The 113,588-nt window shown below is 60.8% G+C and carries 110 protein-coding genes and 1 tRNA gene (2 of these 111 running past the window's edge); 36 read left to right on the forward strand and 75 right to left on the reverse strand.

Going from position 1 to position 113,588, the window contains the following annotated elements:
• The 9 genes in view from GYH29_RS21660 to GYH29_RS21700 are tightly spaced (at most 19 nt apart) and all read left to right on the forward strand, a layout consistent with a single transcriptional unit that may run on beyond the window.
• Positions 1-161 carry the final stretch of an aromatic ring-hydroxylating dioxygenase subunit alpha gene (locus GYH29_RS21660; protein ID WP_019099911.1) on the forward strand. Its footprint begins 886 nt before the window's first position, so 161 of the gene's 1,047 nt are visible here — the last part of the coding sequence; its start codon lies beyond the left edge, outside the window; its stop codon occupies positions 159-161.
• A gap of 13 nt (positions 162-174) precedes the next feature.
• Positions 175-1,548, forward strand: a complete 1,374-nt coding sequence (locus GYH29_RS21665; RefSeq protein ID WP_161524383.1) for a diaminobutyrate--2-oxoglutarate transaminase family protein — start codon at positions 175-177, stop codon at positions 1,546-1,548.
• Between the two features lie 15 nt (positions 1,549-1,563).
• Positions 1,564-2,880, forward strand: coding sequence for a lysine N(6)-hydroxylase/L-ornithine N(5)-oxygenase family protein (locus tag GYH29_RS21670; protein WP_161524384.1), 1,317 nt, complete (start codon positions 1,564-1,566; stop codon positions 2,878-2,880).
• Entirely contained in the window at positions 2,861-4,162 is a 1,302-nt protein-coding gene (locus GYH29_RS21675; RefSeq protein ID WP_107732069.1) for an NAD(P)/FAD-dependent oxidoreductase, read from the forward strand. The genes GYH29_RS21670 and GYH29_RS21675 overlap by 20 nt, the downstream gene beginning before the upstream one ends.
• Complete coding sequence (locus GYH29_RS21680) at positions 4,159-4,791, forward strand: FMN-binding negative transcriptional regulator (protein ID WP_081950248.1); 633 nt, start codon at positions 4,159-4,161, stop codon at positions 4,789-4,791. The genes GYH29_RS21675 and GYH29_RS21680 overlap by 4 nt, the downstream gene beginning before the upstream one ends.
• Positions 4,784-5,860 carry a cell division protein ZapE gene (gene zapE, locus GYH29_RS21685; protein WP_161524385.1) on the forward strand — a complete coding sequence of 359 codons (1,077 nt, stop codon included), beginning with the start codon at positions 4,784-4,786 and terminating at the stop codon, positions 5,858-5,860. The genes GYH29_RS21680 and zapE overlap by 8 nt, the downstream gene beginning before the upstream one ends.
• The gene (locus GYH29_RS21690) at positions 5,851-6,240 is read left to right on the forward strand and encodes a tautomerase family protein (protein ID WP_043589625.1); all 390 of its coding nucleotides are present in this window, start codon (positions 5,851-5,853) and stop codon (positions 6,238-6,240) included. Before zapE ends, GYH29_RS21690 begins: the two co-directional genes overlap by 10 nt.
• Positions 6,240-6,431: a hypothetical protein gene (locus GYH29_RS21695; RefSeq protein ID WP_043589622.1), complete on the forward strand. Its 192-nt coding sequence runs from the start codon at positions 6,240-6,242 to the stop codon at positions 6,429-6,431. The genes GYH29_RS21690 and GYH29_RS21695 overlap by 1 nt, the downstream gene beginning before the upstream one ends.
• Positions 6,432-6,450: 19 nt before the next feature.
• Positions 6,451-7,332, forward strand: a complete 882-nt coding sequence (locus GYH29_RS21700) for an isocitrate lyase/PEP mutase family protein (protein ID WP_019104516.1) — start codon at positions 6,451-6,453, stop codon at positions 7,330-7,332.
• Positions 7,333-7,368: 36 nt separating this feature from the next.
• Here the strand turns inward: GYH29_RS21700 and GYH29_RS21705 are convergent, their stop codons facing one another.
• The gene (locus GYH29_RS21705; RefSeq protein ID WP_043589616.1) at positions 7,369-8,052 is read right to left on the reverse strand and encodes a response regulator transcription factor; all 684 of its coding nucleotides are present in this window, start codon (positions 8,050-8,052) and stop codon (positions 7,369-7,371) included.
• Between the two features lie 686 nt (positions 8,053-8,738).
• On the opposite strand from GYH29_RS21705, the gene GYH29_RS21710 reads away from it, so the two are divergent.
• Complete coding sequence (locus tag GYH29_RS21710; protein WP_161524386.1) at positions 8,739-11,126, forward strand: ATP-binding protein; 2,388 nt, start codon at positions 8,739-8,741, stop codon at positions 11,124-11,126.
• 138 nt (positions 11,127-11,264) lie between these two features.
• Here the strand turns inward: GYH29_RS21710 and GYH29_RS21715 are convergent, their stop codons facing one another.
• From GYH29_RS21715 to GYH29_RS21745, 7 genes are all read right to left on the reverse strand, one after another.
• Positions 11,265-11,936, reverse strand: coding sequence for a hypothetical protein (locus tag GYH29_RS21715; RefSeq protein ID WP_043589615.1), 672 nt, complete (start codon positions 11,934-11,936; stop codon positions 11,265-11,267).
• A gap of 62 nt (positions 11,937-11,998) precedes the next feature.
• Positions 11,999-16,741 (reverse strand): hypothetical protein, encoded by a 4,743-nt coding sequence (locus GYH29_RS21720; protein WP_161524387.1) that lies wholly within the window; start codon positions 16,739-16,741, stop codon positions 11,999-12,001.
• Between the two features lie 6 nt (positions 16,742-16,747).
• The gene (locus GYH29_RS21725; protein ID WP_161524388.1) at positions 16,748-19,234 is read right to left on the reverse strand and encodes a TcfC E-set like domain-containing protein; all 2,487 of its coding nucleotides are present in this window, start codon (positions 19,232-19,234) and stop codon (positions 16,748-16,750) included.
• A 73-nt stretch (positions 19,235-19,307) separates the two neighbouring features.
• Positions 19,308-20,003, reverse strand: a complete 696-nt coding sequence (locus GYH29_RS21730) for an EcpB family pilus assembly chaperone (protein WP_161524389.1) — start codon at positions 20,001-20,003, stop codon at positions 19,308-19,310.
• Between the two features lie 63 nt (positions 20,004-20,066).
• Positions 20,067-20,771, reverse strand: a complete 705-nt coding sequence (locus GYH29_RS21735; protein ID WP_157222022.1) for a hypothetical protein — start codon at positions 20,769-20,771, stop codon at positions 20,067-20,069.
• A 390-nt stretch (positions 20,772-21,161) separates the two neighbouring features.
• Positions 21,162-21,686 (reverse strand): hypothetical protein, encoded by a 525-nt coding sequence (locus GYH29_RS21740; RefSeq protein ID WP_043589603.1) that lies wholly within the window; start codon positions 21,684-21,686, stop codon positions 21,162-21,164.
• Between the two features lie 356 nt (positions 21,687-22,042).
• A complete protein-coding gene (locus tag GYH29_RS21745) occupies positions 22,043-22,639 on the reverse strand; it encodes an HD domain-containing protein (RefSeq protein WP_019102092.1) in 597 nt (198 codons plus the stop codon).
• 472 nt (positions 22,640-23,111) lie between these two features.
• Between GYH29_RS21745 and GYH29_RS21750 the strand changes: the two genes are divergently transcribed.
• Positions 23,112-23,315 (forward strand): cold-shock protein, encoded by a 204-nt coding sequence (locus tag GYH29_RS21750; protein WP_019102093.1) that lies wholly within the window; start codon positions 23,112-23,114, stop codon positions 23,313-23,315.
• Positions 23,316-23,609: 294 nt separating this feature from the next.
• Here the strand turns inward: GYH29_RS21750 and GYH29_RS21755 are convergent, their stop codons facing one another.
• The gene (locus tag GYH29_RS21755; RefSeq protein ID WP_019100320.1) at positions 23,610-24,125 is read right to left on the reverse strand and encodes a DUF2867 domain-containing protein; all 516 of its coding nucleotides are present in this window, start codon (positions 24,123-24,125) and stop codon (positions 23,610-23,612) included.
• Positions 24,115-24,759 (reverse strand): DJ-1/PfpI family protein, encoded by a 645-nt coding sequence (locus GYH29_RS21760; protein WP_048413208.1) that lies wholly within the window; start codon positions 24,757-24,759, stop codon positions 24,115-24,117. Before GYH29_RS21760 ends, GYH29_RS21755 begins: the two co-directional genes overlap by 11 nt.
• A 99-nt stretch (positions 24,760-24,858) precedes the next feature.
• Here GYH29_RS21760 and GYH29_RS21765 point away from each other — a divergent pair, with 99 nt between their 5' ends.
• Entirely contained in the window at positions 24,859-25,413 is a 555-nt protein-coding gene (locus tag GYH29_RS21765) for a TetR/AcrR family transcriptional regulator (RefSeq protein ID WP_019100322.1), read from the forward strand.
• 777 nt (positions 25,414-26,190) lie between these two features.
• Positions 26,191-27,531: a class I SAM-dependent methyltransferase gene (locus GYH29_RS21770; RefSeq protein WP_161524390.1), complete on the forward strand. Its 1,341-nt coding sequence runs from the start codon at positions 26,191-26,193 to the stop codon at positions 27,529-27,531.
• Here GYH29_RS21770 and GYH29_RS21775 read toward each other — a convergent pair.
• From GYH29_RS21775 to GYH29_RS21810, 8 genes are all read right to left on the reverse strand, one after another.
• A complete protein-coding gene (locus GYH29_RS21775) occupies positions 27,528-28,604 on the reverse strand; it encodes a hypothetical protein (protein ID WP_161524391.1) in 1,077 nt (358 codons plus the stop codon). The two genes, GYH29_RS21770 and GYH29_RS21775, sit on opposite strands and share 4 nt — an antisense overlap.
• Positions 28,597-29,244 (reverse strand): hypothetical protein, encoded by a 648-nt coding sequence (locus GYH29_RS21780; RefSeq protein WP_161524392.1) that lies wholly within the window; start codon positions 29,242-29,244, stop codon positions 28,597-28,599. The genes GYH29_RS21775 and GYH29_RS21780 overlap by 8 nt, the downstream gene beginning before the upstream one ends.
• The gene (locus tag GYH29_RS21785) at positions 29,241-31,307 is read right to left on the reverse strand and encodes an AAA family ATPase (RefSeq protein WP_161524393.1); all 2,067 of its coding nucleotides are present in this window, start codon (positions 31,305-31,307) and stop codon (positions 29,241-29,243) included. The genes GYH29_RS21780 and GYH29_RS21785 overlap by 4 nt, the downstream gene beginning before the upstream one ends.
• A gap of 88 nt (positions 31,308-31,395) precedes the next feature.
• Entirely contained in the window at positions 31,396-33,003 is a 1,608-nt protein-coding gene (locus GYH29_RS21790; protein ID WP_161524394.1) for a hypothetical protein, read from the reverse strand.
• Entirely contained in the window at positions 32,991-34,712 is a 1,722-nt protein-coding gene (locus GYH29_RS21795; RefSeq protein WP_161524395.1) for a TnsD family Tn7-like transposition protein, read from the reverse strand. The genes GYH29_RS21790 and GYH29_RS21795 overlap by 13 nt, the downstream gene beginning before the upstream one ends.
• 10 nt (positions 34,713-34,722) lie before the next feature.
• Complete coding sequence (locus tag GYH29_RS21800) at positions 34,723-36,351, reverse strand: ATP-binding protein (RefSeq protein ID WP_161524396.1); 1,629 nt, start codon at positions 36,349-36,351, stop codon at positions 34,723-34,725.
• The gene (locus GYH29_RS21805; protein WP_161524397.1) at positions 36,344-38,485 is read right to left on the reverse strand and encodes a Mu transposase C-terminal domain-containing protein; all 2,142 of its coding nucleotides are present in this window, start codon (positions 38,483-38,485) and stop codon (positions 36,344-36,346) included. The genes GYH29_RS21800 and GYH29_RS21805 overlap by 8 nt, the downstream gene beginning before the upstream one ends.
• Positions 38,485-39,327 (reverse strand): TnsA endonuclease N-terminal domain-containing protein, encoded by an 843-nt coding sequence (locus GYH29_RS21810; protein WP_161524398.1) that lies wholly within the window; start codon positions 39,325-39,327, stop codon positions 38,485-38,487. Before GYH29_RS21810 ends, GYH29_RS21805 begins: the two co-directional genes overlap by 1 nt.
• A gap of 118 nt (positions 39,328-39,445) precedes the next feature.
• Between GYH29_RS21810 and GYH29_RS21815 the strand changes: the two genes are divergently transcribed.
• The 3 genes from GYH29_RS21815 (at position 39,446) to GYH29_RS21825 (ending at position 42,555) form a co-directional block, all read left to right on the forward strand.
• Positions 39,446-39,934, forward strand: coding sequence for a 3'-5' exonuclease family protein (locus GYH29_RS21815; protein WP_161524399.1), 489 nt, complete (start codon positions 39,446-39,448; stop codon positions 39,932-39,934).
• On the forward strand, positions 39,912-41,789 hold the full coding sequence (locus GYH29_RS21820; RefSeq protein WP_161524400.1) for a hypothetical protein: 1,878 nt from the start codon (positions 39,912-39,914) through the stop codon (positions 41,787-41,789). Before GYH29_RS21815 ends, GYH29_RS21820 begins: the two co-directional genes overlap by 23 nt.
• A gap of 97 nt (positions 41,790-41,886) precedes the next feature.
• The gene (locus GYH29_RS21825; RefSeq protein WP_161524401.1) at positions 41,887-42,555 is read left to right on the forward strand and encodes a hypothetical protein; all 669 of its coding nucleotides are present in this window, start codon (positions 41,887-41,889) and stop codon (positions 42,553-42,555) included.
• Between the two features lie 218 nt (positions 42,556-42,773).
• Here the strand turns inward: GYH29_RS21825 and glmS are convergent, their stop codons facing one another.
• From glmS to mnmG, 16 genes are all read right to left on the reverse strand, one after another.
• Complete coding sequence (gene glmS, locus GYH29_RS21830; RefSeq protein ID WP_107800953.1) at positions 42,774-44,603, reverse strand: glutamine--fructose-6-phosphate transaminase (isomerizing); 1,830 nt, start codon at positions 44,601-44,603, stop codon at positions 42,774-42,776.
• Entirely contained in the window at positions 44,603-45,394 is a 792-nt protein-coding gene (locus GYH29_RS21835; RefSeq protein WP_048413207.1) for a DeoR/GlpR family DNA-binding transcription regulator, read from the reverse strand. The genes glmS and GYH29_RS21835 overlap by 1 nt, the downstream gene beginning before the upstream one ends.
• A 174-nt stretch (positions 45,395-45,568) precedes the next feature.
• Positions 45,569-46,936: a bifunctional UDP-N-acetylglucosamine diphosphorylase/glucosamine-1-phosphate N-acetyltransferase GlmU gene (gene glmU, locus GYH29_RS21840; RefSeq protein WP_043589591.1), complete on the reverse strand. Its 1,368-nt coding sequence runs from the start codon at positions 46,934-46,936 to the stop codon at positions 45,569-45,571.
• Between the two features lie 74 nt (positions 46,937-47,010).
• Positions 47,011-47,433, reverse strand: a complete 423-nt coding sequence (locus GYH29_RS21845) for a F0F1 ATP synthase subunit epsilon (RefSeq protein WP_019103740.1) — start codon at positions 47,431-47,433, stop codon at positions 47,011-47,013.
• An 11-nt stretch (positions 47,434-47,444) separates the two neighbouring features.
• The gene (gene atpD, locus GYH29_RS21850; RefSeq protein ID WP_019103741.1) at positions 47,445-48,842 is read right to left on the reverse strand and encodes a F0F1 ATP synthase subunit beta; all 1,398 of its coding nucleotides are present in this window, start codon (positions 48,840-48,842) and stop codon (positions 47,445-47,447) included.
• A gap of 41 nt (positions 48,843-48,883) precedes the next feature.
• A complete protein-coding gene (gene atpG, locus GYH29_RS21855; protein WP_043589590.1) occupies positions 48,884-49,750 on the reverse strand; it encodes a F0F1 ATP synthase subunit gamma in 867 nt (288 codons plus the stop codon).
• 44 nt (positions 49,751-49,794) lie between these two features.
• Positions 49,795-51,339: a F0F1 ATP synthase subunit alpha gene (gene atpA, locus GYH29_RS21860; RefSeq protein WP_019100514.1), complete on the reverse strand. Its 1,545-nt coding sequence runs from the start codon at positions 51,337-51,339 to the stop codon at positions 49,795-49,797.
• 8 nt (positions 51,340-51,347) lie between these two features.
• Positions 51,348-51,884 carry a F0F1 ATP synthase subunit delta gene (locus GYH29_RS21865; protein WP_043640588.1) on the reverse strand — a complete coding sequence of 179 codons (537 nt, stop codon included), beginning with the start codon at positions 51,882-51,884 and terminating at the stop codon, positions 51,348-51,350.
• 7 nt (positions 51,885-51,891) lie between these two features.
• Complete coding sequence (locus GYH29_RS21870; protein WP_019101090.1) at positions 51,892-52,362, reverse strand: F0F1 ATP synthase subunit B; 471 nt, start codon at positions 52,360-52,362, stop codon at positions 51,892-51,894.
• A gap of 50 nt (positions 52,363-52,412) precedes the next feature.
• Positions 52,413-52,700, reverse strand: coding sequence for a F0F1 ATP synthase subunit C (gene atpE, locus GYH29_RS21875; protein WP_019101091.1), 288 nt, complete (start codon positions 52,698-52,700; stop codon positions 52,413-52,415).
• A gap of 77 nt (positions 52,701-52,777) precedes the next feature.
• A complete protein-coding gene (atpB, locus tag GYH29_RS21880) occupies positions 52,778-53,590 on the reverse strand; it encodes a F0F1 ATP synthase subunit A (RefSeq protein WP_043640594.1) in 813 nt (270 codons plus the stop codon).
• An 11-nt stretch (positions 53,591-53,601) separates the two neighbouring features.
• On the reverse strand, positions 53,602-53,964 hold the full coding sequence (locus GYH29_RS21885) for an ATP synthase subunit I (protein WP_039755309.1): 363 nt from the start codon (positions 53,962-53,964) through the stop codon (positions 53,602-53,604).
• A 90-nt stretch (positions 53,965-54,054) separates the two neighbouring features.
• A complete protein-coding gene (locus tag GYH29_RS21890; RefSeq protein ID WP_043589581.1) occupies positions 54,055-54,912 on the reverse strand; it encodes a ParB/RepB/Spo0J family partition protein in 858 nt (285 codons plus the stop codon).
• Positions 54,913-54,917: 5 nt separating this feature from the next.
• A complete protein-coding gene (locus tag GYH29_RS21895; protein ID WP_039755485.1) occupies positions 54,918-55,709 on the reverse strand; it encodes a ParA family protein in 792 nt (263 codons plus the stop codon).
• Entirely contained in the window at positions 55,706-56,347 is a 642-nt protein-coding gene (gene rsmG, locus GYH29_RS21900; protein WP_019102452.1) for a 16S rRNA (guanine(527)-N(7))-methyltransferase RsmG, read from the reverse strand. The genes GYH29_RS21895 and rsmG overlap by 4 nt, the downstream gene beginning before the upstream one ends.
• Positions 56,344-58,239, reverse strand: coding sequence for a tRNA uridine-5-carboxymethylaminomethyl(34) synthesis enzyme MnmG (mnmG, locus tag GYH29_RS21905; protein WP_161524402.1), 1,896 nt, complete (start codon positions 58,237-58,239; stop codon positions 56,344-56,346). The genes rsmG and mnmG overlap by 4 nt, the downstream gene beginning before the upstream one ends.
• 198 nt (positions 58,240-58,437) lie before the next feature.
• Here mnmG and GYH29_RS21910 point away from each other — a divergent pair, with 198 nt between their 5' ends.
• From GYH29_RS21910 to GYH29_RS21925, 4 genes are all read left to right on the forward strand, one after another.
• Positions 58,438-59,187 (forward strand): GNAT family N-acetyltransferase, encoded by a 750-nt coding sequence (locus tag GYH29_RS21910; protein ID WP_043589572.1) that lies wholly within the window; start codon positions 58,438-58,440, stop codon positions 59,185-59,187.
• A gap of 477 nt (positions 59,188-59,664) precedes the next feature.
• Entirely contained in the window at positions 59,665-60,366 is a 702-nt protein-coding gene (tsaA, locus tag GYH29_RS21915) for a tRNA (N6-threonylcarbamoyladenosine(37)-N6)-methyltransferase TrmO (protein ID WP_161524403.1), read from the forward strand.
• Between the two features lie 56 nt (positions 60,367-60,422).
• The gene (locus GYH29_RS21920) at positions 60,423-61,412 is read left to right on the forward strand and encodes a Tim44 domain-containing protein (protein WP_081544882.1); all 990 of its coding nucleotides are present in this window, start codon (positions 60,423-60,425) and stop codon (positions 61,410-61,412) included.
• Positions 61,413-61,556: 144 nt separating this feature from the next.
• On the forward strand, positions 61,557-62,750 hold the full coding sequence (locus GYH29_RS21925; protein WP_161524404.1) for a sensor domain-containing phosphodiesterase: 1,194 nt from the start codon (positions 61,557-61,559) through the stop codon (positions 62,748-62,750).
• Positions 62,751-62,768: 18 nt separating this feature from the next.
• On the opposite strand, the gene GYH29_RS21930 is transcribed toward GYH29_RS21925, so the two are convergent.
• The 5 genes from GYH29_RS21930 to GYH29_RS21950 all read right to left on the reverse strand — a co-directional run bounded on the left by GYH29_RS21930 (position 62,769) and on the right by GYH29_RS21950 (position 66,464).
• Entirely contained in the window at positions 62,769-63,566 is a 798-nt protein-coding gene (locus GYH29_RS21930) for a DNA-binding protein (protein ID WP_161524405.1), read from the reverse strand.
• A 232-nt stretch (positions 63,567-63,798) separates the two neighbouring features.
• Positions 63,799-64,383 (reverse strand): BON domain-containing protein, encoded by a 585-nt coding sequence (locus GYH29_RS21935; RefSeq protein WP_231138275.1) that lies wholly within the window; start codon positions 64,381-64,383, stop codon positions 63,799-63,801.
• Positions 64,380-64,970: a phosphoheptose isomerase gene (locus GYH29_RS21940; RefSeq protein WP_019102461.1), complete on the reverse strand. Its 591-nt coding sequence runs from the start codon at positions 64,968-64,970 to the stop codon at positions 64,380-64,382. Before GYH29_RS21940 ends, GYH29_RS21935 begins: the two co-directional genes overlap by 4 nt.
• A gap of 40 nt (positions 64,971-65,010) precedes the next feature.
• Entirely contained in the window at positions 65,011-65,346 is a 336-nt protein-coding gene (locus tag GYH29_RS21945) for a YraN family protein (protein ID WP_019102462.1), read from the reverse strand.
• Positions 65,346-66,464 carry a penicillin-binding protein activator gene (locus GYH29_RS21950; protein WP_161524406.1) on the reverse strand — a complete coding sequence of 373 codons (1,119 nt, stop codon included), beginning with the start codon at positions 66,462-66,464 and terminating at the stop codon, positions 65,346-65,348. Before GYH29_RS21950 ends, GYH29_RS21945 begins: the two co-directional genes overlap by 1 nt.
• On the opposite strand from GYH29_RS21950, the gene rsmI reads away from it, so the two are divergent.
• Both rsmI and GYH29_RS21960 read left to right on the forward strand, forming a co-directional pair.
• Positions 66,459-67,355: a 16S rRNA (cytidine(1402)-2'-O)-methyltransferase gene (gene rsmI, locus GYH29_RS21955; protein ID WP_174243652.1), complete on the forward strand. Its 897-nt coding sequence runs from the start codon at positions 66,459-66,461 to the stop codon at positions 67,353-67,355. The genes GYH29_RS21950 and rsmI overlap by 6 nt on opposite strands.
• Before the next feature lie 82 nt (positions 67,356-67,437).
• A tRNA-Leu gene (locus tag GYH29_RS21960) sits at positions 67,438-67,522 on the forward strand.
• Between the two features lie 209 nt (positions 67,523-67,731).
• Here the strand turns inward: GYH29_RS21960 and GYH29_RS21965 are convergent.
• From GYH29_RS21965 to GYH29_RS21975, 3 genes are all read right to left on the reverse strand, one after another.
• On the reverse strand, positions 67,732-68,286 hold the full coding sequence (locus GYH29_RS21965) for a DUF2939 domain-containing protein (protein ID WP_052051875.1): 555 nt from the start codon (positions 68,284-68,286) through the stop codon (positions 67,732-67,734).
• A gap of 257 nt (positions 68,287-68,543) precedes the next feature.
• Entirely contained in the window at positions 68,544-70,868 is a 2,325-nt protein-coding gene (locus GYH29_RS21970) for a TonB-dependent receptor domain-containing protein (protein WP_161524407.1), read from the reverse strand.
• A 58-nt stretch (positions 70,869-70,926) separates the two neighbouring features.
• Complete coding sequence (locus GYH29_RS21975; RefSeq protein ID WP_043589560.1) at positions 70,927-71,397, reverse strand: Lrp/AsnC family transcriptional regulator; 471 nt, start codon at positions 71,395-71,397, stop codon at positions 70,927-70,929.
• A gap of 140 nt (positions 71,398-71,537) precedes the next feature.
• Between GYH29_RS21975 and kynB the strand changes: the two genes are divergently transcribed.
• The 6 genes from kynB to GYH29_RS22005 all read left to right on the forward strand — a co-directional run bounded on the left by kynB (position 71,538) and on the right by GYH29_RS22005 (position 79,555).
• Complete coding sequence (gene kynB / locus GYH29_RS21980; protein ID WP_161524408.1) at positions 71,538-72,191, forward strand: arylformamidase; 654 nt, start codon at positions 71,538-71,540, stop codon at positions 72,189-72,191.
• Between the two features lie 8 nt (positions 72,192-72,199).
• Entirely contained in the window at positions 72,200-73,453 is a 1,254-nt protein-coding gene (gene kynU / locus GYH29_RS21985) for a kynureninase (protein ID WP_161524409.1), read from the forward strand.
• Positions 73,454-73,587: 134 nt separating this feature from the next.
• Complete coding sequence (locus tag GYH29_RS21990) at positions 73,588-74,976, forward strand: amino acid permease (protein WP_043640636.1); 1,389 nt, start codon at positions 73,588-73,590, stop codon at positions 74,974-74,976.
• 246 nt (positions 74,977-75,222) lie between these two features.
• A complete protein-coding gene (locus GYH29_RS21995; protein WP_039756530.1) occupies positions 75,223-76,995 on the forward strand; it encodes an ABC transporter transmembrane domain-containing protein in 1,773 nt (590 codons plus the stop codon).
• Positions 76,985-78,742 (forward strand): ABC transporter ATP-binding protein, encoded by a 1,758-nt coding sequence (locus GYH29_RS22000; RefSeq protein WP_161524410.1) that lies wholly within the window; start codon positions 76,985-76,987, stop codon positions 78,740-78,742. Before GYH29_RS21995 ends, GYH29_RS22000 begins: the two co-directional genes overlap by 11 nt.
• A gap of 18 nt (positions 78,743-78,760) precedes the next feature.
• Positions 78,761-79,555, forward strand: coding sequence for a TatD family hydrolase (locus GYH29_RS22005; protein ID WP_161524411.1), 795 nt, complete (start codon positions 78,761-78,763; stop codon positions 79,553-79,555).
• A 15-nt stretch (positions 79,556-79,570) separates the two neighbouring features.
• On the opposite strand, the gene GYH29_RS22010 is transcribed toward GYH29_RS22005, so the two are convergent.
• The 22 genes from GYH29_RS22010 to GYH29_RS22115 form a co-directional block, all read right to left on the reverse strand.
• Positions 79,571-81,202: a methyl-accepting chemotaxis protein gene (locus GYH29_RS22010; protein ID WP_043589552.1), complete on the reverse strand. Its 1,632-nt coding sequence runs from the start codon at positions 81,200-81,202 to the stop codon at positions 79,571-79,573.
• A gap of 200 nt (positions 81,203-81,402) precedes the next feature.
• Complete coding sequence (locus GYH29_RS22015; RefSeq protein WP_019104270.1) at positions 81,403-81,756, reverse strand: DUF2069 domain-containing protein; 354 nt, start codon at positions 81,754-81,756, stop codon at positions 81,403-81,405.
• Positions 81,753-82,493, reverse strand: a complete 741-nt coding sequence (gene tatC / locus GYH29_RS22020) for a twin-arginine translocase subunit TatC (protein WP_043589550.1) — start codon at positions 82,491-82,493, stop codon at positions 81,753-81,755. The genes GYH29_RS22015 and tatC overlap by 4 nt, the downstream gene beginning before the upstream one ends.
• Before the next feature lie 72 nt (positions 82,494-82,565).
• Positions 82,566-83,060 (reverse strand): Sec-independent protein translocase protein TatB, encoded by a 495-nt coding sequence (gene tatB, locus GYH29_RS22025; RefSeq protein WP_019100360.1) that lies wholly within the window; start codon positions 83,058-83,060, stop codon positions 82,566-82,568.
• 14 nt (positions 83,061-83,074) lie between these two features.
• Positions 83,075-83,284 (reverse strand): Sec-independent protein translocase subunit TatA, encoded by a 210-nt coding sequence (tatA, locus tag GYH29_RS22030; protein ID WP_043589548.1) that lies wholly within the window; start codon positions 83,282-83,284, stop codon positions 83,075-83,077.
• Positions 83,285-83,356: 72 nt separating this feature from the next.
• Positions 83,357-83,680 (reverse strand): histidine triad nucleotide-binding protein, encoded by a 324-nt coding sequence (locus GYH29_RS22035; protein ID WP_019100820.1) that lies wholly within the window; start codon positions 83,678-83,680, stop codon positions 83,357-83,359.
• A gap of 21 nt (positions 83,681-83,701) precedes the next feature.
• A complete protein-coding gene (locus GYH29_RS22040) occupies positions 83,702-84,028 on the reverse strand; it encodes a phosphoribosyl-ATP diphosphatase (RefSeq protein WP_043589545.1) in 327 nt (108 codons plus the stop codon).
• A 124-nt stretch (positions 84,029-84,152) separates the two neighbouring features.
• Positions 84,153-84,545, reverse strand: a complete 393-nt coding sequence (hisI, locus tag GYH29_RS22045) for a phosphoribosyl-AMP cyclohydrolase (protein WP_019103913.1) — start codon at positions 84,543-84,545, stop codon at positions 84,153-84,155.
• A gap of 200 nt (positions 84,546-84,745) precedes the next feature.
• Positions 84,746-85,510 carry an imidazole glycerol phosphate synthase subunit HisF gene (gene hisF / locus GYH29_RS22050; protein WP_019103912.1) on the reverse strand — a complete coding sequence of 255 codons (765 nt, stop codon included), beginning with the start codon at positions 85,508-85,510 and terminating at the stop codon, positions 84,746-84,748.
• Positions 85,511-85,678: 168 nt separating this feature from the next.
• Positions 85,679-86,419 carry a 1-(5-phosphoribosyl)-5-[(5-phosphoribosylamino)methylideneamino]imidazole-4-carboxamide isomerase gene (gene hisA, locus GYH29_RS22055; RefSeq protein ID WP_019103911.1) on the reverse strand — a complete coding sequence of 247 codons (741 nt, stop codon included), beginning with the start codon at positions 86,417-86,419 and terminating at the stop codon, positions 85,679-85,681.
• 20 nt (positions 86,420-86,439) lie between these two features.
• Positions 86,440-87,081, reverse strand: coding sequence for an imidazole glycerol phosphate synthase subunit HisH (gene hisH / locus GYH29_RS22060; protein ID WP_039756392.1), 642 nt, complete (start codon positions 87,079-87,081; stop codon positions 86,440-86,442).
• A gap of 83 nt (positions 87,082-87,164) precedes the next feature.
• Positions 87,165-87,758, reverse strand: a complete 594-nt coding sequence (gene hisB, locus GYH29_RS22065) for an imidazoleglycerol-phosphate dehydratase HisB (RefSeq protein ID WP_161524412.1) — start codon at positions 87,756-87,758, stop codon at positions 87,165-87,167.
• A 3-nt stretch (positions 87,759-87,761) separates the two neighbouring features.
• A complete protein-coding gene (gene hisC / locus GYH29_RS22070; protein WP_043589542.1) occupies positions 87,762-88,832 on the reverse strand; it encodes a histidinol-phosphate transaminase in 1,071 nt (356 codons plus the stop codon).
• Between the two features lie 99 nt (positions 88,833-88,931).
• Complete coding sequence (locus tag GYH29_RS22075) at positions 88,932-89,921, reverse strand: ABC transporter substrate-binding protein (RefSeq protein ID WP_019103907.1); 990 nt, start codon at positions 89,919-89,921, stop codon at positions 88,932-88,934.
• A gap of 50 nt (positions 89,922-89,971) precedes the next feature.
• Positions 89,972-91,270 (reverse strand): histidinol dehydrogenase, encoded by a 1,299-nt coding sequence (hisD, locus tag GYH29_RS22080; protein ID WP_019103906.1) that lies wholly within the window; start codon positions 91,268-91,270, stop codon positions 89,972-89,974.
• 10 nt (positions 91,271-91,280) lie between these two features.
• Positions 91,281-91,922: an ATP phosphoribosyltransferase gene (gene hisG / locus GYH29_RS22085; RefSeq protein WP_043589540.1), complete on the reverse strand. Its 642-nt coding sequence runs from the start codon at positions 91,920-91,922 to the stop codon at positions 91,281-91,283.
• 53 nt (positions 91,923-91,975) lie between these two features.
• Positions 91,976-92,692, reverse strand: a complete 717-nt coding sequence (locus tag GYH29_RS22090) for a flagellar brake protein (RefSeq protein WP_232060440.1) — start codon at positions 92,690-92,692, stop codon at positions 91,976-91,978.
• Positions 92,693-92,785: 93 nt separating this feature from the next.
• Positions 92,786-93,373, reverse strand: a complete 588-nt coding sequence (locus tag GYH29_RS22095; protein WP_048412980.1) for an SCO family protein — start codon at positions 93,371-93,373, stop codon at positions 92,786-92,788.
• On the reverse strand, positions 93,373-94,272 hold the full coding sequence (locus GYH29_RS22100; protein ID WP_019102802.1) for a heme o synthase: 900 nt from the start codon (positions 94,270-94,272) through the stop codon (positions 93,373-93,375). The genes GYH29_RS22095 and GYH29_RS22100 overlap by 1 nt, the downstream gene beginning before the upstream one ends.
• Before the next feature lie 25 nt (positions 94,273-94,297).
• A complete protein-coding gene (locus GYH29_RS22105; protein WP_019102803.1) occupies positions 94,298-95,314 on the reverse strand; it encodes a COX15/CtaA family protein in 1,017 nt (338 codons plus the stop codon).
• Positions 95,315-95,387: 73 nt separating this feature from the next.
• A complete protein-coding gene (locus GYH29_RS22110; protein WP_161524413.1) occupies positions 95,388-95,930 on the reverse strand; it encodes a hypothetical protein in 543 nt (180 codons plus the stop codon).
• Positions 95,914-96,543: an SURF1 family protein gene (locus GYH29_RS22115; protein WP_232060444.1), complete on the reverse strand. Its 630-nt coding sequence runs from the start codon at positions 96,541-96,543 to the stop codon at positions 95,914-95,916. The genes GYH29_RS22110 and GYH29_RS22115 overlap by 17 nt, the downstream gene beginning before the upstream one ends.
• A gap of 91 nt (positions 96,544-96,634) precedes the next feature.
• Here GYH29_RS22115 and GYH29_RS22120 point away from each other — a divergent pair, with 91 nt between their 5' ends.
• Positions 96,635-96,832 carry a DUF2909 family protein gene (locus GYH29_RS22120; protein WP_019102806.1) on the forward strand — a complete coding sequence of 66 codons (198 nt, stop codon included), beginning with the start codon at positions 96,635-96,637 and terminating at the stop codon, positions 96,830-96,832.
• A 57-nt stretch (positions 96,833-96,889) separates the two neighbouring features.
• On the opposite strand, the gene GYH29_RS22125 is transcribed toward GYH29_RS22120, so the two are convergent.
• The 7 genes from GYH29_RS22125 to GYH29_RS22155 form a co-directional block, all read right to left on the reverse strand.
• Positions 96,890-97,753, reverse strand: a complete 864-nt coding sequence (locus GYH29_RS22125; protein ID WP_019102807.1) for a cytochrome c oxidase subunit 3 — start codon at positions 97,751-97,753, stop codon at positions 96,890-96,892.
• 21 nt (positions 97,754-97,774) lie between these two features.
• Positions 97,775-97,951, reverse strand: coding sequence for a DUF2970 domain-containing protein (locus tag GYH29_RS22130; protein WP_081554436.1), 177 nt, complete (start codon positions 97,949-97,951; stop codon positions 97,775-97,777).
• Complete coding sequence (locus tag GYH29_RS22135) at positions 97,948-98,502, reverse strand: cytochrome c oxidase assembly protein (protein ID WP_019102809.1); 555 nt, start codon at positions 98,500-98,502, stop codon at positions 97,948-97,950. The genes GYH29_RS22130 and GYH29_RS22135 overlap by 4 nt, the downstream gene beginning before the upstream one ends.
• Positions 98,503-98,512: 10 nt before the next feature.
• Entirely contained in the window at positions 98,513-100,150 is a 1,638-nt protein-coding gene (gene ctaD, locus GYH29_RS22140; RefSeq protein ID WP_019102810.1) for a cytochrome c oxidase subunit I, read from the reverse strand.
• A gap of 38 nt (positions 100,151-100,188) precedes the next feature.
• The gene (gene coxB / locus GYH29_RS22145) at positions 100,189-101,241 is read right to left on the reverse strand and encodes a cytochrome c oxidase subunit II (RefSeq protein ID WP_232060445.1); all 1,053 of its coding nucleotides are present in this window, start codon (positions 101,239-101,241) and stop codon (positions 100,189-100,191) included.
• Between the two features lie 240 nt (positions 101,242-101,481).
• Positions 101,482-102,120 carry a dethiobiotin synthase gene (gene bioD / locus GYH29_RS22150; protein ID WP_043589532.1) on the reverse strand — a complete coding sequence of 213 codons (639 nt, stop codon included), beginning with the start codon at positions 102,118-102,120 and terminating at the stop codon, positions 101,482-101,484.
• A 297-nt stretch (positions 102,121-102,417) separates the two neighbouring features.
• On the reverse strand, positions 102,418-104,226 hold the full coding sequence (locus tag GYH29_RS22155) for a 2-isopropylmalate synthase (RefSeq protein ID WP_039755701.1): 1,809 nt from the start codon (positions 104,224-104,226) through the stop codon (positions 102,418-102,420).
• A gap of 234 nt (positions 104,227-104,460) precedes the next feature.
• On the opposite strand from GYH29_RS22155, the gene asd reads away from it, so the two are divergent.
• Together asd and GYH29_RS22165 are read left to right on the forward strand one after the other, a co-directional pair.
• Entirely contained in the window at positions 104,461-105,303 is an 843-nt protein-coding gene (asd, locus tag GYH29_RS22160) for an archaetidylserine decarboxylase (RefSeq protein WP_019102814.1), read from the forward strand.
• A 314-nt stretch (positions 105,304-105,617) separates the two neighbouring features.
• Positions 105,618-106,679, forward strand: coding sequence for a ferritin-like domain-containing protein (locus GYH29_RS22165; RefSeq protein WP_118268427.1), 1,062 nt, complete (start codon positions 105,618-105,620; stop codon positions 106,677-106,679).
• Between the two features lie 76 nt (positions 106,680-106,755).
• Here the strand turns inward: GYH29_RS22165 and ilvC are convergent, their stop codons facing one another.
• From ilvC to ilvB, 3 genes are read right to left on the reverse strand one after another with little or no spacing between them, the layout of a single operon-like run.
• Positions 106,756-107,772, reverse strand: a complete 1,017-nt coding sequence (ilvC, locus tag GYH29_RS22170) for a ketol-acid reductoisomerase (protein WP_048407995.1) — start codon at positions 107,770-107,772, stop codon at positions 106,756-106,758.
• A 59-nt stretch (positions 107,773-107,831) separates the two neighbouring features.
• Positions 107,832-108,323 carry an acetolactate synthase small subunit gene (ilvN, locus tag GYH29_RS22175; RefSeq protein ID WP_019101853.1) on the reverse strand — a complete coding sequence of 164 codons (492 nt, stop codon included), beginning with the start codon at positions 108,321-108,323 and terminating at the stop codon, positions 107,832-107,834.
• Positions 108,324-108,334: 11 nt separating this feature from the next.
• Positions 108,335-110,101, reverse strand: coding sequence for a biosynthetic-type acetolactate synthase large subunit (gene ilvB / locus GYH29_RS22180; protein ID WP_043589525.1), 1,767 nt, complete (start codon positions 110,099-110,101; stop codon positions 108,335-108,337).
• 196 nt (positions 110,102-110,297) lie between these two features.
• Between ilvB and GYH29_RS22185 the strand changes: the two genes are divergently transcribed.
• The 4 genes from GYH29_RS22185 to GYH29_RS22200 are packed head-to-tail and all read left to right on the forward strand — an operon-like array spanning position 110,298 to position 112,155.
• A complete protein-coding gene (locus GYH29_RS22185) occupies positions 110,298-110,864 on the forward strand; it encodes an RNA polymerase sigma factor (RefSeq protein WP_019102164.1) in 567 nt (188 codons plus the stop codon).
• Positions 110,861-111,226 (forward strand): DUF3619 family protein, encoded by a 366-nt coding sequence (locus tag GYH29_RS22190; RefSeq protein ID WP_019102165.1) that lies wholly within the window; start codon positions 110,861-110,863, stop codon positions 111,224-111,226. The genes GYH29_RS22185 and GYH29_RS22190 overlap by 4 nt, the downstream gene beginning before the upstream one ends.
• Positions 111,219-111,608 carry a DUF3106 domain-containing protein gene (locus GYH29_RS22195; RefSeq protein ID WP_043589520.1) on the forward strand — a complete coding sequence of 130 codons (390 nt, stop codon included), beginning with the start codon at positions 111,219-111,221 and terminating at the stop codon, positions 111,606-111,608. Before GYH29_RS22190 ends, GYH29_RS22195 begins: the two co-directional genes overlap by 8 nt.
• Positions 111,595-112,155: an RDD family protein gene (locus GYH29_RS22200; protein ID WP_052051871.1), complete on the forward strand. Its 561-nt coding sequence runs from the start codon at positions 111,595-111,597 to the stop codon at positions 112,153-112,155. Before GYH29_RS22195 ends, GYH29_RS22200 begins: the two co-directional genes overlap by 14 nt.
• Positions 112,156-112,158: 3 nt before the next feature.
• On the opposite strand, the gene GYH29_RS22205 is transcribed toward GYH29_RS22200, so the two are convergent.
• Positions 112,159-113,061 (reverse strand): LysR family transcriptional regulator, encoded by a 903-nt coding sequence (locus GYH29_RS22205; RefSeq protein ID WP_019104146.1) that lies wholly within the window; start codon positions 113,059-113,061, stop codon positions 112,159-112,161.
• Between the two features lie 116 nt (positions 113,062-113,177).
• Here GYH29_RS22205 and GYH29_RS22210 point away from each other — a divergent pair, with 116 nt between their 5' ends.
• On the forward strand, positions 113,178-113,588 hold the 5' portion of the coding sequence (locus GYH29_RS22210) for a carboxymuconolactone decarboxylase family protein (RefSeq protein WP_043589518.1). The gene runs 18 nt beyond the window's last position; the window shows 411 of its 429 coding nt (coding positions 1-411); the start codon lies at positions 113,178-113,180; its stop codon lies off the right edge, out of view.

The raw sequence follows: 113,588 nt of genomic DNA on the forward strand, positions 1-113,588 counted from the left end.
AATCGCAGCGACCGGCGCGGCTGCCGCTGGACATCCAGCAGGAAATGCACGTTCGCAGCGACCGGCTGGGCATCGAATACCGGCGCTGGATCAAGGAACTGGGCCTGCGCGCCGACGCGCCAAACCACGCCGAGCCGCGCGCCGCGGCCTTGCTGAACTGACAGGGAGCAAGCGATGGATGCATTTGAACCCCGCCGCCTCCAGCTGGCCGAGCGCGAATCGAACGCACGCACCTACGCGCGCGGCATAGACCGCGTGATCAGCCGCGGCGAGCTGGCCCGAGTCTACGACAGCGAAGGCCGCGAATACCTGGACTGCCTGGCCTGCGCCGGCGCGCTGCCGCTGGGCCACAACCATCCCTTCGTCCAACAGCGGGTGGCTGCTTTTCTGCAATCCGGCCAGCTGCAGCAGGCGCTGGACATCGCCACCCCGGCCAAGCTCGCCTTTGTCGAACAGCTATATCAGGCGCTGCCCGCCGGCTTCGCCGAACACGCCAAGGTGCAGTTCTGCGGCCCATCCGGCTCCGACGCGGTGGAAGCCGCGCTCAAGCTGTTCAAGACCGCCACCGGCCGACGCCCGGTGCTGGCCTTCCAGGGCGCCTACCACGGCATGACCATGGGCGCGCTGGGCATGATGGGCAACCTGGTGCCGAAACAGGCGGTCAGCGGCTACCCGGCGGAAATCCAGTTCCTGCCGTTTCCCTACGCTTACCGCAGCCCCTTCGGCGCAGACGCCGCCGAGACCGAGCGGCTGTCGCTGGCCTATTTGGAAAACCTGCTGTCCGACCCGGAAAGCGGCGTCGGCAAACCGGCCATGCTGCTGGTGGAGCCCATTCAGGGCGAAGGCGGCTGCATCCCGGCCAGCGCCGGCTGGCTGCGCGGCTTGCGCGAAATCACCGCGCGCCACGACGTGCCGCTGGTAATGGACGAGGTGCAAACCGGCTTTGGCCGCAGCGGCGACATGTTCGCCCATGAATGGGCCGGCATCGTGCCGGACGCCGTCGTCCTCTCCAAGGCGGTGGGCGGCGGCTACCCGCTGGCCCTGGTGGCCTACCACCAGAAATACGACAGCTGGGCGCCCGGCGCCCACGCCGGCACCTTCCGCGGCAACCAGATCGCCCTGGTCAGCGGCGCGGCCACGCTGGAATACCTGCGCCGGCCCGGCGTGCTGGAGCAAGTGCGGGAGGTGGGCCAACTACTGCGCCAGAAGCTGCAAGCGCTGCAAACGCGCTTCTCCTGCATCGGCGAAGTGCGCGGCCGCGGCCTGATGCTGGGCGTGGAGCTGATAGACCCCAACGGCGCGCCGGACACGCTGGGCCACCCGCCGGCCAACGGCTTGCTGGCCAAGGCGCTCAAGCGCGCCTGCCTGGAACACGGCCTGATCCTGGAGAGCGGCGGCCGTCACGGCGCGGTGATGCGGCTGCTGCCGCCGCTGATCATCAGCGCCGACGACGCGGAAGAAATCGTCCGTCGTTTTGAAACCGCGCTGACCAGCCTGTGGCCCGCCGCCCCGGCCGCCGCGCACGCACCGGCCGCAATGGCCTTCTAAACCTGGAGCGACAGCATGACGCACACCGTACACGACATCATCGGCATCGGCTTCGGCCCCGCCAACATCGCGCTGGCCATCGCGCTGGAAGAACTGGCGCCGCAGCTGTCCGTGCGCTTCCTGGAACGGCGTCCCTCCGCCGTCTGGCAGCCCGGCATGCTGCTGGAAGGCTCGGACATTCAAAACCACCCGCTGCGCGACCTGGTCACCCCGCGCAACCCGCGCAGCCGCTACACCTTCACCAACTTCCTGCACGAGCACAACCGGCTCTATCAGCACCTGAACCTGCCGCTGCACTACCCGCTGCGGCTGGAGTACGCGCAATACGTCAGTTGGGTCGCAGGCTGCTTCCAGCACCAGGTGGAATACCAGCGCGAAGTCGTCGACATCCTGCCGGTCAACGACAGCGACGGCGCGCTCAACCATTACCGCGTGCTGTGCGCCGACGGCCGCGAGTACCTGGCGCTCAGCGTGGTGTTGGCGCCGGGCCGCACCCCCAACATTCCGGAACCGTTCCAGCGCGCGCCGGACCCGCGCGTGGTCCACCTCAACCACTACCTGCCGGCGCTGGAACAATTGAAAGCCAAAGGCGGCGGCCGGGTGGCGGTGATCGGCGGCAGCCAGAGCGCGGTGGAAATCCTGCTGCACGCCAGTTCCGAGCCGGCGCTGACGCGCGTGGTCGGCATCACCCGCAACTTCGGCTACCGCCAGAAAGACACCAGCCCCTTCTCCGACGAGGTCTATTTCCCCGCCTTCGTCGACGCCTTCTTCTCCGCCAGCCCGGAACACAAGGCCAGGCTGCGTCAGGAGCTGGTATTCACCAATTACTCGGCCGCCGACATCGACGTGCTCAACCAGCTCTACGTCAAACAATACGCCAACCGGCTGCAGGACAAGGACAGCCTGGCCCTGCTCACCTGCATGAAAGCCGAGGCCTGCGAACCCGGCGCCGACGGCGTCACCCTGCGGCTGCGCCACTTCCTGGGCGGCGACGCGATCAGCGAAACCGTGGACCTGGTGGTGCTGGCCACCGGCTTCCTCGACCTGGGCCGCGGCCCCAAGCGCGAGCCCTGGCCGCGCGTGCTGGAAACGCTGTCGCCGCAGCTGTGCGCCGAGCGCGACACCGTGGACATCGCGCTGGACTACCGCGTGCGGCTGCGCGGCGAGGCCGACCGCGGCGCGCCGCTGTACCTGAACGGCCTGTGCGAATCCTCTCACGGCATGGGCGACGCCGGCTCCTTCAGCCTGCTGGCGCTGCGCTCGCAAGCCATCGTGCAATCGCTGACGGAACGGCTGGAACAAGGATCGCGACATGACGGCGTCCGCGCTTGACGCTCTGCTGGGCGCCGCCACCGGCTGGCAGGCGCGCGCGCCGCGGCTGCTGGCGGCCAAGGCCGACGCGCTGCCGGTCAGTTGCGAACTGGCGGTGATAGGCGCCGGCCTCACCGGACTGTCGGCGGCGCTGGCCGCCGCCGAAGCCGGCTGCTCGGTGGTGGTGCTAGAGGCCGACGCCGTCGGCGGCGGCGCCACCGGGCGCAACTCCGGTTTCGTGGTGCCGGTGCCGGCGCGCTGCGGCCCGCCGGAGCTGCGCGCCTGGCTGGGCCCGCAGGCCGAGGGCTATCTGGCCGGCCTAAGCGAAGCCGCAGCCGAACTGCTGGCGCTGCCGGAAGCCAGCCCGGTCCGCAAAGGCTGGATGCAATTGTTCTCCGCCCCCGGCTCCGCGCAGGCCTCCGCCCTGGCCTGGCGACGGCTGGGCGTGCGCGCCCGCGCGCTGGACGCCGAACAGGCGCAAGCCCTGAGCGCCGCCTCCGGCTATCACGGCGGCCTGCTGTTCGAGGACGGCGGCCAGATCGACCCGCTGGCGCTGGCGCGCGGCCTGGCCGAACGCTGCCGCCAACGCGGCGTGATCCTGCTGGAACGCTGTCCGGCCAAGCTGGTGGAACTGGAAAGCAGGGACGGCATGCACGTGATCCGCACCCTGCGCGGCAGCCTGCGCGCCGGCCGCGTGCTCATGGCCGGCAACGCCTACAGCCGCGACGGCGTCGCCGCCGTCGCCCGCCACAGCGTGCCGCTGACGCTGGCGCTCGGGCAGTTCGAACTGAGCGCGGAACAACAGGCGCGGGTGCTGCCCGCCGACATCCCCTTTTCAGACAATCGCCGCGACATGTGGTTTTTCCGCAAAATGCCGGAAGGCCAATTGCTGACCGGCCTGTTCGCGCTGAGGCCAGACGCCGAAACGGAACAGTACGCCGCCGCCTTGCGCCAGCGCGTCCGCGCCGTCTTCGGCCTGGAGCTCGACGCCGCCCCGCGGCTATGGGCCGGACAAGTCGGCCTCACTCCGTCCGGCCTGCCCAGCGTGCAACGCGTCGGCGACGGCGTTCTGGCCTGGACCGGCTGCAACGGCCGCGGCCTGGCGCTGTCCTTCATGCTGGGCCGAACCCTTGCGCGCCAACTGATAGGCGCCGGCCCGGCCCTATTGCCGTTCAATCCGCGTCCGCTGCGCGGCCGCGCGCTGCTAAAGTGGATGACCGAAGCGGTCATCGCCCACGACCGGCGCCGGCGCGCCCGGCTTACGCCGGCCGAACCTCGCTCGCAAAAGGAAGCTACCCCGTGAGTTCATGCGCTTTCCATTATCAGGAACACTGCTGTACCCGCCCCGAGCTGATCGACCGGATGATCGCCCGCTACCCGCTGGCGCTGATCAGCAGCGAACACCAGGGCCGGCCGCACGCCAGCCACATCCCGCTGTTCCGCGTCGCAGACCGCAGCCTGTTCGGCCACGTAGACCGCCGCAATCCCCAATTCCAGGGCCGCGGCCGCTTTCCTGCGCGCTTGGTGTTCATGGGGCCGCAAAGCTATATCCCGCCGGAGGCCTACCGCAGCCGCTTGCTGCCCACCTGGAATTACATTGCGGTGCACATGGACGCCGAGATCGAAATCCTCGACGACCTGGAATCGGCCCGCCGCGCGCTGCGCGACACTTGCGAGCGGCTGCAGCCACCCCAAGCGCCGTTCCAGTACGACGCCGCAGATCCCCGAGTCATCGCCAACGCGCCACACATCCTCGGCCTGCGCGTTCATGTGCTGCGCGAGGAAGGCCGCTTCAAGCTGTCGCAGGACAAGACCCCGGCGGACCAGCAGGCGGCGCTGGATCATCTGCTGCGCCGCGACGAAGCCGCGGAGCGCGCGCTGCTGGAAGAACTGCTGCGCTTCGCCGAAACCGCGGAGCCGGCGCATGGCTGAGCCCTCCGCGCTGGCCCGGCGCTTCATCAATCAAGGCGTCGCGCTGGACCCCGGCCAGCGCCGCGCCGCCGACGCGCTGGACGCGCTGCGCCTCCAAACGCAGACCGCCCCCGCCTGGCCGCTGCGCCGGCCGCCGCCGCAAACCGGCGCCTATCTGTGGGGCGAACCCGGCCGCGGCAAAACCATGCTGATGGATGGACTGTTCGCCTTGTCCACTGCGCCGGCGCAACGCATCCATTACCACCAGTTCCTGCGCGACCTGCACCGCGGCCTGGCCCAGTCCGGCGGCGAGCAAGCCAACTACCTGCCCGCGCTGGCGCGGCGCGTGGCCGCGCAAAGCCGCTTGTTCTGCCTGGACGAATTCCATCTGCACGACATCGCCGACGCCATCCTGATGGAGCGCTTCCTGACCGTGCTGCTGGAAGAACGGGTGCTGGTGATCCTGACTTCCAACTACGCGCCGGAGCAACTGCTGCCGGACCCGCAACTGCACCGCTACGCGCTGCGCGTCATCGCGCTGATCCAGCGCCACATGCAGGTGTTGCACCTGGACGGCGAGCGAGACTACCGCTACCGCGAAGCCGCCGCCGGCGAACACTATCTGCACCCTTGCGGCGCGGAAGCCGAACAGCGCCTGCGCCGGCTGCTGCAAGAGCAGGGCCGGGCCGTGGGTCCCGCCGCCGCCGTCTCGCTGTCCGGCCGGCCGCTGCCCGCTCGGGCGCAAAGCCCGGACTGCGTCTGGTTCGACTTCGAAACCCTCTGCCTGGGCCCGCGCTCGCATCTGGATTACCTGGAAATGTCGGAACGCTGGCACACCGTGGTCGTCTCCGACATCGCCCAGGCGCAGTTGAACAAGGCGGACGGCCTGCGCCGCTTCATCTGGCTGGTGGACGTGCTCTACGACCGCCGCCAACGTCTATTGCTGATTTCAGAACGCCCTATCGAAACCATGCTGCGCGACGCCACGCTGTCGGCGGACACCCACCGCACACTGAGCCGGCTCGCCGAAATGCAATCCGCCTCCTTCGCCGCCGCCGCCGCCATCGAAATGAGCCCGCTATGCCAATAGTCAGAATCGAAGACGCCGCCACTCGCACGCCGGCCCAACGCCAAGCCATCGTCCACTGCGTCTACGACGCGCTGCGCGCCGTGTTCGGCGTCAGCGACGAAGAGCTGCAGGCGCGCTACCAGCGCTTCGCACCGGAAGATCTGCTGCCGCCGGGCGGCGACCCGGACTACCTGCACATCGAGATCACCGTCTTCGCCGGCCGCAAACCGGAGACCAAGAAAAAACTCTACGCCAAGCTGGCCGCCGACCTGGCCGCGCTGCTGGACATCCCCCCCGCCTCGGTGCTGATCCTGCTGCGCGAAGAGCCGGCCGAAAACTGGGGCATGCGCGGCGGCCAGGCCGCCAGCGAAATCGATTTCGGCTACGCCATCTCCGTCTGATGAGCCAGCACCCGCAGGCCCTGCGCCAAACGCTGGGCAGCTTCGCCACCGGCGTCGCCGTCGCCTCGGGACTAGAGCCTCAAGCAAGAGCGAGACAAGGCGAAAACGCGCGCAAGCGCGCACCGTTCACGCAGGAACGCCACGGCGCGCCGCTGATCGGCGCGGCCAGTACCATCAAACCCATCCCCTAGCCACTCTGGAACCGCAAACATGACGCAAAACAGCAAACACGTCCTGCGCAGCCTGATAGCAAGCCGCTCCGGCCTGCTGGTGCCCGGCGCCTACAACGCGCTGAGCGCTCGCATCGTTGAAGACCTCGGCTTCGGCGCGCTTTACCTGACCGGCGCCGGCCTGACCAATATGCAGCTGGGCCTGCCGGACCTCGGCTTCGTCGGCCTGAAAGAAGTGGCGGACCAGGTGTCCGCCATCCGCGACGCGGTGTCCATCCCCATCATCGTCGATGCCGACACCGGCTTCGGCAACGCGCTCAATGTGCGCCGAACCGTGCGCGTGCTGGAACGCGCCGGCGCCGACGCCATCCAGCTGGAAGATCAGGTACTCCCCAAGAAATGCGGCCATTTCGCCGGCCAAAACCTGATCAGCGCCGCCGAGATGTGCGGCAAGCTGCAGGCGGCCGCGGAGGCGCGCCAGGATGAAAACCTGCTGATCATCGCCCGCACCGACGCCTGCGCGGTGGACGGCATAGACGCCGCCATCGAACGTGCCGGCCGCTACGCCGAGGCCGGCGCCGATGTGCTGTTCATCGAAGCGGTGCGCGAACTGGACGACATCCGCCGCCTGCCGGCGCTGTTCGACCGCCCCCTGTTGATGAATATCGTCATCGGCGGCAAAACCCCGGCGCTGAGCGCCGCCGATCTGAAGGAACTGGGCTACGGTCTGGTACTTTACGCCAACGCCGCGCTGCAAGGCGCGGTGCTGGGCATGCAGCGGGCGCTGGGCGCGCTCTCCCGCGACGGCATCCTGCAGGAAGACCCGCAACTGGTGACCCCGTTCGCCGAACGTCAGCGCCTGGTCAACAAGCCGCTCTACGACGAACTGGACGCGCGCTACGGCGCGGCCGGGCGGGATTGAACGCGATCTGGCCGCGATGAAGGGCGGCCCGCCCTTCTATTTGATTTCGTCTTTGATGAAATACAGCTCGTGGTCCGATTTCAAGCCCAGCTTCTTGATCGCGGACTGCTTTTGTCCGCTGATCGTTTTGATGCTCTTCGAAAATTTATCGGCGATTTCGCTTACGGTCATCCCATCGAGAAAACAACGCAGCACCTCCAGTTCCCTAGGGGACAAGGCGGACAAGCGGACCACCCGGTTCATCGCATCCGGCGCATGCGTGGAACTGTCGGCGGGCACACTGTCCGCCTGCTGAGCCTGCGCCAGTTCCAAGGCCATTTCCGCCGTCAAATAGACGCGCCCGGTCACCGTCACCCGGATCGCCCTCACCAGTTCGTTCAAGTCCTGCTGCTTGCCGACGAAGCCGCGCGCGCCGGCCCTCAAAGCCAAGGACACTGTGGCGGTATTGTAATAAGAGGACATGATCAAGATCGCCACCTCCGGAAAACGCGCACGGATGGCGCGGATGAGGTTCAAACCATCCATGTCCTGAGGCTGCAACGCATAATCCAGCACCAGCACATCCGGCCTATCATGGTTCAACGCCGCCAGAAAAGAGCGGCTGTCGCCAAAACAGCCCGCCAAGTCGATATCGCTCTCCTGCGACAACCTAAAGCCCAACCCCTGCCTGACCACCTCATGATCGTCCAACAACATCACTTTGATTTTTCTTTTCTTCATCCCCCCTCCATGGCAATGAAAATCATTTCAGCATCAATTAAAACATCCGCCCTTTTAAAAATACACTCAAACGCAGCATGCGCAATCTTCGCGCCGCAGCCACATCCGTCTCTATTCCGTCAAAAACACACTACAACATTTCAAGAACCGCCCGTGATAAAGGGTAAAGCATGGCAAAACCCTGCATTTTATAAACAAATGTCATACAAAAAAGCAATCAAGCGAAATGGGTATTTTTCAAAAATAAAAAAGACAAATTCATACCATGCATGTGCCGCTACGTTTCCACATCTTTTTTTGCAAAAGGCTAAATTCCTTGATAAATTCGCGTCAACAAGACCATTCTCAAACCTATGGCGCTCACTAAAACCTGTTTACATTCTGCCGCGCGTCGACAACACCGTATTGGAAACCGTATCTTAATATCCATGCGCCGCGATTACATTTTGCTTGCCCCGTAGTTTCGCCTTATTTCGCGCGATTATCCACTCTTAGCGCCTATTCCCACGCCACGCTAGTCGTATTGCAATCCAATGTTTTCGAGAGCATGCATCGTAAAACGGCCTGACCGACTATAATACTCAAGCAAACACATTCAACATGGCGATCGCATGGCAAAAAACACAACCATCAGATTTAATCTACTCTTTATCGCCATGCCTCTGCGCCATGTCATTAATACTACGATGTATGCCATAGCCTGGTCGGCGCTGCTTATTTTCTGCTTGTGCGCGTCCAGCGTGACCAGCCGGGCGGAATCTCCGCCCTATACCGCGGAAGAAACCGCCTGGATCAAACAGCACCCCACCATATACTATTCCATCGACCCTTACTGGCCATTGGAATATATTGAAAACGGCAGCCACAAGGGACTGAGTTGCGCCTATTTGAAAGCCATTGCCAAAAAAAGCGGCCTGCGGTTTCAGTTAGTCGCGGCGAAAAATACTCAGGACATGATAGGCAAATTGAAAAGCGGCCAGATCTATCTGGCCACCATGGGCGCGGCGCAACTGATTCCCAAGGAATACGGCATCCCGTTGCTGAATAGCCAACCCTATGCCTCCACCGCCACCATCATCATCACCAAGGCCGGCGCCGAGGGCTTGTTCAATCCATCCCAATTAGAGCGCAAGACCGTCGCGGTCAAGGGAGGGGGCGGCTACGAACAGTATCTGCGCGCGCACTATCCGTATTTGAAGTTAGTGCTGATCAACGACCCCGTGGCGGCTTTGAAAGCCGTCGCCGACGGCAAGGTGTTCGCCGCCATCGGCGCGGAAATCGTCTTTCGCCCAGTGCTGCAAGGACGCTTCCCCAAAACGCTGCAAATCTCCGGCACCATGCCGGAAATGTTCACAGGCCTGAACATCAAAGTGGCGCAGCAATACCCGGAGCTGCGCTCCATCATCGACAAATCCCTGTTGCAACTGAGTCCATCCGAAACCGACGAGATCTTTGACGACTGGGTCGCCGACATCGACTTCGGCAAACCGTCCATGCACCAGATCAGCCGCTACTACCTGACGGAAATCCTGCTGGTGCTCTGCGTGCTGTCGGTGATGGTTTTCCTGTTCACGCAGGCCCGCTGGGCCAAGCGCCGGGCCGTGGCCAGCGAAGAAGCGAAATCGAAATTCATCGCCATGATGAGCCACGAAATCAGGACGCCGATGAACGCCATCCTCGCCGCTATCGAACTCTTGCAGCAAACCCGGCAAAGCAAGCAGCAACAGGAACTCGCCGCATTGGCCAGTTCCTCCGCCCTCAACCTGCTGGAACTGCTGGACGATGTGCTGGACACCGCCAAGCTGGAGGCGCGGCACTTGGCGCTGGAAAAACTGCCCACCGATCTGCTGGAGCTGGCCAGAGGGATCAGCGACAGCCAGCGCCTGAGCGCCAGCCGCAAAGGGCTGGCACTAACCCTGGCGGCGGACGGGCTGGACAACCGCCTGTTGATTCTGGATCCGATGCGCATGCGTCAGATCATGACCAATCTGCTCTCCAACGCCATCAAATTCACCGATCGCGGCGAGGTGGCGCTCTTGATGCAGTTCAATCCGCAAAGCGCGAAATCCGGCAAGCTCCTGGTCACCGTGCGCGATACCGGCGTCGGCATCGCCAAGGCGCAGCAGGAAAAACTCTTCCGCGCCTATAGCCAGGCGGAGCGCTCCACCAGCCGTCGCTACGGCGGCAGCGGCCTGGGCCTGAGCATCTGCAAACAGCTGATCGAACTGATGGGCGGCAGTATTCTGCTGGAAAGCGCCGAGGGCAAGGGCACCGCTGTCAGCTTTGTCCTGCATGTCGATATTGCGGAGCCAGCCGCCGCCGACCCGCCGCCCCCCCCACCCCGTTCCGCGCCCGACGCCTTGCCGCCTCATCGGCTGCTAGTGGTGGAGGACATGGAGATGAATCAGCAGGCCATCCGTCGGCAGCTCGCGCAACTGGGCTGCGTCGCCATCATCGCGGAAGACGGCCAGACCGCCTTGCAACGGCTGCGACAAGGCGAAACCTTCGCGATGATCCTGATGGACTGTAATCTGCCCGGCATCGACGGCTACGAAACCGCCAGGCGGATCCGGCAATTGGAGTCCGAACGAGACCTGCCCTTCACCCCCATCATCGCCGTCTCCGCGATCAGCGATCTGGCGCATAAGAACCGCTGCATCGCCAGCGGCATGGACGGCATGCTGTCCAAGCCGCTCAGCCTGCGGGATCTTGAGGACATTTTACGTCTGTGGTTAAGGACGGAAGACTTCTCGCCGACACCGCTGGCCTTGCCCGGTTCAGCGCTGGACCTTGCCCGGCTGTACAGTCAGAGCGCGCAGCGGGATTTGCTCCAGTTCCGGCAAGCCGTCGCCGATCAACTGCCCGAAATCATGCTCCACCACGTGCACCGGCTCAAGGGCGGCGCGTTGACGGTGGGCGCGGAGCCTTTGACGCGGCTGGCCGCCCGGATGGAGCAAACGCTGCAAGCGGAAGGCGAACGTCCTAGCGAGGAAGCCTTGCTGACCTGGCTTCAGGAGTTTGAGATGGCCTTGGCGCAGTGGCGGCGGGATGAAGCGCCAGAGGACGGCGCTTAGAACCTGTTCATAGTCTGCTGCGCGGCGGCGATACGGCCTTGAAACCGGCTTCGAAATGCTCATGTACCACCTGTACATTTCGCTTGCTCAGCTGCTTTAGCCTTGTCCAGCCCGTGCTCGCGAGATCGTAAACAGGTTCTAGCCGCTCTTGCCGCCGCACTGATCCAACACCACCCGAATCTCGTCGCCCAGGCCCACCCGCACCAGCGAGCGTCCCGTCAGCGGCGCCAGCCGCGCCGCGCTCCCCGGCGTCTGTATCTTGGTGCTGCCGGTTTTGCCGCCGCAGGCTTCATCCTGCAACAGCCAGAAGGCCGCGTTGCCGGTATTGCGCAGCACGCCGCCCTCCAGATGGAAATCCAGATAGGCCGCGCGCGGCCGGACAATCAACACGCTTCCCAACGAGACCGGGTAATCCGTCCATGCCCCGGCTCCGCGCACGTTCCGCGCGGCGGCGGCCGTCGCCTCCTCCTCCACAAGCAAGCGGTAGTAGCGTTCCCGCGTCTCCATCGCCGCGCCGCGATAGCGCAGCTTGATCGCGCCGCTGGCCCCGGCCCGCAGCGTCAGCCTCGCCGGAGCCACGGCCACTGTGGCCGCGCCGACATCCTCCGCCGCGCCGGAGCTAGACTCCAGGCCGGCGAGAGGCCGCAAGCTGACGCGATAGTCGTGCGGCTGACGAGAATCGTTTTTCAGCTCAACCCGCATTTCGCTCTTATCGGCATCCAGCTCAAGCAAGGGAGCCATCTGCAAAGACCAGGCCGGCAGCGCCGGCAACGCGCACAGCAGCGCCAACAAGGTCTTGCCTCTACTCATAGCCATCTTCGTTTCCTTCCGTCGGAGCGCGGGGCCGTGACGGCCCTGCGCTCCTCCTCTGCTTATTTGGCCAGCTCCAGGCCCATCTCCACCCGCACCGTGCCCGCGCCCAACGCGCGGCCATACCATGGGGCGCCCAGGATTGTCTGCAGCGACGCCGGATCGTCCAACTGAAACCACACACTGAACGGCAGCTTCCGTTTCTCCAGCCCCAAGGCGGAATCGCTGCCGTCGTCCAGCCAGGCGGCGGCGCCCAGATCATGGCTTACCGTGCCGGAACAATTGTCCGGCTCGCGCCGGCCGCCGCCGGCGGCGTCGAACGTGACCCAGGCCGGAAACAGCACCCCTTGCCGCTCATCGGCCTGCAGCGCGAAGCGGCACATTCCTTCCCGCTGGCCGGAGCCGTGCCTGCTGTCCAACGACAAACGCGCCTTGACCGCGCCCAGGCTGCGCTGGCTCAAATACCGCCGCGCCGCGCCGCGTTCCAACGTGCCCGACGGCGGCAAATTGGCCATTTGCGCGCGGATCAGGTAATCCAGCCGGATACGCCCGTCCGGCGCGCCCACCCAGCCGCTGCCCCGATTCGAACCCTCGCTGGCCGGCAGCACCGAAACGCTGGGCTTGGGCTGATAGATCCGGCCAGTGGCGTACTTGGCCCCGGCCGGAGGCGAAGCGCCCGGCTTGTCTTCACTCAAGGCCGCGCCCAGTTCGAGCGCGCGCGTGGCGCGGTCGCCATCGTCAAAGCTACGCGTCGGCACCTCCACCATGATGGTTTCGCTGCCCTGCGGCAGAGTGACCGCGCCCCAATCGCCGGTATTCAAGCCCGACGACAGCACGCGCTCCCCGTCTGTCACCGTCACCCGGCCGCCCTCGTAACCATCGTCCTGCGCTTGGCCATCCTGCGGCCGGGTCCGCAGCCACAAAGTCAGCGCCTGGGGCGCCGGCGCGTTCAAACGCAGCCGGTAGCGCAGCGGCGCGCCAACCGTCACATCGCCGTCGGACGCCAGCGACTCCAGCCGCCAGGCCGGCACAATCGCGAAATCCTTGTTCAGGGTCTTATCCCCCTCCAGGCTGGCCGCGATGCGGTAGCCATCGCGGCCGCCGCTCACCGACTTGGCCTTGACGCCCAGCGCCAACGCCACCTGGTCGCCCTTGGCCGGCCGGAAAGTAAATACGCAATCCTTGTCGCAGCGCGGCGGAATCTGCGCTCCCGAGACTTGCAGCGTCGGCTGCTCCAAACCCCAGGCCGCGCCTTGGCCAGCCACGGTAACGGTCAGGTTCCGCTCGCCCAGCGATACGCCTTCGGTGAAAATTTTGTATTCCAGCGCCTCCCCTACCCGGCCTTCGTCCGGGCCATCGATGGATACCAGCTTCAAATCCTTCTCCACTGCATTGACCGAGGCATAAGACCAGCCGGAATAGTTGTATTCGCAGGAAACGGTTTTAAGACCGGTATAACCCCCAGTCTTGGTCCAGAGTTTGAACCTCACCGGAAACTGATATTGGCTGGGCTGGATTTCCAGCGTTTGACGCCACTTCAAGGGCAGCATGCCGATGTATTGGCCCCTGTTATCCCTCAGCTCCACGGATGCAGGGTCGCCAAACAGACCGCTGGCAAGATTCAGATCGCACTCCAAGGTGTGGTCATGCCCAGACACCGCGGGGCCATCAATGATATCGACCGCGAATTCCACCTCGGTCTCCAAAGCCGTGCTCACCATATCCGGACTGACGCTGACATGCTTGATCCTCGCCGCGTCATACTCAAACCAGCGGAACCATTGCGGTGCCGCGTGACCGTTGAAGGTCACGCCAACGTCCTTGGTGCCGGGGCCATGATCGATGGTGCAGCTCGAATTGCCGAAGCAGGCATGCTTGAACTCGAAGGTCAGCGCCTGGGTGCCCACCGGCAGTTTCAGCGTCTCCAGCAAGGAGATGTCTTGCTCGCCAAGGATGGCCGGCGAAAACTTCACATGCGCTTGTTTCCCCAATACCGAATCGCTCACCTGGCCAAACACGATTTCATCCGGCCCGCCCGCCACCACCTGCTCGTTCAGCACCAAATTGATGGAGGCCGGTAGCTCCTTCATCACCCCTTCGTGGCGAGTGCCGAAGACGAAGCTCACCTGCCCGCCCGCCTCAAGCGGCTTGGGCGCGTCCAGCGGCAACGCCAGGACATCATCGCGCTCCCCGGAATAAAACACAGCCTCCATCCCCTGCGCCTGGCGGCCGCGGATGGACGGCGGCCAAAACAGCTCCACCGTCTTGGCGCCGGCAAACTGCGCCAGCTCCACGCTATCTCCCAGCCTATGCCAAGGCTGCGCGCCCACCCGGAAACGCGCCTGGGGCAGCGCCTGCGAGCTGCGGACGCTGAAGCGGACGCCGCCGCCGCTCTTGGCCTGGGACTCGCCCTCCACCGAGCGCAGCGCGCACACCCGCCCATCAACGCCGTCCACCGTTTCCCGGCGACAAGCGGCTAGCGGCGGGCCCAGCCGCAGCATCGCGCTTTTCTCCGCCATCGCCTGAACCGTCGCCGGCTGACCGCGGCGCTCCGCCTCCAGCGTCAACAGCTGCCGGCCGCCCAGGGGCTGTCGCAGCCACTCGGCAAAGGCGCGGTCATTGAACACAGGATGGATCTGCCCCGCTTGCCGCTGTGCGCGGCCGACGCTGACCCGCCCCTGGCGGTCTGCTAAACCGGCGACGAAAGCCATCGGCAGCGCCTGCCGGGCTTGCAGCTCGCCGCCATGCGCGGCGCCGGCCTCGGCTTCCACATACCAGGTGACGGCGCGCTGGCCCGCCCGCGGCCGCCGCGCGCCGTACAGGCTTTGCCCTTGCTCGGCTTGCAAGGTGGTGATGTAGTGCTGCTGGCTAGGCTGATCCTCTATCGTCAGCAGCTTGAGCGCGGCAATCTTGGATTGCGGCGCCGGCAGAGAGCTTGCCGTCAAGTTCAGCGCAAAGCGGTCGCCCTGATGCTGGCGGCCATTGGAATAGAAATAAGCGTCCACCAGCGTGGACAAAGACTGCCCGGCCGCAAGCGCCGACGGCCCGCGCGGCAAGCCGTCCACGGCCGGCAGAAACAACTCCAACTCGCGGGCTCCGCTGATCTCGGAGACGGCCACGCTCTCGCCCAAGCGATGCCACTCCCGACCCACGCGAAAACGGCTTGCCGGCAACGGGCGCTTGGCGCGAACCAACAGGCGGATGTCGCCGCTCGCCCGGATTCCCGCCGTCATCCGGCGCAACACGCAGCGCTGGCCGGCCACGCCGTCCACCGTGTCCGGCCGGCACGCCTGCCCCTCCGGCGCGGCAAGCGTCAGCCTGGCCTGCTGGCTGGCGTTCAATTGATAGCTCACTGCGTCCCCGCCGCTGCGCAAGCCCTCCACCGTCAAGCGCTGCTGCCCGCCCATAGGCTGACGCAGCAAAGCGGCGAACGCGGCTTCGCTGAACACCGGGTTGAGATAGGGAGCGGCGGCGCCGAGGCCGGCCCGCACCTGGCCCTGAGCATCGGCAAAGCCGGCGAAACCGCCGGCGGGGCTGGCATGCCCCATCTGTTGCAGCGCGAACAAGGGCGGCCTACTGCCGCTTTCCAGATACCAGGCGGCGGCGCGGCTACCGTCTTGCGGATGGCGCTCGCCGTAAATGACTTGGTCCTGGCTGCCGCTGACGGTGGTCACGTACTGGCGGCCGCTGGGCTGATCGTCGATCAACAACAGGCCCAGCCGCGAATAACGCCGCTGAACTTGCGGCCTGCCGCCGCCCATCGCGGGCAATTGCAGATTAAAGCGATCGCCGTTGAACAAGCGCGAACGCGAGTAAAAGCCCGCCTCAATCAAGCTATCCAGGCGGATCTTGGGATGGGCGGCGATAAAGGACTGCAACTGCTCCGCCGCTGGCGGCACAAAGAACACCTCCACCGCCTTGGCGTGGGCGAAAGCGGCGATGGGCACGCTATCGTTGATATGACGCCATTCGCCGCCCACCCGGAAACGGGCCTTGGGCGTCGCCAACATCTTGGCGCGCACGGTGAACATCAAATCGCCGCCGCTGTTGGCATTGCTTTGGCCGGAAATGGAGCGCAACACGCACAGCTTGCCGGCCGCGCCCTCCACCGTGGCGTCGCGACAGCTATTGGCCGGAGCGGGGTTGAGAATCAGATGGGCGCGCTTGCTCACCTGAGTGACGAAGCGACGCTCGCCGCCGCCCGCCAGCGTTTCCACAAAAGACAACTCGCGCGACGCGCCGGGCGCCGCCTTGGCGATGGTGTCGAAAGCCAATTCGCTCAGCACCGGGTTGACTTGGCGGCCTTGCGTCGGCTTGAAACCGTCGCCGCTCAGGCCAACGGCCGCGCCGCGCGCGTCCGCCATGCCGCGAAACGCTTGCAGCGGCTGCAATTGGCTGATGTCCCGGACCTGAGCGTCCGGCTTGTGGGTGTACCAGACGGCCACTTTCTTAGCGCCGCCGCGCGGCGCGCGCGCGCCGAAAATAGCCTGGGCCTGGCTGCCGGGCAGGACCCCGCCGCTGCTGCCCAAGGTGCTCAGGTACTGGGTGCCGGCCAGCCGGTCTTCAATCAGGATCAGATCCTGCTGGCTGCGCCACTCCTGCCGGGCCGGCGCAGGGACCGGCCGCGCCGGAATCTGCTCCGGCCGCATGCCGGGCGCGGGCAAGGGCACGGCTTGCAAAGCGCCAGCCTGCGCCGTCTGCGCCAGCCCCGCGCCAATGCCGGCCATCAATATCAGAGTTGAGATCCAGTATTTCATTTCAGTCCGTCTGTCCTGCTGGGATAGGGTGATGAGGTGATTGCGCATGCCGGTTCAGCCTTCGTCTTCGCGCAGCGGCGCATAGACCCGGCCCGCGTCCCGGCCATAGACGATCTTGCCCAGCCAGGCCGTGGCGCCGGCGTCCTTCAAATCCAGATTGACCCGCAAACGCTCCTCGGCTTCCGGCTCGACGCTGACCTCCGGATAGCGTTGGTCCACGTCGATGGCGAAGTTGCCCTGCTCGTCGGTCTGGGCCTGGCCAATGTGGTTGCGCACCATCACGTGGCGCAGCGGCGCGCCGTCGGCGCGGGTCAATTGGCCAAACACCGTCACCATCGGTTTCACCTTGGGCGTCACTCGCACCACATTGCCCGGGTAAAGCGTGTACTCGCGGTCGGTATCGGACACCTCGTAGCTGGCCTTGCCGCTTTCCGCGTCGCGCACGTAAAAGTGATACGTGTTGTACGCCGGCACCGCGATCAGGTTGCGGCCCTGGCGCAAGCTGTAGGCCTGCTCGTTCAACACCGCCTCCAGCGCGCCGTCCGGGGTCTCGGGCACATCGACGACGACGCCGGCCTCCTCCTGCCCGCCGCCGGCGGCAAGCACGCCGCCGCCCCAGGCCAGGCCGCCCTGTAGATTGACGCTGGCGCTGCGGCTGTCCTGATCCACATCCGCCGACACATTGCCCTGGCCGTAGCGGCCGTTGAAACCGACATAAGCGCCGTAGCTGGAAGACTGGCCGCCCGCGCCCTCGCGGCTGATGCTGGCATTAACGCCCGCATCGTCGATCACGCTGTTTTCAAACGATTTGCTGGCCGACAGGTCCAGGGTGTCGCCGCCGTCCCGGTGCGACATGCCCACGCTGACATTGCCGTCGATGGCGAGGTTGAAGGTCAGCATCGCGTAATACTGCTGATCGGCAGCCTTGCCGTTGAGATTGCGGCTAGCGCCCAGCTGCAACTGGGCGCCGCCCCATTTGCCGTTGTACACCTGCCGCGAATAATCGGCGCGCATGTATTGGTAGCCGCTGCCCCGGTCCCGGTCATAGCTGAGATTGAGCGAGCCGGCGTCGACATTCCAGCCGCGCAAATTGAAATTAGCCCCCAGCGAATCGTAATCGCGGGCGTAGAAATTCAAGCGCCGGCCCTTCGCGCCGCGCTCTCCGGTCAGCCACACGCTGCCAACGCCATGAGGCAAAGCCAGATTGAGCGTGCCCACCCGCCGCCGGGTGCCGTCGCTAGCCAACAGGTTTTGCAGGCTGGCGCGGACGGCGTCGGACAACTGCCAGGAAGCGAACCCCTCCTCCACCGTGGTCTTGTCGTTTTGGTACAGCGTCAGATTCCAGTCCACCTCATGCCAGAGCGCGCCCACCGACAAGCCGAACAAGGGCCGGTACGCACCGCCCTCGTCCGCTGCGCCCTGATCGCCGTAGCGGGACATCGCCTCGCCGGCGCCGCCCCACAGCTGCCAGTTCAAACCGTCGCGCAAGCTGGAGCCGCCCACCGGCTTATTGATGCGGTACACGCGGCGGCTCTGCACCTGACCGGCCACCAGCACCTCGACCTCCACATCGTAAACGCCGGCCTGCAAGGCCGAAGTGTCCAGCCGGTGATTGCCCATGCCCAGCCGCTGCGTGCTCAACAAGCGGCCCTCGCGCTTGACCCGCACCTCGCCGGTGGCCGGCAAATAGACATCAATGGGATTCAAGGACTGGCTGGCGTCCAGCTTCAGAGTCTGGCTGACGTTGCCGTAGGAAAAACCGTACATCCGGCTGCCGTTCAGCGTGGACACATTGCCCAGGCTCTGCAGATTCCAGCCGTCCACCATGCCCAGCGCCAGCCGTTTGCCGTCGATATCGCGCTCATACATGATGCGATCCAGCGTTACGGACTGATCCGCCGCGGCATCGTCCAGATAAGCGGAGCCCATCACATTGACATGGTCTACGCCCAAGGAAGTGGTGTTGTCGAAGGTGAGATAGCCTGAGGAATGCCCACGGCCCTGATTACGCGAGCTATAGCCGTTGAACGCGTACTTCAGCACGCTGGACAGCCCTCCCGACGACGGCGCTTGCAACGTCGATTCCCGCAGATGGGCACTATCGGCGGCGAAACCGTCCGGATCGAGAAACAAATCCACCCGCATCGCCATCATGTCCAATTGCAGACGCTCAGTGGCGTCCAGGCTCAACGCCCCGTCCGGCCCAAACGCCCGCCCCGCCGCCTCCTTCAACGCCCGCACCGCGGACGGGCTCAACACGCTTTTGTTATTGGCCAGCAGCGGATTGATCTTCTCCAGCCGCATCGACCCATCGGCCTGCAATCTCACCGTCAGCGTCGCCGAAACCACGCCCTCGTCCGAGGCATGCAGCGCCGAGCGCGCCACCAGCGGCATGGACACGCCTTGCCGCAACATGTCCTTGATCTCCGCCGACAAGGCAAGCTTGTTTAACTGCACTTGCTGCGCCAGCGGCCGCCGCTCGGCATCCGCCACAGCGGCCAGCGCCGTCTCCGCCAACAGCAGCGCACTTAAAAAAACCATCCCGTTTTTCAGACCGCTGCGCCGCGCGCGCCTCATTCCGCGCCACCCAAACGCCTGGCCCCCATCGTCGCCGTCATGCCTTGCCATGCGCCGCGTCTTTTTCCGCGTCAAAGAACTTCCCATCCCGTTGCAACATCACCTTGTCCTGGTCCTGGCTGCTGTCTATCGTCTTGAAATTCACCGCATAGCCCGGCCCAATCCAGTAACGCTCCTTGCATACCTCGCCCAGCCGTTTGTCCTTGCACGGCCCATAGGCAATCGCTTGAAACGACACATTGCCCTGGTTTTCCAAATGGCCGCGCCGATAGGCGTAAGCGAAACGCGGCCGCTTTGGCAGCACCAACAAATTGGTCCTGATGCCCGTCAAAAACTCGACATCGCCGCTTTTTTCGGAATCCGCGCCCTCGTCCGCCAAACCCAGCAAGGCGCTTTTCCAAGTCACCTTGTAATAGCGCTCCCGCTCATCCTTGAGGCCGTTGTAAATGAAGCGCACCGCCTGATCCTGCCCCGCCGCCAGCAATACCCGCGCCGGGGTGAATTGCAGGCTGGCCCCGTCAGCCTTCACCTCGCGCGCGCCCTCATACGGCGAATCCACCTGCGTCACGCTCACCGACAACAAAGACGCCCGCTGCTCGGTGTTTCTGACATGGATGCTGACTTCCGCTTTATTGGACGGAATCGCCGAGGTCATATCGGAAACCTGAATCGCCCCGGCCCACGCCGGCAGCAACAAACCAAGCAAAACGTGAAATCTCAACCACCATGACATCAATAAAATTCCTCAAAATAAAAAGGGAGCTAGGCTCCCTTTTCTTGGCGCGGCGATTAAAAATCAGCGCGCGGTAACTTCACCATTTCCGTCTTCTACTTTTAGCGTTTTCTGCCAAGAGGCATCCAGAATCAGATCGAATTTGCCGACATACTGACCATCGCTGAGTTTCGAAGCCTCGGTCACGATGGCGCCATTGGCATCCTTGCCGCCGGCAAACTCCGCCTTCAACTGCGAAGTGCCTTTATTCTCACCGGCCAGGGCGGCGACTTTCGCAAACTCGCCAAATCCGGACAAACCGTTCAAATCCTGCGGCTCCGCCGTCAGCTTTACCTGTTTGCCGGCATGGTCCGTCACGCTGAGATTGAAATCCATTTCACCGATAGAAGCGGTATGGCTCAGTTGATGCTGCACCGAAGAGGCTTTCACCTTGTAACCGCTGATGGTGTATTCATCCGAATTCAGCATGCGGATATCAAAATCCAGGTTTTTGGATTCAATGGTTTTGGAAATCGGGCTGTACACAAAATGCACATTCGGCTTTTTAGCCGTGATTTCGATAGCGTGGGAGCTATCCTTATCCGCGGTCACATCCCATTCGGCGGAAGCGCGGGTGGAACCGGGAATGGCGTCGGCGGCATGGGCGCCGACGCTGAATACCGCAGCCAGCAAAGCAGGCAGCACGACTTTATTCATAATTTCGCTTTCAATGACAATTCGGAAAATAAAAGCTGTAAATACAGTCAACAGCTGTATCTGGCCTGTCATTATCGAAAAGCCGCCGGTCAAACTCTATAAGAGCACTCTCAAAATACCCGGAGGGCTGGAACCTGAGAGCCTGTTCAAAGTCTCGCGAGCAAGGGCGAGACAAGGCAAAACACCGGAGAAAGCGAAATATAGAAGTGGAATATGAGCACTTCGAAGTGGCGCTCACCCTGCCGCGGCTCACAAAACACAGCAGGCCATAAACCGGTTACAACAGCCAGCCCACATGGGCCGGCTGCCCCTCCCCGGCTTAGAACCTATTTACGATCTGCTACGCGTCGGCGATACAGCGTTGAAAGCAAGCTCAAAATGCTCATGTACCCCTTGTACATTCCGCTTTTTCGCTCGTTTTCGCCTTGTCTCGCTCTAGCTCGCAAAATCGTAAACAGGTTCTTAACTCCTCTTCTTCTTGCGCCGCAACTTGCGCGGCAAGGCTTCCAACTCATCCAGGCTGAGATGGAGGCGGTTCACCGCCTCCACATGCCTCGGCAGGTCCACCTGCTCCACCCCCAGGTTCAACAACAACTCCAGATAGTTGAAGAAGCTCTTGCACATGCTGCGGCGGAGGCCGCGTTGGCTGAAATCCATATCGCTGGCGATGCGGAACAGCAGCCCGCGCGCCGAGTGCTGGCGGTTGAGCTTCAGCATCTGCGCCAGATGGGCAGCGTACTGGCGGCCCAAGGCGCAAGCTTCAAATTCATCCTTGGCCTCGGCCGGCTGCCAGTAATGCGGATAGGTGCGGCCTTTGATGCGGCGGATGAAGGGCAGGCTGAGGTCTTTGGCGTGGGGGCCGGCAAAGCGGTAACGGGAGCGCGGCCCTAGCGGCGGGAGTTGGGATGCGTCCTGATGGACGTCTTGGGTTTCAGTAGCGGACGGAGAAAGTTCGATGCCTAGCACCGGACGGACAAGCTTTACCATTTGCAACCTCCTGAGCAGAAGGGCCCGGCCGCAAAGCGGCAAGGCGGGCACATGACAAGAGTTGGTCTACCGGTGAATCACTGCGAAAGCCGGCGCGCCCATCAGGGCGCCACTTGCCACGGCCCGCCCGAATAGGCAAAGCAATGGCAACGGATGCGCTGTGGAGACAGCACATCCGCGGCAATGATTCATTATCAGGAGACCAATCCCGAGCGCCGCGATTGCTGCGGCGCGGGGGCTATTGTTGGGGAGCAGCGGGAGAGCGTCAAGCCGGCGGCATCCGGCCAGACCGGAATAGCCGCGCCTGGCGCATTGCGCGCGGGGGATTCAAACCATCGCTTGGGCTAGGAAGAGCGTTAAATCGGCTGTTCAGGCTGCTTCGCAAAATGCCGGCGCACCCACTGCTCGCACACCAACCAAAGCTGCGGCGCGCCTTTCTGGATCACCGGGCCGTAACGGGACAGCACCTGCTCCAGCGAAACATCGTTTTGCGTCCAAGTCCCGCCGCCGGTGAAAACATTGATCAGCAAAGGCTGGAAACGGTCCAGCGCCTTGGCGAAACAGGCGTCCGCGCTTTCCGCGCGCTCAAATTCCCGCCACAAAGCCAGCAGCTCAGCGCCCTGCTCCGGCGGCAGCAAGCCAAACAAACGCTCCGCCGCCCTCGCCTCCGCTTCCGCCTGCGCCCCAGGCGCGGCCTGGCCGTGGATGGGAAAATCGCCGGCGTCCACCTCCACCACATCGTGCAGCAGCAGCATCTTGATCACCCGCTCGGTGTTGACCGGGCCGCTGGCGTAGTCGCCCAGCAGCAAGGCGTACATCGCCAGATGCCAGGAATGCTCGGCCGAGTTCTCCCTGCGGCTCTGGTCCAGCAACGGCGATTGCCGCAACACCGACTTCAAGCGGTCTATCTCTCTCAGAAAATTCAGTTGCCGCTCCAAGGCCGATACTTGCATCGCTTATCCCACATTCAGATCTGTTTCGCCACGGAGGTGGATTATAGCCGCAGCCCGGGTCTTCGACCCTGCTCAGAGTCTCGCGTGCAAGGGCGAGACAAGGCGAAAACGAGCGGGGAAGCGGAATGCACGAGTGGTGCATGAGCATTTAACAAGACCCCTGATCCCGCCTTGCGCCTCCTTGCCGTACCACTGCCGCCGCCTGCGTCGGCGCGCCTTGGCTCGGGTTCTCCATGAGGTGTTATGAGCGGCTCTTATGGGCGTTTTTCCGGCAATCTTGCGGGAAATTTTAAAAACCACTATTGACAGCGGTGCAATTTTCCTTTAAAAATAACGGCGCAGGATTTTCAAGCGTCATATCTATCGATACCTCGTTGCCCATCAAGTTGGTCTTCTTTGTTTCCTTATCTATTCCTTGATTATCATGCCATACGATAATTTTATTGTCCTTAACTGACACATGGAGTGCATTATGGAAACTGGTACCGTTAAATTTTTCAATGACGCAAAAGGCTTTGGCTTTATCACCCCGGACAATGGCGGCGACGATCTGTTCGCTCACTTCTCCGAAATTCGCGCGGATGGCTTCAAGTCTCTGAGTGAAGGTCAAAAAGTAAGCTACACCCGTGCAATGGGCCAAAAAGGCCCGGCAGCAACCGCGATTCAGCCGCTCTAAGCATTAGCGCTGCAATGAAAAAGCCCCTCACGGGGCTTTTTGTATTTTAATGGCTCGGGGTTGCATAAATCCAAAGTGGCAGCAAACCCGCTTGCAATGAAAAGAGGCCTGAAAGGGCCTCTTTTCATTTGAGTTGGCTTGGTTTGATGATTCGCAAGGATGGGAATCGAAGGGGACTTTCGTCCGCCAAACCAGCGCCATGGCAAGTGGATGGACGATGGCTGGCTCACCGCAGATTTCAGACACCGCCCTCCTTCACCCGGCCTATCGAAGCCGGGGCCGTCCACATTGCGTTCAGACAGCACGTCGTGCGGCCTGCTCCAGACTAGTCCTAGCGATTACACGGTGAAATGGCGTGATTGCCGCGAGGTACGTCCGCCCCAGTAAGTTATGGCAATGCACAACAGACACCACGACGAGTTCCCTGCCGCCTGCCGCGCCAGCGCGCTGCTGGATCGAGAGCCGGAAATCGAGATGCCGATCGTCCTCGCCCATCACCAGTTCCCCGGCGCTCTTCGACAGTAATGGAAAGAAACCGATCACCGGCCCCCGCGCCGCCGCAGCAAGACCGACTGCACGAGACGATTTGACGCCGACTGGCGCCATAATCATGTCCCGTACCCGCGTCAGCGCGCGAATCCACCATGCCTGCCGCTCAAATCCAGCGCGCGCCAATATTTCAAGATCGTCGCTGGCTCCCGCCGGCAACTGAACCGCATAAGCATCCAACAGGTCCGCGCTCCTATACAGCGGCGCCAGGATGCTGTCGGAGGGCACCGGTATCGCATAAGCTTTATGGTCATTGCTCATCAACTAAGCCCTCCTCCGCTAGTTCCATGCCCTGTCGGATACTGAACCCGATCAGATCCTCGTAGATCTCCCGCTGCCCGGCGGGCAGTAGTGGCCGCAACGTCTCGCGGCGCTTGTCCGCATCGAACATCGACTCCACCAGCCATCCAGCCAGATATAGCGCCGCAAGGCACCCACCGGCTGTGGCAACCTTGCCCCGACACAAAAGCGGCTGTTCAAGCACCTGCAGCCCGAGCTCGAGCAAGCCGTCTTTTGCATCAGGATGCGTCGTGACCCGGCCATCCGGAACCAGTCCGAGCCGCTCGAGAATATAGGCCCCGCCGCAGATCGACCCGATATGCTGTCGTGCCGGATCCAGCTTGAAAGACGGCAGGAAATCAGGGCTGGCGAGTGCAGCCGGTACGCCTTGACGGCCGCTCACGAACAAGACCGCGTCGGCTTGATTGGCATCCGATAGCGGCCCGTGTGGACACACGGTCAATCCGTGCGCGGAGGACAAGCCCTGATGCGCGCCGACGATCCGGACGCGCCAGTCTCCAGTGTTGCGACCCAGAATGTCCCACATCAAAAAGAGGTCAATGTCGGTGAACTGGTCGAATGCCACGAGAACAATATCTTTCACGATGATCTCCATGAGAATTAGCGCCACGCATTACGCGAATGACATAACATGCTAAAAAATTCATCGTACAAATTTTTCCCATGACATACACAGCCTGTATGGAGCACGCCGATGCGCACACTGAATAGACACGACTGGGTCGAAGCGGGCTTCGACACCCTCGACAAAGTTGGTTATGAAGGCATTTCTGCAGAGAGCCTCGCGCGTCGGCTGAACGTGACACGGGGATCGTTCTATCACCACTTCCGCAACCGGGAAGACTTCGTCCGAACGCTGTTGACCACATGGGAAGACGAGCATGCGGATCGCATGCTCTGCTACGCGGCCAACAGTCGTGGCGTGGGCGAGACCCTGAAGCGCTACCTGAGCATCGCGGCAAAGAAAAGAGCCGGATGCGAAGTGGCGATCCGTGCATGGTCCTTGCACGACCCACTGGTGGCAGAGTTCCAGCAGCGCGTCGATGCAAAGCGTCTGGCGTTTGCGATTGAAACCTCTCGCCGATTGGCGCTCTTCCCTGGTGAAGCCGAGATGATGGGCCTGGCCGCACACCTATGTCTCATTGGAGGCCAGCAGGCCGGACTGAGGCGCGATGCCGAACAGTTCAACCACTTCGTGCAGCGTGCGTTTTCGTTCCTTGAAAAAATGCATTTTCACCGGCGTGCGTGAGGTTTGCGGTGTGCGCCGCCTACACCTCCAGAGCAGTCCAAAAACCTGGACTCACATCCTGATCTGCCCCCACGAGCCATATCAGGTTCTTGCGCATCTCAAAACCAAGCCATCTCAAACGAAAAGAGGCCCTACCGGGCCTCTTTGTTTAACGCTGCTCGTGACGAACCATCATTTCGTCGTAACAGACTTTATTCTTTCCGATCACTAGTTGTACCAGAACAATAAATATCTATCACAACCCAACTGCAAGTAGCTGACATTTAATTAATTACAAAAAATATCTGCAAATATACTTGCATCTTGTAACAGCTATTGCCAAGAAGAAATATCTGTTTAGGCGACAATAAAGTTTGATAGTGAAGCCCTACAGTTTAGTTTTTAGTGGGAACCTTAGCACTCCGGAGAGCTAATAATGAAAGAGCATCAACTACGTCCATCTCAACAGTTGGAGACTTTGGCAAGAAAGGCTTCCCGTAGCCAGTCAAGATCCAATGCAAATTGGGGGTTGCCACTCCATCAACAGTCATCAGTCCCAACAGAGCCAATCGTTCTGTATCAACAAAAGCTTGACATCTACGCACCTTGCCCAAGGTCGCTTGATTTGAATACCCAAGAGCTTCGCTTAGCCTAACATCCCGGCGCTCAAGCAAATCAATGACCACGGAGAAGCGAATGCACATCTCGCGCATCAACAGTGGGTTTTTTTTAGGTCTTGTCACATCAAAAAAGACAAATTAGGTTATAATATGATCAATCATATCATTAAATGACGCCATGAGAAATCACCCGGAAAATTACCTGCATGCACTGCAACAACACCTTGCAGTAGCCCCCGAAGTGACAAGCGAAACGGCTAGAGAAAAAGAGGGGATTGACCTCTCGAAAAGCAGTGAGACAATCACCACTAATCAGCAAGGTAAAATTACAGCCTTCCAAAGATGGTTTAGCTTCAAAGAAGCATTTTCACCTGCATTTGTTATTGGGGCCATAGAAGGACTCGGCTATACCCCAGAACATATTATTGATCCTTTCGGAGGGTCAGGAACAACTGCACTCACAGCGCAGCTACTTGGAATTCAGGCTACTACCATCGAAGTTAATCCATTCTTGGCTGACCTGATTTCGGCAAAAGTAACCTCTGTTACATCTGAACAGCTGCGAACAGCTATTGCAGACTTTCAGGTAAGGCTTCTTGACACTCCAGTTAATATATTAAGACTATCTCACCTTCCACAGACATTTGTAGAAGATGAATCTAAGGCTCGATGGATTTTTCCGAAAGAGATAGCGAAAAGAATAACTCAATATCTAGATGTTATTGACACATTTAATGACATCACAATTCAACGCTTATTCAAAGTAGCTCTAGGGGCTATCCTTGTACCATGCAGCAATGTCTACATAAATGGGAAAGGCCGCCGATATAGGCGCTCTTGGCAAATAAACCAGTGCAACAAGTCTGATCTAGACTCTCAATTTAGAGATCAATTAAATATTATCTTCGAGGATAGCCTACGCTTCGAAAATAGATCAAACTCATTAATAAATGTTATTCACAACGACTCAAGAGTCGCACTATCATCAATTAATAAAAAAGCCGATTTAATTATATTCTCCCCACCGTACCCAAACTCATTTGACTATACTGACATATATAACATTGAACTTTGGATGCTTGATTATCTTAAGTGCAGCATCGACAATAAAGGACTGCGCAACAATACGATGAGATCGCATGTGCAAGTTAATCGAGGTTACGATTGGCCTCGCACAGCCTCTCCTTCGCTGCAGATGATATACGGTGAACTCGACACAGCAAGAAACCAATTATGGGATCGAAAAATCCCAGACATGATAACAGCATACTTCAAGGACTTGGAAGACATATTAATCCAATGCTACAGATTACTTAATCAAACAGGGAAGGTAATTATTGTTGTCGGCGACTCAAAATATGCTGACGTGCTAATAAATGTAGCGGATGTCCTAAGTGAAATCGCACACGGAATTGGCTTTTCAAGAATAACAAGGACTGAAGTCAGAAAAATGCGAGCCAGCGCACAACAAGGGGGCCGGCACCAATTACGTGAATGGGTCCTGGAGCTTTCTCACTAATCATTTTGCGGTAGTGGATAATTAGCCTTTCTATATGCTTCATGTGATGCTGTTATCCAAAACCGCAATGGTTTAACTTTGTACGCAATACAACCTGCACTTATTGCATTATCCACGTTATCATCATTCTTTTTTCTAAAATCATATAAGCAGAGAAATGCAAGATCTAAAGATTCATCATCTCGGTATGCCGCTGCTTGCTGAATTCCAGAGGACGCCCAATCTATATTATCTTTATCTGATATTGATTTAGCCTTGCCTCCATCTTTTTGTGGCGTAAGATAGCTACGGAGCGTTTTCAATTCTAAAACACTACTTTGATGACCTTCATTTTTCTTTCTAGGTCGAATTGTAATATCTGCACGCCCATTGCCAACATTTTCCTCCTCTTTTACTCTAGCCCTCTCGGCCATCATTGCAGTCAGGAAAGGAAGTAAAGCTGACTGGACCAGGTTTTCTGGTGAGCTTTTAGTAATAAATTTTGGTGCGTCCTTCCACCAGTTCTTATTAGTTATCGCATGATACTCATAGAACCGGTTCAACTGCGTTTCTATGTAATCTTCGTCGATTACAATCGTTAACCCATCTAAAGATACCTCAATTGGCTCTCCATCATTACCTATGCCATCCACCCAATAAAAAATTGCACTTTGTGTCAGTACAATAGTTGGTTTTTCTTGTAGTTCACCGCTATAAATTTCATTCTCAATTTCCTCCGTGCTGGACAGTTTCCCTGCCATTACATATCCACCAGTACTAGTACTGGTAACAATCAATGCCCCTGACAGCTCATCGCTAGGGTTGGTACCGATCATAGAGCGCCGAGTCCAGCCAAGCCTTCGCCCTTCTTTTCCACTATTCTCAACATAAACAATAGTAACAGGGGCTGATAATTGTTTATTTTGCGAAGATAACCATTGTACATGTGCCTTTAGTTTGGCAATCCATCCATCCAAGAATGCTGCCAATGAACCTGAATTGGCAACACTCAAGGTCGAGGGAGCTTTTTCTATTACACTACCAATGGCAGAAATATTGGCTCCACCAATCTCAATACTTTCTTGATCACTCATAGATAGCTAATGCCTCATCTAAATATCCACAATAAAGCTGAACTCCATCACGCCTCGCATCCGGCCGAATCTCTGCGATTCTAGAAAGAATATAATCAGCAACTATTCTATTTTTATTCTCATTTTTCCATTCTGAAAAGTCCACAACCTCACCTTCTAGAACCTCATTAGCCCCATAGTTTGCATCTATAGGCCCAATCGCTACTTGAACGCTTAAGAACCGATCAACACAGGCCCCTATCAATTCCTCAAATAACCTTGAGACAAGTAGCATTTCATTACTGCTATTTTTTAATTTTTCTAAATAATCTTCACCAAACATCCCCATCGAATATCTGGCAGAAATATTACCACGGCTTCCATAATCTACTTTATCAATAGAAAGAACTCCACAAAATGCAAGGCGATCTATTTCACGCTGTATGTCCGGGTAAAATGGAAAATTACCTCGCTTTAAAACACGCCCTCTTATTGGGTCAACTGAGTAGTAACTAGCAAGTGTATTTGCCAAATAAAGCAGCACATGCAATTGAGCATTAGGGAGAGGAGCAACCCCAAACCTATCAGCAGCTCCAACACATTGGATAACCCAAGTCTTCCACCTGTTTAACTGTGCCACCATATCAGCGTTTGTTCTCATGAGAAACTTCCTTGAAATCGTTCTGGATATATCGCACGATCTCTCTCAGCTTCGTACGGGGTTCGAAACTCTTCAAGCGCTCTGGTTGGTGCGGCAATTTTTATTAGATCCAAGACATGTTTATAACGCACACCCTCAGGAATGGGGGCCGGATCATCATGACTTTCTAGATCTGTAACCAATGCCTTAAATTTTTGATCCGGGTAAACGCCAAATAGTGCGGGGATCATCAGCTCTCGGTTTACGTTAGAGGATGCTATAAGCCTTGTATTTTTTCGCTCGCCCAAACGTGTAGCAAATCGCCGTAGTAGATCGGCTGCTCGTGGCACAAATACTGAATCCAAGCTTGCCTCAGGTGTCTCAAGAACAATCATACTTGGTTGACTAGGCGCGGCGACCTCTAACAGAGCCATTCTAAAAGCCAAATCAATAAATTCACGCTGCGACTCAGAGACAGACTGGGCTTCAAGTCGAGCCATTTCCCCTTCTCTAAAGACCCCAGAAGTCAATGCAGGGGTAAAGTGAGGAAACGGAAATTTATCACTTTTCAACTGGCCAATTGATCTATCTGTTGTTGTGTAAATCACTTTACAATCTTCAGCTAAAAATCCGCTTATATATTTCGAAAATGCATCTTCAATCAATTTTGAAACAGATTTAACCTCACCATCAATACTTTCAGCTAAAGCTCTGAACTCGATAGACAGTTTATCTCTATCGATTTCTATATTCCGAATCACTCTTTTCAATGCGGCTATTTCATCGGTTGTATTCTGCAATGCATCTCTAACCTCAGGAACGCTTTCCCCTAAATCTTTTATTTGATTTTCCTTATCTGCAATCGACTCAGCTAGAGCCACTCTTTGAGCCGAAACCTTCGAAAACTCTTTCTCAGATTTCTGCAACTCTTGTCGCATAGACCTTATATCATTTTCAGCTACAGCTATTTCATTTCTCTCATGCTCAATATCTTCAGAGGCATAAGGATCATGTGTATGTTCTTCATCACCATGTTCAAGCGGACTGGTACAAACAGGACATACATTGACTTCAAGTTTCCCTCTCACCTTACTAATCGCAGCCTCCCCATCCGCTCCACAAACCAAACAACCAGCTCCTGAGTCGAAGTGAGAGAGAAGGTAACGAGCTGAATCATGTAAACTAGGAAAGAACGACTCATAGAAGCTATCTAACTTTTGAGCCAATACAGAGCGCCTGTCAAAAACTGATCGCTGAGCATTTTCTATTGCTTGACGCAACTCTCCACGCTCTTTGTTTAAAGAGTCATATTGCTCCGCCAAATCGCGCAAGCTATTTTTTTGTTCTTCCAATTGCTTCAATAACATTTCCAACTGACCACCTGCCAAAGTGGCTGCTTTTTGCTTTTTATTCTTTTCATATCTATTTACTACCGAAATAGCATTTCGATATTCGCTGTCCTTGCTAGCCAACTCATTGAATAATGTTACGAAGCGCTCTCTATTCTCGCCATCCCCAAATAGGATGCCAAGCGCCTCCCCTTGTGCTGAGGGGTCCCACACAAGACTTCGACGATCTTCTAGAAAGAAAACTATATATCTAAGCAGAAAAATAAAATCATCGAACCTAGATAAATTCGCAGCCTCTATAATACGAGCACGATACTGATCTTCTCGTGAAGCAGCATCACGCGACACCACTTCTTGCTGGTCGATATATAGCTCAAGAAGGTCTAAGTTCGCCAATGATCGTTTTACATTAAAAAAACTATTACCCAGCCAAAATTCTGATGTGACCGTTGCATTAACGGCATTATCCGGCACTCTGACACGAAACCATGACCTATTGACAGGCACAACACTTCTCTTTGTGCTTCCTAGCTGCTCACCTGATGGATAATCAACAGGCCCAGTCAGGACTCTTAACAAAATATTCAATAATGTGGTCTTTCCCAAACCATTTATCCCAACTATTACATTAACACCAGGTTCAAATATATGCCCTAAGCCAGGACTCTCTTCTGTGCCAACGTAAAGTTTATAATCATCAACATAAACGCTATGAAAATATGGATAATTTATCACTCAATCAAGTCCCTGCATGTATTAATCTAGAAATTCTACGCAATAGCCAAAGTTGATCGATATTACTATAGAATTTTCACTCACAAGATTATTGCGCAAGGAAACCAAGCCGAATACAAAGTATTCTTGCACGCAATCTCAAATAGTTATCTGCTACGGCGACGCTTCGTTTCACAAAAAACCTAGGCAACCGTTTAAATCCACATTGATTCTCAAACTTCAACTCCATGGAGGGATTCCAATGGCCAGCATTCCACACCAACTCATCTAATATAGATTTGATTAAAAGTTCAATATTGACTTCTAGTTGAAGAGCATGAAGGGCTAATGTCGAAAGTGCATGATTACCAGCTCTATCAATATCAAGCAGGACAACTTGAGGCTTGTCGGGCATAGTAAATACAGCAATCAAACAAATCCGTGGTCGCTCCTCCACAATTGAAAATGCCTTTCCAGCTGGAAGCTTGCAGAGGCTCATGGCTATCTGCACATCAGGTAACATCGCGGCCATAAGTTGCACTGCTTTCGCTGTCACTTCTAATGTACCAAGCTGGCTCCACGCAACAGACTCTAGCAATTGTAGATCGACCGGGAGGACATTTGCATTATTTGCCTGCAATCCCAAGCTCGATGGCACAACGGTTGCCCCTGCAGAGGATGGCATAGTATCTGTCGTGTTTCTGCCCTTCTTCGCAACGCGCGGCCTAGCTGAGGACCAAATTTTCTCGATACAAACTTGGTTAGCAAAACCAGCGCCCTTCGGTTGAATCGGCAATACTGGCTGACTCTGGTTAGTCCGAGAACCGCTAGAGCCTTCAATTGCCTTGTACTGCCTACTTCTTCTCCCTCCCACTGTGTTATCGGATCCCGCTGGCTTTGGGCTCTTGAGCATTGCAGGCCTATGCACCATCGCTGGATGAGAAAAAGACAGTGACTTGCACGGCAGCTGCCGCCCAGAGACATGCATCAGCTCTAGTACCAGCCAAGTATCTCCCTGCTGAACTCCACGGAATGTCCAGGAGGAATCAGGAATGTGTGGCGGCATGAAGCTGACATATGGCTTGCCAATAGTAAACCCGTACACGCTCTCCCAGCTCTTGCGTGCCGACTGGTCATACGCCAGCCAGGCAAACTCCTGGACAAAGGCATGACTTAAGAGACGGACCGGCATGTCACTGCTGAAATGGAGCAGCAGCGGAGCCCCCTGCTGGAAGTTCTGCTGCCGATGCAGGGTCATCAGGCTACCTGGTTGCATCAGCGCGTGTGCCAAGGTCTTGTTGTGCACGAACAGGAACCGAATCAACTCGATCGTCGGAACCAGCAGCGTACCAATGTCAGTTTGATAGCGCAGCAAGCGTTGCACCCCGCCTTTACTCTCCCCGAACGGATAAAGCCCAGCAGGCAGGGCATCGGACCCAATCTCTTCGGCGTTCGCCACGTCGGGAACCGTCGCAAAACCCATCACGCCGGCAGACTGGTATTGAAGCAACTGCCCCTTATCAAAACGGGACCCCAGAGTCAGGATAGGTAGGAACCCAATCGGCAAGACATGCATGCGGAAACTCTCTGACTCCGTACCCCTCATCACGACGCGGACTTGCCAGCCCTCTTCTGGATGCCGAAGTAACCCGGCCAGCCAGTACACCTCGAGGGGTTCGGGCTCTCGTTCGAATGTTTCGACGATCAGTCTTTGCATGTGCGCCCCGCGAGCAAACCAAGCAATTCTTCATCTTCAGAATCTGGTAGTACTGGAGGCAACCTCCTGAGCCCGGCTAGCTTCTGCACTCGCCAAGGCATGGGTGCGATGCCTTGCTCCTGCAATCGAGCGATGGCCCACTTCACTCGCCGCCACTGGAAAGCTTCCACCGACTCTACGACCTGACGGATCAGTTCTGCGGTATAAGGTAAACGATGCAGCTTTTTCCCCAAGCAGCCACGCTTACCCTCTAGTCCCTCCAGCCGGGTCAATGTGACCCGTTGCGGCGGATCCATCGCCATAATCGTTTCAGTCCCGGTTCTGATGCGATTGACCCATTCAGCATCCAGGCTAGGCCAATCTTTTTTGCTGGCACCCGCTTCTACGCAACGCTTGGGTCTCCGTTGCAGCGAGGGTTTCTTAGAGGGAGAACGCACGGCCCCTAAAAGTTGCCAAACTGTCTGCAAGCCAAGCCGCCGGCTTTGCCGACGAATGGTATTCGGGTCAACATGCAACTGGCGGGCAATGCTCCTTAAGCTGACGCCACTGGCTGTGGCTGCATGCAACGCGGCATCAAAGGCTCGCCCATAGTCCAACGGCCTGTGGCTCTCGCTGGGCAACCCTTCTTCGCTCAAGTGCCGGCAGTATCGGTAGCCGCAGTCACAGCGAAAGACCCCGATTGTGCGTCCACGATTGCGATGAATGCTGGCCTCGCTGATCAGTAGTTGCCCACAATGGCTCTCGAGTGGATTCAGACACGGCCAAGGCCCTTTGCCAAAGGGGCGTTCGATGGCCGGCAGAAACTCGAGGAGTTGCTGCATCAACAAGTGGCACAGGGGGTGGAGGCTACTGCGGAGCTTCCTACCAAATGCCATAAGCCAAGTATCGAGAGCGCTGCCACTACGGATCCCCGTTATGCGGCGGAATAGCTCATCACTGAAGCACTCGTGGCATCGCAGGGCCAGCTTGGATTGGTCAATCTTATGGTTGCCTCGCAGGAACCCCCGGTCGGCAAGCTTTTCCTGATAAATGCGACTCCACTCTACCGGTGTTCTAGCGGGGGGCACCTCGCTGAGAAGGCGAACGCTACGCCGCGCAAGATCATGCAAGTGATCCCGGTCTGATGTGGTTTCCCCGCCCCAGCAGGGCTCACTGTTCCGGCAGTTTTCTGGGATTGCGGCGATGAACGCATGGCGGTTCTCGCGGCTGAGCGACACCGAGCTCTCTCTCAGCGGCACAGCATGGTCCACACAAACCAGTAACCCTGGCAACTGATGGGATCGCCGCCAGTACAGCTCCCCGTAGTCTCCCCCCATCTGAAGCAGGCACTCTGGACAGAAGCGCAGTACGTTCGCCACCGGCACCCGGGAGGCCGCCAGCCCCAGCTTCAAATACAGCCCCGATGTCCCCCTCGCCTCCATCGCCAGCCTCGCGTAACCTCGGCGCACCTCATCGGCAAAAGCAAGGAAGTAGGGATACAAGGTCAGCTCCATGAGCACACGGACCCGACTTAAGTCCCGTGAGGCGGGTATACGCTGTACCAGCAGTTCCAGATGACCAGGTAGGTCATGCCTGGCGATCACGCGGCGATCGCCGAACAGGTCGTCCAGCGTCTGCTTTGGGCTGGTTGACCCGGTATGGCGGTGATAGCGTGCCAGCACGCTGTAGAGCAGCTCGTCGGGGTAGATTTGCGGAAAGTAAGTCAGCATGGGACTTGCCCTATGCCGCGAAGTCGGCCGAAGGGGCCTTGATCACCCCTACCTTGTAGAGGGCCTCGTAAGCACTAAGGCCGGCTTGCTTACCCTCCTCGGTAATGCGGCGTAAGTCTTTTTCATGCAGCGATCCTGCGGGTTGGGCCTTCGGGCGCTTGGGCTTGGGCTTTGGCTTGGTTGGCACCGGGACCGCCCCCTGATGCCACTGGGTAAGGATTACACCGACCAAGGCTCGGGGGTCACCAGCAGGATTGGCCGCCAGCGCATCGTCGGTGAACATTCGGGCAACGCTAGCCTCCATACCCAAGTCGGAGAGCACTCTCACCATGGTATCGCGTGGTCCATTCAACACAGGGACCGGAACACAGTTTGCTGGGGGCCGCACGGAGGGAGATATCTGCAACGTCCAGGTATCGAAGAGCCTCTGGACGTGCTCGTGCAGGGGAAGCAGGTCGTCAAACTCGCTCAACGCTTTCAGGTTGCCGGACTTCAGTGCCGCCATCATTGGGGCGATGATCTGAAAGTGTTGCTTGGCGACATGGCGGATCATCGCGGCATCGATGCGCTCGGGCCTGTTCCTGACCGCACGCATTTGGATCACGTACTTTTGCGTCAGCATGAACAGGTTGATGACAACGTCGACGATACCCTGGCTTTCCTCATATAACGCGGTCAGTATCTCGCCATCCAGCGGAGTGAACTCACGGGTCCATTGCAATTGCCACATCTTCTGGATGAAATAGTCCCAGCTAGCGTTTTGCGGCATACGCTCCCACACCATGGATCCTAGGCCACTTGCCCGCCGAGCCTGGCGAAAGTCCTTCTGTAACAACGGCAACGCGCTCAAGGTGCCGATAAAGATGACCGGGATGGCTACGATATTGACCATGCGAACCAGAAAGGTCATCAGGTCATGGGCGTTGATTCCACTGGCCTCCTGAATATTCTGAATTTCGTCGATCACCAGCACCCCTATGGCATGGAGGCTGGCTACCTGCGCCATGTGCACCAGCATTACACCGGCAGAGATTCCATCCCGACCGTACTTGGCTAGGTAGTTCGTCCCAAGCAAGCGGTCGACCTCTGCAAAAAAGCTAATGCACAGGTCCTTATGTGATCCCCGCGAAGGGCAATCCAGTTTCAGCCAAACGATCTGGTGCAGGCTGAACGGCTCGTTGTGGTAGATCACTTGTGGGTACAGCGACAGGACCCGCTCCATGGACTTGGTCTTGCCGACTCCGGAGCATCCTACCAAGGCAAAGCTTGCGGCGGTATTACTAACCTGCTGGCTACCGGGGCTCAAGTCCTTCTTCTCGATCCGCTCGTAGTTGTTCTGCAAGTGCCGCAAGTAGTCGCCGCTGTTGGGGTTCCTACCGACATAGCCTTGGCGCAGCAGCATGGCAAAATGTTGCTCGAGAGCCAGGTGATGCTCCAGCGGCTCGAAGAAACGCTTTAACCGCAGCAGGCAATGTGCCCGGATATGGTCGGGGTACTGGCGTTCGACTTCGTCATATATCGCAGGCACCGAGAGTGCGCGGATGCTGGCTGCCGTCGTCAGGATAGGAGGCAGTTGGGCAATGAACGGGTTGTCCCGGTACTCGGGAAGCCAGAGATAATCGTCGTTGGCTTCAGTCATCTTGCCCCCCGTCATTTTTCAGACTGCCCAGTATCTCGGTAATGTCCGGCACGGCCAGGTCTTCAGGTGCATCAGGCCGTAGAGGAATGACCTTGGCGGGTTCCGGCATACCGGGGGCTGCGTGCATGAAACGCTCACGTTCCCGCATGGCCTGCTTCTCTTCAGCACGGTTCTGGCGGATCTTGCTGGTACGTTGCTTGTTGGATTCTGACGAGCCAGGCTTCTGCGCTTCGGCATCGGCCACTATCGACTCGATGCGGGATGCCAAGTCGGCTGTTGCCTGATATTGCTTTTGCTTGCCACTATTTGCCTGCTGAGCTTCCAGCTCCTGTCGCTGGGCACATTCCCAGACAGACATGCCCTTGTCGGCACGGCTCCGATCTGTCAGGTAACACACCTGATACCCCGCCGTTGCATCGGGATCGTGCAGGTAGATCTCGTCTTTAAACCGGGGATCATAGGAAATTTCTACGCTCCAGCGGCCTCGCTGGCGAGCAATGTCAAACCAGTGTGCCTCGATGGCTTTGGCACAGCTGTAGTAACTGCCGAGGAACTTCAATCCGTAAGTAGTCACCGTCGCTGTGCCTACCGGCAGCAGGCAGAAGCGAACCCTATCTTCCGGCCAACGCCTGAGGGCCCCGTTGCAGTTGGCAATACCCCATTCCCACAGGTCGATAGGGATGGCAGGCACATCATCCTGAATCATCTGCCGAGTCCGGTCATACCTCTCCAGCAAGTGCGAGTTGTTGTAGTACAGAACACACTCGATGATCACTTGGGTGAACTGGTCAATGTCGAGCGTGGCATCCAGCCGGTAATCTCGGCCGCCGCGCTGAGCGTAATCGGTTTCAATATAGCCAGGGGTGTACGCCTTGAACTTTGCCGGAAGGAGGTGGAAGCGCTGCTCTACAATGCCCTTCCAGTCTGCGCGGTAAGGCGCGGTATTCTCAACGATGACGGCAAAGTTGTTGATCAGACTTTCAATGTAACGGGACTCGATTTCGCCACGGTCTCCCAACAAGATTCCGGGAAGGAAGTGACATGGCCAATCGGCTTCGCCGATCTCTATGTTGAACTGCTGGCAGAACGCCACCTTGTCGCCGGCGGTATTGGCCAGTGCCATCATCGCCCCGACCCAGGACGGCCCCTCCAGCCCCACGTAGATGCCCACGATCATCCGGCTGAAAACGTCGATCACCACGTACAGCACGGGCCGACCGATGATCCTGCTACGGTTGCATCGTGACAGCAGGTAGACATCGGCGATGGTGGCATCGATTTGGAAACGAGATCCAGGCCCACTGACTTCGGCGGTAGAGGTTCCAAGCAAGCCGCGCATGTCTTTATCATAGACACGTGGTGTACGGCGCTTTCTCTCAATCCCTTGCCGGCCTTCTTTTTCCAGCCAGTAACTAAATTGGCGCAGAGTAGGCAACCCATCCGGCGAGGTATCGACGTGGGACACCTGGCCGGTGTCGGGGTCGATCACCTTGGTAAAATAGAACTCCTTCAACATATCCTGGTACGTTGAATGAATAGTGAAGCGCTTGTTCTTGAGATAGTTGCGCTGCAAGGCAATCCGAAAGATTGATAGGTCTCCCTCGGCCAAGCCTCTACCTGAAGAGGTCCCATACTTTCGAGGACGGCCAAGCTTTTTGCCTGTCCCAATACGAGACTTTCCCTTGCCCCCTGACTTTATGTAGTCTGGGAGAAGTGCATTAGGCGTTTGCCCACGTTGCCAGTAGCGGCGTAGATAGCCGTAAAGCGTGCGATGAGTTGCAAGCCCTTCTGCAACCACCGCGGCTACCAAGGGGCCTCGCTTCGATCTGTCAAAGATCGCTGGCGTCTTGTTCACTAGCGGTGATATGAGCCCCCACGCTTTGTCGCGTACTGCTTTTTGCTTTTCACTCCTCTCCTGTCCCACGGGGAGAAACGGATCCGCATCCATCAGCAGTGCCCGCCGCTCGGAGAGGTCCGCAAGCAAGGCCTTGTATTCCCGCATAACGGGCAACGCAGTAGGGGAGTGAACGTCTATGACGAAGGCGATGGACTTTGCCGGGTGGATCCACAGGACACGCAAAATCAAGGGTTCGCCAGCGGCCGAATAAGACAGCAGATCATTGGCCAGAATCATCACGCACTCCTGGACTGACCAGAGTGAACAGGGGCTGCCATCCTGAGCGTGGATACCGCAGCGAGAGAGTCAAACTCTCGATCGAGATCCATGACCAACTGCTTGTTGGCTAGCAGGAAACGTATCACCGTCAGCCCTTCGCCAGACTGAAAGCCATGAGTCTGCTCCAGCCAGCGGCAGAAGCCCTTGATTGCCATAGAGCCAGCAGAATGCCAGTTTTCACGGACTACCCTTACTCGATCCTGCCAATACCCCTCGTAAGGCACCTGCGTACCATCAAGCGAACGCATTGGGTGCAACCATTGCAAGTTTTGGACCCGTTCTGCGGGTAGCTCGACATCAGTCACCACGCCCCAGTCTACTTTCTGCAACTCCCAGTACCGGCGCTCGATCTCGAATTTCTCTATCACTCTTTTGTCATCGAGCTCGGCAAGGGGCTTGGACGTTCGAGCAATGACCCGTTTGCCTGACGCATCAGACACATCCACGACAAAGTCCGTGGTCATAACAAGATCAATCTGGGTCTGGGTATCGCGTGGATGCGAAACACCAATGTCGGTAGCAATCTGGCGGGTGATCTCCCGATCGAGGGGAAACTGCTCTCTTATGTCGACAACCGAGTCCTCCCAATCAAACATCAGGAACAAGCCGGTCTCGCCATCTGACAGCAGGTGATGGATGCGGGCAGTTTTCCATCCTGATATGCGGCTGACCCTGCCACTTGAAGGGACATCCTGAATGGTCAACCACGGTTTGTGAGCCGCAAGCTGCCCGGCACCCCTACCCTCTGCAAGGTAACGCTGTATCTTGGCTTCATCGAAGCCATAACGCCGCTTAGCCATATTTTCCCTACTCGCATCACCCACTCATCATAACTCTGGCATTTGTCGCGTTACAATGGAGTGATTGCTTAGCTGGCAAAGCTGCACATGACAGCCACCATTAGCCAGGGAGAAGCCAATGCTACTTTTTCTTGATACAGAATTTACGGACTTTACTGAACGCGAGCTAATCAGCATCGGGATGGTCAGTGAAGACGGACGACATGAGCTCTATCTTGAGATCCAAGACTTCGACCGCGACAAGTGTAACCCCTTCGTACGGCAGACCGTTTGGGCTGAGCTAGGCCAGATCTCCGGAGCAACCGTAAAACGGTCGGAAGTAGCTGAACGCATACGTCAATGGTTTGTAACGCTACCACGCAGCGTGAGAATTGCCAGCGACTCACAGCACGACAGGGAGCTGCTTGCAGATGCGTTAGGAGGGGAATGGCCAAAAAATCTGGCTGGATGGCTCGATCTCCGGCCAATGATTGATACCACCGTGTTCCATCAAGCTGTTGAGCGTTACCACGCACCAGAGCAACCATGGCATCACGCTTTGTACGATGCCCGAGCACATCGCGCTGGTTGGTTAGCCTGGATGGATGAACGGAAGAATCAGGACTGAGAACCACCAATCAGTCACACACGAAGAGAGCTTACTGAAAGAAAATGAATTTATGCCGATTACAACTTCATTAGTTTCACCATTCGCTAGTTTTATTGTTGCCTACGCAAATACTCAGAATCAAGATCCAAATAATCTTGTTGCAAATATTAAATCCGCCATACAACCTATAAACGGACAATGGATTGCTGACGTAAACCTACATCCACCGGCTACTGTTGGCGTGGGAAATACATTTGCTTTTCACCTAACAGAAGATCGTGAAGCTGCTTGGGGTGGACAAAACCAAGTACTAGATAGGTTAAACCACCTACTTGCTTGTTTCATTTCAGGACGCTTCGCTGCAATTTATATTAGCGACGCTGATCTAAAATCCGGCATCCATGATGCACTTGCTACAGGTGCAATTACTGGATGGAGTCCTGTTGATGAATCTATTCTAGTCCATGCATACATCTTTGGAAATCCATTGCGAACCCTTTGGCTTGGCGGCACCCATAGAAATGTCACAGTTAAGCCTAACAGTAAAATTCTGAGTGGAGAAAACCTTACCGATGCTATCGATCCATTTGGTGACTCAACATTTGTTCCGGGTGCTGTCCGCTCTTCAACGGCAGGCGTTAGTCTAAAACGAAGCGGTGTCTGGTTTGGACCAAAAAAAAATTGGCACGCATTTTCTACGAGTGCGTCCAACTTGATTCAACAATTAGCAATAGCTCAAGCAAATGTATCGATTGCAAGCTCTGTAGTTCACCAAGGACTTGCTCGCAATGTTCATGATTTTTCCTCAGTAGGTCCTGCTTACCATGTCGAATGGGCAGAACCAGATACTCTTAAAGGAGTACGCCGCGCAAGGAAGCTTGCATTGCTACGTGAGGAATATCAAATTGCATTAGGAACTCAGCCCGTACCACATAACAAAGATGCAAGTATTAATATTACTCACACCCCATCAAATACCACGACTACATTAACGATTTCACCCAAGATAGTATCAAAACACGTCGCATTTGATATTACAGGGCCGATAACACAAAATTTTCAAGCATGGGAAAATGCTATAAAAAGTGATGCTGAATTAATCCGCATCTTCTATGATAGCGGCCATACAATTACAAATGCCACTCTAAGCCTCTCCACCGTGCAAGATAGAAATTTTTCATTCTCATTTCATGATTTTTCACCACAAGGCTTTTCCTACAATGTAGCCATGGAAAAGCCTCCTGGAAATCCGCCACCACTAAATCATATGTTTACCATTGCGGATGTAAGTCTATTCAAATGGGTATTTAAAGAAGGGCTAACCCAACTTGCAATCCCACTACCTTCGCCAGGCCAATGCTGGTTATATTGCGATGACAGATCAGGAGAGGTTGCTGACTTCATTCATGTGCACAAACTACCTGGCACAGTTCCCAAAATCACATTAATCCACGTCAAGGGCGCAAACAGTTGCTCCGCTAACAGGCAAGTTTCTCCAGGGGCTTATGAGCTTGTTACAGCTCAAGCTATGAAGAATTTACGGCGGATTTTTTCTTCAGAGATTCTTGATGCAATCAAAAAATGTGTCACCACTAACGGAAATGGAAGAGTATGGGACCAACCTTGGGCCATTGGACTACAATCAGGACCTGCCACACCGAATGACTTACTCGCAGCATTAGATGCTATCACTACCAATTGCACTTATGAGGTAATAATCGTTCAACCTCATGTTTTGCAATCCAAATACATAGTTAATGGCACACAAAGCACGAGCACCGGCGCAATACAGTTGCGAAGCCTTTTATTTGGAGCCCAGGCTATGGCGCGGGCAGCTTCTGCTGATTTTCGTGTGATAACAGATCAACGCTAGCATATTCTATGTCAAAATTTGCATTTGCGTAGATAAAATACACGCTGAATGGCTGGACTTAAATTAGAATCATATTAATCCTAAATGGACAATACAGATGGAAAAAGACGAAGAATTGGATGATGCCCTCGCTGAGATTAGCATTATGTCAGAAAAATTTGACGCACTGACTACTCACGTTGACCACCTCATATCTTGGGGAGATTTTTTAGAGCAATCTAAAGAAGATCTTCAAAAAATGAGCGAACGACTTTCATCAATCGAATTGATGGCTGAGAGCTGCATCAAGAATAATGGCGAAATTGATATCGAATTTGGCCTCGGTGTTTGCTGGATCGGTGCAGTGGCAATTTACGAGGGACATCTACACAATCTTTTCTTGAACGCACTATCAGTAAGATCGCTACAGGAGCGAATTTCTCGTTTTTGTGCAGAAAGAATAGAAAATAAAAAACCGCCTCGAAAAGGCATGAAGACCGCAACCCCTGAAGACATTAAAGAGTGGTTGACAGAAAGAACAATAACTGACCCAAGAAAAATAGCGGAAAATTTTGAAGAAATATTTGGCATCAAAACAATGAGGCCTGATGATAAATTATGCGACCACCTTCTCTACATCAGAAATTCATTCACACACAGAGGTGGCGGTCATAAAATTTCAATGAATGATATACTGGAAATGACCAAATATTTAAATAACATTGCCATTATGTACACAACTAGCCTTTTTTCAGAGGTTGACAAAATATTGCAGCAAGATATTTAAAACTGGTACCAACTGAAAGGGTAGTAACACAGTTGGTCAGCCGATGAGTTAGATTGTTCCAGCTAGGCGCTGTGATAGGTGCGGAATATGCAAAAAGATAAAAGCCCGGCAAGGTAGCTTGCCGGGCTTTGTTACATCTTTATTGTCTGAGCTACATCTTTATTGCTTGTGCGAGATATTTATTGTCTGTAAACACTAGTCAACACCAAGCGCAAACCTCACTCCACCGTCACGCTCTTGGCCAGGTTGCGCGGCTTGTCGACGTCGGTGCCGCGCGCCAGCGCCACGTGGTAGGCCAGCATCTGCACCGGGATCGCATGCACCACAGGGCTGAGCACGCCGACATGGCGCGGGGTGCGGATCACGTGCACGCCGTCGGATTCGCTGAAATGGCTGTCCAGATCGGCGAACACGAACAGCTCGCCGCCGCGCGCGCGCACTTCCTGCATATTGGATTTCACCTTTTCCAGCAGCGCGTCATTGGGGGCGATCACCACCACCGGCATATCCTCGTCCACCAGAGCCAGCGGGCCGTGCTTGAGCTCGCCGGCCGGGTAGGCTTCGGCATGGATGTAGGAGATTTCCTTCAGCTTGAGCGCCCCTTCCAGCGCGATGGGGAAATGCAGGCCGCGGCCCAGGAACAACGCATTGTCCTTGGCCGCGAACTTGTCGGCCCAGGCCTTGATCTGCGGCTCCAGGTTCAGGGCGTGCTGCACGCTGCCCGGCAGGTGGCGCAGCTCATCCAGGTAGCGCGCCTCGTCGGCGGCGCTGACCTTGCCGCGCATCTTGCCCAGGGTCACGGCCAGCGCGAACAGGCCCACCAGCTGGGTGGTGAAGGCCTTGGTGGAGGCCACGCCAATCTCCGCGCCGGCGCGGGTGAAGAACACCAGTTCGCTGGCGCGCGGAATCGCGGATTCGCGCACATTGCAGATAGACAACGCGTAGCGGTGGCCCAGTTCCTTGGCGTATTTCAACGCTTCCATGGTGTCCAGCGTCTCGCCGGACTGGGAAATGGTGGTCACCAAGTAGTTGGGGTTGGCCCAGGCACTGCGGTAGCGGTATTCGCTGGCGATTTCCACGTCGCACTGCACGCCGGCTATGGTCTCTATCCAATATTTGGCGGTCAGGCCGGCGTAGTAGCTGGTGCCGCAGGCCAGGATCTTGACGCCTTCCAGTTGCGGCAGCACTTCGCCGGCGCGCTCGCCGAACAGCTCGGGATTGAAGCCGTAGTCCTGCACCGCGTCTATGGTGTCGGACAGCGCCTTGGGCTGTTCGTGGATTTCCTTCTGCATGAAGTGGCTGTAGGGGCCCAGTTCTAGCGAGGCCAGCGACACGTCGGACACATGCACCGGGCGCTGCGCCGGCTGGTCGTCCTTGTCCAGCAGCTCTACGCCGTCGCGGGTCAGCCGGCCGATGTCGCCCTCTTCCAGGAAGATCACTCGGCGGGTGGCGGACACGATGGCGGAAACGTCGGAGGCGATGAAGTTCTCGCCGTCGCCCAAGCCCACCAGCAGCGGGCAGCCCATGCGCGCGCACACCAGTTCGTCCGGGCGGTCCACCGCGATCACGCCGATGGCGTAAGCGCCGGTCAGCTCGCGGCTGGCCCGCTTGACGGCGTCGAACAGGCTGTCGCCGGCCTGGTAGTAGTGATGCACCAGGTGGGCGATGACTTCGGTGTCGGTCTGCGATTCGAAGGCGTAGCCCAGGCCTTTCAGGCGCTCGCGCTGCTCTTCGTGGTTTTCGATGATGCCGTTGTGCACCACGGCGATCTTGCCGAAGGACACGTGCGGGTGAGCGTTGGGCTCGGTGACGCCGCCATGGGTGGCCCAGCGGGTGTGGCCGATGCCGACCTGGCCTTGCAGGCTTTCTTCCGCCGCGGCGTTTTCCATCTCCGCGACGCGGCCGACGCGGCGCACGCGACGGATGGCGTCGCCGGCCAGCACCGCCACGCCGGCGGAGTCGTAGCCGCGATATTCCAGCCGCTTCAGGCCGTCCACCAACACCGGAACCACATTACGCGCCGCGATGGCGCCGACAATGCCGCACATTACTTTCTCCTTGGACTATCAGTGGGCGAGGACGCGCAGATCAGCGCAATGCCCTTCGCCTGAATTTGGGTTCTGGCCTCCGCCGACAAGGCGTCGTCGGTCACCAGGGTATGAATGCGCTCCCACGGCAATTCCAGATTGGGGATGCGCCGGCCTATCTTTTCCGACTCCACCATCACAATGACTTCGCGCGCCACTTCGGCCATCACGCGCGACAGCCCCACCAGCTCGTTGAAGGTGGTGGTGCCGCGCTCAAGGTCTATGCCGTCGGCGCCGATGAACAACTGATCAAAATCATAGGAACGCAGCACCTGCTCCGCCACCTGGCCCTGGAAGGATTCGGAATGCGGATCCCAGGTGCCGCCGGTCATCAGCAGCGTCGGCTCGTTCTCCAGCTCGCGCAGCGCGCCGGCCACGTTCAGGGAATTGGTCATCACCACCAGGCCGCGCTTATTGCCCAGCAGCGGGATCATCGCGCTGGTGGTGGTGCCGCTGTCTATGATCACGCGGTTGTGGTCGCGCAGCCGCTCGGCGGCGGCGCGGGCGATGGCGATCTTTCGTTTTGAAACCTGTTCCGCGTCTTCCTCGACCACCATCTCCGACGGCAAGGACACCGCTCCGCCGTAGCGGCGCAGCAGCAGCCCGCCGGTTTCCAGCAGAGCCAGGTCTTTGCGTATGGTCACTTCGGAGGTGGAGAAACGCTTGGTCAGCTCGTCCACGCTAACTTCGCCGCGTTCCTGCACCAGGGCGGCAATGGCGTGACGGCGTTGCTGAGTATTTCGTTTGGTCATCACAAGTTTCGTTTCGAAAGTTTCGCGATCATAGCAGCGCACCTTCGGCGTTGACAAGCCCCTCGCGCGGAACCGTCGCGCAGCGGCAAGGGGCCGTCGCAAGAATGCCGCCATGAAAAACGGCGCCCATCCTCCAAATCAGGAGAATGGGCGCCGCTTAGCCGGGAAATAGAGTCAGTCGGTCTTTTTCTGAGGCCGCTTCCAGCCTGGCACCGTCACCTGACGCGCGCGCGCCACTGTCAGCTCGCCGGCCGGCGCGGTTCGGCTGATCACCGAGCCGGCGCCTATGGTGCTGTAGGATTCCAGCGTCACCGGCGCCACCATCAGGGTGCCGGAGCCGACGAAGACGTTGTCGCCGATCACGGTCTTGAACTTGTTGACGCCATCGTAATTGCAGGTCACCGAGCCGGCGCCCACATTCACCTTGCTGCCGATCTCGGCGTCGCCGACATAGCTCAGGTGGTTGACCTTGGAGCCTTCGCCGATCACGCTCTTCTTCACTTCGACGAAGTTGCCGATGTGCACATGGCCGGCCAGTTGCGCGCCGGGGCGTAAACGGGCGTAAGGCCCGATCCGACACGCTTCGCCCACCACCGCGTCTTCCAGATGCGAGAACGGCGCGATCTTGGTGCCGGCGGCCACTTTGACATTCTTCAACACGCAATGCGCGCCAATTTCCACCTGCTCGCCCAGTTCCACCTTGCCCTCGAACACGCAGCCAACGTCTATGCTGACGTCCATGCCATGGCTGAGTTCGCCGCGGATGTCGATGCGCGCCGGGTCCGCCAGTGTGACGCCGGCTTCCAACAAGGCCTGCGCCTGGTTTCGCTGCAGGATGCGCTCCAGCTCGGCCAGCTGCACCTTGTTGTTGACGCCGGCGGCCTCCCAGCTGGCGTCGACGCTGGCGCTGTCCACGCTCACGCCGTCCGCCACCGCCAGGGCCAGCACGTCGGTCAGATAGTATTCGCCCTGTGCGTTGCCGTTGTTGAGCGCGGCGAGCCAACCGGCCAGCCGCGCATTGGGCAGGGCCATCATGCCGGTGTTGATTTCACGGATCGCCAGTTGCGCCGGCGTACAGTCCTTGTGCTCGACGATGGCCTGGAGCTTGCCGTCCGCACCGCGCACCATGCGGCCGTAGCCGCTGGCGTCGTCCAGCACATCGGTCAGCACCGCCATGCCCGCGCCGGCGGCATCGGACAAGCGGCGCAGCGTGTCCGCCTTGGTCAGCGGCACATCGCCGTACAGCACCATGGTCTTGCCATCCTTCGGAAGGTGCGGCAAAGCCATCTTCAGCGCGTGGCCGGTGCCCAGCTGCTCGGCCTGCTCCGCCCAGATCAGGTCCGCGTCCGGTATCGCCGCCCGCACCTGTTCGCCGCCGTGGCCATACACCACGATCAGGCGCGCCGGCTTCAGCGCGCGCGCGGTGCGGATCACCCGCGCCAGCATCGGCTCCCCGCCGATGGGGTGCAATACCTTGGGTTTGGAGGAGTACATGCGCTTGCCTTTGCCGGCAGCGAGAATGACGATGCTGAGACTATCCATGGTTTTTCACGAGTCGAAAACGGAAAAAGGCTGCCACTTGCGTGGCAGCCTACTATACACGATTACATCTCTTATCAGTGGGCGCGCTTCTTGAGGAAATCCAGCGCCTTCAACTCCGCGATGGCCACTGCCAGAGCAGCGTGCGCCTTCGCGGTGGAGAGGTCGTCGGTGGCGCGCTTGAGGGAATCCTCCGCAGCGCGTTTTGCCTCATTGGCGCGGGCCTCGTCGAGATCCTCGCCGCGAATCGCCGTATCCGCCAGCACGGTGATCAGGCTGGGCTGCACTTCCATCATGCCGCCAGACACTGCCACCAGAACTTCTTCGCTGCTGCCCGGCACTTTCAGACGCAGCACGCCGGGCTTGATACGGGTCAGGAGCGGCACGTGTTGGGGATACACACCGATCTCGCCTTCGGTAGCCGGCGCAACCACGAATTCAGCTTCGCCGGAGAAGATCATTTGCTCGGTGCTGACCACTTCCACACGCATCTTGGACATCAGCCCTCTCCTTAGTTAAGGGTCTTGGCTTTCTCGGCAGCTTCTTCAATGGAGCCAACCATGTAGAACGCTTGTTCCGGCAGATGGTCGTACTCGCCAGCGAGAATGGCCTTGAAACCCTTGATGGTTTCGCGCAGCGGCACGTATTTGCCCGGCGAGCCGGTAAATACTTCAGCCACGTGGAACGGCTGGGACAGGAAGCGCTGGATCTTACGGGCGCGAGCCACGACCAGTTTGTCTTCCTCGGACAATTCGTCCATACCCAGAATCGCGATGATGTCGCGCAGTTCCTTGTAACGCTGCAGCGTGGACTGCACGCCACGGGCTACCGTGTAGTGCTCGTCGCCCACCACCAGCGGATCCAGCTGGCGCGAAGTGGAGTCGAGCGGATCCACCGCCGGGTAGATACCCAGCGAAGCGATGTCGCGCGACAGAACCACGGTGGCGTCCAAGTGGGCGAAGGTGGTCGCCGGAGACGGGTCGGTCAAGTCATCCGCAGGTACGTATACGGCCTGGATGGACGTAATCGAGCCATCGCGGGTAGAAGTAATACGCTCTTGCAGACGGCCCATTTCTTCCGCCAGCGTCGGCTGATAGCCCACCGCGGAAGGCATACGGCCCAGCAGCGCGGATACTTCGGTACCGGCCAGGGTGTAGCGGTAGATGTTGTCCACGAAGAACAGCACGTCGCGGCCTTTGCCGCTTTCGTCCTTCTCGTCGCGGAAGTGCTCGGCCATGGTCAGACCGGTCAGGGCCACGCGCAGACGGTTGCCCGGCGGCTCGTTCATCTGGCCGTACACCATCGCCACTTTGTCCAGTACGTTGGAGTCCTTCATCTCGTGATAGAAGTCGTTACCTTCACGAGTGCGCTCACCAACGCCGGCAAACACGGACAAACCGGAGTGTGCCTTGGCGATGTTGTTGATCAGTTCCATCATGTTGACGGTCTTGCCCACGCCGGCGCCGCCGAACAGGCCCACTTTGCCGCCCTTGGCGAACGGGCACAGCAGGTCAATCACCTTGATGCCGGTTTCCAGCAGGTCGGTGGCGGGGGAGAGCTCGTCAAACTTCGGAGCGGGCTGGTGGATGGCGCGGCGAACATCGGTCGCTACCGCGCCGGCTTCGTCCACCGGGTTGCCCAAGACATCCATGATGCGGCCCAGGGTGGCGCTGCCCACCGGCACCGAAATCGGTGCGCCGGTGTTGACTACGCTCATGCCACGCTTCAGGCCGTCAGAGCTACCCATGGCGATGGTGCGCGCCACGCCGTCGCCCAGCTGCTGCTGGACTTCGAGCGTCAGGTCGGCATCAACCAGCTTCAGGGCATCATAAACCTTTGGCATGGCGTCGCGCGGGAATTCCACGTCGATCACCGCGCCAATGATTTGTACGATTTTACCTTGGCTCATTATCGGTTCCTAAACATTAAACTTTTTCAGTCTGCGACGGCTTACACCGCTGCGGCGCCTGCCACGATTTCAGACAACTCGGTAGTGATCGCAGCCTGACGAGCCTTGTTGTACACCAGGCGCAGTTGCTTGATCGTGTTACCGGCGTTATCCGTGGCGGATTTCATCGCCACCATGCGGGCAGCTTGCTCGGAGGCCATGTTCTCGGCCATCGCCTCGAACACCACGGACTCGATGTAGCGTTTGACCAGGAACTCCATCACGGAAAGCGCATTCGGCTCGTACAGGTAATCCCACGAGTGCGAGTGCTCCACCACCATGTGTTCCGAAGTCAGCGGCAGCAGCTGTTCAGTCGCCGGCTCCTGCTTCATCGTATTGATGAAACGGGAGTAAACGATGTAGAGCGCGTCCAGTTCGCCTTCGGCGTACTGCTTGAACAGCACCGTAAGCGGGCCAATCAGTTTTTCCATCTTCGGCACATCGCCGAGCTGGGTTGCGCTGGCCACGACGTTGAGGCGCGCGCGCTGGCATGCCGCCAGGCCTTTCTGGCCCAAGCAGCAGACATCGACTTCGATGCCCTTGTCCTGCAGATCCTTGACTTGGGCGAAGAAGCGCTTGAGCGTATTCACGTTCAAGCCGCCGCACAGGCCCTTGTCGGAGGTCATCAGGATGATGCCGGCGCGTTTGACTACGTCGCGGCTTTGCAACAGCGGGTGCTCAAGATCCGTGTTCGCCTGAGCAAGGTGCGCCATGACTGTGCGCACCTTCTCGGCGTAAGGACGGGCAGCGCGCATACGCTCTTGCGTTTTGCGCATCTTGGAGGTCGCCACCATTTGCATTGCGCGAGTGATCTTCTGCGTGTTTTGCACGCTTCGGATCTTGGTGAGAATCTCTTTGCCGACTGCCATATCCTGAACCTTTCCTAGTAACTGTTTGCGTTAACCGAAAAGACTCAGTTGTAGCTGAAGCCAGCCTTGAACGATTCCATCGCCTTGGCCAGGATTTTCTCGTTGTCGCCGGACAAGTCGCCGGAAGCGTTCACCGCGGCCAACACATCGTGATGGTTCGCGCGCACATAGGCGAGGAACGCCGCTTCGAAAGCCAGGGCCTTCTTCACCGGAACGTCTTCGTAGCTGCCCTTGTTCACCGCCCACAGGGTCAACGCCATTTCGGCGGTGGCCAGCGGCATGAACTGCTTCTGCTTCATCAGCTCGGTTACCACTTCGCCATGTTGCAGTTGCTTGCGGGTAGCCTCGTCCAGATCGGAAGCGAACTGCGAGAACGCAGCCAGTTCACGGTACTGGGCCAGGGCCAGACGGATACCGCCGCCCAGCTTCTTGATCACCTTGGTCTGCGCGGCGCCGCCAACGCGGGATACCGAGATACCGGCGTTGATGGCCGGACGGATACCTGCGTTGAAGAGGTCGGTTTCCAGGAAGATCTGACCGTCGGTGATCGAAATCACGTTGGTCGGCACGAAGGCGGAAACGTCGCCGGCCTGGGTTTCGATGATGGGCAGCGCGGTCAGGGAACCGGTCTTGCCTTTCACTTCGCCGTTGGTCAGCTTGGCCACTTCGTCTTCATTGATGCGGGAAGCGCGTTCCAGCAGACGGGAGTGCAGATAGAACACGTCGCCGGGGTAGGCTTCGCGGCCCGGCGGACGACGCAGCAGCAGCGAAATCTGACGGTAGGCGACAGCCTGCTTGGACAGGTCGTCGTACACGATCAGCGCGTCTTCGCCGATGTCGCGGAAGTATTCGCCCATCGCGCAGCCGGAGTACGGGGCGATGAACTGCAGCGCGGCGGCTTCGGAAGCGGTCGCGGCCACCACGATGGTGTGGCCCAGCGCGCCGTGCTCTTCCAGCTTGCGCACCACGTTGGCGATAGAGGAGGCTTTTTGGCCAATCGCCACGTAGATGCACACTACGCCGGTGCCTTTTTGGTTGATGATCGCATCCAGCGCCACCGCGGTCTTGCCGGTCTGGCGGTCGCCGATGATCAGCTCGCGCTGACCGCGGCCAACCGGAACCATCGAGTCGATGGCTTTCAGGCCGGTTTGCATTGGCTGGGATACCGATTGACGCGCAATCACGCCCGGCGCGATCTTTTCGATCGGGCTGGACAGCTTGGCGTTAATCGGGCCCTTGCCGTCGATAGGCTGACCCAGGGCGTTGACCACGCGGCCAATCAGTTCCGGACCCACCGGAACTTCCAGAATGCGACCGGTACAAGTAACTTCGTCGCCTTCCGAGATGTGCTCGTACTCGCCCAGAACCACGGCGCCGACAGAGTCGCGCTCCAAGTTCATCGCGAGGCCGAAGGTGTTGCCCGGGAATTCGAGCATTTCACCCTGCATCACGTCTGCCAGGCCATGGATACGAACGATACCGTCGGTCACGGAAATCACGGTACCTTTGGTACGGGTTTCTGCGCCTTCGGCCAGGTTCTGAATCTTCGCCTTGATCAGATCGCTGATTTCAGAGGGGTTCAACTGCATGATCTCTCCTAATTCTTGAGGCTTACTGCCATGGCTTGCAGTTTGCCGCGCACGGAAGCGTCGATGACATCGTCGCCTACCAACACACGAACCCCGCCGATCAGGTCAGGGTTGTCACGCACATCAATCCGTACGGATTTGCCGTACTTCTTGGAAAGCGTGTCGGTCAGTTCGGCCTTCTGCGCATCGTTCAATGCAAACGCCGTTTCCACCACGGCATCCACAACGCCTTCCGCTTGCGCCTTGAACACTTCAAACTGTTCGGCGATTTGCGGCAGCAGCGTCAAACGGCTGTTCTCGATCAGCGCGGCCAGAAAACGTTTTACGTCTTCATTGCCGCGCGTGCCCAGAACGTCCAGCATCAGCGCCTCAAGCTCTTGTGCGGTATGTTTCGGATTGGTGATGACGGCTTCCAAATCCGGGTTCTTCACCATGGCAGCCAGCCACGACAGCGATTCCGACCATTGCTGGGTGGCGTGCTGCTCGGTGGCGAGGCTGTATACCGCTTCGGCATAGGGCCTAGCTACGGTAATGAGTTCTGCCATGAGTTAATTAAAACTCCGCTTTGATGGAGGCAAGCAGATCAGCGTGCTTGGCCGAGTCGATCTCTTTGCGCAGGATCTTCTCTGCACCCGCAACCGCCAGGTCGGCCACTTGCGCGCGCAGGGCTTCCTTGGCGCGCAGGACTTCCTGATCGATCTCAGACTTGGCGTCGGCCACAATGCGCGCGCCTTCAACGCGTGCGGCATCCTTGGCCTCGTCCACGATCTGGCTGGCGCGCTTTTCAGCGGCCATCACGATTTCGGTCGCTTGCTGTTTAGCCTTGCGGAGTTCGTCCGCAACGCGCTTTTCAGCGGCTTCCAGATCTTGCTTGCCACGCTCGCCGGCGGCCAGGCCGTCTGCGATGCGCTTGGCGCGCTCATCCATCATGTTGGTAAGCGGAGGCCAAACAAACTTCATGGTGAACCATACCAGGATGGCGAACGTGATCGCCTGACCCAGTAGTGTTACGTTAAATTCCACGCTTGTTTTCCTCCAGTAGTATTACTGCAACAACCAATTCCGCTTAAAAATTAAGCGCCGGCTTTCAGAGCGGCCAGGGCGGCGGACAGGAACGGGTTATTGAAGGTGTACAGCATGGCGATACCAACACCGATCATGGAGATGGCGTCCAGCAGACCGGCCAGAATGAACAGTTTGGTTTGCAGAACCGGAATCATTTCCGGTTGACGGGCGGAGGACTCGAGGAATTTGCCACCCAGGATGGCAAAACCCAGAGCAGTACCGATGGCGCCCAGGCCAATGATCAGGGCAGCGGCCAGTACGGTCATGGACTGGATCTGAGAAACGAGTGCTTCCATTGTGTATCTCCTAAGACTTAATCAAGGATGGTTGGTAAAAAAGCTAAAGAAACAAAGGTAAAACAAAGAAACCGGTATTAGTGCGCTTCCACCGCCAGGCTCAGGTACACGATGGTCAGCATCATGAACACAAAGGCCTGCAGGGTGATGATCAGGATGTGGAAGATCGCCCACGGCGCGCCCAGGATCCACTGCAAGCCCCACGGCAGCAGCGCGATCAGGATGAAGATCATTTCGCCGGCATACATATTGCCGAACAAACGCAGAGACAACGAAATCGGCTTGGCCAGCAGTTCAACCATCTGCAGCAGGAAGTTGGCCGGGGCCAGCAAGATCTTGCCCACGGTGCCTTCGGCATGGAACGGCGCGGTGAACAGCTCCTTGGTGTAGCCACCAACGCCCTTGGCGCTGATGGAGAAACCGATGATGCAGAACATCACGGACAAGGACATCGCGAAAGTGGCGTTCACATCAGCGGACGGCACAACGCGGAAATAGACATGATGCGGCTCGGCGCCGAAGAAGGTGTAACCCACCCACTGGGCCAGCGACGGCAGCAGATCCACCGGCAGCAGGTCCATGAAGTTCATCAGGAAGATCCAGCAGAAAATGGTCAGCGCCAACGGAGCGATCACCTTGCTCTGGCCATGGAATACGTCGCGCACCTGCTTGTCCACCATCTCGACGATGCTTTCCACAAACAACTGCAGCCGGCCCGGATTCTCCAGCTTGGCCTGGCGCGCCACGACGGCGAACACGCCGGCGAAGATGAAAGCGAGAACCAAGGAAATGGAAAAGGTATCAAGGTGCAGGCTCCAGAAGCCGGCGGAAGGATCCGAATTCCAGAAGGTGAGGTGGTGCTTGATGTAGTCAGTTGCGTTGCTTGCCATCGCTCATTTTCTCAATTTTTGATTAAAAGCCCGAACCAGTAGCCGGATACGGCGGCAAAAAATCCGCCAAAAAGACCGACTATCGATAAATCCTTGAAAAATACCAAAGTCGCGCCAAATATCAGGATGGTGAGGACGTATTTGACGGCCTCGGCCCTGAAATGCGCTTTCATCAGTTCCGCGGGGGCGACATGGCGCTTGGCGTAGGCGATCCTGGCGTACACCAGGGCCGGCACCAAGGCCGACAATCCGCCAAGCAAGACAGAAACCGGAATGGCCAGGTTTCCTCCCCCTGCAACCACTCCAATCAACAGTGCGACACCCACCAGAGTGCACTGCAGGCGCAGTATACGCTTAACTTCCGGATTAACCATGTTGACCCAGCAAAAAAACCGCCGAATTATAGGCTTCCCGCTTGATTTGCGTCAACTTGCGTGTCATTGGGATACCGCAGTGCAACACACTCATTTTCCTGAGCTTTTCTGCAGCTTTTCCAGCAAGCCTTCCAGCTCGTCCAACGTCGCATATTCTATGACCAGCCTGCCATTGCCGCGGTTTGCGTGACGAATGCTAACCCGGGCGCCTATGCGTTCCGACACCTGTTCAGCCAGCCTGCTCACATCCGGGTCTGTACGTTTTTGCTGCGGTGCGACTGTGGTTTTTTCCACAGCTTTCTGCTGTACCCTGCGCTCCACCTCGCGCACGGACAGGCCTTTGTCGCCCACCTCCTGCGCCAAGCCCAGTTGCTCCACCACCGGCAAGGCCAGCAAAGCGCGAGCATGGCCCATCTCCAGCCGCCCCTGATGCAACATGGTCTGCACCGGTTCCGGCAAGGCCAACAGGCGCAGCAGATTGCTGACCGCGCTGCGCGATCGGCCCACCGCGTCGGCCGCAGCCTCGTGGGTCAGGCCGAACTCGTCGATCAGGCGCTTGATGCCCTGGGCCTCTTCTATCGGGTCCAATTCCTGACGCTGGATATTCTCGATCAGCGCCATCGCCAGCGCCGCTTCGTCGGGCACGCTCTTGATCACCGCCGGCACTTCGGTCAAACCGGCTTTGCGCGAAGCGCGCCAGCGCCGTTCGCCGGCGATCAATTCGTAATCGCCGAAACCCACTTCACGCACCACCAGCGGCTGAATCACGCCCTGGGCGCGAATCGAAGCGGCCAGTTCATCCAGCGCGGCTTCGTCCATGAAGCTGCGCGGCTGGTATTTGCCGGGACGGATGCTGTCTATGGGCAGGGAGGTGAGTCTGTCGTCCACTGTCTCGGCAGTGGACAGGAGCGCGTCCAAGCCGCGCCCCAATCCTTTTAATTTGGCCATATTGCTTAGACGGAGGGAGTTGTGGTTGCGGGCTCGAGCCGGTCCGCCAGCTCTTGCGCCAGCGCGAGATAAGCCTGAGCGCCGCGCGAGGCGCGATCGTAGACCAGGCCGGGCAAGCCGTGGCTGGGCGCTTCCGCCAGCCGCACATTGCGCGGAATCACGGTGTCGAACACCTTGGCGCCGAAATGGCGGGCCAACTGCTCGGACACCTGCTGCGACAAGTTATTGCGCGCGTCGAACATGGTGCGCAGCAAACCCATGATCTCAATCTTGGGATTCACCGCCACCCTCACCTTGCGCAAGGTCGCCACCAGGTCGGACAAGCCTTCCAGCGCATAGTATTCGCACACCATCGGAATCAGCACGCTGTGCGCCGCCACCAGTCCGTTCAAAGTCAGCAGGTTCAGCGACGGCGGGCAGTCTATCAGCACATAGTCGTACTGCTCCTCCACCGCCTGCAGCGCGTTTTTCAGCCGCGCTTCGCGCGCCAGTTCGTTGACCAACTCCAGTTCCGCGCCGCCCAGATCGCGGTTGGCGGGCAGCACGTCGTAGCCGCCCTCCTTCGCCGGCTGGCGCGCATCTTCAACCGAGGCCTCGCCCAGCAGCACGTCGTAGCCGGACAACTTCAGGGATTGCTTGGCGATGCCGCTACCCATGGTGGCATTGCCCTGCGGGTCGAGATCGACAATCAGCACGCGCCGGCCCAAGTCGGCCAGGCCCGCCGCCAGATTCACCACAGTCGTGGTCTTGCCGACCCCGCCCTTCTGGTTGGCGACCGCGATCACCCTTGAATTCATTGCGCACCCACCCCTTCCAGGCGCATTCTCACCAGGTGCCGTTCGGCATCCAGGCCCGGCACTGTCACCGGCAATACTTCGGAAACCACCGTACCCTGCGGCAACAAGGCGATTTCCTCGTAAGGATAGACACCCTTCATTGCGACATATTGACCCTGCTCCGCCAACAGGTGGCGGGTCAGCTTGACGAACTCGGCCAGTTCGGAAAACGCCCGGCTGGTGATGCGGTCGAACTTCTGCTCCGGCTGGTAAGCCTCTACCCGCTCGGTCATCACCTGCACATTGGGCAGGCCCAGCTCCACCACCACCTGGCGCAGGAAGGTGGTTTTCTTATGATTGGAATCCAACAGCACCACCTGCAAGTCCGGGCGGGCGATCGCCGCCGGAATGCCGGGCATGCCGCCGCCGGAGCCCACATCCAGCAAACGGCTGCCGCCGTCCAGATGCGGCACCAGGCTCAGGCTATCCAGCAGATGGTAGCTGACCATGCGCTTTTCCTCGCGCACAGCGGTCAGGTTGTAAGTCTGGTTCCACTTGGCCAGCAGCGCCAGGTAGCGGTCCAGCAAATCGATTTGCGCGTCGCTCAGTTCCAGTTTCAGCTGCGACAGGCCTTGTTGTAGTTCTGTGGTATGTGTCATGCGGTTTTCGTTGCGTCGGCAAAGCCGCGTTTCAAGTGGACCATCAAAAGAGCAACCGCCGCCGGGGTGATGCCCTGGATGCGTGAAGCCTGCCCCAGGGTCTCCGGGCGTTGCTGGTTCAGTTTCTGCTGCACTTCCTTGGACAGGCCCTTGACCAGACCATAGTCGATATCGGCCGGCAGGCGCACGTCCTCAAGGTTGTCGCGGCGCGCCAGTTCTTCGTTCTGGCGGTTGATATAGCCTTGGTATTTGACCTGAATTTCCACCTGCTCGGCAACCGCCTCGTCAGCCACCGCGCCGCCGGCCTCCGGCAAGGTCATCAAATCGGCATAGGCGACGTTGGGGCGTTTCAGCAAATCGTACAGGCTGTACTCGCGCTCAATCGCCTTGCCCAGCAGCGCTTGCAGCGCGGCGGCGTCGCTCAGCCGCGCCGGGTGCAGCCAGGTGGCTTTCAGCCGCGCCTTCTCCGCCTCCACCGCGTCGCGCTTGCGGCAGAAGCTGTCCCATTGGACGTCTCCGATCAGGCCGTGTTGGCGGGCGATCTCGGTCAGGCGCAGGTCGGCGTTGTCTTCGCGCAACTGCAGGCGGAATTCGGCTCGGCTGGTGAACATGCGATAGGGCTCGGCCACGCCCTTGGTGATCAGGTCGTCCACCAGCACGCCCAGATAGGCCTCGTCGCGGCGCGGGCACCAGCTAGCCTGCTCCCGGGCGAACAAGGCGGCGTTCATGCCGGCCAGCAGGCCCTGAGCAGCGGCCTCTTCATAGCCGGTGGTGCCGTTGATCTGACCGGCGAAGAACAGACCCTGGATCGCCTTGGTTTCCAGAGAGGCCTTCAGACCGCGCGGATCGAAATAATCGTATTCGATCGCATAGCCGGGCCGCAGAATGTGGGCGTTTTCCATGCCGCGGATCGAACGCACCGCCGCCAGCTGGATGTCGAAGGGCAGGCTGGTGGAAATCCCGTTGGGGTAGAACTCGTGCGTGGTCAGGCCTTCCGGCTCCAGGAAGACCTGGTGACTGTCCTTGTCGGCGAAGCGGTTGATCTTGTCTTCAATAGACGGGCAGTAACGCGGGCCCACGCCTTCTATCACCCCGGTGAACATCGGGCTGCGGTCGAAACCGGAGCGGATGATCTCGTGGGTGCGTTCATTGGTGTGGGTGATCCAGCACGGCAGCTGCTTGGGGTGCTGCGCGCGGCTGCCACGGTAGGAGAACACCGGCTCCGGCGTGTCGCCCGGCTGCTCTTCCATTACGGAGAAGTCGACGCTGCGGCCGTCGATGCGCGGCGGCGTGCCGGTTTTCAGCCGTCCCACCGGCAGGGCCAGTTCGCGCAAGCGCGCGCCCAGCGTGGACGCTGCCTGATCGCCGGCGCGGCCGCCGGTGTAGTTTTCCATGCCCACATGGATCTTGCCGGACAGGAAGGTACCGGCGGTCAACACCACGGTTTTGGCGCGGAAGGTGATGCCGATGGCGGTGATGGCCCCGGCGACGCGGTCGCCCTCTATCAGCAGATCGTCCACCGGCTGCTGGAACAGCGTCAGATTGGGCTGGTTCTCCAGCATCTCGCGGATCGCCGCCTTGTACAGGATGCGGTCGGCCTGCGCGCGGGTTGCGCGCACAGCCGGGCCCTTGGAGGCGTTGAGGGTGCGGAACTGGATGCCGCCGATGTCGGTGGCCAGCGCCATCGCGCCGCCCAGGGCATCCACTTCCTTGACCAGATGGCCCTTGCCGATGCCGCCGATCGACGGATTGCACGACATCTGACCCAGCGTCTCGATGTTGTGCGTCAAAAGAAGGGTGTTGCAGCCCATGCGCGCGGCCGCCAAAGCGGCCTCGGTGCCGGCATGGCCGCCGCCCACCACTATCACGTCGAAGTTTGTCGGATAAATCATGGCTTTGTCGGAAAGAGCAAATCGAACGGAAAAACGGCCTATTCTACGCCAAATCCTGAACCAGCGTAAGTCGTTGATTTCAATAAATCCAGCTGGTAACCGCGGCGTCAAGCGCCGGTCACCCGATAGTCATATTAAAGACATCGCCGCGTCAAACAAGCTGCCTAGCATGGGGCTCACCACAAAAGGGAGCAAAACATGCTGCTAAATGAACAGCTTGCCGTGAGCGCCAAACCGCGCCTGAGCGTGCGCGTGGCCAGTGAAGCGCAGGATATCCGCCGCGCGCAGAAGCTGCGCTTCGATGTGTTTGCCGGAGAAATGGGCGCGGAGCTCGCCTCGCACGATCTAGGCATCGATTGCGACGAGTACGACGAGTTGTGCGACCACCTGATCGTGGAAGACGCCGCCAGCGGCCTGGTGGTGGGCACTTACCGCATGCTGTCCCCGGCCATGGCGCGCCGCGCGCCCAGCCTGTATTCCGAGCACGAGTTCGACCTGACCCGGCTGGCCCACCTGCGCGCCGGCCTGATCGAAGTGGGCCGCTCCTGTGTGCACCGCGATTTCCGCTCCGGCGCGGTGATCGCCCTGCTCTGGTCCGGCCTGGCCGACTACGTTCAACTGCACGGCGGTCAATACCTGGCCGGCTGCGCCAGCGTGTCGCTGAGCGACGGCGGCCACCAGGCGGTCAGTCTGTACCGTCAACTGGAAGCCAAGCACCTGTCGCCGGCGGAATGGCGGGTGTTCCCCCACCTGCCGCTGCCTCTGGACCGAGTCTGCGACGACGCTCCCTCCGCACCGCTGCCGGCGCTGATCAAGGGCTATCTGCGCGCCGGCGCCTATATCTGCGGCGAGCCGGCCTGGGACCCGGACTTCAACTGCGCGGACTTCTTCATGCTGCTGCCCATGGGCCGGCTGAGCAGCCGCTACAACAAGCACTTCGTCGGCTGATCTGTACCAAGCTGCCAATAATGTAGATGCGCCGTCAGGCGCATCTTTCATTTTGCACCCACAAGCCGCATGATGGACGGATTCACTGTCCACCCAGCGCTATCATGCCCAGGCCACCCTCGGTAACCCGCGCCATTGCGCCCATCCTGATCCTAATCCTAATCCTAATCCTCGCCAGCCTACTCCAGAGCGCTTACCCGCTGCTACGCGGCTGCGCCCTCATCACCTTGCTGCTTTTTCTTGCTTGTGCCTCCCTGAGCCATACCCGCACAGCCATCCATACCGGTGTATTCCATGATTACAGATCACGGACAAGCATCTTGAGACAAGACCGGTCCTTTCGTTTCTGGCTCCACGTTTCGATCACTCTGATATTGGGCATAGGCATGTTGGCGGCTGCTGTTGCCTTACTTGCGCGGCTGTTTCCTTGGGCATAGCAGGAATAAAGCTGTGGGGCAGCAATGCTACAATCCGGCCATGAGCCACACCTTTGAAACGGTAGGCGTGATCCATTCGCCCTACCGCGAAAAATTCGGCATCCCGCGCCAGCCCTCGCTGGTCAACGCCGCCCGCATCACGCTGGAGCTGCTGCCGCCCTACGACCACCCCGACATGGTGCGCGGTCTGGACGCGTTTTCCCACGTCTGGATCAGCTTCGTGTTTCATCAAACCGCCGACCGCGGCTGGCAGCCGCTGGTGCGGCCGCCACGGCTGGGCGGCAACGCCAAAGTCGGCGTATTCGCCAGCCGCGCCACCCATCGCCCCAATCCGCTGGGCCTGTCACTGGTGCGGCTGCTGCGCGTGGACACCCAGCCCAAGGTAGTGCTGACGCTGGAGGGCGCCGACCTGCTGGACGGCACCCCGGTGCTGGACATCAAGCCCTATATACCCTTCGTCGAAGCCAGGGCCGACGCCCGCGGCGGCTTCGTCGATGGCCCGCCGCCGCAATTGAGCGTGGGCTGGGACGCCGCAGCTCACGCGCAACTGGTCACCGAAGCCAGCCTGCCGGACGATTTCGCCGCGCTGGTGGAACAGGTGCTGGCCCAGGATCCGCGCCCGGCCTATCAGGATGACCCGGAACGGATTTACGGCGTGGCGCTGCACCAGTGGAACGTGCGCTTCCGCGTGGAAAAAAACCATGCGCAAGTCATTGAAATTCAGCCATTGACCCCGAACTAATTTTTTGCGCTCCAGTCATACCGGGGCGATACCAACCACTCAGGAAAAAAGCAAATATGACCACCCGCGCGAAGACGATCATGCTCGCCTTCACCATGGTTTCCATGTTGGCCGCCCCGTTCGCGGAAGCGGCCCGCCTAGGTAAAGGCAAGAGCGCCGGCATGCAGCGCTCGGCCCCCACCCGTTCTTACCAACAACAAGCGCCGGCACGCCCGGTGGCTCCGCCCGCGCAAGCGCCTGCGCCTGCTCAAGCTCAACCCAAGTCCGGCCCCGGCATCGGCACCGCCGTAGCCGCAGGCGCGGCCGGCGCGGCAGCCGGTTATATGCTGGGCTCCGCCATGAGCGACAAAGGCGGACAACAGCAAGCTCCCGCCACGGCTAACGGCAACGCAGATCCGGCCCTCGCGGCGCAAGCCCAAGGCCAGCAGCCGCAGAAGAGCGGCGGCATGCCCTGGGGCACGCTGGCCCTGCTGGGCCTGGTGCTGGTAGGCGGCTATATGTTCTTCCGCCGCAAAGCCGGAGCGGCGCGTCCGGCCATGGCTGCACCGCAAGCAGCGGGCATGCCGCAGAATATGGGCGGCTATCAAGAACCGGCCCGTTTCGACTCCATCCCGAAAATCGGCTCCGGCCTGGGCGGCGCGCAAGCCGGCTTTGGCGGCGGCGTGATCAGCGAGGCGCCCGCGCGCCTGCCGGACGGCACCGAGACCCCGCACTTCCTGCGTCAGGCCAAGGCCACCTTCCTGCACCTGCAAAGCTTGAACAGCACGGAAAGCCTGGAAGAAGTGCGCAAGTACATGACGCCGGACCTGTTCAACGCCTTGCGCGAGGACATCGCCGGCAATACCGACGTGGCCGACTTCCCGCAGCTGGACTGCCAGCTGTCCGAAGCCAGCACCGAAGGCAACCGCTATATCGCCAGCGTGCGCTTCTCCGGCATGGTCAGCGAAGCCGTAAACGCGCCGGCCGAGCCGTTCACCGAATACTGGCACTACATCAAGGACGACAGCACCAACGGCAAGTGGTTGGTGGCGGGCATCCAACAGTAATAAGGTTTTTAACATCTTTATCCAAACGGGCCTCTTGGCCCGTTTTTTATTTTTAATAGCGATGCACTAAACTGGAATGCCAATTGCTTCAGGCAAAAAAACAATACTGGCCATAGAGTCCACGCCACGGAGGGCAGCTATTCCATGAAAGAATTCGAGCATGCCGGCTTGAAACTCGGCAGTCACTTCCAGCCTATCTACAGCCTGGCTCATCGGCGCACGATAGGAATGGAAGCCTTGCTGCGCGCCAGACAGGACGCCTCCCCGCTGACGCCGGCGGAGGCCTTTTACTCCGTCGTCTCTCCCGAACGCCGCCACCAGTTGGATCTGGCTGCGAGCGAAGCCCATGCCGTCCATTTCAGCCAGATGCAGAGCGACCACCCTTGCTGGCTGTTTCTCAATATCGACGCCGCGTCCTTATCGCGGCCAGAGCGCGCGATGGCCTTGGCCAACAGCATCAAGGCCGCCGGGCTAGACCCCAGCCAAGTGGTGCTGGAAGTGCTGGAACATGTTCTGGAAGTGGACGAGGCGCTGATTGAAGGGGTGAATGTACTGAAAGGCAGCGGGTTTCTGATCGCCATCGACGACTTTGGCGTCGGCCACTCCAACCTGGACCGCGTCTGCCAGCTAGAACCGGACTTGGTCAAATTCGACCGGCACCTGCTGCGCGCCGCCGTCCATCAGCCGCGCACCCGCAACCTGCTGGCCAAGCTGGTGCGGTTGATGCACGAAATTGGTGCTTTGGTGGTGGAGGAAGGGATAGAAACCGATCAGGACGTGCTGATCGCGCTGGAGTCGGGCTGCGATTTGGTGCAAGGCTATTTCGTCGCTCACCCCAGCGATCAGCCGGATCAGGACCACATCATCACCCCTCGCATCGATGAACGCTGGGATGAGCTGATGGCGCGCGAACTGCTGAAACGCAAACTGACCCGGCGCCAGATCGAGCTGGCGCGACAATCTTTTGTTCAAAGCGCCATCTCGCTCATGCAAGGCACGCCGTTCGACTTGGCCGCCAAGCCGATGCTGGCACTGCCGGACGTGGTGCGCTGCTTCCTGCTGGACAGCGCCGGACGCCAGATCGGCCGCAACCTGAACAGCCGCCAGCCGCGGGCCGCCGCCAATCCCAAGTTCGCGCCGCTGGTGGACACCACCGGCGCCGTCTGGTCGCGGCGCAGCTACTTTCAACATGCGGTGGACCAACCCGGCGTGCTGTATATGAGCGAGCCTTATCTGTCCATGACCGACACCCGCTCCTGCGTAACTATCTCGATGGCGATAGAAATCGACGAGATCATGCACGTGCTATGCGCCGACGTGCTGATTCCCCAGCACTGACGGCGGCCGCGCTACGCATCAACGAAACTTCAGAATATCCTCGGCGGCCGGTTGCGGCGTGTAGGCGGCCGTCAAGGAAGGTTCCTCGTCGCCGGGCTCCGGCGCGGCCATCGGTTTGGGAGGCGTTTTGATCCGAGCCACTTCCGCCTTCATCGCGGCGCTGGCGCCCGCTTGCAGCAATTCGCCACGCAACTTGGCTAGCGCGTTTTCCGCCGCTTGGCCGTCCGCGGCGCTCAGGCGCAATTCGCTCTGGGCTCGCAGCAACTGGCTTTTCGCCTCGGATAGCTCCCGCTCCAGTTCGCCGACTCGGGCCTCGGCCTTGTCCATACGCTCGCGGAATGCTTCCGCCTGCGGCTGCGCCACCGCCAGGTCCTGCGCCTGCTGCGCGGCTAAGGCTAGAGAGGAGGACAGTTGGCGGCGCGTGGCGTCCAGCTCCGCCGCCTGACGTTCGAAAGCGCCGGCAAGCTCGGCGCGCAGTTGATCCAACTCGGATCGCTCGCGCTCCCAGGCCGCCTGGGCGGCGCTCAAGCTGTCGTTGGCCAGCGCCTTGGCTTGCGTCCAGATCGCTTCCAGCGCGGCCAGCCCCGCCTGGCTGACGCCTTCCGGCACCTCCCCGTCCAAGGCCGCCGCCGTCGCCGGCTGCACTCGTCGCCAGTCTTTGAGCACCACGCTGGCGGCGTCCATGTCCACGCCCGCCAGTTGACGGACCTGGTCTACGGCGGGATGTCGCATGCGACCGGACTTCTCGTATAGTTCCGTCGCCGCCGCGATGATGCGCTCCCGCGTCTCCGCCGATATCTTGCCCGCCTGGTTCATAAAGCCGCGTCCTCGCCCATCTTTCCAACTGCGTTGCCGGTACGCCTGGCCGATGCCAGGCGTCAGAAATACGCCGAAACCCAAGGATTCGGCAGCAAGGCAAATTCCAGCAGAACCGCCGGCAAGCGGACATAGGATTTTTCCTAAAAAAATAGGCGATTCCTCGTCCCCGCTCCGACTGACAATGAAAAAGCCCGGCGTAAGCCGGGCTGGTCATCGCGGGACATCCGCGTCACTGCGCGATGTCGTTGATGTATTCGAACAGGGTCACCACTTTTTGCACGCCGGAAGTCTCGCTGACCACCTTCGCCGCCGCCGCGCCTTCGGCCTGGGTCACCATGCCCAGCATGTAGACCACGCCGCGCTCGGTCACTACCTTGACGTTGTTGGGGTTGTAGCCTTTGCCGTCCAGCAGGCGCGTGCGCGCCTTGCTGGTCACCCAGGTATCGCTGCTGCGCTCGGAAAAGCCGGACGACGGCGCCACTACCGTGTAGTTGAACACGCGGCGCACATTGGGGATGCCGCGCGCGGTCAGTTCCGCTTGCTGGCGCGCCTGCTCGCTGGGCACTTCGCCGGTCAGCAACACCGCGCGGTTGAAGCTGGTGGTGTTGACGTGGGCGGACGGCAACAGTTTGCCGATCTGGTCGGCGGCTTTCAGTTCGATGCCCTGATCGTCCACATAAGCGCCGCTAGTGCGACGGTCGGTGGCCACCAGCGCGCCGCCGGCGGCGCCCGCCGCCACTACGCCGAAACAACCGCTCAAGGCGCTGCTGAAACCAGCAGCCAGCAATACCGCGAATACGCGACGCTTCATCATTCACCTCCCAACAGCATGTAATCAATGGTGTCGCACAAGGCGTGGACCACCAGGGTGTGCACTTCCTGAATCCGGCAACGGCGCAACGCCGGCACGATCAACTGAATGTCTTCCGGCGACAGGATCTCGGCCACTTTGCCGCCGTCCATGCCGGTCAAGGCGATCACGCTCATGCCGCGCTCGTGCGCCGCGTAGATGGCTTCGATCACATTGGCGGAATTGCCGGACGCCGAAATCGCCAGCAGCAAATCGTTGGTATGCCCCAGCGCGCGCACTTGCTTGGAAAACACCATGTCGAAATCGTAATCGTTGCCGATAGCGGTCAAGGCGGAACTGTCTGTGGCTAGCGAAATCGCCGCCAATCCCGGCCGCTCCTTCTCGAAGCGCCCCACCATTTCCGCGGCGAAGTTTTGCGCGTCCGCCGCCGAACCGCCATTGCCGCAAGCCAGAATCTTGCCTTCGTTCATCAGGCAAGCCACCATCTGTTCCGCCGCCGCGGCTATCGCCGGCGCCAACAGCTCCATCGCCTCTTGCTTGACGGCGATGCTTTCCAGGAAATGCCCGCTGACGCGGTCAATCAAATCCATGGGACATCCTTATCTCTCTAGGGCCTGTCGGCCCATAGCACTACATGAAAATATTCTGCAACCATTGCGGCTCCGCCTCGCCCACGGTCAACACCGCGTCAAAACGGCATGGCGCGTCTATTCCCTTTTGGGACAGATAGACCTCGGCGGCCAGCATGAGTTTCCTTTGCTTGGCCGCGCCTATGCTCGCGGCCGCGCCGCCAAAGGCCGCGCTGGCGCGATGGCGCACCTCGATGAACACCCAGTAGCGCCCATCGCGCATGATCAGATCGATTTCGCCGCCGCGACAGGACCAGTTGCGCTCCACCAGCGTCAGACCCCGCCTCAGCAGCCAGGCCAGCGCCCTATCCTCGGCGAGCCGGCCCTGGAGATTCACTACGGCTGCTCCAGGCTTAGCACCGCCATCGGCAGTTGGCGCTCGAACAGACGGTCGCTCCCCAGCCTCAGGTCGCCGGTGACGCCGTCCAGCCTCAGCCCCGCCGGCTGCCTGGCGCCCGCCAGCAGCACCGCCAGCCGCCAGGCGTCCACGCCCAGCGCGTACAAACGCTCGGTCTGCACCGTCAACGCCGCCGCAGGCCGCGGATAGCGCTTCACCGCCGGGTGCTCCGGCATCAGGAACCAGGGCATGTCTATCACCCTCACTCCGGCCAAGGCCGCCGCGCTGCCCCGGCCGTTAAGCTGGGAGGTGCCGTACACTGGCAACTCCGGCGCCAGCGCGGTCTTGACGATGCCCGCCTCGTGAGCGTCCAGCGCCATGAACACCGCGTCCGAGCCGACCGCCGCCTGCAGTATCGCAGGCAAGCTGTCCTGCTTGGCCTCCAAGGCCATGGGCGACTTGCCTCGGCTCAGGACCCGCCACTCGTCGATGAAAGCCTGACGCAACCGCTGGGACAGGTTGTCCGCGCCGAACAGCAGCAAGGGGTTGGCCCGGCCGTCTTCATGCATCAGGCGCGCCACTTGGCGCGCCTCGCCTTCGACGATCAGCGACAAGGAGAACAGTTTGGGATTGGCCGGCACTTCGCGGCCTATCGAATTCAAGGCCAGCGTGGGCACAGACACCAACGGCGCCACCGCGGCGATGGCGCCGCGCGACAACGGGCCTATCACCACATTGACCCCGCCGGCCAGCGCCTGACGGTAGCTGGCCACGGCGGTGTCCTCGGACGCGTCGATGGGCACCAGCTCGGCGTTCTGATCCACGCTCGCCGCCGCCTCCACCCCGCTGCGCACCACCGCGGCGGCTTCGCCCAGAGTGGCTGAGCCGGTGGGCAGCAGCAGGCCGACGCGCAGGCGGCCGTTGGCCGGCTGCGGTTTCGCCGCCGTCGCGCTGGCGTCGCGCGGCGCGGCCGCCGGAACAAGCGGCTTAGACGCCGGCTGGCCCAGCAACTTGAGCGGCGCGGTGTTGCTTTGGATGATATAGTCCGGGGTTTGCGCCATTGTCGGCGTCAACCAAGTCATCAAGACGCCAACCAACAGCGGAGTCAGTCTTTGCATACTTCGTTCGCTCATCTGCTTGAATCAGCCAGGGAAAGTTTCTGTCGCGGCACATTATATGTGGTGGCCACGCCCATTGGAAATCTGGCGGACATCAGCGCCCGCGCCTTGGCGGCTTTCAGCGCCGCCGATGTGGTCTGCGCCGAGGACACGCGCGTCACCGGACAACTGCTGTCCGCCTACGGCATCCACGCTAAACGCCTGGTCAGCCTGCGCGAGCACAATGAGCGCGGCATGGCCGAACAAGTGGTGCGCTGGCTGTCCGAAGACCAAATCGTGGTGCAGGTGTCGGATGCCGGCACTCCGGCGGTGTCGGACCCCGGCGCGCGGCTGGCGGAAGCGGTGCGCGCCGCCGGCTTGCCGGTGCGGCCGGTGCCCGGCTCCAGCGCGGTGATCGCCGCCTTGTCCGCCAGCGGTCTGACCGCGCCGTCCTTCCTGTTTCACGGTTTCTTGCCGCCCAAAAGCGGCGAGCGCCGCAAAACGCTGCGCCAATGGCAGTCCGCGCCGCATCTGACCGTGTGCTACGAAGCGCCTCATCGCATCGTCGACACCCTGCGAGACATCGTGGCGGAGCTAGGCGCGGAACGCCGCGTACTGCTGGCGCGCGAGCTGACCAAAACCTTCGAGACCTTCCGCAATCTCCCCGCCCAGGAAATGTTGGAGTGGGTGGAATCCGATTCCAACCAGCAGCGCGGCGAGATTGTATTGATCCTGGACGCTGCCCCGGCGCGCGACGAGACCGATGACGCCGTGCCGGAAGAAACCGTGCGCGTGCTCAAGCTGCTGGCGGCGGAATTGCCCACCAAACAGGCCGCCTCCCTGGCCGCGCAGATCTGCGACGGCAACCGCAAACAGCTCTACGACCTTGTGCTCAAACTGAAGCAGGATTGAGCCGCCGCGAAGCTCCTAGGAAAAAAGGATTTACAAAGCGATTTGCTATCGCTATCATTCGTGTTCTCGGAATGCCGAAGACGCCCGGATGGCGAAATTGGTAGACGCAGGGGATTCAAAATCCCCCGCCGCAAGGTGTGTCGGTTCGAGTCCGACTCTGGGCACCAGCGATTTGGCAGGCCGAAACCCCAAAAACCCCGCACAGCGCAAGCTATGCGGGTTTTTTGTTGTCTTCTCTACTTAGACACGATCTCGCTGACTGAGACGAGACAAGACGAAACCCGCTGAGAAAGCGGAATGCGCCGATCGCGCATGAGCATTTCCAAGCGGGTTTCAACACCACACGGCCAACATGTAGCGGATCGTCAACAGCTTCTTATTCGGGTAGCCGCACCGCCGACAATTTCCAGCCGAACCAGCCATCGCGCTTGAAAACCAAGCCCAGGGACTGTTCGGGTTTCTCCTTCTGTTTCACCGTCACCACGAAGCGGTCAATGTCTTCATAGCCCATGGCCGTATCCACGCCGGCGCGCCGATCTTCCGATGCGCCGCCGCCGGTCGCCGGTTCATCGGCGCCGCCTTGCGGCAGACCCGGCTTGGGCTTGATCCCCCGCATCATCAAGGCCAGGCTTTCCGGCGTCACCATGGCGTCCACCACCGGGGCGACCACCGCGTCGGCAATGGCCGCGCCCATCGCCGCCAGCGGGTTCTTGTCCTTGGATTGGTTCAGGTCCAGCACCGATTTGGGCACGACGGACTCTTTCAGACTGTTGCGCAAGGCCGGGTAGTCCACAAAGCCGGACAACTTGGCCGCGTCGCGCGCATCCAGCGCCTGCTGCATCCCGCGCACCGTCAGATACGGCGTCGCGTAGAACCACGCCCCCAAGGCCAACACCGCCGCGCCCAGCGCCAGCTTCACTTTGATGCTCATGCTTATCCCCCTGAATCGAGCGGCCGCGTCCATACGGCTCATAAAGTCTACAGACCGCCGGCCGGCGCGCAGATTCCCGCCGGCCACGGCAAAAAACGCGCGGCCGGTTTCCCTGAGCCTGTTCAAAGCCACGCGAGCAAGAACGAGACAAGGCGAAAACGAGCGGAAAAGCGGAATGTACACGTGGTACATGAGCATTTTGAGCTTGTACTCACCGTGCAACCCTCCACGAAGCGCAGCAGGCTTTGAGCAGGCTCTCAGAAACGCGCCTCCATCCCCATCCGTATGGTCCGCCCCGGGATCGGCATGCTGATCACGGAGCCGGGATCCACCGCATAGCGGTTGGTCAGGTTATCCACATTGAAATTCACGTTGACTTGCTTGTTCAGGCGGTACTCGATGAACAGGTCCACCAAGCGTTCGGACGCCAGTTCCAACACCGGTTGCGCGCCAGTGCCCTTGAGCCAGTCCGCCGGATTGGTCTTGCCCGAATGGTAACGCCAGCGTCCGCCCACGGTCAGATCGCCGTTCAACAAATGCTTGCCGGCGGAAATCACGTACACGCTCTTGGGCGGGATGCGGGTCGGGATCAGACTCCAGGCGAAGCCGTTCGGATTGCACACCGAGGCGTCGCGCCGGGTCGCCTGGTTCACCGAACATACTTCCGGCTCCAGGTAGCGAGTGGCGGCGGCTTCCACGAAGAAGGACGGGCTATGGTAGTCCAAGCCGAATTCATAGCCGCGCAGTTCCACCTTGTCGTAGTTGAGGAAGGTCAGATTGCCCTGCCACGACGGCATGCCCGGCGTCCGGTCCAGCCAGGCGCTGGAAATATAGTCCGCTACCTTGTTGTCGAAATAGGCGGCCTTGAAGCCGATGCGCTCCTGATCGCGGAACACGTTCTGGAAACTCGCCTTAAGGCCCAGTTCCAGGTTCAGCGAACGCTCCGGCCGCAAGGGGTTGTAAGGGTTGTAGCTGAAGACCTCGGACGAGGTGGTTGTTTCGTACAGGCTGGGGGTGCGGTAGGCGCGGCCGCCTTTGGCGTAAACATCCAGCCACTTGGCAAGATGAACGTCCACCTGGCCAGTCAGGTCCAGCTTGGGCGCGTAATCCGCTTCCAGATTGGTCGCATAGTCGCGCGTGGTCGAACCATGCAGATTCGTGCCCAGAGAGAAGCTGGCCCAGCGATAGGACAGGACGGCGTTGGCGAACAGGCTGCGCTCATTGCGCACCCCGTTGCGCGACGCTTCCAACGTCCTCGGCTGCTCGGTGTAGCGGCTGGTGGGCTGGGTGCGCTCCTGCTGGAAGGCTAGGCCGTAGCTCAGGCTCAAGGGCAGGACATCCAGTTCCGACCGGTTGAGCACATTGAAACCGTGACGCTTGTTGTTGTAGGCATGCATGTACTGATCGCCGTAGGAGGCGCCGGGGCGGCCGGCCCATAAGCCGTTGTGCTGATCCAGATCCGCCTCGGTGGCCCACAGGCCCAAGTTCAGGTCGATAAGCTTGTTGTCGCTGGGCGTATAGCTGTAGTTGGCGCTATAGGCATGCACGACGGCGCTGCCCAGCGCCCATTGCGGCATCGACTCCACCCCCGGCGGCAGCTCTTGGAAATTCTTGTCGTTGGAATTCTTGTACCAGTAAGCGGCCAGCAGTTCGCCAGCTTGCTGACGGTGGCGGCGGAAGATCAACTTCAAGCGCTGCGCGTCGTCCAGCGCGAAGCCCAGCTTGGCCAACAGAGAGTCGCTCTCGTAACTGGTGTTCACCACCTCCTGACCGCGCGACACCACCGCTTCCGGGTAGCCCTCATAGCCATGGACGCCGGCGAAGTAATTGCCGGTGCGCCGCTTGCTGTAAGCCAGCAGAGCATCGAGGCCAGGCTGCCGATAAGCCAACGCCAGCGTGGCCGAACCATTGTTGAACACTCGCGGGCTGAGGCCGTTGTTCAATTTGTAATAAACTTGGTCGCGCTCGTCTCCCGGCACTGCGGGCATCTTGTTATTGTTGTACAGGCTGCCTTTCAACAGTACGCCGAAATCCTTGCCGGGGCGAAGCACGTCCTCGACGCCCAAGGTGCGCATCTGCACCAGGCCGCCAATCGCGCCGCTGGAGAAGGCGCCGTTGCTGGCACCCTCCTCCACGCTGACTTTGCTGATCAGGTCGGAATCAATATAGGTGCGGTCGCTGGTGCCCTGGTAACCGCGGGCGGTGTGGGTGGATTGCAGGCTGCCGTCTATCAATACCGGCACCCGGCCTTCGCCTTGCAGACCGCGGATGCCCAGGTCGATGGCGCCGGCTTCGTTTCGGATATTGTTGACCTGCACACTGGGCAAGGCGGAAAAGATGTCGGCGTTGCCAGTGCCGCGCGCGCGGCGCAATTGCGCCGCATCCAGTTCCTCGCCATGCAAAAGCGCGCGTTTGCGCTCGGCGCTGACGTGAACGGTTTCCAGTTGCGGCGCGAGCTCGGCGGCCAACAGGGTTTGCGAATGGGCTGCCGACAATAACAGCCAGGCGGGAAGGCTCCAGTATTTCATGGTGTGGATGGAGTGGGGTTCAGGAGCGCCGAAGTTAATGCTAATGATTCTCATTAACAATGGTAATTATGCCAAGCCACCCCTCCGCGCCAGCCACACCGTCGGTGCGAGGCTATTTACCGTCCAGCGGCACTTCCCAGCGCTGATCCTTGAGCGTGCGCATTACGATGTAGGAACAGATGTCGCGCATGCCGGGAATGCGGTTCAGCCGCTCCACGATGAAACCGCTGAAAGCGGCCAGATTACGACAACGGACGTGCAGTACATAGTTGCTGGGACCGGCGACGATGTAAGCGGCGGCGATTTCCTCGAACTGCTGGATGCGGTTCATGAAATCTTCGTGCCAGTCCTCGCGCGCCCGGTCCAAGGTCACGTGCACGATGGCCTCCAGCTCGTAGCCGAGCAGGGCCGGGTCCAACTGCGCGTGATAGCCGCGTATCAGACCCTGGCTTTCCAGCGCTCGCACCCGCCGCAGGCAGGCGGACGGAGACAGGGCTACCTGATCGGCCAGGTCCTGATTGCTGAGCCTGGCGTTGTGCTGCAATGCGGAAAGAATCCGGCAATCTATCGCATCAAGTTGCATTTGCAATTTCCCATCGTTATCTGTCCATTCCGCTGCAGTTCCTGCGAAAAGCATGCCATTAGCAAGACCAACTTGCAATTTCTGGCGGATGCCTTGGTGCTAGCATGATTCCAAGCTTTTCGCCTCTCTGGAGCCGCTCCATGTTGCTTGATATCAGTCCCCCGCTGCGCGCCGGCCTGCCGGTCTGGCCCGGCGACACCGCTTTCGACGCCAGCCCCGCCTGGCAGCTGGACGCCCACTGTCCGGTCAACGTGGCGCGGCTGACCCTGTCTCCGCATAGCGGCGCGCACGCCGATGCGCCATCCCACTTCCAGGCCGCCGGCCAAGGCATAGGCCAAGTAGCGCTGGACGCCTACCTGGGGCCGTGCCGAGTGATTCACTGTCTATCCCCCGGCCCGCTGATCCGGCTGGAGCAGATCCAGTCCCGGCTCGCAACCCAACCCACTCCGCTGCCGCCGCGCCTGTTGATCCGCAGCTACGCGCGCTACCCGCTGGAGGCCTGGGACGCGGACTTCCCCGGCGTGGAGGCCGCCGCCATAGATTGGTTGGGCGGCCAGGGCGTGCGCCTGATCGGCGTCGACACCGCCTCGCTGGACCCGATGGACAGCAAAACCATGGACGCCCACCACGCCACCGCGCGCCAGCGCATGGCCATCCTGGAACAATTGCTGTTGGACCACGCGCCGGAGGGCGATTACGAACTGATCGCGCTGCCTCTGAAGCTGATGAACCTGGACGCCAGCCCGGTGCGCGCCGTGCTGCGGCCCTTGCCCGTTTCCACCCCTCTCGTGTAGGACCCGCCATGAAACACACTCGCGAAGCTTGTCTCATCGCCGATCAGCAAGATCCGCTGGCCGGCTTCCGCCAACGGTTCAACCTTCCGGCCAACACCATCTATCTGGACGGCAACTCGCTGGGCGTGCTGCCCAAGGGCGCGCTGGAGCGCAGCCAACAGGTAATCACCCGGGAATGGGGCCATGACCTGATCCGCAGCTGGAACACCGCCGGCTGGTTCGACATGCCGACGCGGCTGGGCGACAAGCTGGCGCCGCTGCTGGGCGCCGGCCCCGGCGAAACCGTGGTCACCGACACCACCTCGCTCAACTTGTTCAAGGCGCTGGCGGCGGCCTTGCGCATCCAGCGGCAAACCCACCCAGAACGCAAGGTGATCCTGTCCGAGCGCGACAACTTCCCCACCGATCTCTACATGATCCAGGGCATGATCGAATTCCTGCAGCAGGGCTATGAACTGCGCTTGATCGACGAGGCGCTGCCGCTGGAACAGGCGCTGGACGACAAGGTGGCGGTGCTGCTGCTGTCCCACGTCAATTACCGCACCGGCTATCTCTACGATATGGCCGCGGTGACCCACAGCGCTCATCAATGCGGCGCGCTGGCGATCTGGGACCTGGCCCACGCGGCCGGCGCGCTGCAGGTTGACCTGAACGGCGCGGACGCCGACTTCGCCGTCGGCTGCACTTACAAATATCTGAACGGCGGCCCGGGCTCGCCGGCCTTCATCTGGGTCGCCCCGCGCCATCAAAACGCTTTCTGGCAGCCCTTGTCCGGCTGGTGGGGCCATGCCAAGCCCTTCGAGATGGCCGCCGACTACGCGCCTGCCCAGGGCATCCGCCGCTTCCTGTGCGGCACCCAGCCCATCGTGTCGCTGGCCTTGCTGGAGTGCGGTCTGGATGTGGCGCGAGAGGTGGACAGCCAACAGCTGCGCGCCAAATCGCTGGCCCTGACCGATCTGTTCATCGAGTTGGTGGAGCAACGTTGCGGCGGCCACCCGCTGACTCTGATCACCCCTCGCGAGCACGTGCGCCGCGGCAGCCACGTCAGCTTCCGCCACCCGCAAGGCTTCGCGGTGATGCAGGCGCTGATCGCCAACGGCGTCATCGGCGACTACCGCGAGCCGGAAGTGCTGCGCTTCGGCGTCACCCCGCTTTACCTGAGCCATGCCGACATCTGGGACGCGGTGGAAATCCTGCGCGAGATTCTGGACAGCGGCAGTTGGGACCGACCGGAGTTTCATCGCCGCGGCGCAGTGACCTGAGCCCGGAACGGTGCGACGGCCCCTGCCGCCGCGCCTCTACAGAGCCGCCGCCCGCGATAGCTACGCAGCCGGCGGCTCAACAGCGCAAGGGACGTTAGATCCCGCAACAGCGCCATCTACAGAGGAGAAACATCATGAGCAGCTTCCAGGACATCAAAGACAGAGAACAAGGCTTGCAACGTCGGCTCACCGCCGGACAGATGAGCATGATCGCCATCGGCGGCGCCATCGGCACCGGCCTGTTCCTCGGCAGCAAATTCGCCATCGGCTTCGCCGGACCCAGCGTGGTGCTCAGCTACGCCATCGGAGGCCTGATTACCTTGTTGCTGATGGGCTGTCTGGCGGAGATGACGGTGGCGCACGCCACCTCCGGCTCCTTCGGCGCCTACGCCGAGCACTACGTCAGCCCCTTGGCTGGTTTCCTGGTGCGCTACAGCTACTGGGCCTGCGTGGTGCTGGCGGTGGGGACCGAAATCACCGCCGTGGCCGAATACATGCGCTACTGGTTTCCAGACACCCCGCCCTGGATCTGGATTCTGCTGTTCTCCAGCGCGCTGATCGGCGTCAACGCCGCCAGCGTCAAGGCCTTCGGCACCGTGGAGTACTGGTTCTCCTCCATCAAGATCTTCGCCATCCTCGCCTTCATCCTGATGGGCTGCTACGTGGTGTGGGGCAGCGGTAATCCGGCTTACGGCGCGCACAACTTCAGCGCCGACGGCGGCTTTTTCCCCAACGGTGTCTGGGGGATGTGGGTGGCGGTGGTCATTTCCATCTTCAGCTATCTGAGCGTGGAAATGATCGCGGTGGCCGCTGGCGAGGCCGAAAATCCGGAGCAGGCGGTGCGCCAGGCTTTCCGCGCCACGATCGCGCGGCTCGTGGTGTTCTACCTGCTGTCGCTGAGCCTGATCATCGCCATCGTGCCCTGGGGCCGCATCGGCTCCGGTAACAGCCCCTTCGTCACCGTGATGCAGGTGCTTAATATTCCCTACGCAGCCGGCATCCTCAATTTCGTGGTGGTGGTGGCCGCTCTGTCGGCGATGAACAGCCAGCTCTACATCACCACCCGCATGATGTTCAGCCTGTCGCGCGCCGGCGACGCGCCTGTAGGGCTGGGCAAACTGAACCCGCGCGGCATTCCGGTCAACGCGCTTCTGCTGTCCACCAGCGGCATCGCGCTGGCGGCGGTGCTGTACGTGCTGTTTCCGCAACAGGCGTTCACGCTGATGATTTCCTTGTCGATGTTCGGCGCCATGTTCACCTGGCTGATGATCTTCTACACGCATCTTCGCTTCCGCCGTCATCATGATCAGGCCGGCGGGCTGGATCTGCCATTCAAGATGCGTCTGTTTCCCTACAGCACGCTGACCGGGCTGGTGCTGATGCTGGCGATCATGGTCACCACCGTCTTTACCGAGGTCTTCCGACTGACCCTGGTCTTCGGCCTGCCCTTCCTGCTGTTGCTGGTCGTCCTCTATCACAAAGTGCGCAGGCCGCGGCTGACGCCCGCGGCGCAAACGAATTAAGCCCAGTTGCGAAATCGCCAGGCCGGGTCCGCTCGGCCTGAGCTTGTTCAAAGGATTTCGCGCATGAGCGGAACAAGGAGAAAACAGCTGGAAAAGCGTAATGCGCAGGTGGTACGTGCGCATTTCGAAACCCTTTGCAATACCGTATCGCAGCAACACGTCAGACTTTGAACCGGTTCTGACACCGCTATCGGATTCGGCATAGAATGTTCGACTCGATACCCCATCCGGATGCCCGCCTCCGCCATGTCACGCCCGTCCGATCTCACCTCCGGCGCCAGCCTGTCCGCGTTGCTGCGCGGCTTCGTCCTCCGCCATTGGCCCTACTACCTGCGCGCGGCGTTGATGCTAGCCGCCGTGGCGGTGCTCACCGTGCTGATTCCGCGTCAGATCGGCCAAATCGTCGACCTGCTGGCCAAGGGCGAGCTTGGCGGCCCGCAGCTGCTGCGTGAGTTGAGCTGGCTGCTGCTGTTCGGCGTGGTGATCTATTTGCTGCGCGCCGGCTGGCGGCTGCAATTGTTCGCCGCCGCCTACCAGTTGGGCGTGGAGTTGCGCACCCGGCTGTATCAGCGGCTAAGCCGCCAGGGGCCGGGCTTCTACCATCACCAACGCACCGGGGACCTGATGGCGCGCGCCACCAACGACATCGACGCGGTGGAAATGGCCGCCGGAGAAGCGATGCTGGCGGGCTTCGACGGCAGCCTGACCCTGGTGATGGTGCTGGCGATGATGACCTTGGGTATAGACTGGCGGCTGGCCGCCGCCGCGCTGCTGCCCTTCCCGCTAATGGCCTTCGCCTTCTGGCGCATCACCCGCCGCGTGCATCAGGCTTGGGCCGGCTCTCTGCAAAGCTTCAGCCGGCTCAACGACCACGTTCAAGAGACGCTGAGCGGAGTGCGCACGCTGCGCACCCTGGGCCTGGAGGAACGCAACAGCCGCGAACTGGCCGGCCTGGCGGCTTCCGCGGCCGACAACAGCCTGGAGGCACAACGCTGGGAGGCGGCGTTCGAACCGGTGGTGGGGCTAACCCTGAGCACCGCGGCGGCGGCCACGCTAGGCGTGGGCGGCTATCTGGTCTGGCAACAACAACTGACCATAGGCGCGCTGACCAGCTTCAGCATGTATCTGGGCCAGTTGATCTGGCCGATGTTCGCCGCCGGCTGGGTGTTGTCGCTGCTGGAGCGCGGCCGCGCCGGCTGGAACCGGCTGGAGCCCGTGCTGAGCGCGCCCGAGTCCGTGGACGACAGCGGCTCCAACACAACGGAGCCGGCTGGCGAACTGCGCTGGCACAATCTCGACTTCACTTACCCGGGACAGACGACGCCGGCGCTGCGCGCGATCGAACTGCGCCTGAGCCGTGGCCAGACCCTGGGCATCGTCGGCCCTACCGGCAGCGGAAAGTCCACGCTGCTGCGCCTGCTGCTGCGCCAATATCCGCTGCCGGCCGGCAGCATCAGTTGGAACGGCGTGCCGCTGGAGGAATACAAGATGGACGCCTTGCGCGCGGCGATTAGCTGGGTGCCGCAGGAATCTTTCCTGTTCTCCGCCTCGGTGGCCGACAATATCGCGCTGACGCGGCCGGACGCCTCCGAGCGCGATATCGAACGCGTAGCGCGGCTGGCGGCGGTTCACGACGATATCCTGCGTCTGGCTCAGGGCTACGCCACTCCGGTGGGCGAAAAAGGCGTGGCCTTGTCCGGCGGCCAGCGCCAGCGCCTGGCCATCGCCCGCGCGCTGCTGGCCGACGCGCCGCTGCTGCTGCTGGACGACGCCTTGTCCGCGGTGGACACCCAGACCGAAACCCAGATCCTGCACCATCTGCGCGAAGCGCGCCGCGGCCGCAGCGTGATCATCGCCAGCCACCGGCTGTCCGCGGTGGCCGACGCCGACCACATCATCGTGCTGCAGCACGGCGGTATCGCCGAAGTCGGCAGTCACGAGGCGTTGCTGCAACTGAACGGCTGGTACGCCAGCCAGTGGCGCTACCAACAACTGGAGGCCAGCCTGGATGAAATCTGATCAATCCGCGATCAATCGGCGCCGGGCGGTGGCCCTGCTGCGCCAATCCGCCGCTCCGGAAAACCGCCATGTGCTGTGGGGCACGCTGTGGCTGATTGCCGCCGCGCTGATGGAAGCGCTGTCGCCGCTGCTGGGCAAGGTGTTCATCGACCGCTACCTGCTGCCGCGCACGCCACAGTGGCTGGAAATGGGCCTGCTGCTGCTCGCCTGTCTGATGGCCGGCTACGCCGCCTCCAGCCTGCGCTATCTGCAACTGGTGCGCCTGTCCGGCGTGGCGATGCGCTCGGTGCAAAGGCTGCGCGAACAGGTCTACCGCCACGTGATCCGGCTGCCCATGGCCTTCTTCGACAAGGCGATCACCGGCCAGCTGGTCAGCCGCGTCACCAACGACACCGAGTCGGTGAAGGCGCTCTATGTGCAGGTGCTGTTCGTGATGCTGGACAGCAGCATCGTCGTGATCGGCGTGATGGCGGCGATGGCCTGGCTGGACTGGCGGCTGATGCTGCTGGCGGCAATGCTCCTCCCGGCGATGCTGGCCATCGTCTGGCTGTATCAGCGCTGGAGCGCGCCGTCGGTAACGCGAGCCCGCGCGCTGCGCAGCGACATCAACGCTCAGATGGCGGAATCCATCTCCGGCATGAGCGTGCTGCAAGCCTCCAACGCCACCGGCCGCTTCGCCGAGCGTTTCGATCAGGCCAACCACAATTACTACCGGGCGCGGATCGCGGAACTGAGCGCCAACGCCTGGCTGCTGCGGCCGGCGCTGGACTTACTGAAAGTGCTGCTGCTGGCCGGGGTGATCTACAGCTTCAGCCAACGGTCGCTGGGCGCGCTGCAGATAGGCGTGCTCTACGCCTTCATCAGCTATATCGGCCGCATGGTGGACCCGCTGATCCAGATCACCATGCAGTTCAGCCAGCTGCAGCAGGCGGTGGTGGCGGCGGCGCGGGTGGATGCGCTGCTGCAGGAACCGGCCGCGGCGGCCGGCCAGGGCCGCGGCCGCATCGGCCGGGGCGCGGTCAGCTTCCGCCGGGTGAGCTTCGGCTATCAGCCGGAGCGGCCGGTCTTGCCCGATCTGTCGCTGGAGATTCCGGCCGGCGGCTTCATCGGCATCGTCGGCCACACCGGCAGCGGCAAATCCACCTTGCTGTCGCTGCTGCTGCGCTTCTACGCGCCGCAAAGCGGCGAGATACTGATAGACGACCAAGCGCTGGCCACTTTCGACGACGCGGCCTTCCGCGACGGCGTCGGCCTGGTGCCGCAGGATCCCTTCCTGCTGGCCGCCAGCGCCCGCGACAATATCGCCATGGGCCGCCCGCTGTCGCAACAGCAGATCGAGGACGCCGCGCGCGCCGCCGGCGCTCACGACTTGATCCTGGCGCTGGAACAGGGTTACGACACCGATATGGGCGAGAGCGGCTCGCGGCTGTCCAGCGGCCAGAAGCAGTTGATCGCCATCGCCCGCGCGCTGGCGGGCCGGCCGCGCATCCTGCTGCTGGACGAGGCCACCTCCCACATCGACAGCGAAACCGAGCAGCTGGTGCAAAGAGCGCTGGAACGGCTTCGCGGCCAGATCACGCTGATCTCCATCGCCCACCGGCTGTCCACCATACGCGACGCCGACCGCATCATCGTGCTCAACCATGGCCAGATCGCCGAAACCGGAAGCCACGAGGAATTGATGACCGTGGGCGGCATCTACCAACGGCTATACTTGCTGCAGCAATTGCAGCCGGAAGCCGGCTGAACCAGCGACGACTCCGCCATGCACCGTTTTCTCTCCCCGCCCGCGTCCGACGCGCTGATCGACACCCACTGCCATCTGGACGCGCCGGAGCTGGCCCCGATGCTGTCCGCCGTGCTGGAACGCGCGCGCGCCGTCGGCGTGGGCCAGATCCTGGTGCCCGCGGTGCGCGCCGACACCTTCGCCGCCGCCGCCGCCCTGCGCCGCGACCACGGTTGCTGGATAGGCTTCGGCCTGCATCCCATCTATCTGGAACGGCATCTGGACGAGCATCTGGGAGAGCTGGAGCGCGCGCTGCGCGAACAGCGGCCGGAAGCGGTGGGGGAAATCGGTCTGGATTTCTATCTGCCGGAACTGGACCCGGCGCGGCAGGAAACCTTGTTCGTCGAACAGCTGAAGCTGGCGCGCAAATACGCGCTGCCCGTGGTGCTGCATGTGCGCCGCTCGGTGGACCGCGTGCTCAAACATCTGCGCGAGCAGCGCGTCGAGCTAGGTATCGCCCACGCTTTCAACGGTAGCCCGCAACAGGCGGAAGCAATGCTGCGCCAGGGCATGAAGCTGGGCTTCGGCGGCGCGATGACCTACTCCGGCTCGCAGCGCATCCGCCGGCTGGCGGCCACTCTGCCGCTGTCCGGCCTGGTGCTGGAAACCGACGCGCCGGACATCCGCCCCGAGTTCGCCCAGGACCGGCCCAACGAGCCGGCCCATCTGGCCGCCTTCAGCGCTCTGCTGGCCGAACTGCGCGGCGTGCCGGAGCCGGAGCTGCGCCGTGCCTTGCGCCGCAACAGCCTGGACGCGCTGGGCATCGTCGGCTGACATACCCTCCCAATCTCAGGTGCGGAAGCGCCTGAGATTGGAGTCTAGGTCCACCGACAACTGCTGCAACTCCTGCGACAGCTGGCTGGCTTGGCCGGAGGCTTTGGCGGTGCTCTCGTTCATCTGCGCCATCTGCTCTACATTGCCCGCCACCAGTTGACTGGCGTGGCTCTGCTCCTTGATTGCGTTGGCGATATCGGTGATGCGTTCCACCGAATGCTGCGACAGCTGATGGATTTCACGCAGCGACTCGGCCACGCTGGAGGTGCTGCTGACGCCGCTTTCGATACGGGCATTCGCCTGCTGCATGCTCTGGTAGGCTCGCTGGGTATCGGTCTGCACCCCTTCGATATGGGTGGATATTTCCGTAGTGGCCTGGCTGGTACGCTCGGCCAGCTTGCGCACTTCATCCGCCACCACGGCGAAACCGCGCCCCATCTCGCCGGCTCGCGCGGCTTCAATCGCCGCGTTCAAAGCCAATAGATTGGTCTGGTCCGCGATGTCGCGGATCACCCGCACAATGTCGCCGATATCGCTGGAGCGCTGATTCAACTGGTCCATCACCGTGGAGGTTTCCGTAATGCCACTAGCGATCAGCTGGATCTCGCTGGCGGCTTTTTCCGCCAGGCCGTTGCCGCGGTCCGCCTGCGCCATGGTCTGGCGCGCCTGGCCTTCCACATCGCGGGTGTTGTCCGCCACCAGATTGATACTGACCGACATCTGCTCGATCGCCGCCGCGCCGCTGGCGGCGGACTCCGCCTGATTGGCCGCGGCGCCGGACACCTGGGAACTGACGTCGGCCATTTGTCCGGAAGCGTTGGCCAATTGGGTGGCGTGGCCCTGTGCTTCCTGCACCAAGCGGCGCACCGTGCCGACCAAGGAAGCCAGCGACTCGCCGACGCTGCCCAGCTCGTTACGGCCAAAATCCGGCAACTCCAGGTTCAGATCGCAGGTTTGCGCCAACTGCTGCGCGGAGTCCCGCATCTGCAGCAAGGGCACGCGGATGGAGCGGATGATGTACCAGGACACCACTAGGCTGGCCAGCAGGCCGATCACCACCGTGGCCAGCAACTGGCTGCGCACCGCGTCCGCCGAAGCGTCGATCTGGCTGCGCAGCCGCGCCACCGCGTCGGAACCGCCCTTGGCCAGCTTGGCTGAGACTTCTTCCATCTGGTGGATACTGCTCTTGTACTGGCCAAACGCCTTGTTGGCGTCGCTGGTGCCGGCAAGCTCCTGCTTGTCCACCTTGGCCCCCACTGTCTTGAAACCATCCGCGTAGCTGTTGAGCAGTCCGTCCAGCGCCGTCAGTTGCTGTGTGGCGTCGCCGTTCAGCGGGTGAGTGCCGGCGTTCTTGATCGCCGCATGCGCGCCCTCCAGCGTTTTGCCCCATTTCTCGCTGTACTCGGCGCGCTTGGCCGCATCTCCCATATTGATGAAATAATCTTTCTCGAAACGCCGCAGATTGCCCATATGCTGCTGCAACTCCACCACGTCGCGGTAAAAGGCCAGCTCATGGGTGCTGACATCCTCCACCCGGCTGGAAATACTCCCCAGACCGATGAAAGCCAGCAGGCTGGTCACCGCCAGCGCCACCAACAACAAGGCGAAACCCAGGGTAATCCGGGCCGCAATCGTCATATTCCGCATTTATACACTCCCCAACCAAACTGTATTTTTTGGATTTCCGCCGATCAAGTCCGCGGTTTCGCCGCGATTGTAAACCAAGCCGTTTGTGGTTTTACCCGCATGACTCCGGCAAGTTTCACAGTCTGCACACCGCATGAGCGAAGGGCGCAAAAAAAGCCGTCAGCATGAGCTGACGGCTTCCTTTTCGCTTCGCGCGGAGTCTACTGCGGCTGACGCGACAACTTGAAGGTTCTGGCAAAGCCCAATACACAGACGAAGAATAGTCCGCTTAAGAAGATTTCGCCCCATGCAAGTTGCTGCGACAGGCCACGATCGGCCCAACCGCGCATCACGCCCTCGGTAAAGTAAGCCAGGATGAACATGCTGGCCCATTGATAGGTATAAAGGCGCTGACCCAGGATGCCGCGCAGCGGCAGCAGCAACACCGCCGCCTTGAGCGCCAGCAGCGAGCCGCCCGGACGCAGCGGCGCCAGCCACAGCTCCCAGGCCAGGCACAGCAGAATCAGCGCGATCAGCGACGCCGACGCGCCGTAATACCAGGCGTTTCGATTCATGAACCATCCTCCAGCAATGGGCGCTCCTTCTTGCGGCCCAGGAACACCGCCATCAAAATGCCCGCTTCGTACAGCAACCACAGCGGCACCGCCAAGAGGGTTTGCGACAGCACGTCCGGCGGCGTGACAACGGCGGCCACCACGAAGGCGCCGACGATGACATAAGGCCGGCCCTGACGCAGTTTTTCCACCGACACCACGCCCATGCGCACCAGCAGGATCACCACCACCGGCACCTCGAAGGTGACGCCGAAGGCCATGAACATGCCCAGCACGAAGGACAGGTATTTATCGATGTCGGTCATCATGCTGACCCCGACCGGCGTCACCGCCGACATGAAGCCGAACACCACGGGAAACACCAGGAAATAGGCGAAAGCCATGCCGATAAGGAAGAGCAGCAGGCTGGCCACCACCAAGGGCAGCACCAACCGTTTCTCATGGTGGTAGAGCCCGGGGGCGACAAAGGCCCAGATCTGATACAGGGTATTGGGCAGCGAGATCAGGAAAGCCACCAGCATGGTCACCTTGACCGGTACGAAGAACGGCGCGGTGACATCGGTGGCGATCATGTTCGCCCCCGCAGGCAGCGCGTCCAGCAATGGTTTGGCCAACAGGTGGTAGATATCCCCGGACCAATGGAACAGGCCGAGAAACACCAACGCGATGCCGAGCAGCGCCCGCACCAGACGGGTGCGCAACTCAAGCAGATGCGCGAGCAAGGGTTGTTCATTCATGCGCGGGATTTCCAATGGATTCAGGAACGGCCGAAGCGGGAACCAGCCCCGCCTGGCCGGGTGCGGCCGGCCTCAGCGTAGCGATGGCGGCTCCACCGGCTGGGGCGGCGACGGCGGCAAGTCGTCGAACAGATCCAGTTGGTTCTCGTCCTTGACCGGCGCCGTCTCGGCCTGCGCCGCTAGCTCGATCGGAAGAGGCTCCAGCAGATCCGGCTGCAGGCCGCCGTGGATGACATTGGCCGCCTCTTCCACCGGCGCGCGCGCCTCGTCCGCCAGCGCGCGCAGTTCGGCGCCGTTCTGCTCCATCGCCTCGCGCACGCCGCGCACCTCGGAGTCGAGCTGGCCTTTGAACGACTGCGCGGCGTCCTCGATGTCCTGCCGCAATTCGTTCAGACCGGTCAAGTTGGCCTGCTGCTGGATATCGGCCTTCACCGTGGCCACAAAGCGCTGGGCGCGGCCCACCAACGCGCCCAAAGTGCGCGCCACCGTGGGCAAGCGCTCCGGCCCCAGCACCACCAGGGCCACCACGCCTATCAACAGGATTTCGCCAAAGCTGATTTCAAACACGCTTGAACCGCGCCTTATTTCTTGTCGGCGTCGCCGTCGATGATACGGCCGGTTTCGGCCGGCTTATCCTTGGCGGCCTTGTCGTTCTCGCCGTTCATGCCTTCCTTGAAGCCTTTAACGGCGCCGCCCAGATCCTCGCCGATATTGCGCAGTTTCTTGGTGCCGAACACCAGCACCACGATCAGCAATACCACCAGCCAGTGCCAGATGCTGAAAGAACCCATGATTTACTTCCTTATCAAATCGAATGAATGCGCGGAGGCCGCCCGGCCGTCCGCCCTGGCCGGATAGGCCAATCAGTTTTTGTGACCGAATACATGCACGTGCAGGTGAAACACTTCCTGCCCGCCGCCGCGGCCGGTGTTGATGCCGGTCTTGAAACCAGCCTCCAGACCCTGTTCGCGCGCCAATTTGGGCGCCAGCGTCAGCATCTTGCCCAGCACCGCCTCGTGCTCGGGACCGCAATGGGCCAGCGAGTCCACGTGTTGCTTGGGAATCAGCATGAAATGCACGGGAGCGATCGGACGAATGTCGTGGAAGGCCAGTACATCGTCGTCTTCGTAGATTTTATTGGCCGGAATCTGCCCGGCCACGATTTTGCAGAAGATGCAATCTGTCATTGTGTCGGCTCTCGCTAAATCTTAAGGGGTGGGGGCGCGGGAAGCCTTTTCATCCAGGCCGGAAATACCCTCGCGCCGCTTCAACTCCATCAGCACGTCCTCAGGCCGCAGGCCATGATAGGTCAGCAACACCATGCTGTGGAACCACAGATCGGCCACCTCGCGCACCAAGTGCAGCTTGTCCTTGTCCTTGGAGGCCATCAGCGTCTCCGCCGCCTCCTCCGCCACTTTCTTCAAAATGGCGTCCTCGCCCTTGTGAAACAGGGACGCCACATAGGAAGACTGGGAACTGGCTTCGCGCCGCGCTTCCAGCGTGTCCGCGATGGTTTTCAGCACATCCTGGCTCATGTCGCTATTCCTTTACGCCGCAACCCCGGCAAGTATATGTCGTTCCGATGGCAAAACGATAACAATCGGCTTGCCGGCTGCCATTCTAACGGCCGGCCGCCGCGCGGCGTTGACCGCGCGCAAGTCAATCCTTGCGATAGATCGCATCCGGGTCCTTCAACACCGCGTCGACAACGACCCAATCCTGCCGCGCTGAGTCGAAACGTCGGTAGAAACAGCTTTCACGGCCAGTGTGGCAGGCAATGCCGCCTGCCTGCTCGATCTGCATCACCACCACGTCGCCGTCGCAATCCAGCCTCAGCTCCTTGACGGTTTGCAGATGGCCGGAGTCCTCACCCTTCTTCCACAGCTTGCCGCGCGAGCGGCTCCAGTAATGAGCAACGCCGGTTTCCGCGGTCAAGGCCAGGCTGTCGCGGTTCATCCATGCCACCATCAGCACCCGGCCGCTGGCGGCGTCCTGAGCAATGGCGGCCACCAGGCCCTTGTCGTCCCATTTGACTTCATCCAACCAATTCATGGCTCACCTTTGCGCCGCGCGCCTTGGCTATGAGTGGCGGCGCGGAAAATGATTCAGCGCGGCGTCCGCTTCGCTTCAAATTAAGACGCCGGCAAGTGGGTTTGTGTTCTAAAGCCCTGCGTCCAAGCGCGAGACAGGCCATTGGCGCAAACAATGCGGAAGCATTCAGTTGCCGCGCGCGGCGGGCATGGAGCCGACTCTCACAGCCGCACCTCAATGCCGGCGTCCCGCATCGCCTGCTTGGCCTCCGCCACCGTGTGCTCGCCAAAATGGAAAATACTGGCGGCCAGCACCGCGTCGGCCTTGCCCAGCTTGACCCCGTCCACCAAGTGTTGCAGCGTCCCCACGCCGCCGGAGGCGATCACCGGGATATCCACCGCCTCCGACACCGCGCGCGTCAGCTCCAGATTAAAGCCTATCTTGGTGCCGTCGCGGTCCATGCTGGTCAGCAGGATTTCTCCCGCCCCTAGTTGCTGCATCTGACGCGCCCACGCCACCGCGTCAATGCCGGTGCGCGTGCGGCCGCCATGGGTGAACACCTCCCAGCGGTCGTTCTCCGGCGTCACCGCCTTGGCATCCACCGCCACCACCACGCACTGGCTGCCGAAACGGTCGGCCGCCTCGCTGACCAACTGCGGGCGGGTCACCGCCGCGGTGTTGATGCTGACCTTGTCCGCGCCGGCGCTGAGCAGGCGGCGGATGTCCGCCACCTCCCGCACCCCGCCGCCCACGGTCAAGGGGATGAACACCTGCTCCGCCACCGATTCAATCACGTGCAGGATGATGTCGCGCTGGTCCGAGCTGGCGGTGATGTCCAGAAAGGTCAACTCGTCCGCGCCCTGTTCGTTGTAGCGACGGGCGATTTCCACCGGGTCGCCGGCGTCGCGCAGGCCCAAGAAGTTGACGCCTTTGACGACGCGGCCGGCGGTCACGTCCAGACAGGGGATGATGCGTTTGGCAAGCATATGGGGTCCGGCAAACAGCCAACCGGCCCGGACAGTGAGTACGGGCCGGCAAGGCTTGATGAGTCGAGAAACAGGCTCTCAGAACCTGCTCATAGTCTGCTGCGCTTCAGCGGCATGGCGTTGAAAACGCCTGGTCTCGCTCTTGCTCGCGCGACTTTGAGCAGCCTCTCAGTCCGACAATTCGTCGGCCAGCGTCTGCGCGGCAGCGAAATCAATGCCGCCTTCGTAGATGGCGCGACCGGTGATCGCGCCTTCGATGCCCTCGTCCTCCACCGCGCACAGCGCGCGGATGTCGTCGAGATTGCTCAGACCGCCGGAAGCGATTACCGGGATGGTCAACGCCTGCGCCAGCTTGACGGTGGCGTCGATATTGACGCCGTTCATCATGCCGTCGCGGCCGATGTCGGTGTAGATCACCGAATTGACGCCGTAATCCTGGAAGCGCTTGGCCAGATCAACCACCTTGTGGTTGGTGATCTTGGCCCAGCCGTCTACCGCCACCATGCCGTCCTTGGCGTCCAGGCCGACGATGACCTGGCCCGGGAAGGCATCGCAGGCATCATGCAGGAAGCCGGGGGTCTTGACCGCGGCTGTCCCTATGATCACGTAGGACAAGCCCATGTCCAGATACTTCTCTATGGTGTCCAGGTCGCGGATGCCTCCGCCCAACTGCACCGGCAATTCATCGCCGACCTCGCCCAAGATGTCGCGGATCACCGCCAGATTCTTGGGCTTGCCGGCGAAGGCACCGTTGAGGTCGACCAGATGCAGGCGGCGAGCGCCCTGATCGCGCCAATGGGCGGCGACTTGCACAGGGTCGTCGGAGAAAACGGTGGCATCGTCCATCACGCCCTGTTTCAGGCGTACGCATTGACCGTCTTTCAGGTCTATCGCGGGTATGAGCAGCATGGTGCTAAATCAAACGTGAGTTAAACACTGCCATCCCAGGCCAGGAAGTTCTTCATCATCTGAAGACCGGCCCGGTGGCTCTTTTCGGTGTGGAACTGGCTTGCGAAGATGTTCCCACGACCGACAATACAGGAAAACCGCTCGGGATATTCACTTTCCGCCAGCGTCAGGCCCGCATCGGCCGGCGCAAAGTGGTAACTATGCACAAAATAGAAACGCTCGCCGTCGGCGATGCCGGCGAACAAGGGGTGGACTGTTTTCTGGAACACCTGGTTCCACCCCATGTGCGGCACTTTCAAACGCTCGCCCTCGGCGTCGCGCAGCCCGGGGGCAAAGCGCGCCACCTTGCCGGGAAACAGGCCCAGGCCTTGGGTCGGCCCCTCCTCGCTTTCCTCGAACAATAGCTGGGCGCCGACGCAGATGCCAAAAAACGGCTTGCTCTTGGTGCTTTCCCTTATCGCATCGGCCAAACCGTGTTGATTCAGTTCCCGCATGCAGTCCGGCATCGCGCCCTGCCCGGGAAAGATCACTTTGTCCGCCCTGAGCACGGTCTCCGGCTCGCTGGTGAGAAAGATATCCGCGCCGATGTCGTTGACCGCCTGCGCCGACTTGAGCACCGAATGCAGATTGCCCATGCCGTAATCCACTACTGCAACTTTAATCGCCATCCTACAAGCTCGCTTCGGGGTGTGGCGGCGCTCCGGCCAAATGCGGCCGGAGCCCTGAAAAAAACGGCACAGCCGACTTATGCGGTCAACGTGCCCTTGGTGGACGGCGTCTGCCCGGCCATGCGCTCGTCCGCCTCACAGGCCATGCGCAGAGCGCGGCCGAAGGCCTTGAAGATGGTTTCGGCTTGATGATGGCTGTTGACGCCGCGCAGATTGTCTATGTGCAGCGTGACCATGCTGTGATTGACGAAGCCATGAAAGAATTCGGAAAACAGATCGACGTCGAACTGGCCGATGCTCGCGCGGGTGTATTCGACGTTGTACACCAAGCCCGGTCGGCCGGACAGATCGATCACCACTCGGCTCAGCGCCTCGTCCAAGGGCACGTAGGCGTGGCCATAGCGGCGGATGCCCTTCTTATCCCCGATCGCCTTGGCAAAAGCCTGGCCCAGAGTGATGCCGATGTCTTCCACCGTGTGATGGGCGTCAATGTGCAGGTCGCCGTGGGCGGCCACCTCCAGATCGATCAAGCCGTGGCGAGCGATCTGGTCCATCATGTGGTCGAGAAAGGGCACGCCGGTTTCAAAGCGGCCGGCCCCGACGCCGTCCAGGTTCAGGCTGACGGTAATCTGGGTTTCCAGGGTATTGCGGGTAACGGTTGCGGTTCTCATGACTTAGGCGAAGTAAGCGTCCAGGGCCGCCAGCATGGCGTCGTTTTCCTGCGGCGTGCCCACGGTCAGACGCAGGCATCGCTCCAGCAGCGGATGGCTGCCGTGCAGTTGTTTGATCAGGATGCCGCTGGCCTTGAAATGCTGGTACAAGGCCGGCGCGTCCGGCACCCGGATGGTGATGAAATTGGCTTCAGACGGGAAGGCTTCTACGGCGGCGTAGCGCGCTAGCCCCGCCGCCAGCCGGCCGCGTTCCTCGCACAGCTCCGCGGCCTGACGGTTGAACACCTCTAGATAGCGCAGCGAGAAGCGTGCGGCGGCCTGGGTCAGCACATTGATGTTGTACGGAGGGCGCACCTTGTCCAGCTCGCGGATCCAGGCGGCGGGGCCGGCGGCGTAGCCCAGCCGGATGCCGGCCAGGCCCAGCTTGGACAGCGTGCGCATCACGATCAGATTATCGCGCAGGCCGGCCAGGTTCATGAAGCTGTCGCTGGCGAAAGCCTGGTAGGCTTCGTCCACCACCACCAGGCCGGGCGCGGCCTCGCAGATCGCCTCCACCTCGGCGCGGGCAAAGCGCGGGCCGGTCGGATTATTGGGGTAGGACACGAATACCACCGCCGGCTGGTGCTCGGCGATGGCCGCCAGCGTCGCCGGCAGATCCAGGCTGAAATCGGAACGCAGCGGCACGCCTATGTAGTCGAGGCCGGAGAACAGCGCGTTCATCTTGTACATCACGAACGAGGGCTCCAGCGCCAGCAACTTGGCGCCGGGACGGGCCAACGTCTGCGCCACCAGGGTGATCAGTTCGTCTGAGCCGTTGCCCAGCAACACATCGGCCGGCTCGGGTATCGAAAACGCCTGCTTCAGCTGGGCTTTCAGGGTGCCGCCGGACGGGTCCGGATAACGGTTGACGGCGACGTCGGCCAGCGTCCGCGCCAGTTCTTGACGCAGCTCGACCGGCAGCGGCCACGGATTCTCCATGGCGTCCAGTTTGATGTAGCCGTCGGCGGAGGCTACCGGGTAGGCGCTGATGGCGGCGATCTCATCGCGCACCAGTTGTCGGACGGACTTTTTCATGACTTCGCAATCGGCCTCGCGGCCAACAAAAGCCCCGCGGACGGAGCCGTGTTATCGGAAACGGCGAAAAGCTATAGTAGCGTGTTCATTCGCTTTCAGCTACTCGACCCAGTTGGCCCGTTCCCGCAGCCGCGCCGGCAGCTCGACGCGGTCGCGCGCCATCCCTTCGCGGCTGAAAACATAACGGCCTTCCGACGGCGTCACCGGGAACAAACTGGCCACCGATTGGCCTTGGAACAGCACCTGTTCGGCCAACTTGGCCGCCTCTCGGCCCTGCTCGTAGCCGGACAGCACCAAGCCGCCCGCAGCCTTGTCCTTGCCCACGGCGAAGTCCCAAAACGCAAACAGCGGCAGCTTGGCGTGGGCGGCGGTCCAACGCAGCGCTTCATCGCCGGGCACTACCTTGCCTCCGGCGTCGCGCAGGGTGAAGTAGAGACCCACCCAGATCGCCTGGTAGCGGCCGGCTGCGCTCAGCACTCGCCGCTGCCACTCGGCGTAGGAGCCGGTCAAGACCAGGTCGACATGGATATTGGCCAACAACATGGTGTCGCGGCCGACGAAGGTCTCATCGCGGATGATGCGCGAGGTCAGATCGTCGTCGAACAGCACCAGGGCGTTGCGCAAGCCTTTGACGGTTTTGCCCAATTCGAAGACGCTGCGCAGGATCAAGGGCCGCTCCAGCACGCCGCTGACGCCCGTCGCCGCGCCCGGGAAGTAATTGCGCGGGTTGTTGTTGATGCCTAGATAGATCACCGGCACGCCTTGCTGAGCCAGCTTGCTGCCCACTCTCTGCAACGCGGCGTCGTCGCCGACGATGACAAGGTCCGGCTTTATTTTAGCCGCCATGGCCAGCGCCTCGTCGGCGCGCGCCTGGTGCTGGGCCGGCGGCAGGCGCTTGGTGTCCATCGCGTAGTAGCTCAATTGCGCGCGCTTGCCCAAGCGCTCCTGCAGCGCGCGGCGGTAATCCTGATCCCAGGGGTAGTCGCTGTGATAGCTCTCCACCACCAGCACCCGCGGCTGAGCCCAAGCCGCCGCGGACAAGAAAAAGGCCAGACAGAGTCCGGCCATGATGCGTAGCAGCCCAGCCATCGCCTTCTCCGGTTACCTATCCAGATTAAGCGATGACGCGGCGTTTTGCTCTAAGCGTTTGCGTCCAAACGCAGTTCCGCGGCTCGCGCGTGCGCGCTCAGGCCCTCGCCGTGAGCCAACAGGCTGGCAACCTGGCCCAGCGCCCGAGCGCCGGCCTGGGACACCCGGATCAGGCTGCTGCGCTTCTGGAAATCGTACACCCCCAGCGGACTGGCGAAACGCGCAGTGCGGCTGGTGGGCAGCACGTGATTAGGGCCGGCGCAATAATCACCCAGGCTTTCCGAAGTGAAACGACCCATGAAGATGGCGCCGGCGTGGCGAATCCGAGGCAACAACTCGTCCGGATTGGCCACCGACAGCTCCAGATGCTCGGGCGCGATGTAGTTGGCGATCTCGCAGGCTTGCGCCAAGTCGCTGACCTGAATCAGCGCGCCGCGGTTGCTCAGGCTGGCCTCGATGATTGCGCGGCGCGACATCTGCGGCAGCAACCTGGCGACGCTGGCCTCGACCTGGGCAATGTATTCCGCCGACGGGCACAGCAAGATGGCCTGGGCGATTTCATCGTGCTCGGCCTGGCTGAACAAGTCCATCGCCACCCAGTCCGGCGGGGTGTCGCCATCGCAGATCACCAGAATCTCGGACGGGCCGGCCACCATGTCGATGCCCACCACGCCGAATACCCGGCGCTTGGCCGCGGCGACGTAAGCATTGCCCGGGCCGGTGATCTTGTCGACCTGAGGCACGGTTTCCGTGCCGTAGGCTAGCGCGGCCACCGCCTGCGCGCCGCCACAGGTGAACACCTTGTCGACGCCGGCGATATAGGCTGCCGCCAACACCAGATCGTTGCGCTCGCCGTCCGGCGTCGGCACCACCATGATGATTTCGCCCACGCCGGCCACCTTGGCCGGCAGCGCGTTCATCAGCACCGAGCTGGGATAGGCGGCCTTGCCGCCCGGCACGTAGATGCCGACGCGGTCCAGCGGCGTCACTTGCTGCCCCAACAGGGTGCCGTCCTCGTCCTGATAGCTCCAGGAATGCGCCAGCTGCTTCTCATGATAGCGGCGCACCCGCTCCGCGGCGGTGCTGAGCGCATGGCGCACTGGATCGCTCAGCCGCTGGAAGGCGGCCTCCAGTTGCTCTCGCGACAGCGTCAGATCGGCCATGGAGGCGGCGCGCATGCGATCGAAGCGGTTGGTGTACTCGATCACCGCGGCGTCGCCGCGCGCTTTGACGTCGTCGCAGATGGCGGCGACGGCGGCGTCGACGGCCGGGTCTTGCGCGGTTTCAAAAGCCAGCAGCGCTTGCAAGCGGTCGGTGAAATCGGCTTGGGAAGAAGACAGTTTCAGCATGGAGCGGACCTCAGGCCGGCACGGCGCCGGCGAATGCGTCCAGCACCGGCTGGATCACGTCGTGTTTAAGCTTGAGCGCGGCCTGGTTGACCACCAGCCGCGAACTGATGTCGACGATGTGCTCGACCGCGATCAGATTGTTGGCGCGCAATGTCCCACCGGTGGAGACCAGGTCGACGATGGCGTCGGCCAAGCCGACCAGCGGCGCCAGCTCCATCGAGCCGTAGAGCTTGATGATGTCCACGTGCACGCCTTTGCGGGCGAAGTGCTCGCGCGCGATCTGCGGATACTTGGTGGCGATCTTCAGCCTCGCGCCGCGACGCACCGCGGCCTCGTAATCGAACCCGTTTTGCACCGCCACCATCATATTGCACTTGGCGATATTCAAATCCAGCGGCTGATACAGGCCGGCGCCGCCGTGCTCGATCAGCACGTCACGGCCGGCGATGCCCAGATCGGCCGCGCCGTACTGGACGTAGGTCGGGACGTCGGACGCGCGCACGATCACCAGCCGCACCCCCGGATGGTTAGTGCCGATAATCAGTTTGCGCGAGGCTTCAGGGTCCTCCGCCGGCAAAATGCCGGCGGCGGCCAGCAAAGGCAGAGTTTCTTCAAAGATGCGCCCTTTGGACAGGGCAATAGTCAGCTTCATGATGTATTGCGGCAAGGATAACGAAATCGAAGTTAAGGCGGAGCGACGCGGGCTCAGCCCACCAGAGCGCGGCGTTCGCGCTCCAGTAGGCCGACGTAGCGCTGGATCAACGTCTCCATCGCCGGCGTCAGCCCCAGATAGGAACAGCCTATGCGTACGGCTTCGTTGCCATTGCGCAATTTAGCGGCCAGCCGGTGGCGGACTTCCAACCCGATATGCAGCGCGCCCAGCGGTTTCAAATCCAGCGTGCAGCGCTGGTATTGCTGGCCGATGTCGAAGCCGGGCGTTCCCGGCTGCGGCAGCCACATGCTGACGCCGCCCAGGCTGACGTCGAACAAGGCCAGGTCGACGGGCTTGTGCGGATAATCGGCCACATGGCACATCACTGGGCTGGCCACCGGGGTCTGGATGCGGAAGAACTCGCGGCGCTGCAGCTTGATCACCTGCCCGGGCAGATCCGCCTGGAAGGCCGGCTGGCCCTCCCACTCGACGCGCCGCACTTGGCCGGTGACAAATTGGGTCTTGACGCCCTCCGGCGAGCAGACAAAGACATTGCGCTCACTGGCCAGTAAATGCTCATTGGTCTCCGGGTCCGCGCCCCAGTCGAACACCAGCGTGCCCGCCTTGTGATCCACTTCCAAGAAGCGGGTCAGGATGAAGGTTTTACCCTTGTTGGAAAACACCGTCACCATGTGGCCGTTCTTGGCGATGCCGGCCAGGTGATGGGCGATCTCCACCGATGTGGACAGCGTGTATTTGGCGAGATCCAACGATGGCTGCGAGCCGGATGTTGCGCCAGCGTTATGGTCGTTGCTCACTTTGATCCGACTTTCATGTCTGCGTCAGTTTCCGATACGCCAAGTTTAGCGTAACAACTGTCCAATATCATGAGCCAAGCTCGCCGACGGCGTCCCATAGGCTTCAAACACCCGCAAACGGCCCTGTTTATCCAACAGATAGGAGCCGGCGCTGTGGTCCACGCTATAGCCGCCGCCCGGCTGGCTCACGCGCTGGGCGACGATCTTGTACTGGTTCTTGATCTGTTCGACCTCGCCGGCGGTGCCGGTCAGGCCGATGAAGCCGCGGTTGAAGTGCGGCACGTAGCCGGCCAGCACCTGCGGCGTGTCGCGCTCGGGATCGATGCTGACGAACAGCACCTGCACCTGGTCGGCCTTGTCGCCCAGCTGCTTCACCGCGGCCGCGTATTCCAGCATGGTGGTCGGGCAAACGTCCGGACAATGGGTGTAGCCGAAGAACAGCGCCACCACCTTGCCCTGGTATTGGGACAGGCTGCGGCGCTGGCCTTGATGGTCGGTCAGCGTGAAATCGCCGCCTATCGACGCGCCGGCGACGTCGGTGCCTTTCAAATCCAGCTTGGGTTCATTCGGCGAGCACGCGGCCAGCCACAGCGGCAGCAACAGCCAGCCGGCGAGTTTTATCAATTTGCGCATCAGGAAACGGGTATCAGCCAGTAGTGGTCTATCAGCAGGGCCGCGAACAGCCAGGTCAGATACCAGATCGACCAGGCAAAGGCGCGGCGGGCCAGAGCGTCAGCATACTGGCGATGCAGGCGCACGGCAAGGAAGAGCAGCCGAGCGTCCAGCGCCAGCGCCGCCAGCAGATAGAGCCAGCCGGCCGCTCCCATCGCCACCGGCAGCAGGGTAATGGCCGACAACAGCAGCGAGTACAGCAAGATGGACAAGGTGGTGAAACGCTGGCCGTGGGTGACCGGCAGCATGGGCAGCCCGGCGCGGGCGTAATCGTCGCGGCGGTACAACGCCAGCGCCCAGAAATGCGGCGGCGTCCAGGCGTAGATGATCAGGAACAGCACCAGCGCGAAGGCGTGCACCTCGCCGGTCATCGCCGCCCAGCCCAGCACCGGCGGCATCGCGCCGCTGGCGCCGCCGATCACGATGTTCTGCGGCGTGTTGGGCTTGAGCAGCAAGGTGTAGACGATGGCGTAGCCAACGAAGGTGGCCAGCGTCAGCCAGGCGGTCAGCGCGTTGACCAGGCCGGCCAGCAAGGCCATGCCGATGCCGCCGGCGGTCAGCGCGATGATCAGGGTCTCGGCCGCGCCGGCCTCGCCGCGCGCGGTGGCGCGCCAGGCGGTGCGGCGCATATTGGCGTCCACCGTGCGCTCCACCAGACAGTTGATCATCGCCGCCGCGCCGGCCACCAGCGCGATGCCGGCGGTGGCCGGCAATAAGCGCGCCGGGTCCGGCCAGCCCGGCCCCGCCAGGAACATGCCGATCACCGCGCAGAACACGATCAGCCCCACCACCCGGGGCTTGGCCAGTTGCATCAAGGCGACCGCGTGTTGGCGCGCCTGCTGAAGCTCCGCTGCGTTCATGTTTTTCCCCCTCAGGATGCGGCGCTCAAACCCATTCGCGATGATTTTTCGAAAGACTGGGCAACGGCCCGACCGCCTGCTTTTGAACGGCTCGCGCCGGGCGCAAGCGCAACGCCAGCAAGCTGGACGCCAGCAGCAGGCCGGCGGCGCCGGCGTTGTGAGACACCGCCGCCGGCAAAGGCAGCGCCAGCAACACGTTGGCGACGCCCAAGGCGAGCTGGCAACCCAGCAAGGCCAGCAGACAGGCCAGATGGCCGCGCAGCGCCGGCTGTCGCCAGCCGGCGCGCGCCGTCGCCAGGCACAAGACGATCACCAGCGCGGCCCCCAGCCGGTGCAGCCAATGCACCGCCACCAGATTGCCCACCGCCAGCGGGCTGCCGTCCGGCGCCTCGCCCAGTTCTCTGAACAGATGGAAGGCGTGCTCGAAGCGCATCTGCGGCCACCACTCGCCATTGCAGGCGGGGAAGCCCTGACAGGCCAGAGCGGCGTAGTTGGTGGATACCCAGCCGCCCAGCGCCACTTGCAGCACCACAGCCAGGACCAAGCCGCGCGCCAACCAGTTCAGCGCTGCCGGCGCCTCCACCGGCCGCAGCCGCGGGGACAGCGCCAGCCAGGCCAACAGCAGCAGCACCGACATGCCGCCAAGTAAATGCAGGGTGACGATGGCCGGTTTGAGCAGCAGGGTCACCGTCCACATGCCCAACAAGCCTTGGGCCGCCACCACCGCCAGCAACGCGCCGGCCGCGCGGCGATGCCGCCGCGCACGCCAGGCTTGCCAGGCGACGGCGACAATCAACGCGCCAAGCGCGCCGGCCAGATAGCGGTGGCTCATTTCCTTCCAGGCTTTACCCAGACTGACCGGCCCATTCGGGCTCTGGACATGTTGCCGCTGGATGCTCTCCGCCGCGTGGTGCGGGGATATCTGGCCGTAACAACCCGGCCAATCCGGACAGCCGAGCCCGGCGTCGGACAAGCGCACATAGGCGCCGAAAGGCACGACCACGCATGCCAGGATGAATGCCAGCCAGATCAGTCGCCTCATGCTGCGCTCCCCTTGTCGAGCGGCCAACAAACTGAGAAAGCCGCGGGCCGTGGCGGCCAGCGGCTAAATGGACTCAACCGATGCCGTTATTGGTTTTCAGCACGCGGCCTATTTCCTGGATCACCTTCTTGGGGTCAGCGGCGTCGGGATAAAACAGCACCTGGTTGCCCAGCGGGTCCACCAGGTAGTAGCCGCCGTCGTCAACGCCGGTCTGCGCGGACTGCACGATGTGAGTGGCGTCCACCTCCTCATGCGCGGCCTCCTCTTGCCAGCCCAGCCGGGTCAGACGGCCGGCGGCCTCCCCCTGGGCCCGCTGAATCTGGCGCATCGCGAAAAAGCGCTGCTGACAGCGCGTCTGGCAGCCCGGCTCTATCCTGGCGGCCAGCACCCATTTGCCGCGCGGCCATCCTTGCGCGCCGATCAGCGCGAACGGCCGCGTCGGCAGCAGTTGACCGTAGCTCTTGCCGCCCTGCGGCGGCATCAGCCGGTAAGTCGCCCACGAGGCGAGCACCGGCGCCAGACAGATGGCCGCCATCAGCAGCAGTTTGAGCCGGCCGCGGCGGCGCGACGGCTCGGGGGACGGCGCCTGCGGGGACGGCTCATCGACGCGGCTCATGGGAGCGCCTCCTCAAGGAATGCAAGGACAACAGCAGCAGCAGTCCCAGCAACAACCATTGCGCCGCATAGGCGTAATGGCGTTCCGGCATGAATTCCGGCAGCACCGGCCAATGCCGCAGCGGGTCCGGCGAATGCTCCAGCACCACCACGCCCTGATGCCAATGGCCGGGGTAGCGCAGGCGCAGCGCGGCCATGTCGATGGCGTCGACACGGCCCTCGACGCCGGCCACCGCGCCGGGCAGCACGAAGTGGCGCGGCAAGGGCATCCAGTGCCCGCGCAAGCTCAGCGTTTTCGGGTCGATGGCGGGCGCCGCCACGCCGTCGGCCAGCCAGCCCAGGTCCACCAGGGCCATCGCGCCGTCCTCCAGCCGCCAGGGCTGCAGCACGCGCCGGCCCTTGACCTCGCCCAGGTAGCTGTTTTCCAGTTGCAAAACAGGCCCGGCGGGATGCGCGCCCGGCAAGGCCACCCGGCTGAACTCCGGCTGCGGACGGGCCTCGCGGTAAACCAGGCTGACCGGCGGCACGCCGATGGCGCTGGTCAACGAACGCAGCAGCTCGGCCTTTTCCTGCGCGCGCTGCCACTGCCAGGCCGCCAGAAAGAAAGGCAACACCGCCATAGCCAATAAACACAGCCAAACCAGCCGTTTGCCGCTAGACTTCAAAGCTGAAGATCGACGGCCCAATCGACCGGGGGATTCCGCAATGAAACTTGTCATTCTGTTCTTGCTCGCCTGCATCGTGCTTGCCCTGTTCTGGGGCCTGACCGGCCTGCTGAAGTCCGATCAAGGCTCTCAACGTCTGGTTCGCTCCCTCACTTTGCGCATCGGCCTGTCCATCGGCCTGTTTCTGCTGCTGCTACTGGGCGCGCTGTTCGGCTGGTGGCGCCCACATCAAGCTTAGCCGAGCCGCCCGTCCACGTCCCCACGCGGTCCCTGACCTTTGGTCTGGCCGCGCGGCTCACAACCAGTAGACGAAGACGAACAGCAGCAACCACACTACGTCGACGAAGTGCCAGTACCAGGCCGCCGCTTCGAAGGCGAAGTGGTGCTGGCCATCGAAATGTCCGCGCATCACCCTCAGCCACACCACCGCCAAAATAATAGTGCCCAGCAGGACGTGCATGCCGTGAAAACCGGTCAGCATGAAGAAGGTCATGCCGTAAGCGCCAGAAGCCAGGCTCAGGTTCAACTCGCTCATCGCGTGGCCGTATTCATACATCTGCAGACACAGGAACAAGGTCCCCAGCAGCACGGTCAACAGCAGGCCCAGCTTCAATTGGGCGCGCCGGCCTTGCAGCAACGCCCAATGCGCCCAGGTCACCATCGCGCCGGAGCTGAGCAGGATCAAGGTATTCAGCGCCGGCAGTCCCCAGGCGCCCATCGCCTGGTAGGGCTTGGTAATGCCCGGCCCGGTGAGCAAGGGCCAGGACGGTTCGAAATCCGGGTACAAGATCTTGTAGTCCATCTCGCCCAAGGTAGGCACCGACACCACCCGCACCCAGTACAAGGCGCCGAAGAAGGCGCCGAAGAACATCACCTCGGAGAAGATGAACCAACCCATGCCCCAGCGGAAGGACATGTCCTCCTTGCCCTGGTAATCGCCGTGCCGGCTTTCTCGAATCACGTCGCCGAACCAGCCGAACAACATATAAATCAGGATCAGCGCGCCCACGCCCAGCGACAGTTTGCCCAAGGGCTGGCCGTTGACGGCAAAGGCCGCGCCCAGTCCCAAGCAGAACAGCGCCACCGCGCCCACCGCCGGCCAGCGCGATGGCTGCGGCACGAAGTAATGCGTCTGTTCCCGTTCGTTCGCTGTCGTCATTGCATGCTCCCTGCAACCTGATTAGGACGTGGCCAGCCGCACCACCAATAGCAACACTCCAATAAACGTGGCCGCCAGAAACAGCGCGGTCAGTATCAACTGCAACGGCGACAGCTTGCTGTCCTCGCGCGCGTCCGCTTTGCGGCGCACGCCGAAAAAGGCGGACAACACCGCCTGCACTCCTTGCCACGCTCTCATGAGCCCACTCCCGTATTGCCCGGCACGTCAAACACGGTATAGGCCAGCGTGATGCTGTCTATTGAGGCCGGCAAACGCTTGTCGACAACGAACACCACTGGAAAGCGTCTGGTTTCCCCCGGCGCGAAAGCCTGCTGACGGAAACAGAAGCACTCCAGCTTCTTGACGTACTCGCCGGCGGCGGCGGGCAGATAACGCGGAATCGCCTGCCCCACCACCCGCTGGCCGCTGGCGTTGGTGATTTCGTACTCCACCTGCACAAACTGGCCGGGCTTCACCTTGAGCCGGGTTTGCAGCGGCCGCACCTGCCACGGCAGGCCGGCCTGGACCGTGGCGTCGAAAGTCATCTCCACCTCGTGGGCCGACGCGCCGCCGCTCGCCGCATCATCCAGGCTGTCCGCCTTGACCACATCGTTAAGACCCGTGACTTCGCACACGACCTTGTACAGCGGGATCAACCCCCAGGCGAAAACGAACATCAGCAAGGCCACCACCGCCAGCTTCTTCATCAGTTGGCGATTGCTGCGTCCCTGCTTGGCGGCGGCTTCCATGGCATCGTTCTCAGTGATGCTTGCCGCCGGTGCTGGACACCACCACGCCGTTCTCGATCACTTCCAGCTGCGGCGCCTCGACAAAGCTGTGGTAGGGAGCCGGGGTCGGAATCGCCCACTCCAGCGTGTTGGCGCCTTCCCACGGATGCGGCGGCGCGGGCCGGCCGCGGCGCAGCGAATGCAGGATGTTGTAGAGAAAAATCAACTGCCCCAGGCCGAACATGAGGGCGCCGATGCTGGCCAACTGGTTGAATTCGGTGAATTGCAACGCGTAGTCGGGAATCCGCCGCGGCATGCCGGCGAGGCCGAGGAAATGCATGGGAAAGAAGGTGACGTTGAACCACAGCAAGGACCACCAGAAGTGCAGCTTGCCCAGGCCCTCGTGGTACATCTTGCCCGTCATCTTGGGGAACCAGTAATAGATGGCGGAGAACAGGCTGAACAGCGCCCCGGCCACCAGCACGTAATGGAAATGAGCGACCACGTAGTAGCTGGCGTGCAGTTGGATATCCACCGCCGCCACGCTGAGGGTGACGCCGGACAAACCGCCGATGGTGAACAGCAGAATGAAGCCGATGGCGAACAGCATGGGCGTTTCGAAGCTCATGCTTCCCTCCCACATGGTGGCCACCCAGTTGAAGACTTTGACCCCGGTGGGCACCGCGATCAGCATGGTCGCGTACATGAAGAACAGTTGGGCGGTGGCCGGCATGCCGGTGGCGAACATATGGTGCGCCCAGACCATGAAGGACAGGACGCCGATGCTGGAAGTGGCGTAGACCATGGAGGCGTAGCCGAACAAGGGCTTGCGGGCGAAAGTGGGGATCACCTGGCTGACGATGCCGAAAGCCGGCAACGCCATGATGTAGACCTCGGGGTGGCCGAAGAACCAGAACACGTGCTGATAGAGAATGGGGTCGCCGCCACCGGCGGCGTTGAAGAAATGAGTGCCGAAGTGGCGATCGGTCAACACCATGGTGACCACGCCCGCCAGCACCGGCATTACCGCGATGATCAGGTAGGCGGTGATCAGCGAAGCCCAGGCGAACATGGGCATCCTCATCATGGTCATGCCCGGCGCGCGCAGGTTGAGAATGGTCACGATGATGTTGATCGAGCCCATGATGGAGCTGACGCCCATGATGTGGATGGCGAAAATGGTCATATCCATGCCCATGCCCATCTGGGTGGACAAGGGCGCGTACAGCGTCCAGCCGGCCGCCGCCGCCCCGCCGGGCACAATAAACGAGAGCAAAAGCAGCAGCGCCGCCGGCGGCAGCAGCCAGAAGCTCCAGTTGTTCATCCGGGCGAAGGCCATGTCCGGCGCCCCTATCATCAGCGGCAGCATCCAGTTGGCCAGGCCGGTGAAGGCCGGCATGATGGCGCCGAACACCATGATCAGGCCGTGCAAGGTTGTGAACTGATTGAACAGCTCAGGCTGGAAAAACTGCAGACCGGGCTGAAACAGCTCTGCGCGGATGCACAGCGCCATCACTCCGCCGGACAGAAACATAATGAAGGAGAACCACAGATACATCGAGCCGATGTCCTTGTGGTTGGTGGCGGCCAGCCAGCGCATGATCCCACTCGGGCGCTCATGATGCTCCGGCGCGTGCCCGGCATGGCCGGCGTCATCGACAATTGCCATATCGCTCTCCTTGCGTGGGTTCGCCGCCGGTCCCGGGCTCAGCCGGTGGCGCCGCGGGCCGCCTTGATCTCTTTGGGCTGCACCAATTCGCCGGTGTGATTGCCCCAGGCGTTCCGCTCATAGGTGATCACCGCGGCTATGTCGGTATCGGACAGCTGCTTGCCCCAGGCTTGCATCGCCGGGTTTTTCTGGCTGCCGAACAAGACGATGTGGATGTGCGCCGGCTTGTCGGCGGTGGCTATCCTGGAACCGTCCAGCGCCGGGAAAGCGCCAGGCAAGCCCTTGCCGTTGGCCTGGTGACAGGCGACGCAGTTTTGGGCATAGACTTTTTCGCCGCGGGCTTTCAAATCGGCCAGCGACCACACTTTGTTGGGATCGTCCGCCGCCGCCGCCATCTGCTTTTTCTTGGCTTCAAGCCACTTGGCGTAGTCATCCGGCGTCTTGGCCTCCACCACGATGGGCATGTAGCCGTGGTCCTTGCCGCACAACTCGGAGCACTGACCGCGATACGTGCCGGGCTTGTCTATGCGGAACCAGCTATCGCGCAGAAAACCGGGAATCGCATCCTGCTTGACGCCCAATTGCGGCACCCACCAGGAGTGGATCACGTCGTTGGCGGTCAATAGCAGCCGCACTTTCTTTCCAGTAGGCACCACCAGCGGCTCGTCCACTTCCAGCAAGTAGTTGACGGGTTTGGCCGCCGTGTTGGCGATGGCCTCGCGCGGCGTGGACAAATGGCTCATGAAGCCAAAGTTATCTTCCAGGTAGTCGTAGCGCCACTTCCATTGATAGCCGGTAACCTTGACCGTCATGTCCTCGCCGCGCGTGCTCTTCTGCGATAGCACCGCCTTGGTCGCCGGCCAGGCCATACCGATCAGGATCAGCAGCGGGATCACCGTCCAGATGATTTCCACCGTGGTGTTTTCATGGAAGTGCTTGGCCTGGTGGCCGGCGGCTTTGCGATGGCGAACGATGGCGTACATCATCACCAGAAACACCAGCGCGAAAATAACGCAGGTGATCACCAGCAGCATGGTGTGCAGATCGTATTGCTGGCGGGCAATGGGAGTGACGGGGGCTTGCAGATTCAACTCGGCCGCTGACGCGCAGGATATCGGCAGCCAACAGCAAAGGACGCGCATACAGGACATGGAGCCCCCCTAGAAATCCTCAACTGACATGAAGTGGTGCTGACTGGTCCGGTCTATTTTCATGACCGGTTAATGGCATGCTAGAAAAAAAGGTCAAGGAAAACAAGAAAATGTCTTGCGGCAACGCAATAAAATATTACGTATGCAAGCCCCGATCCGCCCCGCTCCGAGCGCGGCGGCTCAGTTGGATTCGCCCGCCAGATAGGGCACTTCCAGCAATAACGGCGCCGGCATGTGCCTTTGCAGGGTTTCCAGGTTCTGCTCGTAAGCCTGTTGTTGCGGCACCACTCGATTGGCTACCCAGCCGGCTAGCGGCAGGCCGGCGTCCAGTACCGCGCGCGCGGTCAGCAGAGCGTGGTTGATGCAGCCCAGCCGCATCCCCACCACCAGAATCACCGGCAATTGAAGGGCTTTGGCCATATCGGCCATGAACAGTCGGTCCGACAGCGGGGCCAGCCAGCCCCCCGCCGCCTCCACCACCACCACGTCGGCGCAGGCGGCCAATTGCTGGTAATGGTCGACGATCACGTCCAGCCGGATCTCCACGCCGGCCTCGCTCGCGGCGATATGCGGCGACACCGGCGGCAAGAATCGATAGGGATTCATCAGATCCAGATCAGACTGCCCGGTGGCCGTGGTCAGCCTCGCCACATCATCATTCCACCAGCTGCCGTCGGCCAGCAGTTCGCAGCCGGAGGCCACCGGCTTCATCGCCAACACGCGCTTGCCTTCAGCCTGCCATTGACGGATCAATTGCACGGCTACGTGGGTCTTGCCGATTTCGGTGTCGGTGCCGGTAATGAAGTAGGCTGCGGACATGGGCGCTTTCCATAGTGGATAGTAGAGAGCTGGCAGTCTAGCGCCGGCCCGTCCACTCGTAAAACGCAAAAAACCCCGGCTCCGCCGCGCAACGACGCCGACCTCATGGGTCGGCAGTCCGCCGCGCGGCCTTGTGAGCCGGGGCCAAATGGGGCGGCCTTGTGGGCCTGATGGACTTCACACTCGATAAAGTGAACTCCCTGGGCCGGGCGGTCTAGCGCTGACTGCGCGCCGACAAGGACGGGATGGAAAACCTTGTCGACGACGCGTCGCGCTGACCGCCTCGGCCGGAAAACCTCATACCAGCGCTTGCGCGTTCAGCTTTTGCTCCTGGTTCATCAATTTGTTCAACGCGGACAGGTAGGCCTTGGCCGAAGACACGATAATGTCGGTATCCGCGCCCTGGCCGCTGACGATGCGGCCGTCGCGCGCCAGGCGTACCGTCACCTCGCCCTGGGATTCAGTGCCCTTGGTGATGGCGTTCACCGAGTACAGCTCCAACTCCGCGCCGCTGGCGGCCACGCTTTCAATCGCCTTGAAGGCGGCATCCACCGGGCCGGAACCGCTGGACTGGGCGCGACGCTCTTCGCCGTGGGCCAGAAACACGATGGAGGCCACCGGCGCTTCGCCGGTTTCGGTGGCGATTTTCAAGGACACCAGCTTGTAATCCTCTTCGCGGCCGGTGCTGAATTCATCCGACACCAGCGCGTGCAGGTCTTCGTCGAAAATCTCGCGCTTGCGGTCCGCCAGCTCTTTAAAACGCGCGAAGGCGGCGTTCAGCGCTTCCTCGCTATCCAGCACAATGCCCAGTTCGATCAACTTGGTCTTGAAGGCGTTGCGGCCGGACAACTTGCCCAGAGTCAGGCGGTTGGTGCTCCAGCCCACCGATTCGGCGGACATGATCTCGTAAGTTTCGCGATGTTTGAGCACGCCGTCCTGATGGATGCCGGACTCGTGGGCGAAGGCGTTGGCGCCGACAATGGCCTTGTTGGGCTGTACAGGGTAGCCGGTCACCGTGGACACCAGCTTGGATGCTGGCACGATCTGGGTGGCGTCGATGCCGGTTTCCAGCGCGAAGATATCCTTGCGTGTGCGCACCGCCATCACCACCTCTTCCAGGCTGGCATTGCCGGCGCGCTCGCCCAGGCCATTGATGGTGCATTCCACCTGGCGCGCGCCGCCCAGCACAGCGGCCAGGCTATTGGCCACCGCCATGCCCAGATCGTTATGGCAATGGGCGGACCAGATCACCGTGTCGCCGCCCGGCGTTTTAGCGATCAGTTCGCGGAAGAAGGCTTCGGTGATGAAGGGCACCGCATAGCCGACGGTGTCCGGCACGTTCAACGTGGTGGCGCCGGCCTTGATCACTTCGCCGAAGATGCGCGCCAGGAAATTGATGTCCGAGCGCAGCGCGTCTTCGGCGGAAAATTCCACGTCGTCGGTGTATTCGCGGGCGATCTTCACCGCCGCCACCGCCGCCGCCACCACTTCGTCCGGACTCATGCGCAGCTTCTTCTCCATATGGATGGGGCTGGTGGCAATGAAAGTGTGGATGCGGCCGCGCGCCGCCGGCTTGATCGCTTCGCCCGCGGCGCGGACGTCGCGCTCGTTGGCGCGGGCCAGGCTACAGACAGTGGAATCCTTGATCACCTCCGCAATGGCGTGAATGGCGTCGGCGTCGCCCGGGCTGGCGGCGGCGAAACCCGCTTCGATGATGTCCACGCCCAGACGTTCCAGCTGGCGGGCAATCCGGATTTTTTCTTCCTTGGTCATCGATGCGCCCGGCGATTGCTCGCCGTCGCGCAAGGTGGTGTCGAATATATACAGACGATTGCCCATCTGGCTGTTTCTCCCTGGTCCCTGCATTGCAATTTCCGCGCCTGTCCCGACGCCGATCAGATAATCGTTGAAATCGAAGCGTTTACCCTGGCTGGCCGCCATCACCGCCAGCTTGTTGAGCTGGGCCAATGGCAGGCTGCCGCGTTCTCTCCATTTGTATATCGCCGCCCGAGTCACCGGCTCATCGGCGAACAAGCGATTCAGATCTTCGGCCAACTGTCCCGGCCCGCCGAAATCCGCAATCAAGCGTTCAATGTCCAATTGCATCATGTGCTCCCGCAGCTAGTTTGATTCAGCCTACCGGCAACGACGACATAAAGTCAAATCTGCATGTTGAAATCTGTGATTAAAACGTCACACGCCATGTCCAACCAAAAAATATCGGACATTATGTCCATTTTTACTCGGAAACTGCTTATGTTTTAAGCGCCGCACATACGATCAGACACCGATAGATCGGTTATAATCTTGGGTTTAGTCAGATTGATCGAGGACAAACCAGTGTCCGAACGCCTGTTCGTGCTGTTGCAACATCTGATGCCCAAGCTAGCCATGACCCGGTTCGCGGGCTGCATCGCCAACTGGGAAGGCGGCAGCCTGACGCAATGGATCATCCGTCGCTTCATTGCCCGCTATAAAGTGGACATGAGCGAAGCCGCCGCCAGCGACCCCGCGGCCTACGCCAGTTTCAACGCCTTCTTCACTCGCGCCTTGCGCGCCGACGCCCGCCCGCTGGCGAGCGAACGACTGGTCTGCCCGGTGGACGGCGCTATCAGCCAGTTCGGCCGCGTAGAACAGGGACAGATCTTCCAGGCCAAGGGCCGCAGCTACTCGGCCCAAGCACTGCTGGCCGGCGACGCCGAGTGGGCGCGCCGTTTCGACGACGGCCATTTCGCCACCATCTACCTGAGCCCGCGCGACTACCATCGCATCCATATGCCATGCGCCGGACGCCTGCTGCGGATGAGCTATGTGCCGGGCGAGCTGTACTCGGTGAACCCAGCCACTGCCCGCGGCGTGGACCGCCTGTTCGCACGCAACGAGCGCGTGGTCTGCCGCTTCGAAGGCGAGGATGGCCAGCCCTTCGTGCTGGTGCTGGTAGGCGCCACCATCGTCGGCAGCATGGCCACCGTCTGGCACGGCGTGATCAACCCGCCGCGGCCGGGACAAATCCGCCACTGGGATTACAGCGATCAAGACATCCGCCTGGCCAAGGGGGAGGAGATGGGTCGCTTCCTGCTGGGTTCCACCGTGGTCTTGCTGTTCCCTCAAGGCCCGCTGAGCTTCAACCCCGCCTGGCAAGCCGCCGGCGCGGTGCGCATGGGCGAGGCAATGGCGGACTGAACCGAGTTCGCCCTCCCCATAAAAAACGCGGCTCGACGCCGTAATGCCGTTCATTCAAGGATTTCCGGGCGACTTTTCTGGCCTTGTGAGCACAGGAATCCACAAAAAAAGCACCGTTTTCCATGCATGGAGACGGTGCTTTCCTCTTAAGTGAACGGCATTAGCTCGACGCCGCGTTTTATTTTTGTCCGCCCAAACCCTTCCCTACGTAAAAATAACTATCACGTAGGAATCATCGATTGCCTATCCAAAAATGACAAGATGCCCTCGGTATCCAGCGCCGAACCGGCATTCATCCTACGGAGAAGGCAACGATGCATATCACCGATGTTTTGCGCAAAACCATCCACAACCCGGCAACCTGGAGCAAGCAAGAGCTTTACGACAATCTGCAGGCCGCAGTGGATGTGGAGTTGTGGACCATTCCGCTCTACCTGACCACCCTGTATTCGATTCAGGGGCTGAACTCCGGCAATCAACAGGCTTATCCCACCACAGCAAAATTAATCGAAAGCGTGGTGATCCAGGAAATGCTGCACTTGGAACTGATTTCCAATCTGTGCAATGCGCTAGGCTATGCTCCCCAATACCCGTTTCCCACCTATGAAGAGGCTGAGGGCATCCCCTTCCTCAAACCCGATGTGCCGCCGAAATACGCGGGTTACCAAGTCAAGCTAGGGCCGCTGGACATCAACCAGCTGAAGCTGTTCTGTGTGATCGAGCTACCCGAGCCCCCCGGCAAACCGGACTGGAACAAACAAACACGATACAACTCGATAGGCGAGCTGTATCAGGCGCTGGAAATTGCCGTACCCTTGCAGTGGAAAGACCTCTATGTCGGCGCCGCCGCCAATACCAAACAGCAGGCCAATTTCACGGACTACACGCAAAAAAACCAACAAGGCCACGGCTTCAGCCAGACCATAAACAGCCTGGACCAAGCACTGGCGGCGATACAGGCCATCGTCAAACAGGGCGAAGGCAACCGCTCCACTGAGGAAATCCCTCCACGCGATCAAGCGCCGGCGGAGAATCCAACGGCTTACGATCCCAGCGACTTCGACCCGTCACAAAGCCACTTTTTGAAATTCAACCTGATCCTCGACCTGCTGCGCCTGGGACCCAACCCCTGGATTCCCGCTACCTATCCGCTGATTCCCCATCCCGACAAACAGCAGCTGGCTGAGCAGGCAATGGCCCAGCGCCAGCTTCAGGACGGCTTTCGCGCCTTCATGTCCGAATTGCAAACCGGCTTCAACACCGCACAAGCCAATCAGCAGATGCCGGGCAGCTTCTACAGCAGCATGTTCAACTTGCAGAGCCTGATCACCACCGTTTGGCAATCCGGTGCAACGCCGGCTTTTCCCAGCCACTGAGCCGGATGTGTAAACAACATGAAAAAAGCCGGGCGCGACGCCCGGCTTTTCCATGCCGCCAGATCAAACCGACAGATCAGTTCTTGGACTGGTCGACCAGCTTGTTCTTGGCGATCCACGGCATCATCGCGCGCAGTTCGGCGCCGACTTTCTCGATCGGGTGATCGGCGGTCAGACGGCGACGCGCGGTCATGCTCGGATAGTTGGTCTTCCCTTCCAGGATGAACATCTTGGCGTATTCGCCGGACTGGATGCGGTACAGCGCCTTCTTCATCGCGTCCTTGGTGGCGGAAGTCACCACTTCCGGGCCGGTCACATACTCGCCGTACTCCGCATTATTGGAGATCGAGTAGTTCATATTGGCGATGCCGCCCTCGTACATCAGGTCGACAATCAGCTTCAGCTCGTGCAAGCACTCGAAGTAGGCCATTTCCGGCGCGTAGCCCGCTTCCACCAGCGTTTCGAAACCGGCCTTGACCAGTTCCACCGCGCCACCACACAGCACAGCCTGCTCGCCAAACAGGTCGGTCTCGGTTTCCTCGCGGAAATTGGTCTCAATCACGCCGCCCTTGGTGCCGCCGTTGGCCGCCGCATAGGACAACGCCACGTCGCGGGCCTTGCCGGATTTGTCCTGATAAACCGCGATCAGGGTCGGCACGCCGCCGCCCTTCAGGTATTCGGAGCGCACGGTGTGGCCCGGACCTTTCGGCGCCACCATGATCACGTCGACGTCAGCCGGCGGAACGATCTGGTTGTAATGGATATTGAAACCGTGAGCGAAGGCCAGCGCCGCGCCCTTCTTCAGGTTGGGCGCGATGTCCTTGCCGTAGACGTCCGGCTGCGACTCGTCCGGCAGCAGAATCATCACCACGTCGGCTTTCTTCACCGCCTCGGCCACTTCCTTGACCTTGTGGCCGGCCGCTTCCGCCTTCTTCCAGGAAGCGCCGTCCTTGCGCAGGCCCACCACGACGTCCACGCCGGAGTCTTTCAGGTTCTGCGCATGGGCGTGGCCCTGGGAACCGTAGCCGATGATGGCGACTTTCTTGCCCTTGATGATGGAGAGGTCAGCGTCTTTGTCGTAGAAAACTTTCATTTGCAATCCTTGATTTCGTTTGTTTAGGCGGCCCGGCCTCCGGCCGGCGCCCGCCTGCTTCAGATTTTCAGAACCCGCTCACCCCGACCAATGCCGGATGCGCCGGTACGGACCGTTTCCAGGATCACTGTGCGGTCCACCGCCTCGATGAAGGCGCCGAGCTTTTCGCTCGTACCGGTCAGCTCGATGGTGTAAGTCTTTTCCGTCACGTCGATGATGCGTCCGCGGAAGATGTCGGCCATGCGCTTCATCTCCTCGCGGTCCTTGCCGGTGGCGCGGACCTTGATCAGCATCAGCTCGCGCTCGATGTGCTCGGATTCATTGAGGTCTATCACCTTGACCACCTCGATCAGCTTGTTGAGCTGCTTGGTGATCTGCTCGATGACTTCGTCGGAACCGTGAGTGACGATAGTCATGCGCGACAGTGTCGGGTCCTCGGTCGTGGACACTGTCAGCGAATCGATGTTGTAGGCACGGGCCGAAAACAGGCCCACCACGCGGGACAATGCGCCCGCTTCGTTTTCCAGAAGAATGGATAGGATATGTCGCATACCGGCTGGCCTCAACACATATTGCCGTAGTCACGGTTGTTCTCGAATGGCACGTTCTGCACCTCGCTCATGTGCTCGGGCAGGTCCATCTGGTCGAGGCCCTTGCCGTTTTGCACCATCGGGAACACGTTCTCGGACTGGTCGGTACGGAAATCCAGGAACACCAGCCGCTCCTTCAGCTTCTGGCTGAACGCCTCCTTCAATACCGGCTCCACGTCGGCGGGGTCTTCCACCTTGAAGCCGATATGGCCGTAAGCCTCGGCGATTTTGACGAAGTCCGGCAAGGCGTCCATATAGGATTCGGAATAGCGCGTGCCGTAGAAGAACTGCTGCCACTGGCGCACCATGCCCAGGTAGCGGTTGTTCAAGGCCACCACCTTCACCGGGGTATGGTATTGCTTGCAGGTGGACAGCTCCTGGATGTTCATCTGGATCGAGCCTTCGCCGGTGATACAGGCGACGGTGGCGTCCGGATTGGCCAGTTGCGCGCCCATCGCCGCAGGCAGGCCGAAGCCCATGGTGCCGAGTCCGCCGGAGTTCAGCCACTGCTTGGGATTGTCGAACTTGTAGTACTGCGCCGCCCACATCTGGTGCTGGCCCACGTCGGATGTGACGATGGCCTTGCCGCCGGTGATTTCGTACAGTTTCTCCACCACGTACTGAGGCTTGATCAGCTCGGTGGACGGGGTGTACAGCAAACAGTTGTGGCCGCGCCATTCCTCAATCTGCTTCCACCAGCCGGCCAGAGCTTGAGCGTCCGGCTTCTGGCCGGATTGCTTCAGCAGGTCCAGCATGTCTTTCAGCACATGCTTGACGTCACCGACGATGGGGATGTCCGCCTTCACCCGCTTGGAGATGGAGGACGGATCCACGTCGATGTGGATGATCTTCTTGGGCTGGCTGAGGAAATGCGAGGGCACGCTGATCACGCGGTCGTCAAAACGCGCGCCTATGGCCACCAACACGTCGCAGTACTGCATCGCCATATTGGCTTCATAGGTGCCGTGCATGCCCAGCATGCCGAGGAACTGCGGATCGGACCCCGGATAGGCGCCCAGACCCATCAGGGTGTTGGTACACGGCAGACCCAGCGATTTGACCAATTCGGTCACTTCGCCGGCGGCATTGCCCTGCACCGCGCCGCCGCCCACGTAAACAAAGGGGCGTTTGGCTTCCAACAGCAGGTTCACCGCTTTCTTGATCTGCCCCGGGTGGCCGCGAGTAGCCGGCACATAGGAGCGGATATGCACGCTTTCCGGGTATTGGAAATCCGTGCGCTGCTGAGTGATGTCCTTGGGGATGTCCACCACCACCGGGCCGGGACGGCCGCTCTTGGCGATGTAGAACGCCTTCTTGATGGTGGCGGCGATCTCGTTCACATCCTTGACCAGGAAGTTGTGCTTCACGCACGGGCGGGTAATGCCCACCATGTCCACTTCCTGGAATGCGTCCAGACCAATGGCCGGGGACGGCACCTGGCCGGACAGCACCACCATGGGAATGGAGTCCATATAGGCGGTGGCAATGCCGGTCACGGCATTGGTCGCGCCGGGGCCGGAGGTGACCAGGGCCACGCCCACCTTGTCGCTGGAACGGGAGTAGGCGTCGGCGGCATGTACCGCCGCCTGCTCATGCCTCACCAGCACATGTTTGAATTTGTCCTGCCGGAAAATGGCATCGTAAATTTCCAGCACCGCGCCGCCGGGGTAGCCGAAAACAAACTCGACACCTTCTTCCTGCAGGCAGCGGACAACCGCTTCCGCGCCCGATATCTGCATATCGCCTCTTTGTCTTTGCGTTAGTTTCATCCCGTATCGGACGACCTTATCGTATTGCTTTGAAACCGGTCAAGTGCTTTTGTGCAGGTGCAATATGCCTCTAAGCCTCGGTAAATTCAGGAAAAAAATCAGGCTTGGCCGAATCGGCGGCGCTCTGCTACCATCTTCTGTTGGCATCTACTCAAACTCTCATCCGATGGCTAGCCGCGAGGAAATGGCCGACTTTCTGGAGTCGGCGGAGAAACGCGCTTTCAAGCAGGCGTGGTATGCGGTCCAGAATGAAGACAGCGCATTGGATATCGTGCAGGACTCGATGATGAAACTGGCGGATCGCTATCCGCACGCCCCGGCGGCGGAACTGCCGCTGATCTTCCAGCGCATCCTGCAAAACACCATCCGCGACTTCTATCGCCGCAGCAAGGCTCGCCGTTTCGTCAGCACGCTGCTGTCCTCGCTGATCCCCACCCGGGAGGAAGACGATAGCCTCGACCCGCTTGAAACGCTGGACGTGGCCGCGGACGAGGCGCACAGCAATCCCGAACAATGGTGCGCGCGCAAGGAAACCGCCGTGCTGATCGAGTCCTCGCTACAACTGCTGCCGGCCCGTCAACGCGAGGCGTTTCTGCTGCGTTATTGGGAAGGTCTGGATGTTGCCGCCACCGCGCGCGTGATGGGCTGCTCGGAAGGCAGCGTGAAAACGCATTGCTCGCGCGCCAATCACACTCTGGCCGCCATCCTCGCGCAAAAGGGAGTGACGCTATGAAACCTTCCAATCCCCTGCCCGAGCATGTATCGCGCGTGCTGGACCACGCCGGCGCCGATCTCGATCCCGCGCTGGAGCGCAGGCTGCGCCAGGCGCGCGAGCGCGCGCTGGCTCGCTTCGACGCCAGTTCCCCCGGAGCCGTTACGCAACGCGAGCGGCTGGGCCTGTGGGGACAGCGCCATGTGTTGTCGCTCCGCCGCGGCGGCTTGGCTTTGGGCTTCGCGCTGTTGACCGGCGCCGGCATGATGCTGGCGGAAGATTTGCTGCTGGAAGAAGAAGCGGTGGACGCCGCGGTGCTGGCGCAGGATCTGCCCTTCGAAGCCCTGCTGGAGCCCCACTTCAGCCGAGGCTTGCATGAATAGCGGCCGCCGCCTCTTGCTCGCCCTGTGCCTAAGCGGGCTGCTGGCGCCGGCGACCAAGGCCAGCCCGCCTGCCAACCCCCGCTGGGCGCAATTGAGCGCGGAACAGCAGCAGGTTCTGGCGCCGCTGGCCACGGAGTGGGACCGCTATGCTCCATATAAAAAACAAAACCTGCTGGCCATCGTGCCGCAATTCCAACAGTTGCCGGAGGCACAGCGCCAACGCGTGCAGCAAAAGCTGAAAGCCTGGTCCGAACTGAGCCAGCAGCAGCGGGACGAGATCCGCGCCAACTGGAAGGCGTTGCAACAGATGCCGCCCGAACAACGCCGGCAGGCCATCCAGCGCCTGCGGCAACAACATGAAGCCCAAGATGCCTCCCGCTGACGCCACCGCCCTGACCCCGCCCACACTGAAACGCAGCCTGGCCAGCTTGTTCTATGAATTGCTCCTGGTCGCCGCGCTCTTGCTCACCGTCACCGCGGTGCTGACACCGCTGCAGATGCTGATAGGCCAAGGCACACTGTTCAAGACTCTGCTCAAAACGGTCCTGGTCCTTGCCCTGTTTGCTTATTTCGGCTACTGCTGGGTGCGCGGCGGTCAAACCGTGGCGATGAAAACCTGGCGCATCAAACTAGTCAACGCCCATGGCGGAGGCATCGTCTGGAAGCAGGCTGCGGCGCGCTACGTGATCGGCCTGGTCTTGTTCGTCGGCATGCCGGCGGTCTCCTATCTAGGCTGGGCCAAGGCCTACGGCCACCAGCCGCAGGCTCTGTGGCTGGCGCTGAGCTGGTGCCTGGTTCCCTTCCTGGCGAAGTTCTACGACCGCGACAAGCTATTCCTGCACGACAGGCTGGCGGGCACCCGCCAGGTCGTGCTGCCCAAACCGCCCCACCCAGGCAAGAAGCGGCGCGGCGAACCCACGCCGGGCTGATCCCTAAATCCCGGCTGACCGGGACAGCAAGGGTTCCGTCTCGGCAAACTCCGCCAAAACATCCAGCAAGACGCGCACCCGCGCCGGAGGATAACGCCGTTGCGGCCATACCGCGTACACCGGCTGAGCCGGCATTTCCCAACCTGCCAAAACCTGTCGTAAACCGCCTTCCGCCAACTGACGATGGCACAGACTATGCGGACAGACGGCGATGCCCACGCCGGCCTCCGCCAAGCGACGCGGCAGCAGCATATCGTTAACCCGAAGCCGCGGCGGCGGCAACTCCCAGGCTGCGCCATCGTCCCTCCTCTGCAAATGCCAGCGTTCAAACGGCTCGGCCACCAGCAAAGCGTGACGCGCCAGATCCCCCGGCGTCCTCGGCTCGCCTTGCTTCGCCAGATAGGCCGGCGCGGCCACCAACAGGGTTCGCACCCAACCTAGTCTCCGCTGGTTCAAACTAGAGTCCGGCTGCTCCCCCACTCTCAAAGCCAAATCCGCCATGCCGCTGAGCAGATCGTCGATAGCGTTGTTCAGATGCAGTTCCAGGCGCAAGTCCGGATAATCCTTCAGCATCCGCCGCCATACCGGCACCAGAACGTCGTTGCCCAGACTCAGCGGCGACAGCACCCGCAGCACGCCCTTGACCTGATGCAGCGAGTCCGCCAGCGTCGCGGCGGCCTGGCTCAGGGATTGCAGTAAGGGCCGGCATTGCTCGTAGTACTGCCCGCCTTCCGCCGTCAGCTCCATCCGCCGCGCGCTGCGATGCAATAGACGACAACCCAGCTCACGCTCCAGCGCCTGCAAGCGCCGCGACAGGGTGGCGGTGGGTATGACCAGCCGCCGGGCGGCGGCATTCAGGCTGCCGGCGTCGACAATGCTCACAAACAACTGCAGATCATCCAGCATGATTTCATTTTTGGGATTTGATTTCGATATTTTAAGTCTATTTACATAAATGATTTTTGCCTAGACTGGCCTTGCAGCTCGCCGCTGCGATGATCTCTCTCTTGAAAGGAATTGCCATGTCTCTGCGCCTGCCCTACACCCAACTGTCCCCCGCCGCCTACCAAGGGCTGGCCAGCGTCAAGTCCAGCTTGCAACACAGCAGCCTGGGTCTGCCCTTGATCGAACTGGTTTATCTGCGCGTGTCCCAGATCAACGGCTGCGCCTTCTGCCTGAAAATGCACGCGTCGGCCCTGCGCGCCAGGGGGGAAAGCAATGAACGCATCGATTCCCTGGCCGGCTGGCGCGTCAGCGAGTTGTACAGCGCCCGCGAACGTGCGGCGCTGGAATGGGCGGAGTCGCTGACCGACATCGCCGTCACCCAAGCGCCGGACCAGCACTACCTGCCCTTGCAGGAACACTTCAGCCCGGAGGAAGTAGCCGATCTGAGCTTCGCCATTGCTCTGATGAACGCCTTCAACCGGCTGGCG

Origin of the sequence: Chromobacterium haemolyticum (assembly GCF_009936155.1) — a bacterium.
GTDB classification, from domain to species: domain Bacteria; phylum Pseudomonadota; class Gammaproteobacteria; order Burkholderiales; family Chromobacteriaceae; genus Chromobacterium; species Chromobacterium haemolyticum.

Bases quoted from the DNA above. Each gene is read 5' to 3' on its own strand.
- GYH29_RS21665 (WP_161524383.1), top strand. From the start codon at position 175: ATGGATGCATTTGAACCCCGCCGCCTCCAGCTGGCCGAGCGCGAATCG.
- GYH29_RS21670 (WP_161524384.1), top strand. From the start codon at position 1,564: ATGACGCACACCGTACACGACATCATCGGCATCGGCTTCGGCCCCGCC.
- GYH29_RS21675 (WP_107732069.1), top strand. From the start codon at position 2,861: ATGACGGCGTCCGCGCTTGACGCTCTGCTGGGCGCCGCCACCGGCTGG.
- zapE (WP_161524385.1), top strand. From the start codon at position 4,784: ATGGCTGAGCCCTCCGCGCTGGCCCGGCGCTTCATCAATCAAGGCGTC.
- GYH29_RS21690 (WP_043589625.1), top strand. From the start codon at position 5,851: ATGCCAATAGTCAGAATCGAAGACGCCGCCACTCGCACGCCGGCCCAA.
- GYH29_RS21695 (WP_043589622.1), top strand. From the start codon at position 6,240: ATGAGCCAGCACCCGCAGGCCCTGCGCCAAACGCTGGGCAGCTTCGCC.
- GYH29_RS21700 (WP_019104516.1), top strand. From the start codon at position 6,451: ATGACGCAAAACAGCAAACACGTCCTGCGCAGCCTGATAGCAAGCCGC.
- GYH29_RS21705 (WP_043589616.1), bottom strand. From the start codon at position 8,052: ATGAAGAAAAGAAAAATCAAAGTGATGTTGTTGGACGATCATGAGGTG.
- GYH29_RS21710 (WP_161524386.1), top strand. From the start codon at position 8,739: ATGTATGCCATAGCCTGGTCGGCGCTGCTTATTTTCTGCTTGTGCGCG.
- GYH29_RS21715 (WP_043589615.1), bottom strand. From the start codon at position 11,936: ATGAGTAGAGGCAAGACCTTGTTGGCGCTGCTGTGCGCGTTGCCGGCG.
- GYH29_RS21720 (WP_161524387.1), bottom strand. From the start codon at position 16,741: ATGCGCAATCACCTCATCACCCTATCCCAGCAGGACAGACGGACTGAA.
- GYH29_RS21725 (WP_161524388.1), bottom strand. From the start codon at position 19,234: ATGGTTTTTTTAAGTGCGCTGCTGTTGGCGGAGACGGCGCTGGCCGCT.
- GYH29_RS21730 (WP_161524389.1), bottom strand. From the start codon at position 20,003: ATGTCATGGTGGTTGAGATTTCACGTTTTGCTTGGTTTGTTGCTGCCG.
- GYH29_RS21735 (WP_157222022.1), bottom strand. From the start codon at position 20,771: ATGACAGGCCAGATACAGCTGTTGACTGTATTTACAGCTTTTATTTTC.
- GYH29_RS21740 (WP_043589603.1), bottom strand. From the start codon at position 21,686: ATGGTAAAGCTTGTCCGTCCGGTGCTAGGCATCGAACTTTCTCCGTCC.
- GYH29_RS21745 (WP_019102092.1), bottom strand. From the start codon at position 22,639: ATGCAAGTATCGGCCTTGGAGCGGCAACTGAATTTTCTGAGAGAGATA.
- GYH29_RS21750 (WP_019102093.1), top strand. From the start codon at position 23,112: ATGGAAACTGGTACCGTTAAATTTTTCAATGACGCAAAAGGCTTTGGC.
- GYH29_RS21755 (WP_019100320.1), bottom strand. From the start codon at position 24,125: ATGAGCAATGACCATAAAGCTTATGCGATACCGGTGCCCTCCGACAGC.
- GYH29_RS21760 (WP_048413208.1), bottom strand. From the start codon at position 24,759: ATGGAGATCATCGTGAAAGATATTGTTCTCGTGGCATTCGACCAGTTC.
- GYH29_RS21765 (WP_019100322.1), top strand. From the start codon at position 24,859: ATGCGCACACTGAATAGACACGACTGGGTCGAAGCGGGCTTCGACACC.
- GYH29_RS21770 (WP_161524390.1), top strand. From the start codon at position 26,191: ATGAGAAATCACCCGGAAAATTACCTGCATGCACTGCAACAACACCTT.
- GYH29_RS21775 (WP_161524391.1), bottom strand. From the start codon at position 28,604: ATGAGTGATCAAGAAAGTATTGAGATTGGTGGAGCCAATATTTCTGCC.
- GYH29_RS21780 (WP_161524392.1), bottom strand. From the start codon at position 29,244: ATGAGAACAAACGCTGATATGGTGGCACAGTTAAACAGGTGGAAGACT.
- GYH29_RS21790 (WP_161524394.1), bottom strand. From the start codon at position 33,003: ATGCAAAGACTGATCGTCGAAACATTCGAACGAGAGCCCGAACCCCTC.
- GYH29_RS21795 (WP_161524395.1), bottom strand. From the start codon at position 34,712: ATGCTGACTTACTTTCCGCAAATCTACCCCGACGAGCTGCTCTACAGC.
- GYH29_RS21800 (WP_161524396.1), bottom strand. From the start codon at position 36,351: ATGACTGAAGCCAACGACGATTATCTCTGGCTTCCCGAGTACCGGGAC.
- GYH29_RS21805 (WP_161524397.1), bottom strand. From the start codon at position 38,485: ATGATTCTGGCCAATGATCTGCTGTCTTATTCGGCCGCTGGCGAACCC.
- GYH29_RS21810 (WP_161524398.1), bottom strand. From the start codon at position 39,327: ATGGCTAAGCGGCGTTATGGCTTCGATGAAGCCAAGATACAGCGTTAC.
- GYH29_RS21815 (WP_161524399.1), top strand. From the start codon at position 39,446: ATGCTACTTTTTCTTGATACAGAATTTACGGACTTTACTGAACGCGAG.
- GYH29_RS21820 (WP_161524400.1), top strand. From the start codon at position 39,912: ATGAACGGAAGAATCAGGACTGAGAACCACCAATCAGTCACACACGAA.
- GYH29_RS21825 (WP_161524401.1), top strand. From the start codon at position 41,887: ATGGAAAAAGACGAAGAATTGGATGATGCCCTCGCTGAGATTAGCATT.
- glmS (WP_107800953.1), bottom strand. From the start codon at position 44,603: ATGTGCGGCATTGTCGGCGCCATCGCGGCGCGTAATGTGGTTCCGGTG.
- GYH29_RS21835 (WP_048413207.1), bottom strand. From the start codon at position 45,394: ATGACCAAACGAAATACTCAGCAACGCCGTCACGCCATTGCCGCCCTG.
- glmU (WP_043589591.1), bottom strand. From the start codon at position 46,936: ATGGATAGTCTCAGCATCGTCATTCTCGCTGCCGGCAAAGGCAAGCGC.
- GYH29_RS21845 (WP_019103740.1), bottom strand. From the start codon at position 47,433: ATGTCCAAGATGCGTGTGGAAGTGGTCAGCACCGAGCAAATGATCTTC.
- atpD (WP_019103741.1), bottom strand. From the start codon at position 48,842: ATGAGCCAAGGTAAAATCGTACAAATCATTGGCGCGGTGATCGACGTG.
- atpG (WP_043589590.1), bottom strand. From the start codon at position 49,750: ATGGCAGTCGGCAAAGAGATTCTCACCAAGATCCGAAGCGTGCAAAAC.
- atpA (WP_019100514.1), bottom strand. From the start codon at position 51,339: ATGCAGTTGAACCCCTCTGAAATCAGCGATCTGATCAAGGCGAAGATT.
- GYH29_RS21865 (WP_043640588.1), bottom strand. From the start codon at position 51,884: ATGGCAGAACTCATTACCGTAGCTAGGCCCTATGCCGAAGCGGTATAC.
- atpE (WP_019101091.1), bottom strand. From the start codon at position 52,700: ATGGAAGCACTCGTTTCTCAGATCCAGTCCATGACCGTACTGGCCGCT.
- atpB (WP_043640594.1), bottom strand. From the start codon at position 53,590: ATGGCAAGCAACGCAACTGACTACATCAAGCACCACCTCACCTTCTGG.
- GYH29_RS21885 (WP_039755309.1), bottom strand. From the start codon at position 53,964: ATGGTTAATCCGGAAGTTAAGCGTATACTGCGCCTGCAGTGCACTCTG.
- GYH29_RS21890 (WP_043589581.1), bottom strand. From the start codon at position 54,912: ATGGCCAAATTAAAAGGATTGGGGCGCGGCTTGGACGCGCTCCTGTCC.
- GYH29_RS21895 (WP_039755485.1), bottom strand. From the start codon at position 55,709: ATGAATTCAAGGGTGATCGCGGTCGCCAACCAGAAGGGCGGGGTCGGC.
- rsmG (WP_019102452.1), bottom strand. From the start codon at position 56,347: ATGACACATACCACAGAACTACAACAAGGCCTGTCGCAGCTGAAACTG.
- mnmG (WP_161524402.1), bottom strand. From the start codon at position 58,239: ATGATTTATCCGACAAACTTCGACGTGATAGTGGTGGGCGGCGGCCAT.
- GYH29_RS21910 (WP_043589572.1), top strand. From the start codon at position 58,438: ATGCTGCTAAATGAACAGCTTGCCGTGAGCGCCAAACCGCGCCTGAGC.
- tsaA (WP_161524403.1), top strand. From the start codon at position 59,665: ATGAGCCACACCTTTGAAACGGTAGGCGTGATCCATTCGCCCTACCGC.
- GYH29_RS21920 (WP_081544882.1), top strand. From the start codon at position 60,423: ATGACCACCCGCGCGAAGACGATCATGCTCGCCTTCACCATGGTTTCC.
- GYH29_RS21925 (WP_161524404.1), top strand. From the start codon at position 61,557: ATGAAAGAATTCGAGCATGCCGGCTTGAAACTCGGCAGTCACTTCCAG.
- GYH29_RS21930 (WP_161524405.1), bottom strand. From the start codon at position 63,566: ATGAACCAGGCGGGCAAGATATCGGCGGAGACGCGGGAGCGCATCATC.
- GYH29_RS21935 (WP_231138275.1), bottom strand. From the start codon at position 64,383: ATGATGAAGCGTCGCGTATTCGCGGTATTGCTGGCTGCTGGTTTCAGC.
- GYH29_RS21940 (WP_019102461.1), bottom strand. From the start codon at position 64,970: ATGGATTTGATTGACCGCGTCAGCGGGCATTTCCTGGAAAGCATCGCC.
- GYH29_RS21950 (WP_161524406.1), bottom strand. From the start codon at position 66,464: ATGCAAAGACTGACTCCGCTGTTGGTTGGCGTCTTGATGACTTGGTTG.
- GYH29_RS21965 (WP_052051875.1), bottom strand. From the start codon at position 68,286: ATGAGCATCAAAGTGAAGCTGGCGCTGGGCGCGGCGGTGTTGGCCTTG.
- GYH29_RS21970 (WP_161524407.1), bottom strand. From the start codon at position 70,868: ATGAGAATCATTAGCATTAACTTCGGCGCTCCTGAACCCCACTCCATC.
- GYH29_RS21975 (WP_043589560.1), bottom strand. From the start codon at position 71,397: ATGCAACTTGATGCGATAGATTGCCGGATTCTTTCCGCATTGCAGCAC.
- kynB (WP_161524408.1), top strand. From the start codon at position 71,538: ATGTTGCTTGATATCAGTCCCCCGCTGCGCGCCGGCCTGCCGGTCTGG.
- kynU (WP_161524409.1), top strand. From the start codon at position 72,200: ATGAAACACACTCGCGAAGCTTGTCTCATCGCCGATCAGCAAGATCCG.
- GYH29_RS21990 (WP_043640636.1), top strand. From the start codon at position 73,588: ATGAGCAGCTTCCAGGACATCAAAGACAGAGAACAAGGCTTGCAACGT.
- GYH29_RS21995 (WP_039756530.1), top strand. From the start codon at position 75,223: ATGTCACGCCCGTCCGATCTCACCTCCGGCGCCAGCCTGTCCGCGTTG.
- GYH29_RS22000 (WP_161524410.1), top strand. From the start codon at position 76,985: ATGAAATCTGATCAATCCGCGATCAATCGGCGCCGGGCGGTGGCCCTG.
- GYH29_RS22005 (WP_161524411.1), top strand. From the start codon at position 78,761: ATGCACCGTTTTCTCTCCCCGCCCGCGTCCGACGCGCTGATCGACACC.
- GYH29_RS22010 (WP_043589552.1), bottom strand. From the start codon at position 81,202: ATGCGGAATATGACGATTGCGGCCCGGATTACCCTGGGTTTCGCCTTG.
- GYH29_RS22015 (WP_019104270.1), bottom strand. From the start codon at position 81,756: ATGAATCGAAACGCCTGGTATTACGGCGCGTCGGCGTCGCTGATCGCG.
- tatC (WP_043589550.1), bottom strand. From the start codon at position 82,493: ATGAATGAACAACCCTTGCTCGCGCATCTGCTTGAGTTGCGCACCCGT.
- tatA (WP_043589548.1), bottom strand. From the start codon at position 83,284: ATGGGTTCTTTCAGCATCTGGCACTGGCTGGTGGTATTGCTGATCGTG.
- GYH29_RS22035 (WP_019100820.1), bottom strand. From the start codon at position 83,680: ATGACAGATTGCATCTTCTGCAAAATCGTGGCCGGGCAGATTCCGGCC.
- GYH29_RS22040 (WP_043589545.1), bottom strand. From the start codon at position 84,028: ATGAGCCAGGATGTGCTGAAAACCATCGCGGACACGCTGGAAGCGCGG.
- hisI (WP_019103913.1), bottom strand. From the start codon at position 84,545: ATGAATTGGTTGGATGAAGTCAAATGGGACGACAAGGGCCTGGTGGCC.
- hisF (WP_019103912.1), bottom strand. From the start codon at position 85,510: ATGCTTGCCAAACGCATCATCCCCTGTCTGGACGTGACCGCCGGCCGC.
- hisA (WP_019103911.1), bottom strand. From the start codon at position 86,419: ATGCTGCTCATACCCGCGATAGACCTGAAAGACGGTCAATGCGTACGC.
- hisB (WP_161524412.1), bottom strand. From the start codon at position 87,758: ATGAGAACCGCAACCGTTACCCGCAATACCCTGGAAACCCAGATTACC.
- hisC (WP_043589542.1), bottom strand. From the start codon at position 88,832: ATGAAAAAGTCCGTCCGACAACTGGTGCGCGATGAGATCGCCGCCATC.
- GYH29_RS22075 (WP_019103907.1), bottom strand. From the start codon at position 89,921: ATGGCTGGGCTGCTACGCATCATGGCCGGACTCTGTCTGGCCTTTTTC.
- hisD (WP_019103906.1), bottom strand. From the start codon at position 91,270: ATGCTGAAACTGTCTTCTTCCCAAGCCGATTTCACCGACCGCTTGCAA.
- hisG (WP_043589540.1), bottom strand. From the start codon at position 91,922: ATGAAGCTGACTATTGCCCTGTCCAAAGGGCGCATCTTTGAAGAAACT.
- GYH29_RS22095 (WP_048412980.1), bottom strand. From the start codon at position 93,373: ATGCGCAAATTGATAAAACTCGCCGGCTGGCTGTTGCTGCCGCTGTGG.
- GYH29_RS22100 (WP_019102802.1), bottom strand. From the start codon at position 94,272: ATGAACGCAGCGGAGCTTCAGCAGGCGCGCCAACACGCGGTCGCCTTG.
- GYH29_RS22105 (WP_019102803.1), bottom strand. From the start codon at position 95,314: ATGAGGCGACTGATCTGGCTGGCATTCATCCTGGCATGCGTGGTCGTG.
- GYH29_RS22110 (WP_161524413.1), bottom strand. From the start codon at position 95,930: ATGAGCCGCGTCGATGAGCCGTCCCCGCAGGCGCCGTCCCCCGAGCCG.
- GYH29_RS22120 (WP_019102806.1), top strand. From the start codon at position 96,635: ATGAAACTTGTCATTCTGTTCTTGCTCGCCTGCATCGTGCTTGCCCTG.
- GYH29_RS22125 (WP_019102807.1), bottom strand. From the start codon at position 97,753: ATGACGACAGCGAACGAACGGGAACAGACGCATTACTTCGTGCCGCAG.
- GYH29_RS22130 (WP_081554436.1), bottom strand. From the start codon at position 97,951: ATGAGAGCGTGGCAAGGAGTGCAGGCGGTGTTGTCCGCCTTTTTCGGC.
- GYH29_RS22135 (WP_019102809.1), bottom strand. From the start codon at position 98,502: ATGGAAGCCGCCGCCAAGCAGGGACGCAGCAATCGCCAACTGATGAAG.
- ctaD (WP_019102810.1), bottom strand. From the start codon at position 100,150: ATGGCAATTGTCGATGACGCCGGCCATGCCGGGCACGCGCCGGAGCAT.
- bioD (WP_043589532.1), bottom strand. From the start codon at position 102,120: ATGTCCGCAGCCTACTTCATTACCGGCACCGACACCGAAATCGGCAAG.
- GYH29_RS22155 (WP_039755701.1), bottom strand. From the start codon at position 104,226: ATGCAATTGGACATTGAACGCTTGATTGCGGATTTCGGCGGGCCGGGA.
- GYH29_RS22165 (WP_118268427.1), top strand. From the start codon at position 105,618: ATGCATATCACCGATGTTTTGCGCAAAACCATCCACAACCCGGCAACC.
- ilvC (WP_048407995.1), bottom strand. From the start codon at position 107,772: ATGAAAGTTTTCTACGACAAAGACGCTGACCTCTCCATCATCAAGGGC.
- ilvN (WP_019101853.1), bottom strand. From the start codon at position 108,323: ATGCGACATATCCTATCCATTCTTCTGGAAAACGAAGCGGGCGCATTG.
- ilvB (WP_043589525.1), bottom strand. From the start codon at position 110,101: ATGCAGATATCGGGCGCGGAAGCGGTTGTCCGCTGCCTGCAGGAAGAA.
- GYH29_RS22185 (WP_019102164.1), top strand. From the start codon at position 110,298: ATGGCTAGCCGCGAGGAAATGGCCGACTTTCTGGAGTCGGCGGAGAAA.
- GYH29_RS22190 (WP_019102165.1), top strand. From the start codon at position 110,861: ATGAAACCTTCCAATCCCCTGCCCGAGCATGTATCGCGCGTGCTGGAC.
- GYH29_RS22195 (WP_043589520.1), top strand. From the start codon at position 111,219: ATGAATAGCGGCCGCCGCCTCTTGCTCGCCCTGTGCCTAAGCGGGCTG.
- GYH29_RS22200 (WP_052051871.1), top strand. From the start codon at position 111,595: ATGCCTCCCGCTGACGCCACCGCCCTGACCCCGCCCACACTGAAACGC.
- GYH29_RS22205 (WP_019104146.1), bottom strand. From the start codon at position 113,061: ATGCTGGATGATCTGCAGTTGTTTGTGAGCATTGTCGACGCCGGCAGC.